This is a genomic window from Tahibacter soli, from assembly GCF_025717065.2.
Classification (GTDB): Bacteria; Pseudomonadota; Gammaproteobacteria; order Xanthomonadales; family Rhodanobacteraceae; genus Tahibacter; species Tahibacter soli.
Window position 1 is genome coordinate 57,672 of record NZ_JAOVZO020000018.1, and the last position, 115,343, is coordinate 173,014.

81 protein-coding genes and 2 pseudogenes (2 of these 83 cut by a window edge) are annotated in these 115,343 nt (G+C 69.7%); 35 read left to right on the forward strand and 48 right to left on the reverse strand.

Going from position 1 to position 115,343, the window contains the following annotated elements; all coding sequences use genetic code 11:
- From OD750_RS13985 to OD750_RS27450, 4 genes and pseudogenes are all read right to left on the reverse strand, one after another.
- Positions 1–822 carry the 5' portion of an efflux RND transporter periplasmic adaptor subunit gene (locus OD750_RS13985; RefSeq protein ID WP_263542342.1) on the reverse strand. The gene continues 252 nt to the left of window position 1, outside the view, so only the first 822 of its 1,074 coding nucleotides appear in the window; its start codon is at positions 820–822; its stop codon lies off the left edge, out of view.
- Positions 823–983: 161 nt separating this feature from the next.
- Positions 984–2,510 carry an MDR family MFS transporter gene (locus OD750_RS13990; RefSeq protein WP_263542343.1) on the reverse strand — a complete coding sequence of 509 codons (1,527 nt, stop codon included), beginning with the start codon at positions 2,508–2,510 and terminating at the stop codon, positions 984–986.
- Positions 2,511–2,675: 165 nt separating this feature from the next.
- Positions 2,676–3,785 (reverse strand): HlyD family secretion protein, encoded by a 1,110-nt coding sequence (locus OD750_RS13995; protein WP_263542344.1) that lies wholly within the window; start codon positions 3,783–3,785, stop codon positions 2,676–2,678.
- Between the two features lie 256 nt (positions 3,786–4,041).
- Positions 4,042–4,269, reverse strand: a pseudogene (locus tag OD750_RS27450) (MarR family winged helix-turn-helix transcriptional regulator); the annotation flags it as partial.
- 148 nt (positions 4,270–4,417) lie between these two features.
- Here OD750_RS27450 and OD750_RS14005 point away from each other — a divergent pair.
- On the forward strand, positions 4,418–4,945 hold the full coding sequence (locus tag OD750_RS14005; RefSeq protein ID WP_263542431.1) for an O-acetyl-ADP-ribose deacetylase: 528 nt from the start codon (positions 4,418–4,420) through the stop codon (positions 4,943–4,945).
- 77 nt (positions 4,946–5,022) lie between these two features.
- On the opposite strand, the gene OD750_RS14010 is transcribed toward OD750_RS14005, so the two are convergent.
- From OD750_RS14010 to OD750_RS14045, 8 genes are all read right to left on the reverse strand, one after another.
- On the reverse strand, positions 5,023–6,033 hold the full coding sequence (locus OD750_RS14010) for a class I fructose-bisphosphate aldolase (RefSeq protein WP_263542345.1): 1,011 nt from the start codon (positions 6,031–6,033) through the stop codon (positions 5,023–5,025).
- A 67-nt stretch (positions 6,034–6,100) separates the two neighbouring features.
- A complete protein-coding gene (locus tag OD750_RS14015) occupies positions 6,101–8,581 on the reverse strand; it encodes a S9 family peptidase (protein WP_263542346.1) in 2,481 nt (826 codons plus the stop codon).
- Positions 8,582–8,650: 69 nt separating this feature from the next.
- A complete protein-coding gene (locus tag OD750_RS14020; RefSeq protein ID WP_263542347.1) occupies positions 8,651–9,139 on the reverse strand; it encodes an energy transducer TonB in 489 nt (162 codons plus the stop codon).
- Positions 9,140–9,228: 89 nt separating this feature from the next.
- Positions 9,229–9,756: a hypothetical protein gene (locus OD750_RS14025; protein WP_263542348.1), complete on the reverse strand. Its 528-nt coding sequence runs from the start codon at positions 9,754–9,756 to the stop codon at positions 9,229–9,231.
- A 65-nt stretch (positions 9,757–9,821) separates the two neighbouring features.
- Positions 9,822–10,361 carry a hypothetical protein gene (locus tag OD750_RS14030; protein ID WP_263542349.1) on the reverse strand — a complete coding sequence of 180 codons (540 nt, stop codon included), beginning with the start codon at positions 10,359–10,361 and terminating at the stop codon, positions 9,822–9,824.
- Between the two features lie 61 nt (positions 10,362–10,422).
- A complete protein-coding gene (pyk, locus tag OD750_RS14035; RefSeq protein WP_263542350.1) occupies positions 10,423–11,883 on the reverse strand; it encodes a pyruvate kinase in 1,461 nt (486 codons plus the stop codon).
- A gap of 72 nt (positions 11,884–11,955) precedes the next feature.
- The gene (locus tag OD750_RS14040) at positions 11,956–12,765 is read right to left on the reverse strand and encodes a S1/P1 nuclease (RefSeq protein WP_263542351.1); all 810 of its coding nucleotides are present in this window, start codon (positions 12,763–12,765) and stop codon (positions 11,956–11,958) included.
- Positions 12,762–13,646, reverse strand: a complete 885-nt coding sequence (locus OD750_RS14045; RefSeq protein WP_263542352.1) for an MBL fold metallo-hydrolase — start codon at positions 13,644–13,646, stop codon at positions 12,762–12,764. The genes OD750_RS14040 and OD750_RS14045 overlap by 4 nt, the downstream gene beginning before the upstream one ends.
- Positions 13,647–13,709: 63 nt before the next feature.
- Between OD750_RS14045 and OD750_RS14050 the strand changes: the two genes are divergently transcribed.
- The 4 genes from OD750_RS14050 (at position 13,710) to OD750_RS14065 (ending at position 18,210) form a co-directional block, all read left to right on the forward strand.
- Entirely contained in the window at positions 13,710–14,570 is an 861-nt protein-coding gene (locus OD750_RS14050; RefSeq protein ID WP_263542353.1) for a helix-turn-helix domain-containing protein, read from the forward strand.
- An 81-nt stretch (positions 14,571–14,651) separates the two neighbouring features.
- Positions 14,652–15,056, forward strand: a complete 405-nt coding sequence (locus tag OD750_RS14055) for a DUF1761 domain-containing protein (protein WP_263542354.1) — start codon at positions 14,652–14,654, stop codon at positions 15,054–15,056.
- A gap of 98 nt (positions 15,057–15,154) precedes the next feature.
- The gene (locus tag OD750_RS14060; protein ID WP_263542355.1) at positions 15,155–17,569 is read left to right on the forward strand and encodes an acyl-CoA dehydrogenase; all 2,415 of its coding nucleotides are present in this window, start codon (positions 15,155–15,157) and stop codon (positions 17,567–17,569) included.
- An 11-nt stretch (positions 17,570–17,580) separates the two neighbouring features.
- Positions 17,581–18,210 carry a 2-hydroxychromene-2-carboxylate isomerase gene (locus tag OD750_RS14065; RefSeq protein ID WP_263542356.1) on the forward strand — a complete coding sequence of 210 codons (630 nt, stop codon included), beginning with the start codon at positions 17,581–17,583 and terminating at the stop codon, positions 18,208–18,210.
- 139 nt (positions 18,211–18,349) lie between these two features.
- Here OD750_RS14065 and OD750_RS14070 read toward each other — a convergent pair whose 3' ends face one another.
- Positions 18,350–19,384, reverse strand: coding sequence for a threonine aldolase family protein (locus OD750_RS14070; protein WP_263542357.1), 1,035 nt, complete (start codon positions 19,382–19,384; stop codon positions 18,350–18,352).
- Between the two features lie 90 nt (positions 19,385–19,474).
- Between OD750_RS14070 and OD750_RS14075 the strand changes: the two genes are divergently transcribed.
- Positions 19,475–20,119 carry a DUF4124 domain-containing protein gene (locus OD750_RS14075; protein ID WP_263542358.1) on the forward strand — a complete coding sequence of 215 codons (645 nt, stop codon included), beginning with the start codon at positions 19,475–19,477 and terminating at the stop codon, positions 20,117–20,119.
- Positions 20,120–20,764: 645 nt separating this feature from the next.
- On the opposite strand, the gene OD750_RS14080 is transcribed toward OD750_RS14075, so the two are convergent.
- On the reverse strand, positions 20,765–21,544 hold the full coding sequence (locus OD750_RS14080) for an SDR family oxidoreductase (protein ID WP_263542359.1): 780 nt from the start codon (positions 21,542–21,544) through the stop codon (positions 20,765–20,767).
- Between the two features lie 75 nt (positions 21,545–21,619).
- On the opposite strand from OD750_RS14080, the gene OD750_RS14085 reads away from it, so the two are divergent.
- Positions 21,620–21,814, forward strand: coding sequence for a hypothetical protein (locus OD750_RS14085; RefSeq protein ID WP_263542360.1), 195 nt, complete (start codon positions 21,620–21,622; stop codon positions 21,812–21,814).
- Between the two features lie 24 nt (positions 21,815–21,838).
- On the opposite strand, the gene sppA is transcribed toward OD750_RS14085, so the two are convergent.
- Complete coding sequence (sppA, locus tag OD750_RS14090; protein ID WP_263542361.1) at positions 21,839–23,686, reverse strand: signal peptide peptidase SppA; 1,848 nt, start codon at positions 23,684–23,686, stop codon at positions 21,839–21,841.
- Between the two features lie 104 nt (positions 23,687–23,790).
- The gene (locus tag OD750_RS14095; RefSeq protein ID WP_263542362.1) at positions 23,791–25,152 is read right to left on the reverse strand and encodes an MATE family efflux transporter; all 1,362 of its coding nucleotides are present in this window, start codon (positions 25,150–25,152) and stop codon (positions 23,791–23,793) included.
- Between the two features lie 51 nt (positions 25,153–25,203).
- Between OD750_RS14095 and OD750_RS14100 the strand changes: the two genes are divergently transcribed.
- Genes OD750_RS14100 through OD750_RS14110 form a run of 3 tightly spaced genes read left to right on the forward strand, consistent with a single transcriptional unit; the run spans position 25,204 to position 27,732 of the window.
- Entirely contained in the window at positions 25,204–26,196 is a 993-nt protein-coding gene (locus tag OD750_RS14100; protein ID WP_263542363.1) for an NAD-dependent epimerase/dehydratase family protein, read from the forward strand.
- The gene (locus OD750_RS14105; protein WP_263542364.1) at positions 26,193–27,392 is read left to right on the forward strand and encodes a DUF3667 domain-containing protein; all 1,200 of its coding nucleotides are present in this window, start codon (positions 26,193–26,195) and stop codon (positions 27,390–27,392) included. Before OD750_RS14100 ends, OD750_RS14105 begins: the two co-directional genes overlap by 4 nt.
- A 10-nt stretch (positions 27,393–27,402) precedes the next feature.
- Positions 27,403–27,732: a DUF4286 family protein gene (locus OD750_RS14110; RefSeq protein WP_263542365.1), complete on the forward strand. Its 330-nt coding sequence runs from the start codon at positions 27,403–27,405 to the stop codon at positions 27,730–27,732.
- Between the two features lie 106 nt (positions 27,733–27,838).
- On the opposite strand, the gene OD750_RS14115 is transcribed toward OD750_RS14110, so the two are convergent.
- The 7 genes from OD750_RS14115 to OD750_RS14145 form a co-directional block, all read right to left on the reverse strand.
- Positions 27,839–28,054, reverse strand: coding sequence for a hypothetical protein (locus OD750_RS14115; RefSeq protein WP_263542366.1), 216 nt, complete (start codon positions 28,052–28,054; stop codon positions 27,839–27,841).
- A gap of 156 nt (positions 28,055–28,210) precedes the next feature.
- Complete coding sequence (locus OD750_RS14120; RefSeq protein ID WP_263542367.1) at positions 28,211–28,555, reverse strand: hypothetical protein; 345 nt, start codon at positions 28,553–28,555, stop codon at positions 28,211–28,213.
- Between the two features lie 173 nt (positions 28,556–28,728).
- The gene (locus OD750_RS14125; RefSeq protein ID WP_263542368.1) at positions 28,729–28,941 is read right to left on the reverse strand and encodes a hypothetical protein; all 213 of its coding nucleotides are present in this window, start codon (positions 28,939–28,941) and stop codon (positions 28,729–28,731) included.
- A gap of 152 nt (positions 28,942–29,093) precedes the next feature.
- A complete protein-coding gene (locus tag OD750_RS14130) occupies positions 29,094–29,822 on the reverse strand; it encodes a DUF3106 domain-containing protein (protein WP_263542369.1) in 729 nt (242 codons plus the stop codon).
- Positions 29,815–30,066 carry a hypothetical protein gene (locus tag OD750_RS14135; RefSeq protein WP_263542370.1) on the reverse strand — a complete coding sequence of 84 codons (252 nt, stop codon included), beginning with the start codon at positions 30,064–30,066 and terminating at the stop codon, positions 29,815–29,817. Before OD750_RS14135 ends, OD750_RS14130 begins: the two co-directional genes overlap by 8 nt.
- Positions 30,033–30,422, reverse strand: coding sequence for a hypothetical protein (locus OD750_RS14140; RefSeq protein ID WP_263542371.1), 390 nt, complete (start codon positions 30,420–30,422; stop codon positions 30,033–30,035). Before OD750_RS14140 ends, OD750_RS14135 begins: the two co-directional genes overlap by 34 nt.
- Positions 30,419–30,982 (reverse strand): RNA polymerase sigma factor, encoded by a 564-nt coding sequence (locus tag OD750_RS14145; protein WP_263542372.1) that lies wholly within the window; start codon positions 30,980–30,982, stop codon positions 30,419–30,421. The genes OD750_RS14140 and OD750_RS14145 overlap by 4 nt, the downstream gene beginning before the upstream one ends.
- Positions 30,983–31,495: 513 nt before the next feature.
- Here OD750_RS14145 and OD750_RS14150 point away from each other — a divergent pair.
- The 6 genes from OD750_RS14150 (at position 31,496) to OD750_RS14175 (ending at position 38,114) form a co-directional block, all read left to right on the forward strand.
- Positions 31,496–32,683, forward strand: coding sequence for a dipeptidase (locus tag OD750_RS14150; protein ID WP_263542373.1), 1,188 nt, complete (start codon positions 31,496–31,498; stop codon positions 32,681–32,683).
- Positions 32,683–33,582 (forward strand): bile acid:sodium symporter family protein, encoded by a 900-nt coding sequence (locus tag OD750_RS14155; protein ID WP_263542374.1) that lies wholly within the window; start codon positions 32,683–32,685, stop codon positions 33,580–33,582. Before OD750_RS14150 ends, OD750_RS14155 begins: the two co-directional genes overlap by 1 nt.
- The gene (locus tag OD750_RS14160) at positions 33,579–34,553 is read left to right on the forward strand and encodes an ornithine cyclodeaminase family protein (protein ID WP_263542375.1); all 975 of its coding nucleotides are present in this window, start codon (positions 33,579–33,581) and stop codon (positions 34,551–34,553) included. The genes OD750_RS14155 and OD750_RS14160 overlap by 4 nt, the downstream gene beginning before the upstream one ends.
- 21 nt (positions 34,554–34,574) lie before the next feature.
- Entirely contained in the window at positions 34,575–36,755 is a 2,181-nt protein-coding gene (locus OD750_RS14165; protein WP_263542376.1) for a primosomal protein N', read from the forward strand.
- A gap of 33 nt (positions 36,756–36,788) precedes the next feature.
- Positions 36,789–37,352, forward strand: a complete 564-nt coding sequence (locus OD750_RS14170; RefSeq protein WP_263542377.1) for an ECF-type sigma factor — start codon at positions 36,789–36,791, stop codon at positions 37,350–37,352.
- A gap of 150 nt (positions 37,353–37,502) precedes the next feature.
- Entirely contained in the window at positions 37,503–38,114 is a 612-nt protein-coding gene (locus OD750_RS14175) for a hypothetical protein (protein ID WP_263542378.1), read from the forward strand.
- Between the two features lie 16 nt (positions 38,115–38,130).
- On the opposite strand, the gene OD750_RS14180 is transcribed toward OD750_RS14175, so the two are convergent.
- Positions 38,131–40,407 (reverse strand): serine/threonine-protein kinase, encoded by a 2,277-nt coding sequence (locus OD750_RS14180; protein WP_263542379.1) that lies wholly within the window; start codon positions 40,405–40,407, stop codon positions 38,131–38,133.
- Between the two features lie 137 nt (positions 40,408–40,544).
- Here OD750_RS14180 and OD750_RS14185 point away from each other — a divergent pair, with 137 nt between their 5' ends.
- On the forward strand, positions 40,545–41,807 hold the full coding sequence (locus tag OD750_RS14185) for an NAD(P)/FAD-dependent oxidoreductase (RefSeq protein ID WP_263542380.1): 1,263 nt from the start codon (positions 40,545–40,547) through the stop codon (positions 41,805–41,807).
- A 76-nt stretch (positions 41,808–41,883) separates the two neighbouring features.
- Here the strand turns inward: OD750_RS14185 and rpoH are convergent, their stop codons facing one another.
- The 8 genes from rpoH to OD750_RS14225 form a co-directional block, all read right to left on the reverse strand.
- Positions 41,884–42,750 carry an RNA polymerase sigma factor RpoH gene (gene rpoH, locus OD750_RS14190; RefSeq protein WP_263542381.1) on the reverse strand — a complete coding sequence of 289 codons (867 nt, stop codon included), beginning with the start codon at positions 42,748–42,750 and terminating at the stop codon, positions 41,884–41,886.
- A gap of 97 nt (positions 42,751–42,847) precedes the next feature.
- Positions 42,848–43,111: a hypothetical protein gene (locus OD750_RS14195; RefSeq protein ID WP_263542382.1), complete on the reverse strand. Its 264-nt coding sequence runs from the start codon at positions 43,109–43,111 to the stop codon at positions 42,848–42,850.
- Between the two features lie 35 nt (positions 43,112–43,146).
- Positions 43,147–43,827, reverse strand: a complete 681-nt coding sequence (gene ung, locus OD750_RS14200; protein ID WP_263542383.1) for a uracil-DNA glycosylase — start codon at positions 43,825–43,827, stop codon at positions 43,147–43,149.
- Positions 43,824–44,675, reverse strand: a complete 852-nt coding sequence (locus OD750_RS14205; RefSeq protein ID WP_263542384.1) for a response regulator — start codon at positions 44,673–44,675, stop codon at positions 43,824–43,826. Before OD750_RS14205 ends, ung begins: the two co-directional genes overlap by 4 nt.
- Positions 44,676–44,729: 54 nt before the next feature.
- On the reverse strand, positions 44,730–45,728 hold the full coding sequence (gene ftsX, locus OD750_RS14210; RefSeq protein WP_263542385.1) for a permease-like cell division protein FtsX: 999 nt from the start codon (positions 45,726–45,728) through the stop codon (positions 44,730–44,732).
- Entirely contained in the window at positions 45,728–46,402 is a 675-nt protein-coding gene (gene ftsE / locus OD750_RS14215) for a cell division ATP-binding protein FtsE (protein ID WP_263542386.1), read from the reverse strand. Before ftsE ends, ftsX begins: the two co-directional genes overlap by 1 nt.
- A gap of 9 nt (positions 46,403–46,411) precedes the next feature.
- Positions 46,412–47,617 (reverse strand): type II secretion system inner membrane protein GspF, encoded by a 1,206-nt coding sequence (gspF, locus tag OD750_RS14220; RefSeq protein ID WP_263542387.1) that lies wholly within the window; start codon positions 47,615–47,617, stop codon positions 46,412–46,414.
- A gap of 113 nt (positions 47,618–47,730) precedes the next feature.
- Positions 47,731–48,144, reverse strand: a complete 414-nt coding sequence (locus OD750_RS14225; RefSeq protein WP_263542388.1) for a VOC family protein — start codon at positions 48,142–48,144, stop codon at positions 47,731–47,733.
- 81 nt (positions 48,145–48,225) lie between these two features.
- Here OD750_RS14225 and OD750_RS14230 point away from each other — a divergent pair, with 81 nt between their 5' ends.
- Complete coding sequence (locus OD750_RS14230) at positions 48,226–49,089, forward strand: TrmB family transcriptional regulator (protein WP_263542389.1); 864 nt, start codon at positions 48,226–48,228, stop codon at positions 49,087–49,089.
- Between the two features lie 120 nt (positions 49,090–49,209).
- On the forward strand, positions 49,210–49,779 hold the full coding sequence (locus tag OD750_RS14235; RefSeq protein WP_263542390.1) for a DUF3016 domain-containing protein: 570 nt from the start codon (positions 49,210–49,212) through the stop codon (positions 49,777–49,779).
- 18 nt (positions 49,780–49,797) lie between these two features.
- On the opposite strand, the gene OD750_RS14240 is transcribed toward OD750_RS14235, so the two are convergent.
- The 6 genes and pseudogenes from OD750_RS14240 to OD750_RS14265 form a co-directional block, all read right to left on the reverse strand.
- Complete coding sequence (locus OD750_RS14240; RefSeq protein WP_263542391.1) at positions 49,798–51,234, reverse strand: amino acid permease; 1,437 nt, start codon at positions 51,232–51,234, stop codon at positions 49,798–49,800.
- 66 nt (positions 51,235–51,300) lie between these two features.
- Positions 51,301–52,704: an APC family permease gene (locus tag OD750_RS14245; protein ID WP_263542392.1), complete on the reverse strand. Its 1,404-nt coding sequence runs from the start codon at positions 52,702–52,704 to the stop codon at positions 51,301–51,303.
- 98 nt (positions 52,705–52,802) lie between these two features.
- Positions 52,803–54,281: a type II secretion system ATPase GspE gene (gene gspE / locus OD750_RS14250; protein WP_263542393.1), complete on the reverse strand. Its 1,479-nt coding sequence runs from the start codon at positions 54,279–54,281 to the stop codon at positions 52,803–52,805.
- Positions 54,278–56,311, reverse strand: a complete 2,034-nt coding sequence (gspD, locus tag OD750_RS14255; RefSeq protein ID WP_263542394.1) for a type II secretion system secretin GspD — start codon at positions 56,309–56,311, stop codon at positions 54,278–54,280. Before gspD ends, gspE begins: the two co-directional genes overlap by 4 nt.
- 50 nt (positions 56,312–56,361) lie before the next feature.
- Positions 56,362–57,309, reverse strand: coding sequence for a type II secretion system protein GspC (gene gspC / locus OD750_RS14260; RefSeq protein ID WP_272841979.1), 948 nt, complete (start codon positions 57,307–57,309; stop codon positions 56,362–56,364).
- A gap of 106 nt (positions 57,310–57,415) precedes the next feature.
- A pseudogene (locus OD750_RS14265) lies at positions 57,416–58,732 on the reverse strand (DEAD/DEAH box helicase); the annotation flags it as partial.
- Between the two features lie 222 nt (positions 58,733–58,954).
- On the opposite strand from OD750_RS14265, the gene trxA reads away from it, so the two are divergent.
- From trxA to OD750_RS14280, 3 genes are all read left to right on the forward strand, one after another.
- Complete coding sequence (trxA, locus tag OD750_RS14270) at positions 58,955–59,281, forward strand: thioredoxin TrxA (RefSeq protein ID WP_263542396.1); 327 nt, start codon at positions 58,955–58,957, stop codon at positions 59,279–59,281.
- Between the two features lie 229 nt (positions 59,282–59,510).
- The gene (rho, locus tag OD750_RS14275; protein WP_263542397.1) at positions 59,511–61,385 is read left to right on the forward strand and encodes a transcription termination factor Rho; all 1,875 of its coding nucleotides are present in this window, start codon (positions 59,511–59,513) and stop codon (positions 61,383–61,385) included.
- A 194-nt stretch (positions 61,386–61,579) separates the two neighbouring features.
- On the forward strand, positions 61,580–62,314 hold the full coding sequence (locus OD750_RS14280) for an MHYT domain-containing protein (protein ID WP_263542398.1): 735 nt from the start codon (positions 61,580–61,582) through the stop codon (positions 62,312–62,314).
- A gap of 13 nt (positions 62,315–62,327) precedes the next feature.
- Here OD750_RS14280 and OD750_RS14285 read toward each other — a convergent pair whose 3' ends face one another.
- The gene (locus OD750_RS14285; protein WP_263542399.1) at positions 62,328–63,302 is read right to left on the reverse strand and encodes a patatin-like phospholipase family protein; all 975 of its coding nucleotides are present in this window, start codon (positions 63,300–63,302) and stop codon (positions 62,328–62,330) included.
- Positions 63,299–64,276, reverse strand: coding sequence for a helix-turn-helix transcriptional regulator (locus OD750_RS14290; protein ID WP_263542400.1), 978 nt, complete (start codon positions 64,274–64,276; stop codon positions 63,299–63,301). The genes OD750_RS14285 and OD750_RS14290 overlap by 4 nt, the downstream gene beginning before the upstream one ends.
- A 162-nt stretch (positions 64,277–64,438) precedes the next feature.
- On the opposite strand from OD750_RS14290, the gene OD750_RS14295 reads away from it, so the two are divergent.
- From OD750_RS14295 to OD750_RS14310, 4 genes are all read left to right on the forward strand, one after another.
- On the forward strand, positions 64,439–65,017 hold the full coding sequence (locus OD750_RS14295; RefSeq protein WP_263542401.1) for a hypothetical protein: 579 nt from the start codon (positions 64,439–64,441) through the stop codon (positions 65,015–65,017).
- A 106-nt stretch (positions 65,018–65,123) separates the two neighbouring features.
- A complete protein-coding gene (locus OD750_RS14300; RefSeq protein ID WP_263542402.1) occupies positions 65,124–67,904 on the forward strand; it encodes a molybdopterin oxidoreductase family protein in 2,781 nt (926 codons plus the stop codon).
- The gene (locus OD750_RS14305; RefSeq protein ID WP_272841980.1) at positions 67,901–68,689 is read left to right on the forward strand and encodes a 4Fe-4S dicluster domain-containing protein; all 789 of its coding nucleotides are present in this window, start codon (positions 67,901–67,903) and stop codon (positions 68,687–68,689) included. The genes OD750_RS14300 and OD750_RS14305 overlap by 4 nt, the downstream gene beginning before the upstream one ends.
- A gap of 34 nt (positions 68,690–68,723) precedes the next feature.
- Positions 68,724–69,050 (forward strand): heavy metal-binding domain-containing protein, encoded by a 327-nt coding sequence (locus OD750_RS14310; protein WP_263542403.1) that lies wholly within the window; start codon positions 68,724–68,726, stop codon positions 69,048–69,050.
- A gap of 150 nt (positions 69,051–69,200) precedes the next feature.
- On the opposite strand, the gene OD750_RS14315 is transcribed toward OD750_RS14310, so the two are convergent.
- A complete protein-coding gene (locus tag OD750_RS14315) occupies positions 69,201–70,865 on the reverse strand; it encodes a serine/threonine-protein kinase (protein WP_263542404.1) in 1,665 nt (554 codons plus the stop codon).
- A 71-nt stretch (positions 70,866–70,936) separates the two neighbouring features.
- Here OD750_RS14315 and OD750_RS14320 point away from each other — a divergent pair, with 71 nt between their 5' ends.
- On the forward strand, positions 70,937–71,908 hold the full coding sequence (locus OD750_RS14320) for a dimethyl sulfoxide reductase anchor subunit family protein (protein WP_263542405.1): 972 nt from the start codon (positions 70,937–70,939) through the stop codon (positions 71,906–71,908).
- Positions 71,909–72,018: 110 nt separating this feature from the next.
- The gene (locus OD750_RS14325) at positions 72,019–72,792 is read left to right on the forward strand and encodes a DUF481 domain-containing protein (protein WP_263542406.1); all 774 of its coding nucleotides are present in this window, start codon (positions 72,019–72,021) and stop codon (positions 72,790–72,792) included.
- 232 nt (positions 72,793–73,024) lie between these two features.
- Here the strand turns inward: OD750_RS14325 and hemC are convergent, their stop codons facing one another.
- From hemC to OD750_RS14345, 4 genes are read right to left on the reverse strand one after another with little or no spacing between them, the layout of a single operon-like run.
- Positions 73,025–73,936 carry a hydroxymethylbilane synthase gene (gene hemC / locus OD750_RS14330; protein ID WP_263542407.1) on the reverse strand — a complete coding sequence of 304 codons (912 nt, stop codon included), beginning with the start codon at positions 73,934–73,936 and terminating at the stop codon, positions 73,025–73,027.
- A 46-nt stretch (positions 73,937–73,982) separates the two neighbouring features.
- Positions 73,983–74,714, reverse strand: coding sequence for a LytR/AlgR family response regulator transcription factor (locus OD750_RS14335; protein WP_263542408.1), 732 nt, complete (start codon positions 74,712–74,714; stop codon positions 73,983–73,985).
- An 18-nt stretch (positions 74,715–74,732) separates the two neighbouring features.
- The gene (locus OD750_RS14340) at positions 74,733–75,827 is read right to left on the reverse strand and encodes a sensor histidine kinase (RefSeq protein WP_263542409.1); all 1,095 of its coding nucleotides are present in this window, start codon (positions 75,825–75,827) and stop codon (positions 74,733–74,735) included.
- 35 nt (positions 75,828–75,862) lie between these two features.
- Positions 75,863–76,528, reverse strand: a complete 666-nt coding sequence (locus OD750_RS14345) for an alpha/beta hydrolase (RefSeq protein ID WP_263542410.1) — start codon at positions 76,526–76,528, stop codon at positions 75,863–75,865.
- Between the two features lie 162 nt (positions 76,529–76,690).
- Between OD750_RS14345 and OD750_RS14350 the strand changes: the two genes are divergently transcribed.
- Complete coding sequence (locus OD750_RS14350) at positions 76,691–78,229, forward strand: malectin domain-containing carbohydrate-binding protein (RefSeq protein ID WP_263542411.1); 1,539 nt, start codon at positions 76,691–76,693, stop codon at positions 78,227–78,229.
- Positions 78,230–78,362: 133 nt separating this feature from the next.
- The gene (locus OD750_RS14355) at positions 78,363–80,774 is read left to right on the forward strand and encodes a S9 family peptidase (RefSeq protein WP_263542412.1); all 2,412 of its coding nucleotides are present in this window, start codon (positions 78,363–78,365) and stop codon (positions 80,772–80,774) included.
- Between the two features lie 52 nt (positions 80,775–80,826).
- On the opposite strand, the gene OD750_RS14360 is transcribed toward OD750_RS14355, so the two are convergent.
- From OD750_RS14360 to OD750_RS14370, 3 genes are read right to left on the reverse strand one after another with little or no spacing between them, the layout of a single operon-like run.
- A complete protein-coding gene (locus tag OD750_RS14360; protein ID WP_263542413.1) occupies positions 80,827–91,476 on the reverse strand; it encodes an RHS repeat-associated core domain-containing protein in 10,650 nt (3,549 codons plus the stop codon).
- Between the two features lie 29 nt (positions 91,477–91,505).
- Positions 91,506–108,878 (reverse strand): CARDB domain-containing protein, encoded by a 17,373-nt coding sequence (locus OD750_RS14365; RefSeq protein WP_263542414.1) that lies wholly within the window; start codon positions 108,876–108,878, stop codon positions 91,506–91,508.
- Positions 108,878–109,381 carry a hypothetical protein gene (locus OD750_RS14370; protein WP_263542415.1) on the reverse strand — a complete coding sequence of 168 codons (504 nt, stop codon included), beginning with the start codon at positions 109,379–109,381 and terminating at the stop codon, positions 108,878–108,880. Before OD750_RS14370 ends, OD750_RS14365 begins: the two co-directional genes overlap by 1 nt.
- 596 nt (positions 109,382–109,977) lie before the next feature.
- Between OD750_RS14370 and OD750_RS14375 the strand changes: the two genes are divergently transcribed.
- The 5 genes from OD750_RS14375 to OD750_RS14395 form a co-directional block, all read left to right on the forward strand.
- A complete protein-coding gene (locus OD750_RS14375) occupies positions 109,978–111,339 on the forward strand; it encodes a carboxypeptidase-like regulatory domain-containing protein (RefSeq protein WP_263542416.1) in 1,362 nt (453 codons plus the stop codon).
- Positions 111,340–111,412: 73 nt separating this feature from the next.
- Positions 111,413–112,489 (forward strand): NAD(P)H-dependent flavin oxidoreductase, encoded by a 1,077-nt coding sequence (locus OD750_RS14380; RefSeq protein WP_263542417.1) that lies wholly within the window; start codon positions 111,413–111,415, stop codon positions 112,487–112,489.
- Positions 112,490–112,509: 20 nt separating this feature from the next.
- Positions 112,510–113,262 carry a MarR family winged helix-turn-helix transcriptional regulator gene (locus OD750_RS14385; RefSeq protein WP_272841983.1) on the forward strand — a complete coding sequence of 251 codons (753 nt, stop codon included), beginning with the start codon at positions 112,510–112,512 and terminating at the stop codon, positions 113,260–113,262.
- Positions 113,259–114,578, forward strand: coding sequence for a dipeptidase (locus tag OD750_RS14390; protein WP_263542420.1), 1,320 nt, complete (start codon positions 113,259–113,261; stop codon positions 114,576–114,578). Before OD750_RS14385 ends, OD750_RS14390 begins: the two co-directional genes overlap by 4 nt.
- Positions 114,579–114,652: 74 nt before the next feature.
- A protein-coding gene (locus tag OD750_RS14395; RefSeq protein ID WP_263542421.1) for a delta-60 repeat domain-containing protein crosses the window boundary here: on the forward strand, positions 114,653–115,343 show its 5' portion. Its footprint extends 230 nt past the window's final position; only the first 691 of its 921 coding nucleotides appear in the window; it begins with the start codon at positions 114,653–114,655; its stop codon lies beyond the right edge, outside the window.

The following is a 115,343-nucleotide window of genomic DNA, read 5'->3' on the forward strand; positions in this document are numbered from 1 at the left end:
CGCCTGTCGGTCGCGCGACAGCACGTCGACGTTGAGCAGCATGCCGGCGCGCAGTTCGCCGTCGGGGTTCGCGATCAGCGCGCGCACGGTGATCGCGCGCGTGACCGGATCGACGCGCGAATCGAGCGAGTCGATCTTGCCCTCGAAACGGCGGTTCGGATACGCCGGCGTCGCCGCGCGAATCGCGAGGCCCGGCTTGAGCGAGGCGAGTTCGGTTTCCGGCACCGCGAAGTCGAGCTTGACGAGGTGGACGTCGTCGAGCGTCGTGATCGCCGTACCCGGCGTCACGAGCGTGCCTACGCTGACGCGGCGCAGACCGAGCACGCCCGAGAACGGCGCGACGATCACGCGGTCGGAGAGCTGCGCGCGGATCGTGTCGACCTTCGCCGCGTTCGAGTCGCGCGTCGCCTGCGCGGTGTCGAACAGCGACTTGGACACGGTGCCCTGCTTGACCAGATCCTGCTGGCGCTGGTACTGGCGGTCGGCGTCCTTGGACAGCGCGAGCGCGTCTTTGAGCTGCGCGGCCTGCTGGCTCGACGTCAGTTCGACCAGCACGTCGCCGGCGTCCACTTTCTGGCCGTCTATAAAATTAATTTTACGTACGGTCTCGGTGATCTTCGCGGTCAGCGTGATCGATTCGTTCGCCTGCGCCGTGCCGATCGCCTCGATGACGTCCGACCACTCGCGCGTCGCGACGTCGGCCGCGACGACGGGCGTCGGCGGCGGCGGTGCGCGCACGGCGGCCTCGTCGTTCTTGGCGCAGCCGGCGAGCGCCAGGAGCAGCGCCAATGCCGGCATCGGAAACGGGTGGTTGCGGGTCATCGAATCTTCCTCGTCCGCGCCGTCCTGCGCGAACCTTACCAAGGTGAAGGGCCGCGCGCTTTGCGCGGCGCGTTGAATGCGCGAAGCCCGGGATTGTCCCGGGCCAGGATGAGCGGGGCGTGACGCCCCGCAGCTGTCGTTCGGACGTTCGCGCCGGCGGATCAGTGATCCGCGCTGGGCACCGCCGGAGCCGCGGCGCGAGGCGTGCGCTTGAACAAAAGCAGCAGAGGTATCGCAGCTGCGCTGAGAATCATCATCAGCCAGAAGTCATTGAGGAAGGCAATTGCGCTGGCCTGACGGGAAATTTCGCCGTTCAGTGCGGCGAGGCCCGACGTCGTCGCGATATCGAGGCCCGCCGGAAGCGGCTCGTGGCCGAACGGCGTGATGCGGCTGGCGAGCTCGGCATGATTGAGCTGCGTGCTGCGTGACAAAATTGTCATGACGAGCGAAATGCCGATGCTCGAGCCGATATTGCGCATCAGGCTGAACATGCCGGCCGCCTCGGTGCGCGAAGCCATCGGCAACGTCGCGTACGCGATCGTCGACACCGGCACGAACACGAGACCGAGGCCGAGGCCCTGGATCACGCCGGCGACGATCACCGGCTGCGCCGGCATGTCGGCGTTGAAATGTGCCATTTGCCACAACGATACGACGGTCAGCGCGAGCCCCGTGAAGATCAGCGCGCGCGGATCGGTGCCGCGGGCCATCAGCCGGCCGACGAGCACCATCGCCACGAGCGTGCCGACGCCGCGCGGCGCCATCAGGAGGCCGGTCGTGACGACCGGATAACCCATTAGGCTCTGCAGATACGGCGGCAGGAGCGCCATCGTGGCGAACAGCACGATGCCGAGCACGAAGATGAACAGGCTGCCGGCGAAGAAGCTGCGATCCCTGAACAGTCCGAGGTCGAGGAACGGCCGCTCGGCGGTGCGCCAGTGCACCCAATAGAGATAGAAGCCGAGCGCGGCGATGGCCGCTTCGACCTGGATTTCGACGGAACCGAACCAGTCCTTCTGTTCGCCGCGATCGAGGAACAGCTGCAGCGCGCCGATGCCGGCGGCGAGGAAGACGAAGCCGCGCCAGTCGAAGCGGAACGCGCGCGTGTCGTCGGCCGGCATGCTCGAGAGCACGCCGATCAGCGCGACGATGCCGACCGGCACGTTGATCAGGAACACCCAGTGCCAGCTGTACTGGTCGGTCAGCCAGCCGCCGAGCGGCGGCCCGAGGATCGGACCGACCATGACGCCCATGCCCCACATCGCCATCGCGGCGCCGTGCTTCTCGCGCGGAAACACGTCGAGCAGCGTCGACTGCGAAATCGGCACGAGCGAGGCGCCGAACAGGCCCTGCAGCACGCGGAACGCGACCATCTGGCCGATGTCGGTCGCGATGCCGCACAGCACCGAGGCGACGGTGAAGCCGCCGATCGCGAACGCGAGCAGGCGGCGGCGGCCGAACTTCGCGGCGAGCCAGCCGGTGGCCGGCGTCGCGATGGCAGCGGCGACGATATAGGAGGTCAGCACCCAGGAAATCTGGTCCTGCGTCGCCGACAACGAACCTTGCATGTCCGGCAGCGCGACGTTCGCGATGGTCGTGTCGATGACCTGCATCATCGTGGCGAGCATCACCGAGAAGACGAGCAACGGGAGGTTGGAGACTTGGCGGTGGGTGGCTACGGCGGTCATGGCTCTGCTCTCGGCGCGTCGCCCCGGAAAGTGCCTGGCGACGGCTTTCGTGCCTTTGCTCGTCATCCCAGCGAAAGCTGGGATCCAGCTTTCGGGCAGTGAAAATCAAAGGCTGGATCCCAGCTTTCGCTGGGATGACGGCTCTCTACGTGTTGCTACGATCGATCACCGCACCGCCGCCACCTGCGCCTCGGCCGGCTTCGTGCCGAACATCCGGCTGTAGCGCGCGTTCTGCGCACCGGTATCGATTTCCACTTCGGCGCTCATGCCCGGGCGCAGCGTCGGCGCGCCGGCGGCGGGTTCGATCACGAGGCGCACCGGAATACGCTGCACGATCTTGACCCAGTTGCCGGTCGCGTTCTGCGCCGGCAGCACCGAAAACTCGGCGCCCGACGCCGGACTGATCGACGACACCTTCGCCTTCCACGCGCGCCCCGGATACGTATCGACCGAGATCGTCGCCTCCTGGCCGACGCTGACGTGGGTCAGGTCGGTTTCCTTGAAGTTCGCGTCGACCCACAGCTGTCCGTTCGCGATCAGCGGCATCGCCGGCTGGCCGACGGTGAGGAATTCGCCCGGGCGCAAGTCGGTCTTGCCGATCACGCCGTCGACCGGCGCGCGCACGGTGGCGTGCTCCAGGTCGAGCTTCGCCTGCGCGAGCTGCGCCCTGGCGAGCTTGTAGCCCGGCAGCGTTTCGTTCGCCGAATCGGGCAGGCCGCCGAGCATCGACTGCGCCTTGGATACGGCGGCCGCGTCGGAGTCGCGCTTGCCGCGCGCGCTGGCGACGGCGTTTTCGGCGTCGTCGAGCGCCTGCTGCGCGACGAGGCCGCGTGCACGCAGGTCGCGAACGCGCGACAGCTGCTGCTGCGAGTGCGCAAGATCGGCTTCGGCCGAGCGCAGGTCGGCCTGCGCGCCGCGATAGCCGCTGCGGGCGCCGTCGAGCAGGCTCTGCACCGATTCGAGCTGCGCCTGCAGGCGGTCGGCGGCGATCTGCAGCGGTTCGGCATCGATGCGAATCAGCACGTCGCCGGCCTTCACGGCCTGGTTTTCGCGCACGAGCACGTCGACGACGCGACCTGCCACCTGCGACGAAATCGTCACGTGGTCGGCCTGAACATAGGCGTTGTCGGTCGATACGTAGCGACCACCGAAAAAGTAGAAGTAGCCGGCGACGCCGAGCACAGCGGCGGGGCCGGCGATCCATAAGAGCTTGTTCGAGCGCGGCTTGGCGGCGGCCGGCGCGGCGCTCGCGGGATTTTGCGTCTTCTCGGTCATGGCGTTTCTCGGGGTTGTTCTTCGGATTCGTTTCGTCGAGGGCGACGAGGTTCTGCTTGATGCGGTCGAGCACGGCCACGCACTGCGCGAGTTCGTCGACGCCGACGCCAGCCAGCGCCTCGTCGCGCAAAGCGCCGCCGATCGTCTCCATGTCGTCGATGACGCCGCCGGCCTTGTCGGTCGTGTGCAGGCGCCAGACGCGGCGGTCGTTCGGATCGGCGCGGCGCTCGACGAAGCCGGCCTGTTCGAGCCGGTCGATCGTGCGGCCGACCGGAATCGGTTCCATTTCAAGGAGTTCGGCGACGGCTTTCTGCGTGATGCCGGGCTGGCGCCATACGGCCTTGAGGCAGCGCCACTGCGCGCGCGTCAAGCCCAGCGGCTCGGCGCGGCGGTCGAAGTGCTTGCGCATCAGGCGCGTGATGTCGATCAGCGGGTAGACGAAGCTGGATCGGGGATCGGGAGTATTCATGGCTGCCGCATACATTATTGCCTAGGCAGCTATTTATCAATACCGGCGAGTTCAAAAATTAGGTAGACGATCGTCGTAGTCGCGGCCGGGCGACCGGGCGCACCATGGCGCGACGTCGCCGGATGCGACTACGAGTAGTTACGGGGGAGGACGCCGAATGCACCTGGTCATCGAAGCGATCGAAGCCGACATCACGACGCTCGCGGTCGACGCGATCGTCAACGCCGCGAACGAGGCGCTCGCCGGCGGCGGCGGCGTCGACGGCGCGATTCACCGCGCGGCCGGCGCGGGCCTCATGGACGAATGCCGCGCGCTGCCGATGATCCGACCGCACGTGCGGCTGCCGACCGGCGAGGCGCTCGTCACCGGCGGCCACCGCCTGCCGGCACGCCACGTCATCCACACGGTCGGCCCGATCTGGTACGGCGGCGACAAGGGCGAACCGGCGCTGCTCGCATCGTGCTATCGGCGCAGCCTCGATCGCGCGCGCGAGCACGGCTTCGCAAGCGTCGCGTTTCCCGCGATCAGCTGCGGCGTGTTCGGCTATCCGCTCGACCAGGCGACGCAGATCGCCGTCGACGAGGCATACGCCGCATCGCTCGAGCCGGGCTCGCTGAGGCGTATCGTGTTCTGCTGCTTCGGCGCGACCGCGCTGCGCGCGTACCGGGCGGCGCTCTCGGCGCGCGTTTGATCGCCGCGCCGATCGCCTCCATGAAAAAAGCCGGCTCGCGCCGGCTTTTTCTCATCCGCGAGCGGACGCCGCGAGCGTTACGCCGACTTCTTCCACTGGCCGAGCGCGGCCAGGCCGTTCTCGCGCGCGCGCTGCGCGACGGTTTTCTGCGCATCGCCGAAGTGCTTGTCCATATCCTTCGACCACAGCTTGAGCGCCGCGGACTGCATCGCGCGGCCGTACGAGAACGACAGCGGCCATGGATGCGGGCCCATCTGGTTCATGGCGTTGAGGTGCGCGGTCGCCGCTTCGTCCGACTGGCCGCCCGACAGGAACACGATGCCCGGCAGCGACGCCGGCACGCTGGCCTTCAGGCAGCGGATCGTCGCTTCGGCGACTTCGTCGACGCTCGCCTGCTCCGGGCAGTCCTTGCCGGACACGACCATGCTGGCCTTCAGGATCGTGCCTTCGAGCATGACGTTCTGCTCGTACAGCGACGCGAACAGCGAACGGAGCGTGACTTCGGTGACGTCGTAGCACACTTCAAGATCGTGGCTGCCGTCCATCAGCACTTCGGGCTCGACCATCGGCACGATGCCCGATTCCTGGCACAGCGCGGCGTAGCGCGCGAGCGCGTGGCAGTTCGCCTCGATGCAGGTCGAGCTCGGCATGTCGTCGCCGATCGTGATGACCGCGCGCCACTTGGCGAACTTCGCGCCGAGCCTGGCGTATTCCTGCAGGCGCTCGCGCAGGCCGTCGAGGCCCTCGGTGACGAGCTCGCCCGGGAACCCGGCCAGCGGGTGCGGACCCTTGTCGACCTTGATGCCCGGCAGGATGCCGTTGTCGAGCATGACCTTCGTGAACGGCACGCCGGCGCGCGTCGACTGGCGCAGCGTTTCGTCGTACAGGATCGCGCCGGCGATGTGATCGGACAGGTTCGGCGTGGTCAGCAGCATTTCGCGGTAGGCGCGGCGCGTATCTTCGGTGCACTCGATGCCGACGCCGTCGAAACGCTTCTTGATCGTGGTGTTCGACTCGTCGATCGCGATGATGCCCTTGCCCGGGGCGACCATTGCCTGGGCAATGCTTTCCAGCTGTTCGATGCTCATGGAGGACTCCGTGGATGAATTCTTCGCCGCGGTCGCGCAGCGCCGCGGCCGGCCGCGAGACCGCCGATTATAGGCCAGAAGGCGTGGCGTTGCCCCCGGTCGCGGCCGGCGCGGTGAGGCATTCGCGCAGAAACCGGTCGCTCGCCGCGTGCAGCGCGAGCCGGTCGGCCGGCTGCGACAGCGTTTCGTCCGCGTCCGGCAGCGGCAGCCAGCCCGGCGGCCGGCCCGCGTTCGCCAGCAGGCTGCGCAGGCGCCACGCGTGCTCGAACGGCACCGACATATCCTCGGTGCCGTGCACGATCAGCAGCGGCTGCGTCAGCTTCTCGAACTGATAGACCGGCGAGTTCGCGCGCAGCAGATCAAGGTCGCTCGCGGGGTCGCCGACGAGGCGCTTCATGCGCGCCACCGCGGCCGGCCGTGCGTTCCAGACGCTGGCGCTGAACATCAGCGGCAGGTCGGTGATCGCCGAAACCGTCACGCCGCAGCGGTAGCGCTGGGGCGAACTCGCAAGCCGCATCAGCGCCGCGTGGCCGCCGCCGGCGACTCCGAACAGCGCGACGCGGCGCGCGTCGATCGGATGCTTGGCGAGCGCGGCGTCGAGTGCGAGGTCGACGTCGGCGCCAGCGCGATTGCCGACGCGCAGCACCGCAAAACCATGGTGCACGAACAATTGCAGCGTCGGATCGAACGCGTAGCGCTCGCCGGCCGCGTTAGGCATCACCACGAGCGGAAACGGGCCGGCGCCGGCCGGCAGCGTCAGGTAGGCGTCGAGCGGACGGCCGTCGGTGCCGGACGGCGCCAGCGCGACCGACCTGGCGGGCTTGGCGCGCACGAACGGCTCGCGCACGTCGAACAATTTTTCCACTTTGCGCTTTGTAGCATCGTACAGATAGTAGGCGTTCGGCGCGTCCTCGGCGTGTACGTCGAGTATCGTGCGGCGGCCGTCGCGGCTCGCATCGACGACCGCGACGTGCGCGTCGGGAAAGCTCGCGGCGAGCGCCTTGGGCACGCCCGCGTCGCCCTCGGCGTAGTGCAGGCGCGCGGTACCGGCGCGGTAGACGTAGCCGCCGAGCAGCGCGCGGTCGCGTGTGCGTATCGTCGCGGCGACGATGTTGACGCCGGGCACCGACAGCACGGTGTCCTCGGCGCTGCCGTCGAGCGGAATGCGCACGATGTCGGTCTGGTCGCGCCCTTCGTCGGTGCGCACGAGCAGCGACGCGCCGTCGAAGCTCAGCGCAACCGGATCGTAGAGGTCGACTTCGGTCAACTCGCGCAGCTTGGTCCACGCGTCGCCGTCGCGGCGCATCAGCGCGAGCGTGCCGGTCTTCGGATCGTCGAGCACGATCGCGGCGCGCACGGCGCCCTTGCCGTCGACGAAGCCGCGCAGCAGCGTCTTGTCCTTCCAGTCGCCGTCGAGCCGGCGTCCGGGCCGGAAGTCGAGCGGGTTGTAGCCCGATGCGCGCTTGTCGAGCGCGAACAGGTGCCGCGCGCCGTCCTCGTCCGCGCGCATCACGATGAAGCGTTCGGGATCGTCCGGCAGCGCGTCGACGACGGTGACGTCCGGCCAGCGCACGCGTTCGAGCGCGTCATCGCGCAGCGCGCCGTCGCGCAGGCGCACCAGTTCGATGCCGGAGGCCGCATCCGAGGGCTTGAACGATTTCTTGCCCGGCGACTGCGCGAGGATGCCCGTGAGCGTCTTGCGGAAGCCCACGATCAGGCTGCGGTCGCCGGTCCACAGCACCGATTCGACGACGCCCGCCACGGTCATGATCTTGACGCTTTCGCCGCTGGCGAGGTCGACGACGACCGCGGTTTCCTGGTTCGGCCGCACTTCCTTGTACGCGACGAAATCGCCGCCCGGCGAAATCTGCGGCCACATTGCGGCGGTCTGCGGCACGAAAAGATCCTTGAACGCCGCGGCGAAATCGGGCGCAAGCGCGGCTTCGCGCGTCTGCCGCGCGTCGGCGCCGGACGATTCGACGAGGCGCGCCATGCCGGCCGCATCCACCTTCGACGCGAGGAACTCCGGAAACGGATCGGGCGCGCCGGCATCGGTACGCCACGGCAGACGCGAACGCGCGCCCGGCGCGTCGCGATCGAACATCGCCATGGCGAACGCCGCGCGGTTGAAGCGGCCGCCGGAGATGCGGTGCGGCGACAGCATGCGCAGGACGAGTTCGCCGGGATAGTTGACGACGCCAGGTTCCACCGTGAACGTGAAGCGGGCGCGATTGTCCGGGCGATCCATCGAAAAGCGCATGTCGTCGGAACGGTCGGCGCGCGAATAGCGGTACGTGCCGGCCGGCAGTTTCAAAAGCCGCGTATTGCGGCCGGAAACCAGATCCTTGACCACATGGTCGCCGCCGTCGCCGTCGATGCGCACTGACCACGCCGCGGCACTGTTTTCGATCGCGACGAGCAGCAGGCCCTGCCCCGGCTTGAGCGCCGCCGGATCGTCCTTGGCCGCCGCCGTCGCGGCGAAAAGCACGAGCACTCCCGCGCACGCGAGCGCCCGGGCCGGCAGGCGCCGGCCTTGATAGTCGAACATCGATGTTCCCCTGAATGGTTTGCGTTGCGACCCGACGCCGCTATGAAACCATGAAGGAACCCGTCCTGGTCAACGGGTCGGCGCGCGGTCGAGCTTCGCCGTGACCGTCGCCGCAAAATCGGCGATCGCGCACCGCGCCTTGACCGCATCGACATCGGGCGGCCGGCCTGCGTCGTGCATCGCGTAGCCGACCGTGAAATACGTCAGCGTCGGCTTGCGCGCGGCGTTCGCCGGCGCGGGGTCGTAGCGCAACGCCGCGGCCGCATCGACGGCGGCTTTTTCCAGCTGCTCGCGCTGCTGGTCGCTGGTCGCGTTCGACTGCGTCAGCAGCGAACCGCGCGTCGTCACGCGGCCGTCCGATTCGATCAGCGTCGCGACCGCGACGCAGCCGCCGATGCGCGCGCGCAGCAACTGCACCGGATACTTCGGCGGCGGCGACCGCTTGGTATCGAGCACCCACAGCGTCGACAGGTTCTTCTCGTCGACGACCTGCACCTCGTCGTTCGCGGCGGCGGCGGCGCTCGCGCAGAGCATCAGTCCGATCATGGCATAGCGCATCTTTTTCGATTCCTTCGCGATGGTTGCCGCCGTGCAGAATACCGGCGGCACCGGAAAGTTCCACTAAGCCACTACGCGACGCAGCGTCGTCAACGTTTGTCGGCGGCGGGTTTCGGTGCCACGGGCGCCGCCACCGCGGGCTTGACGACATCCGGCGCGCACGCGGCGACCACCGCGCTGCGCCGCGCCTGGATCTGCGCGCGCTGCGCCTCGTCGCCCTTGAGCGGCGGCAGGTTCAGCGGCAGCACGAGCCGCGTCGACACGGGATTGAGCGACTTGTTCGACGGCCCCGGCGCGTAGCGCAGGCTCTTGACGAAGCTGACCGCGACCGTACCGAGCGCGCTCTCGGGCACGAGCTTTTCGAGCACGATGTCGCTCGTCGTGCCGTCGGCGCGGATGACGTAGCGCAGCGCGGCGCAGGTCGGCTGGTCGAGACCCTTGCCGTTGTGCGGCGCGTCGGCCGTCGGCGACGCGCTCGCGACGAGCCAGTACTTCGCAAGCTCGGTCGTCGACACTTCGCGCGGCGGCGACTGCGCGGCCGCGGCCGTCGCGAGCGCGGCGAGCGTCGCCGCGACGGCGCCGCGCGCGCGAAACCCGGTAGAACGATGACGAAACATGGCGATCCCTTGGACTTACGTGTCGGATGCCCGATCATCGCCCCGCGTCGGACCGCCAACAAGGCCTAGCCCGCGTCGTCCGCCGGCTTCGGCGCCGGCCTCGCGTAGCGCGCCGCGCGCGTCAGGCGCGCCAGTCCGCCGCTGCCGAGCGCCAGCGCGATGCCCGCCATGAACGTCACGGCAGGGCCGACCACCGCATCCCAGCCGTAGTCGGGCGTCCCGCCGTAGCTCGCGCTCAGGCGCTGCGCCATCGCGATGCGCAGCACGGTCCACGCGAGCGTGCCGATCGCGCTCAGCGCGAACCACGCGCCGACCACGGCGTACGCGATGCGCTGCAGATCGATCGCGTCGACCGACGATTCGAACGGCTCGTGCGCGGCGCGCGTCGATGCGAGCCGCGCGACGACGCCGGGATAGAGCCACAGTACGAAGACGCCGACCGCGCAGACGCCGAGATAGATCAGCACGTACAGCTTCGTCGTCGCGTCGGGCGCGCCCTGCGCCGCGCCGAGCACGCCGGGCAGCGTGAGCAGCAGCCCGATCGCGAACGACAGCGCGAAGCCGCGCACGACGAGACAAAGCACGGTATAGAGCGACGTTTTCATGACGGTTCCCCTGAGCGTGAACTCAACGGAACGTCGCGGCGCCCGCCAGGTGAACATTTCTCTACAGGTCGCCCAGCCCCTCCGCGACGCCGCCGGCGCCGACGCGCAGGAGCTTGAGCGTATTCGTGCCGCCGAGCCGGCCGGTGTGGTCGCCGGTCGTGATGATGACGCGGTCGTTTTCGGCGAGCCGGCCGAGGTTGAACAGGTGCTGCACCGCGGCCTTCGTCGCGTGCGCGGGGTCGACGCCGCGCGGGTCGAACTCGATCGGATACACGTCGCGGTACAGCTGCATGCGCCGCCGCGACGGCGCGCTGCGCGACAGCGCGTAGATCGGCACGGCCGAGCGGTAGCGGCTGAGCCACTGCGCGGTCGCGCCCGATTCGGTCAGCGCGACGATCGCGCGCGGATTGACCTGCGAGGACAGGAACATCGCCGACATCGCGATGGCCTGGTCGGTGCGGTCGATGCGGTGCGAGCCGGGCTGCCAGCCTTCCATCGGTTCGAACTGGCGCTCGGCGCCGAGACAGACGCGGCGCATCGCGGCGACGGCCTTGTCCGGATGCCGGCCGGCCGCGCTTTCCTGGCTCAGCATCACCGCGTCGGTGCCGTCGATCACGGCGTTCGCGACGTCGAGCACCTCGGCGCGCGTGGGAATCGGCGACTCGACCATCGACTGCAGCATCTGCGTCGCGGTGATGACGATGCGGTTGCGCGCGAGCGCTTCGCGGATGATCTTCTTCTGCAGGCCCGGCAGTTCGGCGTCGCCGATTTCGACGCCCAGGTCGCCGCGCGCGACCATCACCGCGTCCGACGCGTCGATAATTTCGCCGAGCACGTCGATCGCCTCGGCGCGTTCGATCTTCGCCACGAGCGCGCCCTGCCCGGCTGCCGCGCGCAACAGGCGCCGCGCCTCGTGCATGTCGTCGGCGGACTTGGCGAAAGATACGGCGAGAAAGTCGGCGTTGAGGTCGGCGGCGAGGCGGATGTCGGCGCGGTCCTTGTCCGACAGCGCCGCGATCGACAGGCCGCCGCCGAGGCGGTTCAGGCCCTTGCGGTCGGACAGCGCGCCGCCGACCAGCACCTGGCAGCGCACTTCGGCGTCGATCACGTCGAGCACCGACAGCGCGATCAGGCCGTCGTCGAGCAGCAGCGTGTCGCCCGGCACGACGTCGCGCGGCAGGCCCAGATAGCTCACGCCGACGCGAGACGCATCGCCCGGCGGCGCGTCCGCGCGGCACTCGAGCACGAACGGATCGCCCGGTTCGAGCACGACGCGGCCGGCGGCAAATTTCTCGATGCGGATTTTTGGACCTTGCAAATCGGCAAGAATGCCGACTTCGCGGCCGAGTTCCTCGGCGACCTGGCGCACGTCTTCGGCACGCTTGCGGTGATCGGCCGCGGTGCCGTGCGACAGGTTCAGCCGCACGACGTCGACGCCTTCCTCGACGATGCGTTTCAACATGCCCGGCGCGTCGGTGGCCGGGCCCAGCGTTGCGATGATCTTCGTGCGGCGCGTCTGCATGGTCGTCACTGTCGTTTGAAGCCTCGTAACCTAGCACAGCGCAGCGACGGTTCCGATCATGCTTTATGCGTTCTACCGCAAGGTTTTGTTGAGTAACGCCGCGAGCCGGGCACCGGCCGCGCGCAGGCGCTGCTCGGCGACCGGCCGCTCGCGCTCGAGATACGCGTCGTCGATCTTGTTGCCGGCCGGGTAGATGTCGCCGTCGCGCACGATCGCGCACGACTCCTCGGCCCACCGTTCCGGCGTGCCGCCGCGCTCGGCGTCGCGTCCGCCGGACAGCCGATTCACATATTTCGGCCACGACAAATGCGTGGAATTGAGCAGCAGCCCGTCCCACACGCCGTGCAGATTCCAGTTCTGCCGCCCGTAGCGCACCTGCACGGTGTTGCCGCCCTTGTCGGGCTTGAAGCTCGCGTGCAGCGGCTGGTGCACGTCGCCGACGAAGTGCACGACGAATCGCAGCGCGTCGGCGCGTTCGGCGCGCGAGTTCGACCGGTCGGCCAGGATCGCGGTGTACTTTTCCAAAGCGCCGACGACGCATTCGCCGCCGCGGCAGTCGCGCGAGGCGTCGTAGCGGCACTGGTCGTCGCGGAAGTTGACGTAGTGCTGCCGGCTCGTCTGCCGGTACAGACCCGGGTCGGTATCGCGCAGGTCGTCGGCCCAGGTCGCGACGTCGACGAGCGTGCGCTCGTTGTCGGGCTTGAGCAGCGCCTGCACTTCGGCGCGCGCGGCGTCGCTCAACTGCCGGTCGGCGAGACCGGCGACCGTACGATGGCCGAGCGGCCCCCAGGCCAGCGCCGGCGCGGCGAGGGCGCACGCGGCGGCGGCGAACGTCAGCTTGCGCAACATCGTCGACTCCGAGAGTTCTTCGCGGCGCATCATGCCTGATCGTCGGCCGCGTTCGACAACGGCAGCCGCAGGTACGCGACGCCTTCGTCGTTCGGCGCCGGCAGCCGGCCGGCGCGGATGTTCACCTGCAGCGCCCAGTGGAACAGCCGCGGCAGCGACAGCGTGGCGTCGCGCTGCGTGCGGCGCGCGACGAAGTCGGCTTCGGCCGTGTCGCGGCGCAACTGCGCGTTGCCGCTGCGCTGTTCGACCAGCGGTACGACGCTGCGCGGTTCGGCGTCCTGCGGCGGGTAGTCGTGGCACAGAAAGACGCGCGTGTCGGCCGGCAGCGCATACAGGCGCTGCACCGAGCGATACAGCGCCTGCGCGCTGCCGCCGGGAAAATCGCAGCGCCCCGTGCCGGCGGCCGGCGAAAACAGCGTGTCGCCGACGAACACCGCATCGCCGATGCGATAGCTGACGCCGTCGCTCGTGTGGCCGGGCGTGGCAACGACCTCGATCGACAGGTCGCCGAGCGGCAGCACGTCGCCGTCGCGCAGCAGACGGTCGAAATCCGAACCGTCGGCGCGGAAGTCGTCGCCGAGGCCGAAGCGGCGCTTGAACTCGCGCTGCACGTCGACGATGCCGGCGCCGATCGCGACCCGCGGCGCGGCGCCGTCGGCGGCGAGACGGCGCCTGAGCCAGTCGGCCGCGCTCAGGTGGTCGGCGTGCGCATGCGTTTCGAGTATCCAGTCGACCTTGAGCCCGTGCGCGTGCACGCAGGCCAGGATCGCGGCGGCCGACTCGGCCGATACGCGGCCCGAAACCGGGTCGAAGTCGAGCACCGGGTCGACGATCGCGGCGCTCGCGCCGTCGCCGGCGGCGGCGACGTGCGACCACGTGTTCGTCGCGGCGTGAAAAAAGGAATCGATCAACATCCGTACCTTCCGGCGCATCGGGCAGGCGCGTATTGTAGGCCGCGCGCGACCCGGGGAAGGCAGATGAGCGCACGCGACGCCGTCACGACGTACCGGCACGATTCCGCACTCGGCCTGTGGTCGATCGCGTTGCGTCGCCCGCATCCGGCGCTGCGTCATCACGTCACGCAGTTCTGGCACGGTGCCGGCCGCGTGGCTTACCAGCGCGACCGCATCCTGCCGTGTGCGCAAAGTTATCTTTTGATCAATCTCGGCGCGCCGCAGTACATGATCCTGCCCGGCCCGCCCGAGGTGCGCGTGCCGTTCGACGACCTGTGGTTTTCGGGCCTGTACGAAGGCCCGATCGAATGCGAGGCGCCGCACGGCAGCGTGCTGCTCGGCGTCGCGTTCAGCGCCACGGGCGCGGCGTCGCTGCTGCCGTGGTCCCAGTCGGAACTGGCGAACCGCACGGGCCCGCTCGAAGACCTGATCGGCATCGCGGCGCGACGACTGCGCGAACGTCTGCTCGATCTTGCCGACATCGGCGCGCGCCTCGACCTCGTCGAGGACTGGCTGCTCGAAACCTGCATGACCGGCCGCAGCATCCACCCGCTCGTGCACTGGGCGACGCGGCGCATCGCCGAAACCGGCGGCCAGGTACGCGCCGAGGCGCTCGCGCGCGAAGCCGGCTGCAGCCGCAAGCATCTGACGGGCGTCTTCAGCGCGCAGGTCGGCCTGCCGCCCAAGGCCATCGCGCGCATCCACCGCTTTCAGCGCGCGGTCGGCGACCTGTCGGCCGGTCGCGCGTGGGCCGATCTCGCCGCGGACTGCGGCTACTACGACCAGTCGCACCTGATTCGCGATTTCCAGCAGTTCGCGCGCATGTCGCCCGCGCAGTTCGCGCAGCAGGCGCGGCCCGACGCCACGAGCGTCGTGGTCCGGTGACGTTTTTCCAATACGAGCACGAGGCGTCTTCGTAATCTGGCCGCACCACCAACAACGCACCAACAACAACGGGGAGTAGACATGTCCGGTATGCCGTTCAACATCTGGGCCGTATTGCTGTCGGCGGTGCTCGCGTTCGTGCTCGGCGGCCTGTGGTATTCGCCGGCGCTGTTCGGCAAGGCGTGGCAGCGCGAAGTGGGGCTGTCGGACGAAGAACTCGCGCGCGGCAACATGGCGCGCATCTTCGGTCTCGCGTTCGTCGCGGCGCTGATCGCCGCGCTGATGTTCGCCGTGTTCCTCGGGCCGCGGCCGTCGGTCGCGCTCGGCGTCGGCGCCGGGTTTTCGGCGGGTCTGTGCTGGGTCGCGTCGAGCTTCGGCATGAACTATCTGTTCGCGCGGCGCAGCCTGAAGCTGTTCCTGATCGACGGCGGCTACCACACCGTGCAGTTCACGCTGATCGGCGCGGTGTTGTCGTTCTGGCATTGAGCGTCTGACGGCGGACGACCTCGGCCGTGTCGCGCGGCCGAGGCCGAGGCGGTCGCGCTGACGCATAATCAGGCGTCGCCCGCTGCCGGACCGCGATCATGCTCGTCACCGCCATTCTCGCGCTTTTTGTATTTCTTGCGATTGCGTTCGTCGGCCGCGGATTTCTCGCGTGGCTCGCGGCCACCGCCGTGTGGCTCGTCGGCTGGCGCGTCGCCGGCGTCGATTCGCCGGACCTGTTCCGCCTCGTCGTGATCGTGCTGTTCGCGCTCGCCGCCGTGTTCGGCCTGCCGGCGCTGCGCCGCGGACTCGTCTCGCGCACGGCGATGCGCACGATGGCCAAGGTGCTGCCCAAGCTCGGCGACACCGAACGCGTCGCGCTCGACGCCGGCACCGTCTGGTGGGACGCGCAGCTCTTTTCCGGCATGCCGCACTGGCAGGAACTGCTCGACTTCAAACCGCAGCCGCTCGCACCCGACGAACAGGCGTTTCTCGACGGGCCGGTCGAAGAACTGTGCCGCCGTCTCGACGACTGGCAGGTGCAGCAGCTGCGCGACCTGCCGCCGGACATCTGGGCATTCCTCAAGGAACACCGCTTCTTCGGCATGATCGTGCCGAAGGAATTCGGCGGCCACGGCTTCTCGGCCATCATGCATTCGCGCGTCGTGACGAAGATTTCTTCGCGGTCGGTCGCGTGCGCCGTCACCGTGATGGTGCCGAACTCGCTCGGCCCCGCCGAATTGCTGCTGCACTACGGCAGCGACGACGAGAAGCGCACGATGCTGCCGCGCCTGGCACGCGGCGAGGAAATCCCGTGCTTCGCGCTGACCGGTCCGGAGGCCGGATCGGACGCCGCCGCGACGCAATCGGAAGGCATCGTGGAAACACGCGTCGTCGACGGCGTCGACACGCTCGGCATGCGGCTGTCGTGGAAGAAGCGCTACATCACGCTCGCGCCGGTCGCGACGCTGATCGGCCTCGCGTTTCGCCTGAAGGATCCGAACCGGCTGCTCGGCGACAAAGAAGATCTCGGCATCACCTGCGCGCTGATTCCGCGCGCGACGCCGGGCGTCGAGATCGGCGACCGCCACGATCCGATGGGCGTGCCGTTCATGAACGGGCCGACGGTCGGCCGCGACGTGTGGGTGCCGCTCACGACGATCATCGGCGGTCGCGCCGGCATCGGCGAAGGCTGGCGCATGCTCATGGAATCGCTCGCCGCGGGCCGCTCGATCTCGCTGCCGGCGCTCTCGGTCGGCGCCGCGCAGATGGCCACGCGCATCTGCGGCGCGTATGCGACGGTGCGCGAACAGTTCGACACGCCGATCGGCCGCTTCGAAGGCATCGAAGAACCGCTCGCGCGCATCGCCGGCCTCAACTACCTCATGACCGCGACGCGCACGCTCACCTGCGGCGCGCTCGACGCCGGCCAGAAGCCGTCGGTGCTGTCGGCGATCGCCAAGGCGTATCTGACCGAAGGCATGCGCGCGGTCGTGATCGACGCGATGGACATTCGCGCGGGCGCCGCGATCCAGCGCGGCCCGCGCAACTCGCTCGCACGCGCGTGGGACGCCGTGCCGATCGGCATCACGGTAGAAGGCGCGAACATCCTCACGCGCTCGATGATCATCTACGGCCAGGGCGCGATCCGCTGCCATCCGTTCGTGCAGAAGGAAATCGCAAGCATCGCCGCGAACGATCTCGCCGCGTTCGACACGGCGCTGTTCGGCCACGTGAATTTTCTCGTCACGCGCGCCGTGCGCGCGCTCGTCTGCGCGTTCACCGGCAGCCGCCTCGCCGCGGCACCCGACGCGATCGACACGACGCGCTACTACCGCCACCTGTCGCGTTTCTCGGCCGCGTTCGCGATCGTGTCGGATACCGCGATGGGCACACTCGGCGGATCGCTCAAGCGCCGCGAAAAGATTTCCGGCCGCCTCGCCGACGCGCTCGCGTACCTGTATCTCGCGAGCGCGGCGCTCAAGCGCTATCACGACGAAGGCAAGACCACGGCGCGCTACAACCTCGTGCAATGGTCGGTCGAAACGAGCCTCTACCGCATCCAGGAAGCGCTGCTCGGCATTCTCGACAACCTGCCGGCGCGACCGGCCGCGTGGGCGCTGCGCGCGCTGATCTTTCCGCTCGGCGCGCGCTTCCGGCCGCCGTCGGACAAGCTCGGGCAGCGCGTCGCGCGCGATATTCTCGAGGACAAGGAGGCGCGCCTGAACCTGACCGAAGACGTGTTCGTGCCGCGAGCCGACGAGCCGGGCCTCGGCGCGCTCGAGGCGGCGCTGGACAAGGCCGTGCGTGCGATTCCGGTCGAAACGAAACTGCGCGACGCGGTGCGCGGCGGCCGGCTCGACCGCGCGCCGGGCTACATGCTCGACGACCTCGGCCTCGCCGCCGGCGTGATTTCGCAGGCCGAGTACGATCTGTTGAACGACGCCCGCGACGCGCGCGACGAAGTGATCCAGGTCGACGCGTTCGATCCGCAAACGTTCAAAACGCTACATTGAAAGGATTGCGCATGCACGTTTCGTGGTATTTCGATTTCATCTCGCCGTTCGCGTACCTGCAGCTGCCGAAGGTGCTCGCGCTGCGCGAGCGCGTGGCGATCGCGCCGGTGCCGATCCTGTTCGCCGCGGTGCTCGACAAGGTCGGGCAGATCGGCCCGGCCGAGATCCCGGCGAAACGCACGTTCATGTACCGCCACATTCAGTGGACCGCGCGGCGCGAAGGCACGCCGCTCTCCTTTCCGCCGAAGCATCCGTTCAATCCGCTGCAGTCGCTGCGGCTCGCCATCGCGTGCGGCAACCGCTGGGACGCGATCGCCGCGATCTACCGCCACATCTGGCGTGACGGCAAGGACGGCGACACGCTCGAATCGCTCGCGGGACTCGCCGAGCAGCTCGGCATCGACGACATCGCCACGGCGACCGCCGAGCCGCAGGTGAAGAACGCGCTGCGCACGAACACCGAGCAGGCGCTCGCCGACGGCGTGTTCGGCGTGCCGACGCTGCGCATCGGCGACACGATGTTCTGGGGCAACGACGCGACGGCGATGGCGGTGGAATATCTCGACGATCCGGCGATGTTCGAGGCGGCGGAATATCGGCGCGTTGATGAACTGCCGGTAGGGGTGGAGCGCAAGCGCTGACCTTGCGACTCCCTCTCCTCCAAGCTCGCCTTGGGGGAGAGGGGGCGGCGACAAACCCGCGCCGACGCGAACCGACACGTCACCCCCTCACCCCGGCCCTCTCCCCCACAAGTCTGTGGGGGAGAGGGAGAAAATATCGCTATGCCAAAATTTCGCGCAGAACCGACAACGCCTTCTCCACCGCCGCCGCATCGACATCCAGATGCGTCACCGCGCGCAACGTCCGCGCCCCCATCTCCGAAAACCGCACGCCGCGTTCGAACGCCGCGGCGGCCAGTCTCGCCGCGTCGAACCGTTCGTCGACGACATCGAAATAGACGAGATTCGTCTCGACACCGGCGACGTCGACCGCAAGCCCCGCGATCTCGCCGATCCCCCGCGCAAGCGTGCGCGCGTTCGCGTGATCGTCGGCCAGCCGCTCGACGTGGCGATCGAGCGCGTATTCGCACGCCGCGGCGATGATGCCGCTCTGGCGCATCGCGCCGCCCCAGCGGAATTTCAGCCGCGTCGCCTCGGCGATGAACGCCGCGTCGCCGGCGAGCACCGCGCCGCCCGGCGCGCCGAGGCCTTTGGAGAAGTCGATCCAGACCGAGTCGTAGCCCTGCGCGTAGTCGGCCGCGGCGACGCCGCTCGCGACGCACGCGTTGAGCAGCCGCGCGCCGTCCATATGCGTCGCGAGGCCGTGCGCCTTCGCAACGTCGGCCACCTCGCGCAGCGCCGCGAGCGGCCACACCGCGCCGCCGCCGAGGTTCGCGGTCTGCTCGACTTCGACCAGCCGCTGCCGCGGCGCATAGGGCCGGTCGGGGCGCAGCTTGTCGCGCAGCTGCTGCGCGCCGTAGATGCCGCGCGCGCCGGCGATCGTGTTGAGCATGACGCCGGCGATCGCGGCGGGGCCGCCGCCTTCGTAGCCGATCAGGTGCGACGTCGCGTCGCACAGCACTTCGTCGCCGGGCCGGCAATGCACCGCCACGGCGATCTCGTTGCACATCGTGCCGGACGGCAGGTACACCGCGGCCGATTTGCCGAGCAGCGCGGCGCAGCGCTCGACGAGGCGATTGACCGTCGGATCTTCGCCGGCGCGCTCGTCGCCGACCTCGGCATTCGCCATCGCGGCGCGCATGGCCGCGGTCGGCCGGGTCTTGGTGTCGGAAAAGAAATCGGCGAACGCGGGCATGTCGGACTCCGTCGGGGCGAACGCGCAAGATCGCGGCAACGGCGCGTCGCGCGCAAGAGCCGCAAGTCGGTTCGCGCTAAGATCGCCGGCATGCGCCGCCATGTTCGCCCAGGGCTTCTCGCGCTGCTGCTCGTCGCGGCGGGCGCGGCGCACGCCGAAACCGGCTATCGCTGCGTCGACGCGACCGGCCGCGTCGCGTTCCAGGATCGCCCCTGCCCGGCCGGCAGCGCCGCCTCGTCGTTCCGCTACGAGAAGCCGCCGCCGGGTCCGCCGCCCGCGCCCGCGGCGGTCGAGACGAAGCCCGAAGCGCCGCCGGCACCCGCCGCGCCGCCGCCGCAGCGCGTGCCGGTCGCGCCGCTGTACGCCTGCACGAACGCGGTCAACGGCGACGGCTACATGAGCGAGACCGGTGTCACGCAGCCGTACCTCGCACCGCTCGGCGCGCTCGGCTGGCCGCCGCGCACGTTGAACGACACCGCGCGATCGAGCGGCCTGTCGGCGCCGGGCATGAACCGGCCGTCGGTGTCGGCGCCGACCGGATCGAACGCACTGGCCGGCGCCTACGTCACGGTGCAGGACGAATGCCGGCGTCTGTCCGATGCCGCCGCGTGCGCCATGCGCCGCAAGGAGATCGGCGACAACCGCAGCCGCCAGCGCAACGCGTTCAAGGCCGAACGCGCGACGCTCGAGGCGCGCGAGGCCGCGCTCGAGCAGGCGCTGGCCGGCTGTCGATAATTCGAGCGATCCGAGCGGAACCGTTGCGCGGCGCGGCCCGCAGCGTTTCATCCACAGGCTTCTCCCGACGTTTGTCCACAGCGGCTGTGGATAAGCACGTCGAAAATTTTTTGCTTTGTGCAATCGCGCGATGTCCGCGCGACATCGGCGCGCGTGACCAAAGTTTGATCAAACCGTGCCGCACCCGCGCCGCCGCTGGCGATGCGACGGCAGCCCACAGACTTGTCACCAGGGTTGTCCACAGGGCATGTGGATAGTCGCGCGGCGCTGGCGAAAGTTTCGGCAAACCGTGCGAGAGCGTTGCGCCGCAACGCCTGCAGCGATTCATCCACAGGCTTGTCAGACACTCTTTCCACAGGCGCTGTGGGTAACCGCCGTCGCGGCGCGCCGCGAGTTCAATTGGATACAAATATCTTTCGCAGAAACGCGCCTGGCGAAAATCTGAGCAAACCGTGCCGCACCCGCGTCGCCGCTCGCGCTGCGGCGGCTGCCCACAGACTTGTCACCACGGTTGTCCACAGGCCCTGTGGATAGCCGCGCGCCCGCTGCCGAAAGTTCGGCAGATCGTGCGAAAGCGTTGCACCGCAACGCCTGCAGCGATTCATCCACAGGCTTGCCCGCCCCTCTATCCACAGCGGTCGTGCATTAGAACGCGTAGCGCAAAAACCCGCCGTCCACAGCGATGCATTCACCCGTCACATAGCTCGCCGCCGGCAGGCACAGAAACGCGACGGCCGCGGCCACTTCCTCGGGTTCGCCGATGCGGCGCATCGGCGTGCGGTCGAGCACTTCTTCGAGGTATTCCGGATCGGCCAGCGCCGGCTCCGAGCGCTGCGTGCGGATGTACCACGGCGCGACGGCGTTGACGCGGATGCCGTCCTGCGCCCACTCGCACGCAAGATTGCGCGTGAGCTGGTGCAGCGCGGCCTTGGTCATGCCGTACGGCGAGCCGGTGCGCACGTGCGCAAGGCCCGATACCGACCCCACGTTGACGATCGCCGCGCTGCCGTGTTCGGCGAGCAGCGGATGCGCGAGGCGGCAGATCTCGAACGCGCTGACGAGATTGGTGTCGATCAGAAACCGCACTTCGGCTTCGGTGTAGTCGAGCGTCGGCTTGCGCACATTCGTGCCGACGTTGTTGACGAGCACCGACAGGTTCGCGTCGAGATCGGCGACCCAGTCGAACAGTTCCAGCCTTTGCTCGTGCTGCGACAGGTCGCCGGCGAACGTCTCGATGCGGCCGTCGGGAAACTCGTCGGCGAGTTCGGCGCTCACCTGCTCCAGATGCGCCTCGTCGCGCGCGACCATCAATACGTCGGCGCCGAGGCCGAGCAGCTCGCGCGCGCACGCGTAGCCGATGCCCTTGCTCGCGCCGGTCACGAGCGCGCCGTGGCCGTCGAGCCGCCAGCGTGATGCAGTGGTCATTACCGGGTCTCTTCCGTGCTTGTTGGCGAGCCAACGCAAGCGCAGACTTTAGCGCAGCCCGTTGCGGAGAATCTCATGCGCCACCTTGCCATCGCCCTCGCCGCCGCCGCGCTCGCCGCCTGCGGCGCCGCCCCGCCCCCGCCGCCCCCGCCGCAGAAGACGGTCATCGACGCGCAGCTCAAGGCGCTGGAAAAAGCCAAGGCCGTGCAGGACACGGTCGATCAGGCGACGCAGGACCGCCGCAAGCAGGTCGACGACGCCGGCGGCTGACGCGCGCCGGCGCCGCCGGCGAAATCAGCGCAGATCGCAGAAGCAGTAGGCGAACACGGCCGGCTTGCCCGCCGTGACGTTGTCGAGCAGTTTGAGCGGACGACGCAGGTCGGCGTCGCGCAGCAGCGCGTTCTCCGGACGCAGCATGTCGATGCGGCCGATCGCCTGCAGGGCGGCATTGCCGCTGAAGCCGAGCATGAATTGTTCGAACGCGTTGAGCGGCTTTTCGACGTAGCGCTGCTGATAGTCGCCGAGCTTGGCGCGCTCGGCCGCCGACGCGACGGCGGCGTCGAGGCCGCCGAGCTTGTCGACGAGACCGCGCTCGAGCGCCTGGCGACCGCTCCAGACTCGACCGCGCGCGATCTGGTCGATCTCGTTCGGCTGTTTGCCGCGCGCGGCGGCGACGCGGCCGATGAAGTCGCGGTAGCCCTTGTCGATGACCGACTGGATGACCGTGCCGACCGCGGGATCGAGCGGACGGCGCACGTCGAACGCCCCGGCGAACGACGTCGTGCCGACGCCGTCGGTATGCACGCCGACCTTCGCGAGCGTCTCGGGCACGTTGACGAACATGCCGAAGATGCCGATCGAGCCCGTGATCGTGCCGGGCTGCGCGTAGATCTCGTCGGCGTTCATCGAAATCCAGTAGCCGCCCGATGCCGCGACGTCGCCCATCGACACGACGACCGGCTTGCCGGCGGTCTTGGTCAGCTCGATTTCGCGGCGGATCTGTTCGGACGCGAACACTTCGCCGCCCGGCGAATTGACGCGCAGCACGAGCGCCTTGACCTTGTCGTCCTCGCGCGCGGTGCGGATGAGGTCGGCGGTCGAATCGCCGCCGACCGTGCCGGCGCGCTGCTCGCCGCCGACGATCTCGCCTTCGGCGACGACGATCGCGACGGCCGGACGCATATCGCCGATCGCTTCGAGCGGATGGCTATTCAAATACGCGCGCCAGCCGATCTGGCGGAAGCTGTGGAGTTCGGCGTCCTTCTCGCCCTTGGCGATCAGCACTTCGCGCGCCTGGTCGCGCGTGGCGAGCTGGTCGACGAGGTTCGACGTCAGCGCGAGCTTGGCAAGATCGCCCTGCGCGGCCTTGAGCGTCTCGGGCAGCGTCTCGATGCCGTTCTGGATCGCCTTCGGTTCGAGCTTGCGGCGCTGGCCGACTTCCGAAAGCCACGTCTGCCACAAGCCGTTGAGCCAGTACAGGTCGGCCTCGCGCGCCTCGCTCGACGCGCCGTTGAGAATGTACGGCTCGGCCGCCGACTTGAACTCGCCGACGCGAAACAGGTGCACGTCGATCGCGAGCTTGTCGATCAGATCCTTGTAGTAGCTGCGATAGCTGCCGAAGCCTTGCAGCAGCACCGCGCCGTCGGGGTGCAGCAGCACCTGGTCGGCGTGCGCGGCGAGGAAGTACTGCATCTGCGTCATGCCGTTGGACAGCGCGATCACTTCCTTGCCGGTCGCGCGGAAGCGTTCGAGCGCCGCGCCGATTTCGGTGAGCGTGGCGAGGCCCGCGCCGGTCAGCTCGTCGGGAATCAGCACGATGCGTTCTATATTCGTATCTTTTGCCGCAGTGTCGATGACGTGCAGCAGGTCGCGCAGCTGCACCTCCTTCACTTCGTCGCCGAGAAAACCCGACAGCGCGCGCGATTCGGGATCGCTGCGGTACTGCTCGACGATCTCGCCCTTCGGGTCGATCACGAGCGCCGTGCGCGGCGCAAGGAGCGGCGCCTTGGCGAACAGCACCGACAGGAACAATACGAGAAGGATCACGAAGATCGCGTTGAGAACGAGCCTGCGCGTGAAATTCACCGCGGCCCAGATGCCGCCGAAGAAGCGCCGGATGAAACCCGGTTTGCCGTCGGACATGATTCGATGTCTCCAGAATGTGCCGCCGCACCGGCTTCGTGCCGATGGGATACGGGCCTATTGTCGCGCCTAAACGGTAAGAATTCGCAAAGGGCGAAAGGGTTTCACGGCTGCGAACTTTGGTGACGCGTTCGCAGCCAGAACCGCACGAACAGCAACACGGCCGCGACCGACAGGCCCGCGATCAGGCCGAACCACATGCCGCGCGCGCCGTAGCCGGCCTCGAACGTGAGCCACCAGCCGGTCGGCATGCCGACCGCCCAATACGCCAGCACCGTGATGACCATCGGCACGCGCGTGTCCTTCAGGCCGCGCAGCGCGCCGTTCGACGCCACCTGCACACCGTCGGAAAACTGGAAGATGCCGGCGAGGATCAAAAGCTGGCTCGCGAGCGCGGTCACCGCGGCATCGGACGTGTAGAAACCGACGATGGTCTGCGGAAACGACAGCATCAGCGACGTCGCCACGACCTGCGTCGCGAACGCGAGGCCGATGCCGACGAAGCCGGCGTAGCGCACGCCGCTCGCGTCGCCGCGGCCGACCGCATGACCGACGCGAACGGTGATCGCCATCGCAAGCCCGAGCGGAATCATGAACGCGATCGATGCGACGTTCAGCGCCACCTGATGGCTCGCGGCCGTCGTTTCGCCGAGCCGTGCGAGCGCGAGCGCCGCCGTGGCGAACAGACCCGCTTCCATCAGCACCGAAAATCCCATCGGCACGCCGATGCGCAGAAGCTCGCCGATCGGTGCCGCGCGCGGGCGCTCGAAGCCGGCGAACAGGTTCAGGCGCGCGTACTCGGGCCGGAAATACAGCCACGCGAGCATCGCCGCGAACTGCAGCCACAGCACGATCGCGGTCGCGGCGCCGGCGCCCGCGGCGCCCATCGGCGCGATGCCGAGCCTGCCGTACATCAGCACGTAGCCGATCGGCGCGAGCAGCATCAGCGCGAACAGGCCGAAATACATGCTGGGGCGCGTCAGGCCCACGCCTTCGCTGACGCCGCGCAACGCGAAATAGCCCGTCACCGCCGGCACGCCCCAGGCCACCGCATGCAGGAACGCGGTCGTCTCTTCGCGCAGGTTCGGCGCGACGCCGATCGCGCCCAGCAGCCGCGGGCCGAGAAAATACAGCGCCGCGACGAGCGCCGCGCCGATCGCGAGCGCAAGCCACAGCGCCTGGCGGAACAGCGGACCGATCTCGCCGTGGCGATTCGCGCCGGCGAGCTGCGCGACCGACGGCGGCAGCGCCATCATGAGCCCCAGCGCGCAGACGTAGGCGAGCGCGTACGTGTTCGCGCCGACGCCCACGGCACCGAGCGTGTGCGCGTCGAGGTGCCCGGCGAGCATCGCGTCGACGAAGGTCATGCCGACGCCCGTCAGCTGCCCGGCGATCACCGGCAAGGCGAGGACGACGGTTTCGGAAAGTTCGCGGCGCAAACGCGCGCGGTCAACGGCTAGAATCACGACAATCTGTCGCAGGCAGGGCGGCGTAGTTTACTCCGCGCAGGGGATGGCATGGTTCGGGTATTGCTGACCGGCGCCGGCGGCTTTCTCGGCGGGCACGTACTGCGGCAGCTCGTCGATCAGGGCGTCGCGGTCGTCGCGCTGTGCCGCGACGATGCGAGCGAGGCGCGCCTGCGCGATCTCGGCGCCGATACCGCGCGCGGCGATCTCGCCGACGGCGCGAGCCTCGCCGCGGCGCTCGGCGCGAACACCGATTCCATCTTCCACATGGCGGCAGATACGTCATCGTGGAAATTGGCGAACGCGGCGCAGACGCGCACGAACGTCGCCGGCACGGCAAACCTCGTCGCCGCAGCGCGCGACGCCGGCGTGCGCCGCTTCGTGCACACTTCGTCGGTCGCCGCGTTCGGCCGCGTCGAGCACTCGGCGCTGTTCGAGGCGCTGCCGCGCCTCGGCATCGAGTCGTGGATCAACTACGAGCGCACGAAAGCTGCCGCGGAGCTGATCGTGCGCGACGCTGGCCGCAGCGGCTGGTTCGAAACGGCGATCCTCAACCCCTCGCACATCCTCGGGCCGGGCGACCGGCGCGGCTGGGCGCGGCTGTTTCTGATGATCGACAGCGGCAAGCTGCCGGGCGCGCCGCCGGGCGCCGGCGCGTTCGCCGACGTGCGCGAGGTCGCGCGCGCACACGTCGCCGCGTGGCGCCACCCCGGCAACGGCGAGTCGTGGCTGCTCGGCGGCGCGCAGGCGACCTTTCTCGACCTGATCGGGCGCATCGCCGCGGAACTGGGCCGCCCGGCGCCGAAGCGCGCGATGCCGCTCGGACTGCTCAAGGCCTACGCGAAGCTTTCCGAACTCGCGAGCTACGTGACGCGGCGCGCGCCGGCACTGACGCCCGAGGCGGTCGCGCTGACGAGCCACAACCTCAGGGTGGACTGCCGCAAGGCCGAGGCGCAGCTCGACTATCGCATGCCTCCGCTCGAAATCCTGATCCGCGATACCATCGACGGGTTGCGAAACGAAGGACTGCTGCAAGCCCGATGAACTCCGCCGCTCCCACGCCCGTCGAACCGACGCTGCCCTGCCCGAACTGCGGCGCGCCGCTGCAGGGCGACTACTGCCATTCCTGCGGCCAGCCGAGGAAGGGCATGATCCGTCCGCTGTCGGGCATCATGGCCGACGTTGTCGACAGCGTGCTGAACATCGACTCGCGCATCCTGCGCACGGTCGGCCCGCTGCTGTTCCGGCCCGGCCGGCTCACGAACGACTACTTCGCCGGCCGCCGGACGCGCTACGTCACGCCGTTCCGGCTGTTCTTCTTCATGACCGTGGTCGCGTTCTTCACCGTGCAGTGGTACCTCGACCAGAGCTCGCCCGAAGGCTGGAAGCTCAACGTCGACGACAGCGCGATCGACCGCGCGCAGACGCAGTCCGAGCTGCAGAAGCAGCTCGACGAGCAGATGGCCGAGCTCGACAAGGCGCGCGCCGAAATGGCCGAGCAGATCAAGGCCGGCGGACCCGGACGCGCGGGCCTCGAAGCCGGCCTCGCCGGACTCGAAGCCGGACGCGAGGAACTGCGCAAGCGCGCGCGCGTTCGCGCCGACTGGATCCTGCGCGCCGACGAGGCGAAGGCGAAAAACCTGCCGCTGCCGCCGTTCATCAGCGAGGCGATCGACAAGGGCGAGGAAGACCTGAGCTTCAACGGCAAACCCTGGGACGCGAAGGACAACCCGATCAAGTTCGACTGGTTGCCCGACGCCGGCAACGCCAAGCTCAACCAGATGGCGAGCAACGCGCGCGACAATCTGCGCCGCGGCATCCGCGACCCTAAGCGCCTCGCCGCCGGCGTGCTCAACGTGCTGCCGCAGACGCTGTTCGTGATGATGCCGCTGTTCGCGGTGCTGTTGAAGATTTTCTATATTTTCAAGCGCCGCCTGTACATGGAGCACCTGATCGTCGCGCTGCACAGCCACGCGTTCATTTCGTTCTCGCTGCTGATCGTGAGCGCGCTGGGCCTCGTCAAGACGTGGGTGCCGTCGATCGCCGTGCCGGCGGGCTGGATCATGTCCTGCCTGGGCGTGTGGGTTCCCGTGTACCTCTTCCTGATGCAGAAGCGCGTATACCGGCAGGGCTGGATCATGACGACGCTGAAGTTCGGCGCGATCGGCATCTGCTACACGGTGCTGATTTCGACCGCGGTCGCCATCGCGGCGGTCGCGAGCCTCGCGATCGCGTCGTGATCGCCGCGCGATGATCGTCTACGAGGTCGATCTCGAAATCGACGCCGATGTCGCGGTCGAATACCGCGCATGGCTCGGCGCGCACATCGACGAGATTCTCGCGCTGCCGGGCTTCGCCGGCGCGAGCCTCGCGACGCGGCTCGATCCGGCGCCGGCGCAAGGCCGCGTATCGCTCGTCGTCGCGTACCGGCTCGCCGACGAGGCGGCGCTCGCGCGCTACCTCGCCGAACACGCGCCGCGTCTGCGCGAAGAAGGCGTCGCGCGGTTCGGCGGGCGCTTCGCGGCGGCGCGGCGGGTGTTGCGCGTTGAAAACCAGGCACCGCAGATACGTTCGGCATAAGTCGGCCGTCGCACGGCCAGGGCGATTCTGGATGCCCGGATTTCTGGTTGTTGCCACTCTCCCAAGAGATTCCGGGCGTCCAGCTTCCGGGAAATTATGCGGCAGCCTATCGAACGCTCACCCCAAGCTCGACTGCCTTGCTGCGAAACGCTTCCCTTGACTGTTCCGTCAGGAACTCAAGCACGATTGTCTCGCCATCGAGAAAGCGTTCGACGTCGTTTTTTGCTTCCGACAGGGATCGGCAGGCATATGTGTGCACGGCTTTTATTAATGAGACGGTTTTTAGTCCGGGACGCCATTCCGTAAGCTCGAGCGTTTTCATAGACCGGCCTCCAATGTTATTGGGCGAAGAGATTCCGGGCGTCCAGCTTCCGCTGCAAACCTTGGATGTCCAGGATTCTGCCTGCGGCATTGTCTCGATCGCCTCCATGAAGGGGACGGACGACCAAAAACCGCCCGTGCTCCAATAGAACTTGACTCATTCGTCAAGTCGAACTGCCAACACACGACCATCGGGAAAGCGAAGCCTGTCATTTTTTTCCAACGCGCCCAAAATTCCTTCGACATCGCCACGCGAAATCTTCTCGCCGTCTTTGCCGATCGACACGTAGGCGTTGGCGAACGCCGCCACGACGATTTCATAGCGATGGGAGTTTGGACCATCCTCTGGGCAGGGAACTATTGCCGTGAAAACTTCAGAAGCAGGCTGCGGTCGTTTGGCAATCCAATCGATCGATGAGCGGAATATCCACCACTTCCCGTGCGATGTTACTGAGATTTCCGGCGCGCCGAGAATCATTGACTGATAGGCTAGCTTCGACATCATCATTTCGCCCATCGCTGACGATACTGGAAAATATAGATCTCTTGCGGGCACCTCGAATAACCCCTTCGCGACAGCACAAACTCGCTGAAGCGACGATTCATGAGGCTGGACCGGGTGCGGCTACATAGATCATTGCCGCTCACTCGCCGCATCGCGGCGGCGGCGGCCCCTCACACGGGCACGATTCCGCGGTGCTTCAGCTGCTCGGAGGCGCGCACCTTTTTGTCGTATTCGACGTAGGCCGGGACGCTTGCGCTGCCGCGCAGGACGAGCGGATCGGGTGGGGATTGTGCGTGTGCGGCGAGCGACAGGATCAGCAGTGCGTTGAATCCCCCGGCGATCTTGCAACGCCGCCGAAACCACGAAGCTTCCTGCAATTCCATGACGCCATCCGTGACGCGTCGAGCCGACGCGACATCGACGCTAAACGCGACCCGCGGCGTATGGGAATCGGAAACTGGCGCATCGGCGCCTCGGAAGATTCAGAGTGCGTCGGCGTATGTCAAAGTGGTTTTTCTGAGCGTGTCTGAGCCGACTACTCCCGCGGCGGCGGCGGCGGAAAGCGCGGCGGCGGCGCGATCTGCCGGAGCCGCTGCGTGCGCGCGTCCGGCGCCAGCGCCAACAGCTCGCGGCGAATCGCATCGCGCTCGGCCGGCGTCTGCGCGTCGCGCAGCGTGCGCATGAACGCTCGGCGGTCCTCGGGCGCGAAGGCGTCGAACATCGCGCTCGACGCCGCACGCTCGTTTTCCGGTACCGACTCGAGCCAGCGATCCTTCATCATCGCCCGGCGCTGCTCGCCCGCACCGCGCAGGAACGCGCGACGCTCGTCCGGCGACATGCCCTCGTACTGCTTGCGCAGGCGCTCGCGCTCGTCCGGCGGCAGCGAACGGAATTGACGGAAGCTTTCGCGAATGCTGCGCTGCTGTTCGGGCGGCAGCGACCGGAAATGCTCGAAACGCTGACGGATTTCCTCGCGCTTCTCCGGCGGCAGCGACTGCCAGCGGCGAAAACGCTCGGCCGCCTGCGCGCGCTGCTCGGGCGTCATCGACGCCCAGCGCTCGGCGCCGCGGCGCAGCCGATCCTGCCTGGGCGGCGGCAAGGTATCCCAGACGTCCTTGAACTCGGCGAGCTGCGAACGCTCCAGCGCGCTCAGGCTCGCGAACGGAATCGGCTCGGTCGGTGTCGGTGGCGGCGGTTGCGCGTTCGACGCGCCCGCGACGAGCACGCCCAGAACGGCCGCCAACAGTCGGTTGCGCTTAGTCATCGTCGTCCTGCTTCGTGTCCGCGGGCCGCTCATGCTGCTCGGCGGCCGCCATTTCGGCGCGATCGAGCACTTCGCCGTCGCTGTCGTCGAAGTCGGCGAGAAACATCAGAAGGTCGGCCGACGGCACCGACGGATTTTGGTCGTTCGGATCCTGCGCCGGCGCGTTGCCGCCCGCGGTCGCCTGCAGCGTGCCGAGCATCAGCACGAGGATCAGCCATTGTGCTCGTCTTCGGCGTCGAGCCATGCGTAAAACTCCAGGTCCTGCGCGAGTTCGAGATTGTCGTCGGCGACGATGAGTTCCGCGTCGTCGGCGCCGCCGGCCGCGAGCGCAGGCACGGCGATCGCCGGCTCCGGCGCCGGCCGCGTCAGCGGATTGACCACGACGAGCGCCAGCAGCACCGACGCCATGGTCGCGGCGCCCGCCGGCAGCCACCAGCGGCGGGCGGGCCGGGCGCGCGCGGCGAGCGCACGCTGGCGCGCGCGGTTCAGGCGCGAGGCCGTCGCGCCGTCGAGCGCGTCGGCCGACGCATCGAGCAGCTCGCGCGCCTGCGCGGTCCATTCGGGCGGCGCGTCGTCGCGCCGGTCGTCACGGGCGTTCATTGATGTTCCTCCAGCGCGCTGCGCAAAGCGTTCAGCGCGCGCCACAGATGGGTTTTCACGCTGCCCTCGCCGCAGCGCATCGCATTGGCCGTCTGGGCGACGTCGAGTCCTTCCCAGACGCGCAGCAGAAACGCCTGACGCTGGCGCAGCGGCAACGCCGCGAGCGCCCCGTTGAGCGCGGCACCGGCGTCGGCGTCGACGAGACGCGCCAGCGGTCCGGGTTCGCGCAGGTCCGGCGCCTCGGCCAGCGGATCGCCCGCGTCGTCGTCGTCGCGCCGGCCGAACCACGCGCCGATCCATCGACCGCGCACCTGCTGGCGGCGGTGCCAGTCGGTCATGCGGCTGTCGAGCACGCGATGAAACAGCGGCGGCCATTCGGCTGCCGGCTTGTCGGCATAGTTGCGTACGAACGCCAGCATCGCGTCCTGCACGAGATCGAGCGCCTCGTCGCGCTGGCCGGTCGTCAGTTCGGCCATGCGCAGCGCGCGGCGCTCGACGCCGCGCAGGAACCGATCCAGCGCCGCCCGCCCGTCGGCGAGCTCTTGCGTTTCTACGGGCATCCAGGGTTGTCCGTCGGTTCGAACGCGATTCTCCAGCATTTGTCGATCCGATTCCGCGTCGTCGCAGCCCTCAACGCGCGGCCACCATACCGGTTGACATCGGGCAAACCCAACAGCGAAGCGGTTGACCGCGAACCGGGCCCGCTGTCAAGGGTTTTGCACAGGCCCCGAGCGCGCGTCGCGAAACTGTCACGGAGGCTGTCCAACGCCTGAATTTGTCCAATTCTGACAACGCAAGTTGTTGAATAATAAGAACTAAGACAGATTGCTCAAAGATTAGTCAAGCCGAGCGAAGGCCCGTCAGGACGCGCTCTGCGGGCCTCTTCCGGCCGTTCGTCCACAAGGTTATCCACAGGGGTTGTGGATAAACGGCAAATGCCTTGGGAAACAAACCGCTGCGGCACATTGCTCGAAAATTGCGAATCCGTTGCCGCGACCGGCACTTTCGGCCCAGGCAGCCGCCCGTCCGCGGGGTAATCTCGGACAGGGGCATCTCGACCTTTGGGGCACGACATGACGCAAGACCCGACCGGCGGTTTCGACCGCCGCCGCTTTCTCACGCTCGCCGCCGCAGCGGCAACCGTCGCCGCGGCACCCGGCGCATTCGCGGCCGAACCGGCGCCGTCGGCGCGCTGGCGCAACGCGATCGTCGTCAACGCACTCGGCGCGCTCGACAACCCGAACGTCGAGCGCCCGGGCACCGATCCGGCCGGCATGAAGCAGGCGAAGCGCGAGCGCCTGTCGCTCGACGCGCGCGCGCTGAAAGACGCCCACGCGTCGGGCCTGACCGCCGTGAACTGGACGATCGGCTTCGTCGCCGGCCCCGGCGATCCGTTCGAACGCAGCGTTTCCGACATCGCGCTGTACGACCGGCTGATTCGCGATACGTCGGCCGACCTCGTCAAGGTGCTGCGCGCCGGCGATATCGCCCAGGCCAAGCGCGAAGGCCGCATCGGCGTCATCTACGGCTTCCAGAACGCGGTGCAGCTCGGCGACAACCTCGAGCGCGTCGACGTCTTCGCCGATCTCGGCGTGCGCATCGTGCAACTGACCTACAACCCGGCGAACACGCTCGGCGACGGCGCGATGGCACCCGAGAACCGCGGGCTGACGCCGTTCGGCCGCGAGGCGGTCGCGCGTCTGAACGACAACCGCGTGATGGTCGACCTGTCGCACAGCGGCGAAAAAACCTGCCTCGAAGCCGCGCGGGTTTCCAGACAGCCGATTTCGATCAACCACACCGGCTGTCGCGCGCTCGTGGACCTGCCGCGCAACAAGACCGACGAGGAATTGAAACTCGTCGCCGACAAGGGCGGCTTCGTCGGCATCTATTTCATGCCGTTCCTCGACGCCGGCGGCATCGTGACCGCCGACGACGTGGTCGCGCACATCGAGCACGCGGTGAAAACCTGCGGCGAGGACGCGGTCGGCATCGGTACCGACGGCACGGTCGTTTCGATCGACGATCTCGACGGCTATCGCAAGGAACTGGCCGAAGCCGTCGAGGCGCGCAAGAAGGCCGGCATCGGCGCGAAGGGCGAAGGGCCGCACACGCTGCCGTTCGCGGTGGACCTGCGCGGCGTCAACCAGTTCTTCGATCTCGCCGACCGCCTGGCCAAACGCGGCCACTCCGACGCGCGCATCGAGAAGATTCTCGGCGGCAACTTCGTGCGCTACGCCACGACCGTGTGGGGCGCGTGATGCCGAACGAGATCGTCGCACTGGTCAACACCGCGGTCGTGCCGATCGGGCTCGTCGCGATCATGTTCAGCATGGGCCTGTCGCTGACCGCGAACGACTTCCGCGAGGTCGCGCGCAATCCGCGCGCGGTGTTCGGCGGTCTCGCCGGCCAGCTCGTGCTGCTGCCGCCGCTCGCGATCGCCGTCGCATGGCTGTTCCGGCTGCCGCCGGAAATGGCGACGGGCCTGTTCATCCTCGCGATCTGCCCCGGCGGCATCACGTCGAACGCGATCACTTACGCGGCGAAGGCCAACGTCGCGCTCGCGGTCGTGCTCACGACCGCGTCGAGCCTCGTCACGGTTTTCACGATTCCGCTGCTGCTCAACTGGGCGCTGACGCACTACTTCGTCGCCGGCGAGATCCCGCCGCTGTCGGTGCCGAAGACGATGCTGCAGCTCGCGCAGATGACGCTGATGCCGGTCGCGCTCGGCATGGCGATCCGCGCGTGGCGGCCCGCCGCCGCGGCGCGCATGACCGTGTGGCTGCGCCCGGCGTCGCTCGTCGTGCTGATCGCGGTGATCGCGTTCTCGGTCGCGGTGAGCGCGCAGCTCGTGCTCGACAACCTGCTGTACGCCGGCCCGGCCGCGTTCGTGCTGAACGCCGCGAGCATGGGCGTCGGCCTCGTCATCGCGCGCGGGTTGTCGCTCGATCGCAACGACACGCTGACGGTAGCGATCGAGGTGGGCATTCACAACGCGACGATGGCGACGTTCCTGTCGCTGTCGGTGCTCAAAGACATCGCGCTCGCGATCACGCCGACGATCTACGGCGTGATCATGGTGATCAACGCGGGCCTGCTCGTGCGGTTGTTCCGCGCGCTCGCGACGCGACGCGCACAAAGCGCCGGAGCGACGCCGTGATTCTGATCGATGGGGAAACCGTGCGCGCGCGGCTCGACATGCGCGCCTGCATCGACCTCTTGCGCCCCGCGATGATCGCGCTCGCTCGCGGACAGACGCGCCAGCTGCTGCGCGGCATCGTCGACCTCGACGCCGGCCGCGCGTTCGGCGTGATGCCCGGCGCGCTCGGCGTCGGCGAGGCGTTCGGCGCGAAGCTCATTTCGGTGTATCCGGAAAATTTCCATCAGGGCAAGCAGTCGCACCAGGGCGTCGTCGCGCTGTTCGATCCGGCCGACGGCGCGCCGGTCGCGCTCGTGCATGCCGGAGAAATCACGGCGATCCGCACCGCCGCGGCGTCGGCGCTCGCAACCGACGCGCTCGCGCGCCGCGACGCCGCACGGCTCGCCGTGCTCGGCTACGGCGAACAGGCCGAACGGCACGTCGTCGCGATGGCCTGCGTGCGCGACATCGCCGGCGTGCGCGTGTGGGGCCGCTCGCCGGAACGCACGGCCGACTTCGCCGCGCGCGTCGGCGCGCACACCGGTCTCGCCGTATCCGCCGCCGCGAACGTACGCGACGCGGTCGACGGCGCCGACATCGTCTGCACGACCACGGCCGCCGCCGAACCGATCCTGCTCGGCGACTGGATCGCACCCGGCACGCATCTGAATCTCGTCGGGTCGAGCCGCGCTGGGCCGGTCGAAGTCGACCATGACGTCGTCGTGCGCGCGCGCTTCTTCGCCGACCATCGCGAAGGCGTGCTGCGGCAAGGTGCGGAATTCCTGCGCGCGAAGGAAGCCGGGCTCGTCGGCGACGACCACGTGCTCGGCGACATCGGCGCGGTGCTCGCCGGCGACCTTGCGGGCCGCACGTCGGACGCCGACGTCACCGCGTACAAGTCGCTCGGTTCGATCGTGCAGGATCTGGCCTGCGCATGGCATTTGGTCGAGCGGGCGCGCTCGGAAGGCTTCGGCGTCCGCGTACCGTTCTGACGTCTGTGCGAAAATCGGCGCATGCCCGATGTTTTGCGCGTCGCCGTGCCGGTGCCGCTACCGCAGCTGTTCGACTATCGCGCGCCGCCCGGTGAAACCGTGGCGGCCGGCTGCCGCGTGGTCGTCCCGTTCGGACGCAACAAGCGCGTCGGCATCGTCGTCGGCCATGCCGCGACGAGCGAGGTGCCGGCGGGGCGGCTCAAAACGATCGACGCGGTGCTCGACGACGCGCCGCTCATCGGCGCCGAACTGCTCGCGACGCTGCAATGGGCGTCGCGCTACTACCAGCATCCGCTCGGCGCCGTGCTCGAAACGGCGCTGCCGGTCGGCATGCGCCAGGCCAAACCGCTGCCGTTCGAAGGCGAGCGCGCGCTGACGCTCGCCGCCGCCGGCCGCGCCGTCGCGGCCGATCCGCCGCTGCGCCGCGGCACGCGCGTACGCACGCTGTTCGAACGGCTCGTCGACGGCCCGCTCGCCTACGCGACCCTCGACGAAACCCTGCCCGGCTGGCGCGACAGCGCGAGCGCGCTGCGGCAGCGTAACTTTGTGGAAACTATCGCGTTGTCCACGGCGACGCTGCCGACGGCGCGCGTGACGGGCCCGACGCTGACCGACGAGCAGCGGGCCGCGATCGACGCCGTCGCGGCCGAACACGGCCGCTTCCGCGCGTTCCTGCTCGAAGGCGTCACCGGCAGCGGCAAGACCGAGGTGTATCTGCAGCTGATCGAACGCGTGCTCGCGGCCGGCGGTCAGGCGCTGATGCTCGTGCCTGAAATCGGCCTGACGCCGCAGACGCTGCGGCGCTTCCGCGAACGCTTCGGCGCGTCGGTGTTCGCGCTGCATTCGGGTCTCGCCGAGGGCGAACGTTCGCGCGCGTGGCTCGCCGCGGCGCGCGGCGACGCCGGCGTGATCCTCGGCACGCGCTCGGCGATCTTCGCGCCGCTGCCGCGCCTGGCCATCATCGCGGTCGACGAGGAACACGACGCGTCGTACAAGCAGCAGGACGGCTTTCGCTACAGCGCGCGCGACCTCGCGATCGTGCGCGCCCGCGCGCTCGGCGTGCCGGTGGTGCTCGGCTCGGCGACGCCGTCGCTCGAGACGCTCGCCAACGTCGAGGCCGAGCGCTACACGCGCGTGCGCCTGTCGGCGCGGCCCGGCAGCGCGCGCGCGCCGACGCTGCGCGTCGTCGACATGCGCCGCTCGCGGCTCGTGCACGGCATGAGTCCCGAACTCGTCACCGCGGTGCGCGACTGCCTCGCGCGCGGCGAACAGGCGCTGATCTTTCGCAACCGCCGCGGCTACGCGCCGGTGCTCACGTGCCACGACTGCGGCTGGCACGCCGACTGCGAACGCTGCGCCAAGCCGATGACGCTGCACCGCGCGCGCGCGCGGCTCGTGTGCCATCACTGCGGCGCCGAGCGCAACGTGCCGGCGCAGTGCCCCGAATGCGCGGCGCAGACGCTCGCGCCGCAAGGCCACGGCACCGAGCGGCTCGAAGAAGCGCTCGTCGACCTGTTTCCGCAGGCACCCGTCGTGCGCATCGACCGCGAAACGACGCGACGCCGCGGCGCGCTCGAAGCGCTGTTCGACAGCCTCGGCCCCGACAAGCCCGGCATCTACGTCGGCACGCAGATGCTCGCCAAGGGCCACGACCTGCCGAATCTCACGCTCGTGGCGATCCTCGGCGTCGACGACGGCCTGTACAGCGCCGACTTCCGCGCGTCCGAACGGCTCGGACAACTGGTGGTGCAGGTGTCGGGCCGCGCCGGCCGGGCGAGCAAGCCCGGCTCGGTGCTGCTGCAGACGCATCATCCCGACCACGCGCTGCTCGGCACGCTGCTGCGCGGCGGCTATCGCGGGCTGGCCGCGAGCCTCCTGGCCGAACGCCGCGACGCGCAGTGGCCGCCTTACGCGCATCTGGCGCTGCTGCGCGCCGAAGCGAAGCAGTTGCAGCAGACGGAGAAATTTCTACGCGACGCCGCCGAGGCGGCGGGCATGCCCGACGGCATCGACCTCGCCGGGCCGATACCCGCGCCGATGCCGCTGCGCGCGGGCATGCATCGCGCGCAGATCCTGCTGTCGAGCGCCGAGCGCGCGCGGCTGCAGCATTTCCTGCCGGCGTGGATCGACGCGCTGCGCGCGCTCGCGTCGGCGCGGCACGTGCGCTGGTCGGTCGACGTCGATCCGATCGATTTGTATTGACGTAGACTGCCGTCCGACCGTGAGGAGGCGAAAGTGAGCACGGAAGGCGCGATCACGCAGTGGCTCAGGCGATTGTCGAACGGCGAGGCACGCGCCGAGCACGAGCTGCTCGCGCTCGTCTACGACGAACTGCGCCGGCTGGCCGCGCGTCAGCTCGCCGGCGAACGCGCCGGCCACACGCTGTCGCCGACGGCGCTCGTGCACGAGGCCTACCTGCGCCTGTCCGGGGACGCGTCGCTCTCGCCCGCCGACCGGCGCCAGTTTTTCGCGGTCGCGGCCAAGCGCATGCGACAGGTGCTGATCGACCACGCGCGCGCGCGCGACGCGGCCAAGCGCGGCGGCGCGGGCAAAGAAGCGGTCACGCTGTCGTCGCTCGTCGGCGACGACGGCGCGCGCGACGTCGACTTCCTCGCGCTCGACCAGGCGCTCGCACAGCTCGAAGCGACCGACGCGCGCAAGGCCCGCGTCGTCGAACTGCGGTATTTCGCGGGCCTGGAAATGACCGACATCGCCGAGCTGCTCGAGATCTCGCGCGCGACCGCGCAGCGCGACTGGGAAGTGGCGCGCGCGTTTCTGTTCGAGGCGCTCAACGGCTGAACGATCGGCACCGCTTCGAGACGGCCGCACGGCCGCGACGGTGAACCGTTCCGCAGATTCGCACGAAAGTCCCGAGCGTGTGAGACATCCGGACGCCGCTCGTCGCCCTTCCGATCGACCGCGAATCGACGCGGGACAGGAGACGATGCGATGAACACCCGATATTCCGTGCTGCCGTTCGCCCTGCTGTCGCTCATCGGCACCGGCACGGCCGCCGCGCAGGATTTCGACGCGATGATCCGCCAGCAGCTGCAGGCCGGCCAGGCGCTGTCGATGCAGATGCAGCAGGCGGAACAGCAGATCGTGCAGCAGACGATGCAGAACCCCGACTGCCAGGCGAAATACCGGCAGCACATCGCGTCCGGCGGAAAGCTGTCGTATCCGCAGTTCGCCTACCAGTACGCCGCGACCGGCGGCTTCACGCCGGGCGGCATCGCCAACTTCCGCCGCGGCGAGCAGGCGAACCAGGCGGCCGAACAAGCCACCTGGAACGGCTACCGCGGCGCGCAGGACCAGCGCGCCGCCGCACAGGCCGCGTACTCGGAAAGCTACTTCGCCGGCCAAGCCGAGCAAGGCCGCGTGATGCAAGGCCAGAGCACGTGGGTCGATCCGAACGACGGACAGGCGCGCTCGCTGTCGTACGTCGGCGGCAACGCTTACGTCGACCCGAACACCGGTCAGGCGTTCGTGCGCGACGGCAACGGCCAGTACTACGCGCAAGGCCCCGACGGGCAGTGGTATCCGATGACGCCGTCGCGTTGAATTTTTTTGAGGATTTTTATCTCGCCGGCGCGCCGAGCTTCGCGCGGGCGTCGTCGAGCAAGGCCTGCGCCTTGTCGCGGCGCCCGGCCTCGACCATGTCGGCGCCGTCGTAGATCGCGATTGCCGCTTGCGCGCGCGATGCCGCCTCGGCCGCGTCGCCGCGCGCGAGTGCCACGCGCGCGGCGGCGACGAGCAGGTTGGCGTATTTCTGGTCGTTCGTGTCATAGGCGCCCGGCGCCAGGCGCAGCGCGTCGGCGGTCGCGGCCATCGCCTCATCGTGCCGGCCGAGTTTCGAGTAGCGCAGCGCGAGGTTCGACAGCTGCACCGCCAGACGCGGGTAATCCGGTCCCATGATCTTGCGGTACAGCGCGACCGCGCGCTCCTGGGTCGCGGCGGACTCCTCCAGACGCCCCATCTCGTCTTGCAGATACGCCAGATTGTTCAACGTGATGCCGAGATCGAGCTCGGGTTGCGGTCGCATCGCCTCGCCGATCGCGATCGCCTGCCGGTACGCCGCGTACGATTCGTCGAAACGCTGCAGGCCGTCGAGCGCGTTGGCGACGTTCGAGAGGTTCACCATGCGCTCGCGCGGCGCGACGTCGGGCAGCGCGTCCTTGATGCGCAGCGCTTCCTGCGCGAGCGGCAGCGCTTCGGCGTAGCGGCCGACATCGCCGAGCAGCGCCGACAGGTCGTTGAGCACCTCCGAGCGCTGCGCCGCATCGCCGCCGCTGTGCGTCAGCGCGAGACGGTACAGCCGCTCGGCGTCGGCGTAGCGTCCGAGCCGCCATTCGAGCTGCGCCTGCGAGCCGAGTACCTTCGAATACCCGGGGCCGCCGTCGGTCGCGCGCAGTCGCGCCGCGCGATCGAGCTGTTCCTTCGCTGCGTCGTTGCGCTCGAGCGAAAGATACGCGTCGCCGATCGCGCGGCGCACGTCGGCTTCGAGCAGCGGCTGGCCGCCGAGCTGCTGATCGATGCCGGATACCGCGCGGTCGAGCGCGTCGACGAGCAGCGGCGGCTTGCCGCCGTAGAACGGGTTCGCGCGGCCGATCATGTCGACGAGAAAGCGGTTCGCGCGCTGCGCGCGGTCGCCTTCCTGCGCGGCGCGGCGCGCCTGCAGTGCGGCGACGCCGAGGCCGGCCGCGAGCGCGAGCGCGGCCGCGGCGGATGCCGCGACCGGCCAGCGATGGCGCCGCAGAAACTTCGCGAGGCGATAGCCGGCGCCGCCGCCGCGCGCGAGCACAGGCCGGTGCGCGAGCCAGCGTTCGAGATCGTCGGCGAACGCGCGCGCCGAACCGTAGCGCCGTTCGGGTTCGACGGCGAGCGCCTTGCGCACGACGCGATCGAGATCGCCCGCGACACGATGGCGCCAGTCGCGCGCGGCGCGTTCGGACAGGCCCAGCGCCGCGGCATCGACGCGCGCGCTCGTCGGCGCGATCGTCTCGTCGGCGACGCGGCGCGCAAGTTCCGTGATTGCGATGCCGGCGCGCAGCACGCGTCCGGTCAGCAGTTCGTCGAGCAGCAGGCCTAGCGCGTAGACGTCGCACCCGGTCGTCAGCGGCCAGTCAAGCAGTTGCTCGGGACTCGCGTATTCCGGCGTCAGCGGCACAAGACCGGTGCGCGTCGAACCGGGCATGCGTTCGTCGAGCGATTTGGCGATGCCGAAGTCGAGCAGTTTCGCGCGGCCGTTCGCGTCGACGAGGATGTTGCCGGGCTTGATGTCGCGGTGAATGATCAGCGCGCGATGCGCCGCGTCGACGGCCGACAGCACGTCGAGAAACAGCGCGACGCGTGCTTCGATGCCGAGCGCGCGTTCGCGGCACCACGCGTCGATGCGCCGGCCGTCGACGTATTCCATGACGACGTACGGCTGGCCGGCCGGCGTCGTGCCGCCGTCGAGCACGCGCGCGATGTGCGGATGCTCCAGCCACGCGAGAAACTGCCGCTCGCGTTCGGCGCGGCGGATCGATTCGGGATCGCCAAGCGTGCCGGCCAGCACCTTGATCGCGACCTGCTGCTCGAACGCGCCGTCGCGGCGCCGCGCCAGCCACACCTGCCCCATGCCGCCCGCGCCGATGCGTTCGATCAGCCGGTACGCGCCGAGATCGAGCGGCGTGTCGGCCGGCGGCGCCGGTTCCAGAAAGCCGTCGCTGGCCGCGTGCGCGGCGAGGAGGCGCAGCACCGACTCGCACAACGCGGTATCCGTGCCGGCCCGCTCGCGCACGTAGCGTTCGCGCTCGCCGGCCGGCAGCGCGAGCGACGCTTCGAGAAGCTCCAGGGCGTTGCGCAAGGCCATCGGCGTTCCACGCGAGCGGGCTCGAAGCATCGTAGCGCAGCGCGCACGATCCACGTCTTGATCGGCGCGGTTCCGGCGCTAGATTGCTCTCATGCGGCCACGCCGCGAAGGATTTCTTTCAAGAAAGGGAAAGCGCCATGAGCGAACGCAAGGTTCCTCACGTCGTCATCGTCGGCGGCGGATTCGGCGGACTGTGGGCGGCGCGCGGCCTGGCCGGCGCGCCGGTGCGGGTCACGCTGATCGATCGCTGCAATCACCATCTGTTCCAGCCGCTGTTGTACCAGGTCGCCACCGCCGGCCTGTCGTCGCCGGATATCGCGGCGCCGTTGCGCCACATCCTGCGGCGGCAGGCGAACGTCACCGTGCTGATGGACGAGGTCGAACACGTCGACGCCGACGGCAAGGCCGTCGCACTCGCGCACGGCGGACGGCTCGACTACGACTGGCTCGTGCTCGCGACCGGCGCGCGCCACGCCTACTTCGGCCGCGACGAATGGGCCGAACACGCGCCGGGCCTGAAGACGCTCGACGACGCGCTCGCGATCCGGCGTCGCATTCTCGCCGCGTTCGAACGCGCCGAAGCCGAAAACGACGCCGCCGCGCGCCGCGCCTGGCTGACGTTCGTCGTGATCGGCGGCGGCCCGACCGGCGTGGAACTCGCCGGCACGCTCGCCGAGATCGCGCGCCACACGCTGCGGCGCGAGTTTCGCAACGCCGATCCGAGCCACGCGCGCGTGATGCTCGTCGAGGCCGGGCCGCGCATCCTGTCGGCGCTGCCCGAATCGCTGTCGGCCAAGGCGCAGCGGCAGCTCGAAAAGCTCGGCGTGGAAGTGCAGACCGGCCGCGCGGTCACGGCGATCGATGCGACCGGCGTCGAACTCGGCGGCGAACGCATCGCGACGCGCACGGCGCTGTGGGCGGCCGGCGTCGCGGCGTCGCCGCTCGGGCGCGAACTCGGCGTCGCGGTCGACCGCGCCGGGCGCGTCGCGGTCGCACCGGACCTGTCGGTGCCGGGGCATGGCGAGATCTTCGTCGTCGGCGATCTGGCGAGCGTCGCGAGCGACGGCAAGCCGGTGCCGGGCGTCGCGCCGGCCGCCAAGCAGATGGGCGCGCACGCGGCGCGGGCGATCCGCGCGCGCCTCGCCGGTCGCGACACCACGGCGTTCCGCTATGCCGACGCGGGTTCGCTCGCGACGATCGGACGCATGGCCGCGGTGGCCGATCTCGGCCGGATCAAGCTGTCGGGGCTCGCCGCGTGGTGGTTCTGGCTCTTCATCCACATCTTCTTTCTGATCGGATTCCGCAGCCGCCTGATCGTCTTGATCAATTGGGCGTGGTCGTACTGGACGTACCAGCGGCACGCGCGAATCATCGTCGGCACGCCGAAATCGCCGAGCTGACGCGCGCAAAAGACAACGGCCCCTCGCGGGGCCGTCGTCGTCTTGCTGCCTGTGGTTCGGTGGAGCGTCTTGCGGATTACGCGACGAACAGCGCGCGCATCTTCTTCATCGCATTCGCTTCGATCTGGCGGATGCGTTCGGCCGACACGCCGTATTCGTCGGCCAGTTCCTGCAGCGTCGCCTTCTCGCCGTCCTTGAGCCAGCGGCGCGAGATGATGTCGCGCGAACGCGCGTCGAGCCGGGCGAGGCCTTCACGCAGCGATTCGAGCTGGTTTTCTTCCTGGTCTTCGTTCGCGATCGCGTCGTACGGGTCGGCGCGATGGTCGACGAGGTAGGCGACCGGCGCCGGCGGGGCGTCGTCGTCGCTGTCGCTCGGCGCGTCGAAACCGACGTCGCGGCCGGACAGGCGCGATTCCATCTCGAGAACGGTCGCGAGCGGCACGCCGAGTTCCTTCGCCACGGTCTGCGCTTCGTCGTGGCTCATCCAGCCCAGGCGCTTCTTCGACTTGCGCAGGTTGAAGAACAGCTTGCGCTGCGCCTTGGTCGTGGCGACCTTGACGATGCGCCAGTTGCGCAGGATGAACTCGTGCATTTCGGCGCGAATCCAGTGCACGGCGAACGAAACGAGACGTACGCCGAGCGTCGGGTCGAAGCGCTTGACGGCCTTCATGAGGCCGATGTTGCCTTCCTGCACGAGATCGCCGAGCGGCAGGCCGTAGCCCTGGTAGCCGCGCGCGACGTGCACGACGAAGCGGAGGTGGGAAAGGACGAGACGCTTCGCCGCATCGAGATCGGTATCGCGACGCAGGCGCTCGGCCAGACCCTGCTCCTCTTCCTGGGTGAGCATCGGCACGCGATGGACGGCGCTGATGTACGCATCCAGACTGCCCAAGGCGCTCGGAATCGGCAGGTTGTTGCTGACGAGGGCAAGAGCTTCGGTCATTGCTTGAAACCTCCGGTACTGGTGCACAGATTAGCACTCGCGATCTGGGAGTGCTAAGAACGCCGGTAGTTCCCTTCAGGAGTGCGGCGAACGGGGGTTAGTGTACCAGAGAGTTCAGGAAAAACATCAAAAAAGCGTGACGATCGGTAACATAATTTCTATCGCGTTCATTGAGCGCGCCTATCGATACGCAAGCCACTGTTTTTTCGATATTTAACGGGACGGACACATCTTCGCTCCCTGCGAAGGTCGCAGATGTGGCATGACTTTCGGCCTGTTTTTCGGGGTCGATCGGCACTGCCGAACGGCAAGAAATCGCAACAGCGACAGCGCCATTGTCCTCGCAGCGCGATTGAGACATTCAATGTCTTCGACCAATGGCTATATCGGTCGAGGCTACGGCGTCCAGTCGATCGGCGTCTGGCCGCGTTCTTCGAGATACGCGTTGGCGATCGAAAAATGCCGGCAGCCGAGAAAGCCGCGATGCGCCGACAGCGGCGACGGATGCGGCGCCTTGAGCACGAGATGGCGGCGCGGGTCGATCAGGCGGCCCTTCGCCTGCGCGTACGACCCCCACAGCATGAACACGAGGCCTTCGCGCTCGCGGTTGAGGTGATCGATCACGGCGTCGGTGAAACCTTCCCAACCCTTGCCCTGGTGCGAACCGGCGAGACCCTGTTCGACCGTCAGCACCGCGTTGAGCAGCAGCACGCCCTGTTCCGCCCAGCGCGTGAGATGGCCGTGCCGCGGCATCGGAATGCCGAGGTCGTTCTGGATCTCGAGGTACATGTTGCGCAGCGACGGCGGAATCGGCACGCCCGGCTGCACCGAGAAGCACAGGCCGTGCGCCTGGCCGGGACCGTGGTACGGATCCTGGCCGAGAATCACGACCTTCACGTTCTCGAACGGCGTGGCGTCGAGCGCCGAGAAAATCTGCTTCGGCGGCGGGTAGATCGTCTTGCCGGCGCGCAGTTCGGTGCGCAGGAATTCCGACAGCGCCTGCATGTCGGGCCGGTCGAAATAGTCGCCGACGCGCCGCTTCCACGATTCTTCGAGTTTCAACCGCGCGTCGCTCACGCCGCTTCGCCCGCGGCGCGCGAGCGGGCGTGCTGGCCGACGCGCAGCTGGAACAAGAGCTTGGTGATCAGCAGGCGTTCCTCGATCGGCTTTTCGACGAGATCGTTGGCGCCGGCGCGGATCAGCGCGGCCTGGTTCTTCGGATTGTCGTCGCCGGTCATCACGAGCACGGGCAGCTCGGCCTTGCCGTAGGCGAATTCGTTGCGGATGCGGTCGAGCAGGTCGCCGCCGGTCAGTTCGCCTTTGAGGTTCACGTCGGTCAGCACGATGTCGGCGCCGGCGCCGCGGCCTTGCGCCTTCGCCGTTTCGAGCAGCGCCAGCGCGTCCTCGACGCTCACGACGTGCAATACGGTCAGTCCGTGCTTTTCCATCATGCGACGCGTGGCGAGCGCCACGACGCGGCTGTCCTCGACATACAGCACGTCGCCGGTCGTGTTCGATTCGGGCCGCACGTAGCCGCGAATGAACGACGCCAGCGCGTGGAAGCCGAGCGACTTGTCGAAATAATCGGTCACCGCGTCTGTCAGCGTGCGCGCGGCGAGGCGCTCCTGCACGTCGCCCGAGACGACGACGATCGGGATGTAGGCCTGCGGCGCGTGCTCGCGGATGTGGCTGGCGAGTTCGAGGCCGTCCATGTCGGGCAGGCGCAGCGCGGTCGTGACGAAATCGACGACGCCGGCTTCGAGCTGCTGCTTGGCTTCGGCGCCGGTTTCGCACGGCAGCACGGTGACGCCCGGCAGGTCGGCCTTGAGCACCTGTTCGATCAGCTTGCGCACGACCTTCGAACCGTCGACGACCATCACGCGCGGTTCGTCGCTGGCGATATGTCTGGTCAGATGCGTTTCCATCAGTCCCCCTGTGGAAACTCGTTCATGTCAACGCTCGGCATCGGCCCTCGTCGCTCATTCCGGATGGCCTTCGGCGAGATGCCGGGCGGTCGCTAGCATAGCGCCAAGCCACCCGAGTGCGGCACTGACGAACGGCACTGACGCGGCGGCCAGCGGATTCAGGCCCTGCAGCACGAAGCGGTGGTCGTAGCTGTCGAGCAGCTGCCCGACCGGCCCCGACAGCGCGAACTGCACCGCGAACACGGCGATCAGCGCGAACGCGCCGGCGAACAGGCCGTACCAGATGCCGGTGTACAGAAACGGCCGCCGCACGAAGCCCGGGCTCGCGCCGATCAGCTGCATGACGGCGATTTCCTCGGCGCGCGCCTGGATGTCCATGCGCACCGTGTTGCCGACGACGAGCAGCGTCGCGAGCCCCAGCAGCCCCGCGAGCACGAACACGCCGCGCTGCGCGAGTTCGAGGATCGCGCCGAGTCGCCGGCGCCAGCTCGCGTCGTACTGCACGAGGTCGACGCCGGACTCGGCCTTGAGCGCGGCGAGCACCGCCGGATCCTGGCCGCGCGCCGGCTCGCGCGGCGTCACGATCAGTACGTTCGGCAGCGGGTTGTACTTGAGCACGTCGAGCGCGTCGGCGAAGCCCGACATCGCGCGGAATTCGTCGAGGCCTTCCTGCGGCGTCTTGCGCTTGACCGCGACCACGTCGGCGCGTGCCGACAGCTTTTGCGCGAGCGCCGCGGCGGCCGCGTCGTCGGAAGCCGGCTGCATGAACACGGTGATCTCGCGCGCGTCCTGCCAACCGCCCGAAAGAGACCGCGCATTGTTCAGAAGTACCAGAAACAACAAAGGCAGCGCGAGCGCGAGGCCCATCACGAGCGCGGTCAGCGCCGTCGCCCACGGTCGCGCCACGAGCCGGCCGAGACTCGAGAACAGGCTGTACAGGTGCTGGTCGCGCCAGCTGGAAAAGCCCAGCCGCTGGCGCGGCGCGGCGCGCTCGGCCGGACGCGGCGCGGTCGTGGGCTTCAGGCGATTGCCGGTCGGCTTGCGTCCGAACATCACAGCGCTCCCGGACGAAAGTCGTCGAGCAGCCGGCCGTGGTCGAGCACGATCACGCGCTTGCCCATGCGCTTGACCAGCGGCAGGTCGTGGCTGGCGACGACGACGGTCGTGCCGACCTGCTGAAATTCGGCGAACAGCTGCATGATTTCGGCGGAGAGCTGCGGATCGAGATTGCCGGTCGGCTCGTCGGCGATCAGCACGGCGGGCTTGGCGACGATCGCGCGCGCGATGCCGACGCGCTGCTGCTCGCCGGTCGAGAGCGTGATCGGCGCGGCGCGGTCGCGGTCGAGCAGGCCCACCTTGTCGAGCGCGGCGCGTACGCGCTTGCCGATCTCCTCGCGCGCGAGGCCCGCGATGACCAGCGGCAGCGCGACGTTGTCGAACACGCTGCGGTCCATCAGCAGGCGATGATCCTGAAACACCATGCCGATGCCGCGCCGATGCTGCGGCACCGAGCGCTGACGCATCGCGCCGATATTCTGGCCGTTGACCGTGACGTGGCCGCGCGTCGGCCGCTCGATCAGCGCGATGAGCTTGAGCAGCGTGCTCTTGCCCGCGCCGGAGTGACCGGTGATGAACGCCATTTCGCCGGCCCCGAGTTCGAGAGAGAGCTCGTGCAGCGCTTCATGGCCCGACGCGTAGCGTTTGGTGACCTGGTCGAAGCGGATCATGACGCCACGCTACTTCACCATCTGGTTGAGGTTGAAAATGGGCAGCAGGATGGCCAGCACGATGAACAGCACCATCGCGCCCACCAGCAGGATCACCGCCGGGCCGAGCACCGCGGTCAGCACGGCGAGCCAGCGGTCGAGCTCCTTCGCCTGGTGGTTCGCCGCCTCGTCGAGCATGCGTTCGAGCTGACCCGAGCGTTCGCCGCTGGCGATCAGGCGCAGCGCGACCGGCGGAAAATAGCCGCTGTCGCCGAGCGCGCGCGAGAACGCGCCGCCTTCGCGCACGCGATGGGCCGCGCGACGCATCGCCTCGCGCATCGGCAGGTTCGGCACCACTTGCGCGGCGATGCCGAGCGCGTCGAGCAGCGGCACCGCGCTGGCAGACAGCAGCGCGAGCGTGCGAGCCGCGCGCGCCGTGTTCGACGCGCGCGTGAGCTTGCCGACGAGCGGCAGCCGCAGCAGCACGCGATGCCACGCCGCGCGCACGCTGTCGCGACGCAGCGCGAGGCGCGCGCCGACGATCGCGACGATGAGGCCCAACGCGACGATCCAGCCGTAATGCTTGACGCCGTCCGACAGCGCGATCAGGAACATCGTCGGCCACGGCAACGCCTGTTTGAGATTGGCGAACACGCCGGTGATCTGCGGCACGACGTAGACGAGCAGGCCCGTCACGACGGCGATCGCGACGATCGCCAGCAGTACCGGATACGCGAGCGCGGTCAGCACCTGCTGGCGCAGCGCGTCGCGCGACTCGGCGTAGTCGGCGAGGCGCTCGAGCACCGTGTCGAGCCGGCCCGACTGCTCGCCGGCCGCGACCGACGCGCGATAGATTTCGGGAAAGCTCTCCGGATACTCGGCGAACGCGGCGGCGAGGCCCGCGCCTTCGAGCACGCGCGCGCGCAACGCGGCGGTGAGGCTGCGCGAGCGATCGTCCTCGCCCTGCTCCGACAGCGCGGCCAGCGCCTCGTCGATCGGCAGGCCCGCGCGCAGGAGCGTCGCGAGCTGGCGCGTGAACAGCGCGAGCTGCGATGCCGACAGGCCGCGCACGCCGAGCGGCGAACGGCTGCGCGCCTCGTCGACCGGCTTGACGTCGATCGGGGAGAGGCCGCGCTCGCGCAACGCCTGGCGCACCGCGCGCGCGGTGTCGCCCTGCAAAACGCCGCGCTGCGTCTTGCCGCTGGCGTCGAGAGCCTGATAGGCGAATGCCGGCACGCGGATTCCGTACGTCGGGAACAGTAGCCGATTGTGTACGGAATCGCGCTGCGCGTGGAGCCCCCGCGCCGCCGGAACGAACGTCCCGACGGCAAGGCTGCGGAATCGGCGAATCAGATCAGCGTAACGCCCGGCGGCGGCTGCACTTCCGCGACGGTCTTCCAGAACCAGATCTTGTGGCCGGCGGGATCGACCACCGAGAAGTTGCGGTCGCCCCACCACTGCGTTTCCGGCGCGTTCGCGATCGCGACGCCGCGACCGGCGAGTTCGGCGTGATAGGCGTCGACGTCGGTCACTTCGACATAGATTTCGAGCGCGCCGGCCGTCGCGCCGTCGGGCGTCTGGGGGCGCGCGAGCATCAGCATCGCGCCGGTGCGCGTGACGATCGAGAAGTCGAGCTGCCCGTCCTTGCCGACCACGCCCATCATGTGCTCGAAGCCGAGGCTGTCGATGTAGTACTGGCGCACCGCGTCGACGGACGGGACGTAGCGCAGGGGAATGACGGCCGGGGTGAATTTCGCGTTCATGGCGTTCCTCGTGGTGGGTGGTTGCCGCGAAATCAGTATCCGGGCACGCTTGGCGCGTTTCATCTACTTTCGGGAGTAGAAATGCGCGTCGCCTGGCCCGAGTTCGCGCTGCTCGACGAAGCCGGCTTCGGCAGCTACGAGAAGCGCGCCCTGGTAACGCTGGCGGTGCACGGCGTCAGCGACGCGGCAACCCTGTGCCGCGACGGCGACATCCCGACGTCGAAGATATACGCGGCGATGGAGAAACTCTCGCGGCTCGGCCTCGTGGAAGTGCGCCGCTCGCGACCGCAGCTGTACGCGGCGCTGCCGCCCGAACCGCTGGTCGAGCGCCTCAACGCGATCGCCCGCGAGCGCGCCGACGCGTTCGCCGACGCCTCCGCCGGCCTGCGTGCCGCATTCGAGAAATTGCCGCACAAGCTAAAAAGCAGCGAGGCGCGCGTCGACCTCGCGCTCGGCGCCGAAAGCCACGTCAAGCGGCACGTCAGCCGGCTCGCGTCGGCGCGGCAATGCGTGCGCTCGTACATGGAGTCGGGCGACATCGACGCGATCCGCAGCCAGCGCGACCGCGGCTTCGACGCGATGAAGGCGATCGCGCGCCAGCGCGAGAAGAGCGGCGTCGAACACCGCGCGATCTTCGGCTTCAGCGACCGCACCGCGCCGCGGCTGCTCGAATTCCTGCGCGAGTTCGCGGCGTCGACGCGCACGCTTTCCGGCGTGCGCTATTCCGGCGAAATCGGCCACCCGTTCCACGTCGTCGACGACGACACGGTGATCCTCGCGCTCGATCATCCGTTCGTCGGCGAGGGACGCTTCGCCTCGCTGCTCGTGCAGGACCGCGCGCTCGCGGGACAGCTGATCGAAGGCTTCGACGCGCTGTGGACGCGCGCGCTCAAGGATCTGCGCGAAATCCGGGCGTGGCCGCGACCGCAACGGCCCGCGACGTGACGCGCGACGCGAAGCCCGCTTCGTCCGTCTGATGAACGCAGGCGTACGAAAACGCGCCGTACCCTTGCAGTCCGCCGCAGGCGGCGGAAGATAGTCGTCGCAACCGTCAGGAGATTCGTCATGAAAAGCCGCATCGCATTCGCATTCGTCGCCGCGTGCGCCGCCGCGCTCGTCGCGCCGGCGGTCGGCTACGCCAAATCGCGCAGCGTCACCGATCCCGACGCGCCGCGCAGCCTGCCGGCCGAGGGATCGGTCAGCGTGCGCTGGGAAGATCCCGCGCAGTTCTCGGAAATCCGCTACAGCCGCAACCGCTTCGAGGCGCGTCAGGGCGACTGGGTGAACCAGCTCGCGACGTACCTGCGCACGCGCGCGCAGGCGCAGCTGCCGGCCGGCGAAAAGCTCGACGTGGACATCACCGACATCAAGCGCGCCGGCGACTACGAGCCGTGGCACAGCCCGCAGCTGCAGGATACGCGCGTGATCCGCGACCTGTATCCGCCGCGCATCGACCTGACGATCAGGCGCACCGGCGCCGACGGCCGCGTGATCGCCGAAGGCGAACGGCGCCTGCGCAACCTGAGCTTCATGATGGACGCGCGCATGCTCAACGATTCCGATCCGCTGCGCTACGAAAAAGCGCTGATCGACCGCTGGCTGCGCAGCGAGCTACGCGACAAGGACGGCGCGTAGCCCGCTGTGCGGTGAGGCTCAGTTCTTCTTCGCGAGCAGGCTGTGGCGCATGCCGTAGCCGAAGTACACGACGAGGCCCAGGATCATCCACAGGCCGAAGCGTTCCCAGGTGATCCACGGCAGCTTCGACACGAGCCACGCCGAAAACAGAATGCCGACGATCGGAATCAGCGGCACGAAGGGCGTGCGGAACGCGCGCGGAACGTCAGGGCGCGTGCGGCGCAGCACGATGATCGACGCGCAGATCACGATGAACGCGCACAGCGTGCCGATGTTCACGAGTTCGGCGAGTTCGCCGATCGGCAGCGCGCCGGCGGCGAGACCCGTGACGACGCCGAGGATCAGCGTCGGACGATACGGCGTGCCGTAGCGCGGGTGCACCTTCGCGAACCACTGCGGCAACAGGCCGTCGCGCGCGAGCGAGTACCAGATGCGCGCCGCGGCGAGCATGAACGCGAACACGACGCTGATGATGCCCATGACGGCCGTGGCCGAGATCGCGTGGCTCACCCAGGTGAGGCCGCGCGCGGCGAACGCGTTGGCGACCGGCGCGTCGTTGCCGAGCGTCGTGTAGTTCGCGACGCCCGTGAGCACCATCGAGATCGTGAGGTACAGCGCCATCGAGATGCCGAGCGAGAGCAGCACCGCGCGCGGCAGGTCGCGCTGCGGATTCTTCGCTTCCTCGGCCGCCGTCGTCAGCGTGTCGTAGCCGAACACCGCGAAGAACACGACCGCCGCGGCCGTGACGACGCCGTTGAAGCCGTAGTGCGACACGCCCTTGGCGTCGACCGTTTCGGCCGGAATGAACGGAATCCAGTTGTTCGGATCGATGTAGAACACGCCGACGCCGATCACCAGCACGACGCCGATCACCTTGATCGCGACGACGACCGTGTTGAGGCGCGCGCCGACTTCGGTGCGCACGGTCAGGAGCACCGCGACGGCCATCGCGACGACCGCGGCGATCACGTTGAACACGCGGCCTTCGCCGGTGCCCATCGCGCCCTGCGCCCACACCGGCAGGTGGATGCCGACCGCCGTGAGCAGGTTCACCAGATACCCCGACCAGCCGCTCGCGACCGCCGCGACGATCAGCGCGTATTCGAGCAGGAGGTCCCAGCCGATCAGCCACGCGACGCCTTCGCCGAGCACCGCGTAGCCGTACGTGTACGCGCTGCCCGTGACCGGAATCATGCCGGCGAATTCGGCATAGCACAGTGCCGCGGCGGCGCTGGCGATGCCGGCGATGATGAACGCGAGCGCGACCGCCGGCCCCGCGTTCACCGCGGCCTGCTGCCCGGCCAGTACGAACACGCCGACGCCGATGATGCCGCCGAGGCCGATCGCGGTGAGCTGCCACAGGCCTAGCACGCGGCGGAAATCGCCGCGCGTGCCGGCTTCGGCCTGCAGTTGTTCGACCGTCTTGTGACGGGTGATCTGTTGGATGAGGCTCATGATTTCCCTCCCGGGGAGTCGCGGGATCATAGCGGACGCGGCGAGTTCGCCCATACGGGCGAAACGTCATGTCGTTCCAGTGTCTTTGCGGCGCTGCAGCACGTAGAAGATCGGCACGCCGAGCAGCACGATGCCGAGGCCGGGCCACGTATACGCCGGCTTCCAGATCAAAAGGCCGATGCCGACCGCGCTCGCGAGCAGCATGTACAGCGCCGGCAGCCACGGATAGCCGAACGCGCGATACGGGCGCTCGGCGTCGGGCCGCATGCGGCGCAGACGGAACAGGCCCGCGATCGTCAGCACGTAGAAGATCAGCGTTGCGAAAATCACGTAGTCGAGCAGATCGCCGTAGCGGCCGGTCAGGCACAGCGCCGACGCCCACACCGCCTGCACCGCGAGGCTCCAGCCCGGCACCGCGCGCGCGTTGAGCCGCCCGGCGGGCGCGAAGAACAGGCCGTCCTGCGCCATCGAGTAGTACGCGCGCGCGCCGGACATCACGAGCCCGTTCACGCAGCCGAACGTCGACACCATGATCAGCACCGCGATGATCGTCGTGCCGACCGGTCCGAACGCCGCCTGCGCCGCGGCGACGCCGACGCGGTCGGCCGGCGCGTGCGCGATCTCGGCGAGCGGCAGCACCGCGAGGTACATCAGGTTCGCCACGACATACAGCGTGCAGACGATGATCGTGCCGAGCGCGAGCGAGCGGCCGACGTTGCGTTTCGGATCGCGGATCTCGCCGGCGATGAACGTCACGCTGTTCCACGAATCGGACGAGAACAGCGCACCGACCATCGACACGGCGATCGCCGGCACGAGCGCGAGCATCAGCGCGTCGGGCGTCGCCGGCGCGCGGTCGAACGCGTTCGACCAGTTCGCGTCCCAGACCTGCGCGTTCGCGCCGAGCGCCACGCCGAACGCGATCAGCGCGAGCACCGAGGCGATCTTCGCGAGCGTGAAACTCGTCTGTATCCATTTGCCGTAGTTCACGCCGCGGCCGTTGACGTAGGTCAGGAGCACGATCAGCGCGATCGACACGAGCTGCGCGGCGCTGATGGAAAATCCACCGGCGGAGAAGACCACGTTCTGGTCGCCGAGCGCGGGAAACAGATACGCCGCGAACTTCGCGAACGCGACGCCGACCGCGGCGATCGAGCCGGTCTGGATCACCGCGAAATACGACCAGCCGTAGAGGAACGCCGGCAGCCTGCCCCACGCTTCCCGCAAGTACACGTACTGCCCGCCGGCTTTCGGATACATCGCCGACAACTCGCCGTACGAGAGCGCGCCGATCACGGTCATCAGGCCGGAAATCAGCCAGACGACGACGAGCCAGCCGGCCGAACCGACGTTGCGCGCGATGTCGGCGCTGACGATGAAGATGCCCGATCCGATCATCGAGCCGGCCACGAGCATCGTGCCGTCGAGCAATCCGAGCGAACGGTGGAATTCTTGATCTCGCTGCGTCACGCGCTTCCTCCCCAGGCAAAGGAAACGCCACGCGCCGCCAGGCGCGTGGCGTTCGGATCGTGACGTCGCAGGCCCGGGGCGGCGTCGTTGTTGTAGCGTCAGTCTTCCCGCGTCACCCGCAATACTTCATCGACCGACGTGGCGCCCGCAAGACACTTGCGCCAGCCGTCGTCGACGATCGACGGAAATTTCGTGCGCGCGTGCCGATCCATCTCGGCTTCCGACGCGCCCTCGTGAATCATGCGCCGCAAGGTTTCGTCGACGCCGATCAGTTCGTAGATGCCGGTGCGACCGCGATAGCCCGACGCGCGGCCCGCGAGCCCTTCGGCCGGCCGGTGCAGGATCGCGTGCGCGTCGGGCGACTGGCCGAACGCCGAGAGTTCGCGCGCGGTCGCCGCGTACGCCTCGCGCGTCGCGGGATCGAGCACGCGCACGAGGCGCTGCGCGAGCACGCCGACCAGCGACGACGACAGCAGGAACGGTTCGACGCCCATGTCGCGCAGTCGCGTCACCGCGCCGACCGCGGAATTCGTGTGCAAGGTGGACAAGACCAGATGTCCCGTCAGCGACGCCTGCACCGCGATCTGCGCGGTTTCGAGGTCGCGGATTTCTCCGACCATGACGACATCGGGGTCCTGGCGCAGGATCGCGCGCAGACCGCGCGCGAACGTCATTTCCACCTTCGTGTTGACCTGGGTCTGGCCGACGCCGTCGATGTAGTACTCGATCGGGTCTTCCACGGTCATGATGTTGCGGCTGGCGTCGTTGAGCTTGAGCAGCGCGGCGTACAGCGTCGTCGTCTTGCCCGAGCCGGTCGGGCCGGTCACGAGAAAGATGCCGTGCGGCCGTTCGATGATGCTCTCGATGCGCGTGCGGTCTTCCGGCGCCATGCCGAGCTGCACGAGATCGAGCCGCCCGGCCTGCTTGTCGAGCAGACGCAGCACGACGCGTTCGCCGTGTCCGGCGGGAATCGTCGAAACGCGCACGTCGACCGGCCGCCCGGCGATGCGCAGGCCGATGCGGCCGTCCTGCGGCAGGCGCTTCTCGGCGATGTCGAGCTTCGCCATCACCTTGATGCGGCTGACCACCGCGTTCGCGACCGCTTTCTGCGGCGACAGGATCTCGCGCAGCACGCCGTCGATGCGAAAGCGCACGACGAGACGGTTTTCGTACGGTTCGACGTGGATGTCGGACGCGCCTTCCTTGACCGCTTCGGTCAGCAGCGCGTTGATCAGGCGGATGATCGGCGCGTCGTCGTCGCTTTCGAGCAGGTCTTCCGGCTCGGGCAGATCGTCGGCGAGCGATTTGAGATCGAGCGATTCGTCCATGTCGGAGACGACGCCGCGCGCGTCGTCGCCCTGCTCGTACAGGCGGCGCAGCAGCTGCTCGAACTCGGCCGCGCTGTGGCGCGTGAGCTTCATCGGCGCGCGCAGGTAGCGGCGCAGTTCCGCCAGCGCCTCGGGCTTCACCCCTTCGCGGCACGCGACCTCGGCGTGGTCGTCGTGCCACGCGACGAGCGTCGCGCCGTTGCGGCGGGCGAAACCGAAACTCGGTCGCCCGGGACGCGCTTCACTCACTTCTTGCTCCGCGCCGCCTTGTTGGTCGCGGCGGGCTTGGCGGCCGGCTTCGGCGCCTGCGCGGGCTCCTGCGAGACCGGGTTGGCGAGGAAGTCGTGCATCTCCGGCACCGCCGGCTGCTTGAGCGCCGGCGTCATGTTCTCGCGGTTCTGCTGCATCTGGAGCTGTTCGGTACGAATGTAATTGTATTTTTCGCTCGACACCGCGCGTTCGCTCGCCGCGTCGCGCAGGATCTTCGGATGCAGAAACACCATCAGGTCGCGCTTGGTGACGTTGTTGCTGCGGTAGCGGAACAGGTTGCCGAGCACCGGGATGCTGCCGAGCCCCGGCACCTTCTGGTTGTTGTCCTTGGCCGACTGGTCGACCAGGCCGCCGAGCACGAGCGTCGAATCGTCGGCGACGAGCACGCTCGTCGACAGCTCGCTCTTTTTCGTGATGAGGTCGACCGCGCCGGCCACGCTCGGTGCGATCGACGACACCTCTTGATGCAGGTCCAGGCGCACCGAATCGCCTTCGTTGACGTGCGGCGTCACCTTCAGCGTGAGGCCGACGTCCTTGCGTTCGATCGTCTGGAACGGATTCAGCTGGTTGTTGCCGGCCGTCGTGCCGGAGGCGTTCGTGTACTGGCCGGTCTTGAACGGCACTTCCTGCACGACCTTGATGACCGCTTCCTGGTTGTCGAGCGTGAGCACCGACGGCGTCGACAGCACGTTCGAACGCCCGTCGCCCTGCAGTGCGCGCGCGAGCACGCCGAGGTTGAGAATTTCCTGGCCGCCGATGCTCACGGTGCCGTCGAGATAGCCGAGCGACAGGCCGTTGCCGAGCGCGAAGCCGTTGCGGCCGACGTTGGTCACGGTGCTCAGCATGTTCGGTTCGCCGTTCGCGCCGCTGAACAGCGAGCCGCCGATCACGCCCTTGCCGTCCTTCGGCGCGCCGAACCACTGCACGCCGATTTCGCGCGCGGATTCGTCGGACACTTCGGCGATGATCGCCTCGATCAGCACCTGCGCGCGGCGCACGTCGAGCTGGCGCACCACGCCTTCGAGCGCGCGGAACACCGCGGGCGACGCGCTGATGACCAGCGAATTGGTTTCCTCGTGCGCCTGGATCGTCGCGTTGCCGCCGGCCGCGCCGCCCGCTTCGCCGGCCTTCGGCGCCGTCGGCGGCGATTCGTTGTTCAGCGTCGCCGCGACACCGGAAAGAATCGGTACGAGATCTTTCGCCTTCGCGTAGCGCAGATAGACGACGCTCGTGCCGCCGTCCTTCGTCAGAGGCGTGTCCAGATGCGTCACCAGCGTGCGCATGCGCAGACGGCCGCTCTTGGCGCCCGCGATGAGGATCGAGTTCGTGCGTTCGTCGGCGAGCACGCGCGGCGCCTCGCCGTTCGCCTGCGCGCTCTTGTCTTCGGAAAGAATGGACAAGGTGCGCGCCATTTCCGAGGCGTTCGCGTGCTGCAGCGGAATCACTTCGACTTCGGCGTCCGACACCGTGTCGATGCGCGCGATGATGCCGGCGACGCGCTGGATGTTGCTCGCGCGGTCGGAGATCACGAGCGAGTTCGACGTCTGGTGCGCGATGAGCTGCGCGCCCTGCGGCAGCAGCGGTCGCAGAATCGGCACGAGCTCGGCCGCGGCGACGTGGCGCAGCGGGACGATCTGCGTGACGATCGCGTCGCCCGACTCGGCCGTCGCGACGCTGTTGCCGCCTTCGGCCTGCGCCATCGCCTCGGGCACGATCTTGATCATGCTGCCGGCCGATACCGCGGCGTAACCGTGCACGCGCAGCACCGACAGGAACACGTCGTAGATTTCGTCGGGCTGCATCGGCCGCGCCGAGATCACGCTGACCTTGCCCTGCACGTTCGGCCCGACGATGAAGTTGCGGCCGGTGATTTCCGAGACGGTCGCGATCAGCGCCTGGATGTCGGCGTCCTTGAGGTTCAGGGTGTGCGTGCCCGGCGGGTTGCCCGCGGCCGACGGCGGCGGCTGGGCGACTGCCGGCGCGCTCGCGCAGGCGATCGCGACGGCCATGACGACGGCGCGAGACAGAGCGGATTTGTGCAGCAATCGCATCATTCGCATCATTTGACGTTCACGCTCAAGGTCACGGGTTTGCCGTCGCGCAGCACCGTCACGGTCACGCGGCTGGCACTCTGTACGCTGGACATCACTTGCTGGACGCGCGCCGGCGAATCGATCGGCACGTTGTTGACCGCGGTCACGACGTCGTTCGGCTGCAGGCCGAGCGACGCGACCATCGCCGCGCCGGGGCCGCCGGACAGGCGCACGCCGACCATGCGGCCGTTTTCGAGCACGGGCTGCGCATTGACCTGGCGCGCGAGCGCGGCCGGGTCGAGCGCGAGCTGTTGTTGAACCTTGGAAAAATCCACCGCGCCCTGCGCCATCTGCGGCGGCACGAACATCGGCGTGATCTGGCCGACCGAACCCGGCGGCGTCGCCGGCGCGGGAGCGCCCGGATTGACGCCGGCCGGCAGACGCGGCGCGCCGGGGTTGCCGCCCGGCTGCGGCGGTGCCGAACCGATCGCCGGTGACGGATGATCGAACGGCAGCGCGAGCGTTTCCTGTACGCCCTCGTGCAGCAGCACGACGCGATCGGGATACACCGCATCGAGCGTGGCGCCGCCGGGCAGCGCGTCGCCGACGCGATAGGCGCGCTCGCCGGCGGTCGGATCGGCGATCACGGCCATGCCTTCGCGCGGCTCGGCCTCGGCGAGCGTGCCGCGCAGAATGAGCTGCAGCTGCGTCGCGGGCGCGGCGCGCGCCAGATCGTGCACGCTCGGCCCCGCGTTGCCGAACAAATGCCATTTGGAGACCGAAACGGTCGCGCGCAGCGCGGTTTCGGCGGCGGCGGCCATCGGGGGCGCGGCGGCAAGATCGTCGCCGCGCGGCAGCGCGACCCACAGGGTGCGTACGGCGAGCCAGGCGCAGAGAAGACCGGCGAGCGCGCACGCGGCGAGCGCGCCGTAGCGCGATGCCCGTTCCATCTCGGCTGTCGTCAACTCACGCATGTTCATTCCCCCGAACTACACGTCTACCGCTTTAACGCATTCCCGTTGCCGTGTCCCTCGATCAGGTCGCCTCGGGCGGCTTCGCCGCCGGCGCCCCGCTCTTGCGCGGTCCGCTGCGCGAACGGCGGCGACGGCGCTTGGGCGCAGCGCCCGGCGCGTTCGCGGGCGCCGAGCCCGTCGCGGCCGGCGCGTCGTCGGCTTCGTCGTCATCGTCGTCGGGCAGCGCGGCCGGCCGGTCGCGCTTGGGCGGCGGAACGATCAGCTCCGCGGTCACCGTCGCGACCGGAATCTTCTGTTCGATATAGGCCTCGATGTCCGGCAGGCCCATGGCGTACATGTCGCAGGCGAAGCTGATCGCGTCGCCCTCGGCGCCGAGGCGCGCGGTGCGGCCGATGCGGTGCACGTAGTCTTCGGCGTCGTTCGGCAGGTCGTAGTTGAACACGTGGCTGACGGCCGGGATGTGCAGGCCGCGCGCGGCGACGTCGGTCGCCACGAGCACTTCGACGTCGCCGCGCTGGAAGCGCTCGAGCAGCTTCTGGCGCTTGCGCTGCGGCACGTCGCCCGACAGTGCGCCTACGCGCAGGCCGTGGCGCTCCAGGCGCGTCGTGACGCGCTCGGCCCACACCTTCGTATTGACGAACACGATGCTGCGCTGCACGTCGGGCCGCATGATGAGGTTGAGCAGCAGCGGCATTTTTTCTTCGGTCGCCGGGAAGTACACCTGCTGGCGCACGCGCGCGGCCGTCACCGATTCGGTCTCGGCCGACAGCTTCTGCGGATTGTTCATGTGCTCGTAGGCGAGCTCGAGCACGCGATAGCTGAGCGTCGCCGAGAACAGCAGGCCCAGGCGCTGCTCGCGCGGCGGCAGGCGGCGCATGATGAAGCGCACGTCCTTGATGAAGCCGAGGTCGAACATGCGGTCGGCTTCGTCGATGACCATGACGTCGCACGCGCGCAGCGAGAACACGTGCTGCTTGAAATAGTCGATCAGGCGGCCCGGCGTCGCGATGATGATGTCGACGCCGCCGCGCAGCTGTTCACGCTGCTTGTCGTAGTCGACGCCGCCGTAGATCAGCGCCGAGCGCAGACCGGTGTGGCGGCCGAGGTTTCTGAAATCCTTGTCGATCTGGATCGCCAGCTCGCGCGTGGGCGCAAGGATCAGGCAGCGCGGATCGTTCGCCTTGCGCTCGGGCAGCGCCGGCAGCGTCAGGAGGCGCTGCATCGCCGCGACCAGAAACGCGCCGGTCTTGCCGGTACCGGTCTGGGCTTGTCCGGCGACGTCGCGCCCGGCCAGCGCAACCGGCAGGGTCAGCGCCTGAATCGGCGTGCAACGCGTGAACCCCGACTCGTGCAGGCCGGCCAGGAGGCTCGGATGCAGGTCGAAGTTGTCGAAAAAGCTGTCGGTCAGTACTTGTTCGGACATTCCAGTGGCCAGATGAGTCGAGTGCGCACGCCCTTCGTTCCTTCAGGGCTTGAAGCGGGCCTTCCCGGCCCAACTTGAATCGGTCAGTCGATTGGGCTCAAATGCAGCCCATTCCACCCCCGGCGCTCGCCGCCTCCCGCATGCGCTTTGCGATGCGGCCGAGTGTAGCCTAATTCCAGACATTTCCGCAGCTTGGCGGAAATATTTCAGACGGAGTACACCTTGAGCCAGCTTATTGCCCACACCAGCGACGCATCCTTCGAAACCGACGTGCTCCAGTCGGACGAGCCGGTACTGGTCGATTTCTGGGCCGAATGGTGCGGCCCGTGCAAGATGATCGCGCCGATGCTCGACGAACTGGCGACGAACTACCAGGGACGCATGAAAGTCGTCAAGGTTAACATCGACCACAACCAGAAAACGCCTCGCAGCTACAACGTTCGCGGCATTCCGACGCTGATGATCTTCAAGAACGGCAAGGTCGAGGCGACGCAGATCGGCGCCGTGACGAAGTCGGTGCTGACGCAACTGATTGATCGTACGATCTAAGTTTTACCGGCGGCGGCCCGCGAAGCCGGGCCGCCGCGCAATACCGTGAACCGCCCGCGCGTACGGCGGCCCACGACGCCCGCCCCCGCTTTACGCGTCGATTTCACAGTGCTAACTTAGCCGCAGCTTCTCCCGGGGCGTGCCCGTCCCGACCCCTTCCGGTACACCCCCTGATTCCATCCCGCCAGCGGTTGTCTGCTGGCCAACGGCGCCCATGCGAGGTCTGCCCGTGTCTGATATCGAGAACAAAGAAAACGGCCCGGCCGCGCCGGCCGAAGCGCGTGGCGAAACCGCGCCGACCGAGCGCGTATCGCGCCGCGAATCGCAGGCAGCCCGCGCCGAAGCGCAGGCCGCCCGCGCCGCCGCCAAGGCCGTAGCCGCCGCGCGCAACGAAGCCGCCGCGGCCGAAGCGGCCGCCGCGGCGCCCGCGCCGCGCGCCGAGCGCAACGAATCGCCACGGGCGGAGCGTCACGAGGCGCCGCGCGCCGAACGCAACGAGAACCCGCCCGACCGCGGCGGCGTCCCCGACATGTTCGGCGGCGACGGCCCGCAGCCGGGCCAGAGCGTACCGCCGCCGCAACCGGTCGGCAGCGACGACGCCGGCAACCAGAGTCAGCAGGGTCAGGGCCAGAATCCCCAGCAGGGCGGCAATTCGAATCAGGGCCAGGGCGGCGGCAACCAGGGCAACAACAACGGCCCGCAGGGCCAGCAGGGCCGCCGCGAAGGCCGCAACCGCAATCGCAACCGGCAGAACCGCCAGCAACAGCAACAGATGCGCGGCGGCGGCGGTTACGACGAGGAGATTCCGGACGAGCGCAACGGCGGCGGCAGCGGCCCGCTGATCAACCTCACCGAACTCAAGCGCAAGCCGGCCGCGGCGCTGCTGGAAATGGCCGAAGACCTCGGCATCCAGGAAGGCGTCGCCCGCGCGCGCAAGCAGGACGTCATCTTCAACATCCTGAAGGCGCACGCGCGGTCCGGCGGCGGCATCTGGGGCGAGGGCGTACTGGAAATCCTGCAGGACGGCTTCGGCTTCCTGCGCTCGGGCGACGAGTCGTATCTCGCCGGTCCCGACGACATCTACGTCAGCCCGTCGCAGATCCGCCGCTTCAACCTGCGCACCGGCGACTACATCACCGGCCGCATCCGCCCTCCGAAGGACGGCGAGCGCTATTTCGCGCTGCTCAAGGTCGACGACATCAATTCCGAGCCGCCGGAAGCGTCGAAGAACAAGTACCTGTTCGAAAACCTCACGCCGCTGTTTCCGCGCAAGGCGTTCCGTCTCGAACGCGGCAACGGCTCGTCCGAAGACATCACCGGCCGCATCCTCGACCTCATGTCGCCGGTCGGCAAGGGCCAGCGCGGCCTGATCGTCTCGCCGCCGAAGGCCGGCAAGACGATGATGCTGCAGAACGTCGCGCAGGCGATCGTGCACAACCATCCGGAAGTGCACCTCATCATCCTGCTGATCGACGAGCGCCCGGAAGAAGTGACCGAAATGCAGCGCGGCGTGCGCGCCGAGGTCATCAGTTCGACGTTCGACGAGCCGGCCGCGCGCCACGTGCAGGTCGCCGACATGGTGATCGAGCGCGCCAAGCGCCTCGTCGAACACAAGCGCGACGTCGTGATCCTGCTCGATTCGATCACGCGCCTGGCTCGCGCCTACAACACCGTCGTGCCGTCGTCCGGCAAGGTGCTCACCGGCGGCGTCGACGCCAACGCGCTGCAGCGCCCGAAGCGCTTCTTCGGCGCCGCGCGCAACGTCGAGGAAGGCGGCTCGCTGACGATCCTCGCGACCGCGCTGGTCGACACCGGCTCGAAGATGGACGAGGTGATCTACGAAGAGTTCAAGGGCACCGGCAACATGGAAGTGCACCTGGACCGCCGCATCACCGAAAAGCGCGTCTACCCCGCGATCAACATCAACCGCTCGGGCACGCGCCGCGAAGAACTGCTGATCGAACCGGACATGCTGCAGAAGATCTGGATCCTGCGCAAACTGCTGCATCCGATGGATGAGCTGGCGGCCATGGAATTCCTGCTCGACAAGATGAAGAACACGAAGTCGAACGACGAGTTCTTCAACACCATGAAACGCGGCTGATCGGACCGCGACGCCCACGGAAGGGCCGGCATTGCCGGCCCTTTTTCATTCCGGGGCAAAAAGCAGTTCTGCAAAGGCGTACTATTTCCCCACCTTCCGGCGCGCCGCCGTGCGACCCGCCGGAAACGATCGGCGTCCCCGGCGAGCTCGCGCCGCAAACGCCGATCGGCGGCAAAGCCCCCGGAGAGGCGGTCATGCGTGTCGCGTACGGAACGTTCGACCTGGTCCTGGTCTTCCTGTCATACCTGATTTCGGTATGCGGTTCGTACACCGCGCTCGTCTTCGCGCGCGAATCGCAGCGCGCCAAGCAGGAGGAGCGCCTCGCGCTGATCGTGTGGGCCGGCGTCGTCATGGGCGCGGTGGCGATCTGGTCGATGCATTTCGTCGGCATGATGGCGCTCGACCTCGGCATGCCGGCGAGCTACGAGGTCGGCCGCACCTGCCTCTCGATGCTGCTGGCGATCGCCGCGACCAGCGTCGGCTTCGCCGTGGTCGGCGCCGTATCGCGTTCGGGGCCGGCGATCGTCTCGGCCGGCGTGTTCATGGGCCTCGGCATCGCCGCGATGCACTACACCGGCATGGCCGCGCTGTGCGTGACGGCGGCGCGGTGGTACGACGGCCCGATCGTCGCGCTGTCGGTGGCAATCGCGATCGCCGCGGCGACGGTCGCGCTGTGGATGGCGTTCCACCTCGACCGGCCGTGGCATCTCGTGGTCGCGTCGCTGATCGCGGGCTTCGCGGTCTGCGGCATGCACTACACCGGCATGCTCGCGCTGAACCTCGTTCCCGACCCGTCGCTGCCCGACCAGCTGCCGACGATGCTCTCGCCGATGGTCGTCGGCGGCGGCCTGTCGATCCTGAGCCTCGTCGTGCTGTGGCTCGGCCATGCCATGACGCGCGAGACGCGGCTGGAAACGGTCGACACCTGACCGGACCCGCACTTCAGCCGCGCGGATGCACCTTGCGGCTCTGCCACCGCGCGAGCGCCTCGCGCGTGCGCTGGCGGCCGATTTCGATCACTTCCTCGGCGCGCTGGAATTCGTAGAACGCGCAGACGTTGCGCGGAATGCTGATGACGAGGTCGGGCGGCTGCGCCGCGAGCTTGTAGCGCGTCAGCGTTTCCTGCACGACGTCGAGCGAGCGCGCGAAGAGCTCGAGCACGCCCGGCTCCGGCGCCACGGCGCGCCGGCGCGCGCGGCGTTCGACGAAGCCTTCGAACAGCGCGGCGATGCGCCGGTAGCCATGCAGGTTCTCCGCCGGCACCGGCTCGGCGATTTCCGGCCGCGTGATCGGCGTCTCGCGCTCGGCGATGCCCTCGGCCTCGGCGTTCACGTCGACCGCGATCGTCGCGTCGGTCAGGTCGCGCAGCGTCGGCGTCACGGGCACCGGATTGAGCAGCCCGCCGTCGACCAGCCGCCGCCCCTGGTAGGTATGCGGGCGAAAAACGGTAGGAATGGAAATCGACGCACGGATCGCGTCGAACAGCGAGCCGCGCGAAAACCACACCTCGCGCTGCGCGTCGATGTCGACGGCGACCGCGGTGTAGCTGATCGGCAGGTCTTCGATATTGATGTCGCCGACGAGGTCGCGCAGCGCCCCGATCACGCGCTGCCCCTTGATCAGGCCGCCGCCGCGCCAGGTCCAGTCGACGAGCCGCAGCACGTCGAACGTCTTCAGGCCCTTGGCCCAGTCGCGGTACGCGTCGAGCCGCCCCGCCGCGAACACGCCGCCGACGAGCGCGCCCATCGAACTGCCCGCGACCGACTGGATCGAATAGCCCTGTGCGCGCAGCTCCTCGATCACGCCGACATGCGCATAGCCGCGCGCGCCGCCGGAGCCGAGCACGAGCGAGATCGACGCCCGCGGCAGCGCGTCCTGCGGCGCGAGCGGCGCAAGGCCGGTCGGATGCGCGCTCACGGCTGGTACGCGCCGATCGCGAGCTGCAGCAGGATTTTCATTTCTTCGCGCAGACTCAACGGGCCGACGATTTCGGCGTCCGGTCCGTACTTGAGTACGTCCATCAGGAGTTCCTTGGAGTTGCTGTACGGCAGCTTCAGTTCGTAGCGGCCGTCGGACAGGAACTGGCCTTTCTGCTGCGAATGCCAGTGTTCGTCGGCGACCCAGCGCGACGCGTGCGGCGAGAAGCGGATCGTCGCCTCGGCCTTGGGCTTGCCGGAGAAAATGCCGTAGCTTGCGGCGAGATGCTCGTTGAGTTCGGCGTCGGCGCGGTCGATCGCGGCCGCCTCGAGCATCTGCGCCGCCGCGACGCGGTCGACCGCGAAGCTGCGCAGCGCCTCTCGCTCGTGGTCCCACGCGTCGAGATACCAGTTGTCGCGATAGTGCGCGAGCCGCTGCGGCGACACCACGCGCTCGGTCGTCGAACCGGTGGATCGCGCGCGATAGCGAAACTTGAGCTGCTTGCGCGCCATGACCGATCCGGCCACCGCGCGGAAGCTCGCCTGGTCGAGCTTGCGCATGCCGCTGCCGATCACGCGGATGCGCTCGATCGGCAGCTTCATGCCGCTGACGTGGTCGGACATCAGCGTCTGGATGCGCGACTGGAACGGCTGCAGCGCGTCGGACAGGATGCCGCCCGGCCCGCTCTTGCCGATCAGTTCGTTCAGCGCCATCAGCGCCGACAGCTCGTCGCTGGTCAGCCACAGGCCGGGCAGCTCGAAGCGCTCGGCCTCGGCCTGGTCGTAGCGGAAGGCGGCCTGCTCGCCCTCGCCCGACTCGATCGGCGCGCCGAGCGCGTCGCGCAGAAACGCGATGTCGCGATACAGCGTCGCGCGCGAGCAGCCGAGTTCGTCCTTGAGCCGTTGCAGGCTGACCGGATAGCGCGCGGACTTGAGCAGGCGATGCAGACTTAAGATGCGTTCGTAACGGTCCATGGCTCGATTGTCGCGTTTAGGGTTGTGGTCCGTAAATACGCCGGGGATCGCCCGCGTCCCGCGGCGAAAACCGGCGTTCGCCCGGCGCCCTTGATGTCACCGGCGCAGCACTTATTGCGTATAGGATTTCGTAAAGTCGACCTCTACCCGACGGAGAATCGCATGTCCCGCACGAAACTCGCGCTCGCATTCTTCCTCGCGGCGTTCGCCGGCACCGCCCTCGCCGGCCCGAAGGAGGCGCTGCACGACGCGTTCGTGAAGTTCCTGGAGGCCAGAAGCTTTCGCGCGAACGTCGTCGACGCGACCAAGGGCCAGCAGATTTCCACGATGGATTTCGTCGCGCCGGACCGCTACCGCATCCGCACGGGCCAGGGCGGCACCGAGCAGACGATCATCGGCGACGACGCCTACACGATCATCGAGGGCCGCGCGATGAAGCTGCCGATTCCGGTCGGCAGGATCATCGGCCAGTACCGCAACCCCGCGACGCTCGCACAGCTCGAACAAGGCATGATCGTTACCCCCGCCGGCAGCGACAGCGTCGACGGCGAACTCGCCGACGCGTTCACCTACACGATCACCGAGCCGGTCAAGGCCGATGTGAAAGTGTGGATATCGCAGAAATCGGGCCTGCCGATCCAGATCGAATCGCAGGGCCGCTTCATGGGCGTCAAGTCGACGACGCGCGTGAAGTACTACGACTTCGACGACGCGAGCATCGAGGTGACCGCTCCGAATTGACGATGAGTATGCCGGCGCGACGTCTCACCGGTCGCGACACCGGTTCGCCCGGCGGCGTGCCCTCCGCTACCATGCGCGTCTAGCCACGGCTGCGACCCGCCAGCGAATGCCCCACGCGAACCTCAAGCTTCACGAACCCGTCGGCGACGAGGTCAAAACGACCACCTGCTACATGTGCGCGTGCCGCTGCGGCATCAAAGTGCACGTCAAGGACGGCAAGATCCGCTACATCCAGGGCAACCCCGACCATCCGGTCAATCGCGGCGTGATCTGCGCGAAAGGATCCGCCGGCATCATGCAGCACTATTCGCCGGCGCGGCTGACCAAGCCGCTGCTGCGTACCGGCGAGCGCGGCGCCGGGCAGTTTCGCGAAATCGAATGGGACGAGGCGCTCGCGCTCGCGGCGCAATGGCTCGGCGACGTGCGCCGGCGCAATCCGGACGAGCTGGCGTTCTTCACCGGCCGCGACCAGTCGCAGGCGCTGACCGGCTGGTGGGCGCAGCAGTTCGGCACGATCAACTACGCCGCGCACGGCGGCTTCTGCTCGGTCAACATGGCCGCGGCGGGCATGTACACGCTCGGCGGCTCGTTCTGGGAATTCGGCGAGCCCGACTGGGAACACACGCGCTATCTCCTCATGTTCGGCGTCGCCGAAGACCACGACTCGAACCCGATCAAGCTCGGCCTCGGCCGCATCAAGGCGCGCGGCGCGAAGATCGTCGCGATCAATCCCGTGCGCACCGGCTACGCCGCGATCGCCGACGAATGGCTCGGCATCCGGCCCGGCACCGACGGTCTCTTCGTCGGCGCGCTGATCGGCGAGTTGCTGCGCAACGACTGGATCGACTTCGACTATCTCGTGCGCTACACCAACGCCCACCACCTCGTGATTCAAAACCCCGGCGGCGCCGACGACGGCCTGATCGCGCGCGACGACGCCGGCCGTACGCTGTGCTGGAACCGCGCGGCGAACGCCGCGGCGCCGGCCGACGCGATCGACATCGCGCCCGCGATCGCCGGCGAATTCGCGCTCGCCGACGGCCGCCGCGCGACCACCGCGTTCGCGCTGTTCGCCGCGCGCTTTCTGACCGACGAATACCTGCCCGAAGCCGCCGCGGACGCCTCCGGCATCGACGCGCCGACGATCCGCCGCATCGCCGCTGAAATCGCGCACGCGGCGTTCAAGGAGGAAATCCGCCTGCCGGTCGCGTGGACCGACGCGTGCGGGCGGCGCCACGAAGAAATGATCGGCCGTCCGGTCGCGCTGCACGCGATGCGCGGCATCTCGGCGCATTCGAACGGTTTCCACACGTGCCGGATGCTGCATACGCTGCAAATGCTGATCGGCGCGATCGACACGCCCGGCAGTTTCCGCTACCAGCCGCCGTATCCGAAAGGCGTGCCGCCGGCGAACCGGCCCGGCAAGTCGCGCAAGCCCGACGGCACGCTCGACGGCGGTCCGCTCGGCTACGTGCACGCGCCCGAGGATCTTCTCGTCGACGCGAACGGCGAGCCGCGCCGCATCGACAAGGCGTTTTCGTGGCAGCACCCGCTTGCCGTGCACGGCATGCTGCAGAGCGTGATCGCCAACGCCGTCGCCGGCGATCCGTATCGCATCGACACGCTGTTCCTGTTCATGGCGAACATGAGCTGGAACTCGGCGATGAACACCACCGGCACGCGGCGCATGCTCGCCGAGCGCGACGCGGCGACCGGCGAGTACAAGATTCCGCGCATCATCTACGTCGACGCGTACGCGTCGGAGATGGTCGAGTTCGCCGACCTCGTGCTGCCCGACACGACGTATCTCGAACGCTACGACTGCATCTCGATCCTCGACCGCCCGATCTCCGACGCCGACGGCGCGAGCGACGCGATCCGCCATCCGATCGCGACGCCCGACCGCGACGTGCGCGCGTTCCAGGACGTGCTGATCGATCTCGGCGCACGCATCGGCCTGCCCGGCCTGCTCAAGCCCGACGGCGGCGCGCGCTATCCCGGCGGCTACGCGCAGTACATGGTCGAACACGAGCGCGCGCCGGGCGTGGGCCTCCTCGCGGGCTGGCGCGGTCGCGACGGCGCGAGCGAGGGCACCGGCGAGCCGAACCCGGATCAGTTGAAGCGCTACATCGAACACGGCTCGCACTGGCACGCGCCGGTGCCCGAAGCCGGCCGCTACTACAAGATGGCCAATCGCGACTACCTCGAATGGGCGCGCGGCCTCGGCTTCGTCGGCAACACGGCGCCGATCGTGATCGAGCTGTATTCCGAGCGCCTGCAGCGCTTCCGCCTCGCCGCGCTCGGCCACGGCGCGACGCAGCCGCCGGACCGCGATCGCGCGCGCGTGGCCCGCTACTTCGACCCGCTGCCGTTCTGGTACGAGCCGTTCGAATGGGAAGGGCTCGACATGGCGCGCTATCCGATCGCCGCGATCACGCAGCGTCCGATGTTCATGTACCACGCGTGGGGCTCGCAGAACGCTTGGCTGCGCCAGATCGCGGCGCGCAATTTTCTCTATGTACACCCCGATACGGCCGCGCGACTGCATCTTTCCGACGACGACTGGGCGTGGGTCGAGTCGCCGCACGGCCGCATCCGCGTGCCGGTGCGCCTGCACGCGGGCACCGAGCCCGGTACGGTGTGGAGCTGGAACGCTATCGGCAAGCGCAAGGGCGCCTGGAAGCTCGCGCCGGACGCGCCGGAGTCGCAGCGCGGATTCCTGCTCAACCACGTGATTACCGAACTGCTGCCGCCGCGCGCGGACGGCCGGCGCTACGCGAACGCCGACCCGGTCACCGGACAGGCCGCGTGGTTCGATCTGCGCGTGCGCATCGAGAAGGACGCATCGTCTGAAGCGCCCGGGCATCGCGTGGAGGCGCCGGCATGACCACGCTGCCGCCGCCGTCGACGAAGAAGCTCGGCCTCGTCATCGATCTCGACACCTGCGTCGGCTGTCACGCCTGCGCCGTCGCCTGCAAGGAATGGAACGAAGGCGGCCAGTTCGGTCCGCTCCCGGACGAGCACGCGTACGGCAAGGAGCCGCTCGGCGTGTGGTTCAACCGTATCCACAGCTACGAGGTGACGCCGAAGGGCTGCGGCGGCGACGCGAAGGCGGCGACGACCGTCCAAGGCGCCGCCCCGGCGCCGCCCATGACCGTACACTTCCCGCGCTCGTGCCTGCACTGCGAAACGCCGGACTGCGTGACCGTCTGCCCGACCGGCGCGAGCTACAAGCGCGCCGAGGACGGCATCGTGCTCGTCGACGAAGACAAGTGCATCGGCTGCAAGCTGTGCTCGTGGGCCTGCCCGTACGGCGCGCGCGAGTACAGCGAACAGCGCGGCGTGATGCAGAAGTGCACGTTGTGCGTCGATCGCATCTACAACGAATCGTTCGAACCGCAGGACCGGCAGCCCGCGTGCGTCATGGCGTGCCCGACGCGCGCGCGCCATTTCGGCGATCTGGGCGATCCCGACTCGGCCGTGTCGCGGCTCGTCGCCGAGCGCGACGGCTATGCGCTGATGCCCGAACTCGGCTACAAGCCGGTCAACCGCTACCTGCCGCCCAGGCCGCGCAAGGCCGCCGGCGAGCACGCCGCGGCGCGGGCCGAAACCCTCGATACGAAGCAACTGTCGCCGCTGTTGCGCTGGGTCGACAAGCTGCTGTCGCGCTGATTCACCACGCGCTGATTCACAAAGGAGAAACGCCATGCTGTTGACGACCACCCCGACGATCGAAGGCCGCCGCGTCGTCAAATATCTCGGCCTCGTCAGCGGCGAAGCCGTGCTCGGCGCGAACGTGTTCCGCGACTTCTTCGCCGGCATCCGCGACATCATCGGCGGGCGCTCGGGCAGCTACGAGAAGGTGCTGCGCAAGGCGAAGGAAGCCGCCGCCGAAGACTTGAGCGAAGCGGCCGAAGACCTCGGCGCGAACGCGGTGATCGGCGTCGACTTCGACTACGAGACGATCCAGATCAAGGAAGGCGGCGACATGCTGATGGTCACCGTCACGGGTACGGCGGTGGTGATCGAGTAGCGCGGCTCGCTACAAAGCCCTCTCCCCCAAAGCCTTTGGGGAGGGTTGGGAGAGGGGCGACGCCAGGTTCTTCCTCGATCTCGACGAGTACGACGCGCCCCTCCCTCACCCCGGCCCTCTCCCCCAAGCGAGCTTGGGGGAGAGGGAGCACTACGGCTCGATATCGACCCAGTCGACCTCGCCCTCGACCGCCTTGCCGTCGCCCGACCACGCCGCGACGAAGACGAGCCACGTCGCCGCGCCGTCCTGCACGAGCGGCAGCGCGCCGATCGCGTCCGCGTCGGCGTTGAAATCGACACCCTCTTTTCCATCGGGCCGCAGCGACAGCTCGACCCACGCGCCGGTGTTGACCGCGCTGCCCGTGCGGTATTCGCGGCGGCGCTGGTCGGTGCACGTCGGCGTCGCGCGCAGCGCGCCGCGCGTCGCGTAAAGATAGCAAGCGACCCACGTGCCCGGTTGGTCCGCGCGCAACAGCGTGACGCCGATCGTCGCCTCGTCGGCGAGCACCGGATCGAGCAGCCGCACGCGCACCGCGATGCGGCGCGGCTGCGGCGCGACACGCGTCGCGGCGAGGCCGACGTCGCGCAGCGCCGTACGCACGCGCAGCACGCCGTTCGACTGCCGCTGCGCAAGGCGTTCGTCGCCGCTGGTCGAGCGCCAGCGCGCACCGTCGAATGCGCCGTCGTGTGTGGCGTCGGCGAAATCGTCGTAATGCTGCGCCGCCGCCGGCGGTGCGACTGCGGGTGTCACAGGCGGCGGCGAGGGAGCCCGCGCGGAAGGCGCCGGCGCGGCTGTCGTTGCGACCGGCACCGCGGCTTCGCGCGCGAGCGCGCGCCAGACGAGCCAGCCCGCCGTCGCGAGCACCGCGACGAGTACGACCATGGCGAGTACCGGCAACAGATTCGACGGCGGGTCCGGCGCAACCGATGTCGACGTCGTCGGCGGCGCCGCCGGCGCGACGCCGGGCGGCCGCGCGCCGACGAGCGTCGGCGTCGCATCCTCCGGCAGCGCCTGGCGCAGCGCCGCGGCCATCTCCGCCGCGCTCTGAAAACGCGCCTCGGGTTTCTTCGCGAGCGCGCGCAGCACGACGCGCTCGAACGGCTCCGGCACGCCGGCGTTGAGCGAGCGCGGCGACGGCGGCGCCAGCTCGCGATGCGCGGCGAGCCATTCGGCGGGCGTGCGTGCGGCGAACGGCAGGCGGCCCGTCGCGAGCTGAAACAGGATCAGGCCCAACGCGTACACGTCGCTGCGCATGTCGGCGACGCCGAGCGCCTGCTCGGGCGCGAGATATTCCGGCGTGCCGATCGCCTGCCCGGCCTGCGTCAGCCGCGCGTTGCCGGCGGCCAGCGCGATGCCGAAGTCGGCGAGCTGCACGTCGCCGGCGGCGTCGACGAGCACGTTCGCGGGCTTCAGGTCGCGATGCACCACGCCGCGCAGATGCGCGTACGCGAGCGCGTCGCACAGTTGCAGCGCGATGCGGCGCACGAGCGGCAGCGGCAGCGGGCCGTCCTCGCGCGCGATGCGATCGGCGAGATCGCCGCGGTCGACGAGCGGCAGCACGAGATACGGCGCGTCGTCGACCGTGCCGGTGTCGAGCAGCGGCACGATGCGCGGGTGATCGAGTTCGGCCAGCACGCGGATCTCGCGCGCGAAGCGCTCGCGCGTCTCGGCGTCGGCGCTCGCGGGCAGCAGCTTGACGACGACCTCGCGTCCGTCGCGCGCGTCGACGGCGCGATACAGCCGCGCCATGCCGCCGCCGGCCAGGTGTTCGGTCAGCCGATAGTGTCCGAGCACGTCGCCCGGTTTGACCGTCATGAGAATCCCTCGAAACGCCGTCCCCGCGCGGCGTTACACTGCGCGCTTTGACACCGCCCGTCCAGCCTCGCATGCATCCAGCGCTATCGGTCATTTTCTTCACCACGCTGTCGGGCGCCGGCTACGGCCTGATGTTCCTCGCCGCCGTCGGCATCGCGCTCGGCAGCTGGCCTTCCGGCGTCGTCGATACGGTCGCGCCGATCTTCGTCGGCGCCATGCTCGCGGCGCTCGGGCTCGCGGCGTCGTTCGCGCACCTGGGCCGGCCCGAACGCGCCTGGCGCGCCTTCGGGCAGTGGCGCTCGTCGTGGCTGTCGCGCGAAGGCGTCGCATCGGCCGCGACGTTCGTGCCGGCGGCAATCGTCGTCGCGCTCGCGTTCGCGGCACCCGGCGGCGCCGCGCAGCGCATCGCCGCGGCGCTGCTCGCGATCGGCTGCGCCGTCACCGTTTTCTGCACCGCACGCATCTATTCGAGTCTGAAAACCGTGCGCGCATGGCACAACGCGTACGTCCTGCCGGCTTATCTGCTGTTCGCGTTCTACACGGGCGGCCTGTGGCTGTGGACGCTCGCCGCATGGGGCGCGATCGCCGCCGAGGACCCGTGGCAGCGCCTGGGCCTGCCCGCGTGGCTGCTCGGCGCGATCGTGCTCGCGGCGATGTCGCTCGCGCTGCTCAAGCTCGGCTACTGGCGCCACATCGATACCGCGAAGCCCGTCTCGACGCCCGAATCGGCGACCGGGCTCGGACGCTTCGGCCGCGTCGCGTCGTTCGAGCGCCCGCACACGGAAGAAAACTATATTACGAAAGAAATGGGATTTGTTCTTGCACGCAAGCACGCGTCGCCGCTGCGGGCGATCTCGCTGTTCGCCGGCCTCGGCGCGCCGCTGCTGCTGATGTTCGTACCGATGCTCCAACCCGGCAGAACACCGCCGTACGCAACGCTCGCACTCGTCGTCGCCAGCATCGGCGTGTTTGTAGAACGTTGGCTTTTTTTCGCCGAGGCGAAACACGTTGTGACACTTTATTACGGTTCCAGCCGCGGTTGATTCCGCGAGTTCACGCCAGATTCAAGCCCCCTCGGTAGGATGCGCCGGGCGCTGCGCGACGGCGTTCGTGTCCGCGCGTTCCGATTCCCAAAAATCAAAGGGGCAAACCCATGAAAAAGCTACTTGTTGCTTCTGCACTGCTCGCCGCGATGCCGTTTGGCGTTCACGCCGCCGACGACGGCGTATGGAAAGGTGCCGGCGAACTCGGCTTCGCCGCGTCGCGCGGCAACTCCAAGTCCGAGAACTTGAACGCCAAGTTGAACTTCTCGATGGAAGACGACACCTGGAAGGACAACTTCTATCTGACCGCGCTGCGCAGCAAGGGCGAGATCACCACCGCCGAGTTGCAGAACGGCCAGCTCGTCAACGTCAAGCGATACGACCTCACCTCGAACCGCTACGAAGCCGGCGCATCGCTCGGCTACAAGCTCGACGAACGCAGCTACATCGTCGGCGCGCTGCGCTATGAAGACGACGACTTCTCGCCGTTCGACTATCAGGCCGTGCTGTCGGTCGGCTACGGCTATACGGCGATCAAGAACGAGCGCACCGAACTGTCGTTCGAAGTCGGCCCCGGCTACAAGCAGTACAAGCCGCGCCCGACGCCGCCGGCGACGACCGCCGACAGCGAAAACGAAGTGGTCGGCCGCGGCCTGATCGGCTTCAAGTACCAGCTCACGGACACGACGCGCTTCGAAGACACGTTCCTGATCGAAGCGGGCGCCGACAACAAGTTCATGCAGAACGACGCGGGCCTGGTCGTCAGCATGAACAAGACGCTGGCGCTCAAGCTCGGCTACCAGGTGCGCCACAACAGCGACGTGGCGCCGGGCATCAAGAAGACCGATCAGCTGATGACGACGAATCTGGTGTACAACTTCTAAGAACATTGGTGTTCGTTCACGCCCGCCATGCATCGGCGGCAACGAAGACCTTGGCGTCACCCCCTCACCCAACCCTCTCCCCCAAGACGAGCTTGGGGGAGAGGGCTTGAGCGGCGCAGCGCTTGAACCCTCGGCTCCTTCTCCCCCAACCGCGTTGGGGGAGAAGGATGGGTTGAGGGGGCGATGTCTCAGACCGCGATAATATGCGGGCGATGGACTTCTTTCACTATTTTCAACGCCCCAACATCCCCCCCGCCCCCAGCGCCAGCAGCTTCTGCGCCACCACGCGCCCGAGATGCTCCGGATCGTTGACGATCCCGATCGCTTCGGCACGCAGCAGCCGGCCGCTGCCCGCGTCGCCGACGAGGCCGATCAGTTCGAGCCCCGCTTCCGTCTCGCGGCAGTAGCCCGCGATCGGCACGCTGCAGCTGCCGTGCAGGCTGCGATTCATCGCACGCTCGGCCGCCGTGCAGCGGTGCGTGTCGGCGTCGTCGAGCGCGCGTACGCGCTCGATCGTCGATACGTCGCCCGCGCGCACCTCGACGGCGATCGCGCCCTGCGCCACCGCCGGTATCCAGTCCGGCGCATCGAGCCGGCTGGCGATGCGTGCCGACAGGCCGAGCCGTTCGAGCCCCGCGCACGCGAGCACGATCGCCGCGTACTGCCCCTGGTCGAGCTTGGACAATCGCGTGCCGACGTTGCCGCGCAGATCGGCGAGCTCCAGATCGGGCCGCAGCGCGCGCAACTGCGCCTGCCGCCGCAGCGACGACGTGCCGACGCGAGCGCCTTGCGGTAATTGTCCCAAATGCGAATAGTCGTTGCTGACGAACGCGTCCGCGGCGTCGGCGCGTTCGAGCACGGCGCCGAGCGCGAAGCCCGGCTCCAGCTCCATCGGCACATCCTTGAGCGAGTGCACCGCGATGTCGGCGCGCCCTTCGAGCATCGCGACTTCGAGCTCCTTGAGGAACAGTCCCTTGCCGCCGATCTGCGACAGCGGCTGATCGAGTATTTGATCGCCGCGCGTCGTCATCGGCACGAGTTCGACGAAGAGGTCGGCGTGCGCGGCGCGCAGGCGCGCGGCGACGTGTTCGGCCTGCCACAAGGCGAGCGCGCTCTGGCGCGTGGCGATACGGATCGTTTTCATGGGCGGCGATTCTACTGCACGCATCGTCGCGCCCGCGTCAGGGGTTCTACAGCGTGCGCACCAGCTTGCGCAGGCCCGGCAGGTTGCGCCGGCTGACCTCGAGCTCGTCGGCGCAGCCCTCGATGCGCGCGAAAATGCGCCCGTCGGCGCCGCGCGTGAGACCCGACAGCCGTGCGCGCGCGACGAGACAGTTGCGATGGATGCGCACGAAGCGGTCGGCGAACTCGTCTTCGAGCCCTTTCAACGCGTCCTCGACCAGCACCTGGCCCTTCGTGTGGTGCACGACGACGTATTTGTCTTCGGCCTGCAGATACAGAATGTCCGAAACCGCGACCAGCACGAGATTGCCGCGCACGCGCGCGCAGATGTGCGTGCGCTGGCGCGACGAGCCCATGCTGACGGCGATCGCGTCGAGCTTGCTGCCGGCCATGCGCCGCGCGCGTTCGAGCGCCTGCTGCAGGCGTTCGAGCCGCACCGGCTTCATCAGATAGTCGACCGCGTGCGCCTCGAACGCCTTCAACGCGTATTCGTCGTAGGCGGTGCAGAACACGATCGCCGGCGCGTCGGCGCTGGCGCAGATCACGCGCGCGGCGTCGAGACCGTCCATCAGCGGCATGCGGATGTCGAGTATGCACACGTCGGGACGCAGGCGGTCGGCCTCGTGCACGGCGTGCTCGCCGTTGCCGACCGCGGCGGTCAGTTCGACGCCGGCCTCCGCGAGCAGGCTCGCCAGACGCTCGCGGGCCAGCGGTTCGTCGTCGGCGATCAATACGCGCATTGCGGGGTCCTCGTCGAGTCAGTCATAAGGCAAGCGCAAAGTGCAGACGAAAGCTTCGGTCTTTTCGTCGACGACGAGCGCGCCGCGGCTTTCGAAATGGTAGGCGATTCGGCCTCGGATGTTCGCCAGCGCGACGCCGTTGCCGCGCGGCGCGCGCCGGCTCGCGGCCGGCAGCGGATTTTCCACGACGATTTCGATCGCGCCGGGCACGCGCCGGCCGACGACGCGCACCGTGCCGCCGTCTTCGAGCGGCTGCACGCCGTGATACACCGCGTTTTCGACGAGCGGCTGCAGCAGGAGCGCCGGCAGCACCATGTCGCGCGGCAGTTCGTCGACGTCCCAGCGCACGGTCAGGCGCGCGCCGAGGCGCAGCTCTTCGATGCGCAGATACCCGCGCGCGAGATCGAGTTCCTCGCCGAGCGTATGCCGGCCGTCGCCCTTGGAAAGCGCGGCGCGAAACAGGTCGGCGAGATCTTCGACCGCGGTTTCGGCCTGCGCCGGCCGCGTGCGGATCAGGCTCGCGATCGTGTTCATGCTGTTGAACAGGAAGTGCGGCCGGATGCGCGCCTGCAGCGCCTGGTAGCGTGCGCGCGCCTCGGCCCGCACGCGTTCGCGCCACTGCTCCTGCACGTAGAAATAGCGCAGCACCGCGGCGGCGACCAGGGCGCAGATCACGCTGTTGCGCAGCACGAACCGCGCCATCGACTGCTCGGGGCCGGTGAATCCCAGGCTCAACGCGCGATCGAAACTAAACAGCAGCCAGCTCGCGAGCGCGGTCGTCGCGAGCATCAGCCCGTACGCGGCGAACTCGGCCATCCACGGCGCGAGCTTGAGCAACAACGGCCGCGACTTGCACAGGCACACGGTCCACAGCACCGCGAGCCACTGCACGGTGAGGCTCGCGACCCCGAGCTGCTGCCAGGTCGGCACCGACGCGTCGCTCGGCGCGAGCACGATCACGAGCGCGACGAGTTCGGCCACGACCATCAGCGCGAACAGCACCGGCCAGGTGCAGAAATCCGGCAGCCAGTGGTGCGCAAGGTCGGTGACGGCGTCCGCGTCGGCCGTTTCGGCCGGACGCGCGCCGCGCGGCGGTTCTTCGGTGGCGAACAAGACGCGCCTCCCCGGCGCCTTCGTGACGCCGTCGATTATGCCGTCATCCGCGCGCCCAGCCATTGCCGCAGGTCGGCGATTTCCTCCGCGCAGACCTGATGCGCCATCGGATAGCTGTGCCAGTCGATCGTGTAACCGAGCGTGCGCAGGTGATCGCGCGACGACGCGCCGAGCGGCTGCGGCACCACCGGATCGTGGCTGCCGTGGGCCATGAAGATCGGCAGCTTCGCGTTGGCGGCGTGCCGTTCGCCGGCCGTTTTCTCGGCGATAGGCAAGTACGTCGACAGCGCGACGATGCCGGCGAGCGCCTGCGCGTGGCGCACGCCGCCCGCGAGCGCGATCGCGCCGCCCTGCGAGAAACCGGCGACGAACACGCGCTCGGCCGGCACGCCGCGCTCGGCTTCGCGCGCGATCAGCGCGTCGAGCTGCGCCACCGATTCGCGCACGCCGGTTTCGTCTTGGCGCGAGGCGATGTCGGCGCCCTTGATGTCGTACCACGCGCGCATCGCCATGCCGTTGTTGATCGTCACCGGCCGCACCGGCGCATGCGGAAACACGAAGCGCAGCGAGGGCCATTCGCGCGCGACGAGTTCCGGCACGATCGGTTCGAAGTCGTGGCCGTCGGCGCCGAGGCCGTGCAGCCAGACGATGCTGTAGCGCGGCGCGGGGCCGGTTTCGCGTTCGACGCAGGGCAGGATCATCGAAAGGTTCCGTAGATGCACAGGCGCGCAGTGTAACGCCGGCCGCGGCGCATTCGAATGTCCTTGCGGACAGCTGTATTCGTTGTCTATTTGTGAACACCGTAGCGAACGGGAGCGGCGCGCGGTGCTACCGTCGCGCCGCAACCGCCGGAGAATCCCAAGATGTCGCCCCTGTCGCGTTCGATCGCCGCGCTCGTCGCGCTGGCCGCGTCCGCGCCGTCGCTCGCCGCGACGGCCGCCGATTTCCTCTATCGCAACAGCAATCCCGACGGCAGCGGCATGCCGTATCGCGTCTTCATTCCGCCGGGCTATTCGACGAGCCAGGTCTATCCGCTGATCCTGTTCCTGCACGGCGCCGGGGAGCGCGGCAACAACAACACCTCGCAGCTCAACAACAACGCGAACGGCGCGATGCAGCTCGTCAGCGACGCGAACCTCGCGATCCAGAAGGTGATCATGGTCGCGCCGCAGTGCCCGACGGCCGACTTCTGGGGCGGCGGTTCGACCAACACGCCGCTGCACGACATCTTGAACGACGTCTCGGCCGAGTTCCGCGTCGATCCCGACCGCATCATCGTCACGGGTCTTTCGATGGGCGGCTACGGCACGTGGGGCCTGACCGCGAGCAATCCGTCGCGCTTCGCCGCCGGCGTGCCGATGTCCGGCGGCGGCGACACGAACGCGGCCGGCTCGGTCGCCGCGCTGCCGTACTGGTTCTTTCACGCGGTCAACGACGGTACGGTCGGCGTGGACCAGTCGCGCGCGCTCGTCGGCGCGCTGCGCAACGCCGGCGCGAGCGTCATCTACACCGAATACGCGACCGGCGGCCACGGCATCTGGCCGGTCGCGTACAACAATCCGCTGTTGTTCCGCTGGATGATGGCCCAGCGCCGCGGCGCCCCGTCGGCGACGCAGCCGCCGATCCTGCGCATCGAACAGCCGACGAACGCGCCGGGCTATTCCACCGACCTCGCGCAGCTCGTGCTCGGCGGCAGCGTCGACAACGGCGGCCAGACCGTGACGAGCGTCGCGTGGGACCGCCTCGGCGGCACCGGCGGCGCGGCGAACGGCACGCTCGCCTGGACCACGCCGCCGATCGCGTTGAATTCCGGATCGAATCTTCTGCGCGTGACCGCGACGGGCACGAGCTACCACGCGGCGTACGGCGGCGCGACGACGATCGGCGATGCGCTGCGCGTGAACCGCATCGGCCCGCCGCCGGCGCCCGGCCAGCTGATGACCGCGGTGAACTCCGGCGGCGCCGACGTCAACGCGGCCGACGGCACCGTCTATCTTTCCGACATCGGCTTCGAAGGCGGCAGCACGCAGGTGTCGAACGCGGCGGTCGCGAACACGACCGACGACGCCTTGTACAACAACTGGCGTTGGGGAAATTTCTTCTATCGCACGCCGGTGTACAACGGCGCCTATGACGTCGACCTGCACTTCGCCGAGACGTACAACACCGCCGTCGGCCAGCGCAAGTTCTCGGTGCTGATCGAAGGCGTGCCGGTGCTCTCCGAGTTCGACATCGGCGCGACCGCCGGCTTCAACACGGCGCTGGTGCGGCGCTTCACGGTCGACGTGACCGACGGCGAGCTGACGATCGAGGTGCGCAACGGCAGCATCGGCAACGCGCGGCTCGACGCGCTGCGCATCTACCGCGGCGCCGATCAGTTGTTCAAGAACGGGTTCCAGTAAACGGCAAGCCGGCCCGAACCGGGTCGACTCGCACCCGGCCCGCACGAACGGCAACACCCATGCCGTTCGGCGCTGCCGCGCGCGGCGGCGCTGGCTTATATTCGGCGCCTTTGCCGTCCTGGAGACTCCAGCAATGCGCCTCCCCGTCGCCGTATCCACGGCTCTGATGTGCTTCGCCGCGCAATCCGCCGGCGCCGCGACCAGCCTCGACCAGATCATGAGCGATCCCGACTGGATCGGTGCGGCCGTCGAAACTCCGTATTGGTCGGTCGACGGCGGCGCGGTCTATTACAGCCTGAAGCGCCAGGGCTCGCCGGTGCGCGACCTGCATCGCGTCACGCTCGCCGACGGCAAGGACGCCGTACTCACGCCCGCCGAGATCGCCGACGCCGACGCGACCGGCGCCGTGTACGACCACGCGCGCAACCGCGCCGCGTTCGTGCGCAACGGCGACGTGTTCGTGCGCGACCTGACCAACGGCCGCCTGATCCAGGTCACGCGCACGACGCAGGACGAAGCGGCGCCGCAGTTCTCCGCCGACGACACGGCCGTGCAGTATCGCGTCGGCAACGACTGGTACAGCTACGACCTGCGCAGCGCGATCGCGGGACCGGTGGCCGTGCTCAAGGCCGAGAAGGATCCGAACGAGAAAAAACCCGGCGACTTCGAAGAACTGCAGCTGCGCCTGATCTCGACGGTCAAGCAGGACTACGACAACAAGCAGGCGCAGAAGGCGCGCGCCGAAGAACTGCGCAAGGCCGACCCGACGCGCGCGTCGACGCCGTACTACCTCGGCGACGACGTGCAGATCGCCGAAAGCGCGCTGTCGCCTTCGGGCCGCTGGCTGCTCGTCGTCACGACGCCCAAGAGCTTCGACGCCGGCCGCGTCGGCAAGATGCCGGTCTACGTGACGCTGTCGGGCTACGAGGAAGTGGAGGACGTGCGCACGCGCGTCGGCCGCGGCGCGCCGGTCGCGCACACGCTGTGGCGCGTCGACGTCGCCAGCCACGCTGCGACGAAGCTCGACTTCGCCGCCCTGCCCGGCATCAAGGACGATCCGCTCGCCGCCGTGCGCGCCGAGAACGAAAAGGCCGCGAAGAAGGAAGAGGCGAAGGCCGACGACAAGAAGGACAAGAAGTCCGCGAAGCAGGACGACAAGAAAACCGAGGCGAAGGACCGCGACGTGCAGGTCGGCGCGATCCAGTTCACCCGCGACGGCGCGACCGCCGCGCTGATGGTGCGCGCGAACGACAACAAGGACCGCTGGATCGCGACGCTCGCCGACGCCGACAAGGCGCCGCTCGAGTCGCGCCATCGCCTGACCGACCCCGCGTGGATCAACTGGAACTTCAACGAATTCGGCTGGCTGCCGGACAATCGCACGCTGTGGTACGTCTCCGAGGAATCCGGCTACGCGCACCTGTACACGCGCAAGGACGGCGACAAGCCGCTCAAGCTCACGAGCGGCAACGCCGAGTTCGCAAGCCCGGTCGTGTCGCCGGACGGCCACTGGTTCTACCTGCGCGCGAACGCCGAAGCGCCGTACGCGTACGACATCTATCGCGTGCCGGCGGCGGGCGGCAAGCTCGAGCGGCTGACGAACTACAAGGGCGCCGACGGCTTCGCGCTGTCGCGCGACGGCAGCAAGCTGCTCGTTGCGCATTCGGCGAGCTACGTGCCGCAGCAGATCAGCGTGGTCGACGCCGCGGGCGGCGCGCCGCGCGAACTCACCGACACGCGCACGAGCGAATTCAAGGCGATCGCGTGGCAGGCGCCGGAAATCGTGCCGGTGCCGTCGAGCCACGGCAAGACGCCGATCTGGGGCAAATTCTACAAACCGCAGAATGCGGCAAACGGCAAAAAGCCGATCGTGCTGTTCGTGCACGGCGCGGGCTACACGCAGAACACGCACCTGTCGTATCCGTACTACTTTCGCGAGCAGATGTTCCACAACCTCCTGACCGAGCGCGGCTATCTCGTGCTCGATCTCGACTACCGCGCGTCCGAAGGCTACGGCCGCGACTGGCGCACGGCGATCTATCGCCAGATGGGCCACCCGGAACTCGAAGACCTGATCGACGGCGTCAACTGGCTCGTCAAGGAACACGGCGGCGATCCGGCGCGCGTGGGCGTCTACGGCGGCTCCTACGGCGGCTTCATGACGCTGATGGCGCTGTTCCGCGCGCCCGAGACGTTCCATGCCGGTGCCGCGCTGCGGCCGGTGACCGACTGGACGCAGTACAACCACGAGTACACGTCGAACATTCTGAACACGCCGAAGGACGACGACATCGCGTACCGCAAGAGCTCGCCGATCGAATACGCCGACAAGCTCAAGGGTTCGCTGCTGATCGCGCACGGCATGATCGACGACAACGTGTTCTTCCAGGACTCGGTACGCCTGTTCCAGCGCCTGATCGAGCTGCACAAGGACAACGTCGAACTCGCGCCGTACCCGATGGAGCGCCACGGCTTCACGCACGCCTCGGCGTGGCGCGACGAGTACGCGCGCATCCTCAAGCTGTTCGAGACGACGTTGAAGTAGTCGTCGTCGCTTCAAGAAAAAACCCCGGCGCAAGCCGGGGTTTTTTCTTGCGTCAATCCGGGCTGGGGCCGTAGCGCCGCATCGGGTTGTAACGATCGATCAGCGTTTCCCACCAACGCTCGGGCGCGTTGAGCGTACCCATGCCGTCGACCGACTCGATGATGATCGTCACGCCGGGGCGGTACTCCGGATCGATCGTCTCGATGCTGCGATGCTCCTTGAGCAGCAGCCGGCGGACGTTTTCGAGCGCGGCGTCGACGTTGCGGCGGCGGTAGCGCGACGCATTGTCGCGTGCCAGCGCGCTGCCCTCCCAGATGTCGCCCAGCGCATGATCGATCGAGCGCGCGTTGGTCAGGTCCGGCGAGAGCAGTTCGAACGACTCGCGATCCTCAGGCCGGTAGCCCATGTCGAGCAGGCCCGGCCGCGTCCTGCTGCTGCCGATGCGTTCGATGCCGAGCATGTTCAGCTTGTGGATCAGCATCTGCATCGAGCGTTCCTTGAGCGCCGCGTCCTTGTCGCGGCCGAAGAATCCTCGCGAGAAGAAACCTTCGCGCGGCAGCTTGCCGTCCATGTAGGCGACTTCCGAGAGCTCGCCCGCCACCAGCGTCTGCAGCGCGCCGATCTGCTCCGCCGAAAGATTGCGTTTCTCGCCGAGCGCGCCGGCGAGCGTGCGCACGTACTGCAGATAGAGTTCGGGCTGGCGCTGGATCGTGTCCGGCGAATAGCCGGCCGTCAGGTGGCCGATGTTCGTCGTGAACATCCGCTGCTCGTGCGGATCGTGTTCGCCGCCGTGCAGTTCGGTCTTGCGATGCGCGAAGCTGTCGGCCAGCCGATGGATCAGCAGGCCGCTGGTCGTCAGGTCGCCGCCTGCCGACTTGAGCGCGTTGAGCGTCCTGCCCGTCTCGTGTTCGGCGATGCCGCCGTTGAGCCCGTGCAGCAACTCCTGAATCTCCTCGTTCGTCCGCCAGCGCTCCGGCGACGTCAGGTTGAAGCCCTTGGCCTTCACCACGTACATCGCGTCCAGCGCGGCCGCCTCGTCCGGCAGCTGCGAATAGAACGCGAGCTGCTGCGCGTCCGCGTCGGAATAGCCCATGCGCAACGCGACGTAGTACGTCGTGTAGTAGTGGCCCGCCTCGCCGTAGCGGCCGGTCGGATCGACGTAGACCGTCGGGTTCGCATGCGCGTACAGATACCGGTGCAGGCTCGGCGGCGTCATGTCGTTGCCGGCCTCGGGGTCCTCGGACATGAACCGCGCGACGGCCGGGTCGTAGTAGCGCGCCTTCGCGTAGTAAAGGCCGCTCTCGCCGTCCTTGTAGTAGCCGGTGAAGCCGATCGGCTGCTCGTCGGTCGACGGCAGCGCCGCATGCGCGCCTTCGCGGGCCGGCGCAATCGTCTGCCCGCTCGTGCCCTGCTGCGCGATCACTTCGCCCCATGCGTCGTAGCGCGTGCGCGCGTCGACCGCGCCGGCTTGCGTCAGCATCGCGATCGGCGTGCGCAGCGCGTCGAGCAGATAGTGCCGCTCGACCGGCGTCGAACCGGCCTGCGTGCGGCCGATGAGCTGGTTCGCGCTGTAGTGGTAGCGCACGAGCGTGGAGCCCGACGCGTTCGCCTCGGCGATCAGGCTGCCGAGGTCGTACTGGTAGCGCGTCGCCTGGGCCATGCCCTGCGACTTGGCGATGCGCAGGCCGTCGGCGTCGTAGTCGAACGCGAACGGCGTCGCGGCGCCTTCGTGCAGCGCGGTCATGCGGTCGCGCGCGTCGTACGTGTACGTGCGCGGCGCGCCGCCGTTGACGACCTGCGTCTTCAGGTTGCCGTTCGCATCGTACGTCTGCGCGACCGCAACGCCGGCGGTCGGATCGCTGCGCGACGTCAGGCGGTCGCGCGCGTCGTAGACGAGCGTCGAATCGCCGATCGTCGTGCCGTTCGCGGCGACGCGTTCGCGCACGCGATTGCCGACCGGATCGAGCGTATAGGTCGTCGCGCGCGCGGGTTCCGTCACCGTTTCAAGACGATCGTCGGCGTCGTAGCCGTAGGCCGTCACGATCTCGATGCCGCCGGTCGCCGCGCCGTTCGTTTCCTTCTGCTCGACACGGTTGCCGTTGAAATCGTAGCGGTACGCGCTCGTCGCGAGCGTCGCGCCGGCCTTCGCGTGCGCGACGCGCGAGATGCGGCCGGCCGGATCGTAGTCGGTGTCGCTCGTCGTGCCGTCGGGCCGCGTGACGACGTCGATCAGGCCGACCTTCGTGTGCGTCTGCGTCGTCGTGCCCTGGCCCGGCACCGTCACCGCGTCGTTGTGATTGAGCGCGTCGTACGTCCACACGGTTTCGCGGCCGTCGCGGTCGACGAGATGCGTGCGGTTGCCGACCGCGTCGTAGCGATAGCCGAGCGTGCCGCCGTGCACGTCGACGATGTGCTCGAGCCGCTCGAAATCGTCGTAGCGCCGCGTCTGCGTGCGCGCGGCGCCCCCGACGAACTCCTCCGTCACCGCAACGATGTTGCCGTTGCCGTCGTAGCCGCGCGACGTCTTGCCGACCTCGCCCGTCGCCGCGCCGGCATAGGTCGTGTCGATCGCGCGATCGAGCGCGTCGTACGTCGCGTCGATCGCGACGCCGTTCGGCGTCGTCGTGCGCGTGCGGTTGCCGTCGGCATCGTACGTCCAGGCGTACGCGTCGCCGCCTTCGTAGGTCTTGCCCGCGAGACGGTTGCGCGCGTCGTAGGCGAACGTCGTCTCGTGCGCGTTCGCGTCGAGGATCGACGTGCGGTTGTCGGCCGCGTCGTAGCCGAACCTCGTGACGTGATGCAGCGGCGACTCTACGGTTTCGAGGCGCCCTCCCGCATCGTAGCCGTACAGCCATTCGCCGCGCCGTTCGGGCTTGAGCGTCGCGATGCGCTGGCCGCTGCCGTTGTAGCGGTGCGTCGTCGTTTCGCCGGCGAGCGTCTGCGTTTCGAGATGACGCCGCTTCGTATACGTGTGGCTCGTCGTGCGGCCGTCGGCATCGGTCGTCTCGGCAACGTCGCCCTCGGGTTCGTACGTCCATGTGGACACCGCGCCGAGCGGACGCGCCTCGCGCAGCTTGCGGTTCGCGCGATCGTAGGTCGTCGCCGTTTCGCGGCCGAGCGCATCTCGCAGCAGCGATACGTTGCCTTCCTCGTCGAGCGTCAGCGTTTCGAGGACCAGGCCGTCGCGCGCGCGGCCGACCACGCGGTTTTCCCGGTCGTACGCGGTGACCGCGAGTATGCCGCGCCGGTCGGTATGCGTCAGCGCGTTGCCGAGCGCGTCGTACGTCCACGTCTGCTCGAACCGGCGGCCTTGCGCGTCGGCCGGATCGGTCTGGCCGACGCGCAGGTTCAGCGCGTTGAACGAGTAGTCCGTCACGTGGCCGCGGCCGTTGCTCGTCGCGACGATATTGCCGGCGTCGTCGTAGCCGGTCGTTTCGACCGCCGTCACGCCGTCGACTTCCGGATGGCGCGTTTCGACGCGGCGTCCGAGCGTGTCGTAGACGGTCGCCGTCGCGTGATTGCGTGCGTCGGTCTGCAGTTCGACATCGCCGTGCACGTTGTACGCGTAGCGCGTCGTGCGCGGCCCCGGGCCGGGCAGCGTCTTCGTTTCGACGCGATGCAGATCGTCGTACGTCGAGATCGTGGTGCGATTGTCGGCGTCGGTCAGCGCCTCGACGAGGCCGTCGGCATCGAGCTTGCGCTTCTCGACGAGACCGTCGGCATCGTCGGTGCGCTCGAGCCGGTCGAGCGCGTCGTGGGTATACGTCAGCACGCGTCCGTTCGCGCGGCTTTCCTCGACCTTGTTGCCGTTGAGATCGTAGCGGTACGTCGTGCGCTGGCCGATTTCCGGACCCGATTCCTCGACGACGTTGTCGCGCGCATCGTAGACCTTGCGCACCGTGTGGCCGCGCGCGTTCGTCATCTCGACGGCGTTGCCGTTCGCATCGTAGACGGTCGTGCGCGTGCGCCCTTCGGCGTCGGTCGTCGCGACGAGGCGATTCGCCGCGTCGTAGCCGAACGTGCGGCGCTGCGCGCCCGAGCCGCCCGGATTCTCGCGCACTTCTTCCACTTTGTTGTCGGCGCCGTCGTAGGCGAACGTCGCGACGCGGCCGAGCGGCGCGGCCTCGACTTTCAGGCGATCGCGATCGTCGAACGTGCGCGTCGTTTCGCGCAGGAGCGCATCGACGCTCGCGATCGCGTTGCCGTTGCCGTCGTAGCGCGTCGTTTCCTCGACGAAGCGCCCGCCGGCCGCCCCGGCGAGCCAGCGGCGCACCGTCGTGCGGCGGTATTGCGCGTCGTCGTAGCGATATTCGGCAATGCGCTCGCCGACCGTTTCGCGCACGACGTGGCCGAGCGCGTCGACGTCGTACAGCGTCGTGCGGTTTTCGGGCTCGAACTTCTTGCGCAGGCGGTTTGCCGCATCGTACTCCATGCGCACGACATGGCCGCCGCGGTCGGTCTCGCTTTCGAGATTGCCGTTCGCGTCGTAGCGCAGGCTGCGCGTGCCGGCCTCGACGACCTCGTCGTAGACCCGGCCCATCGGATCGAACGTCGTGCGCGTCGTCTTGCCGCGCGCGTTGAAGAACGTGCGCTCGCGGCGCACGTCGTCGTAGACCGTCGTCTCGACGGCGAGGCCTGCCGCGGTCGCCGGATGGCTCGTCCGGATCGTTCGGTCGCGCGCGTCGTACGCATAGGTCGTTACGCCGCCGTTCGAGCTCGTTTCCGCGGTCTTGCGTCCGCGCGCGTCGTATTCGGTCTTGACCACGTGGGCGAGCGGGTCTTCGGTTTCCGTGACATGACCGTAGCGGTCGTAGCGGAACTTCCACACGTTCGTGCGGCCGTCGGTGCGCGACGTGCGATCGCCGTTGTCGTCGTACGCGTCGGTCTGCGTCACGCCGCCGCGCGCCGTCGTCGTGAGATTGCCGCGGCGGTCGTACCCGTAGTCGGTGACGATCTGCCGTGCGTCCGTAAACCTGTCCACGCGGTTCCTGATGTACGGCGCGTCGAACTCGGCCGGATCGACGTAGGTCCAGCCGCGCGTGCGCGTGCCGCTCGCGTGGCGGATTTCTTCCGTCGTCCTGTTGCCGTGAACGTCGTACGTGTAGTGCACTTCGGTCGCCAGCGCGTCGACGATCTTTTTCGGCTGCAGCGCGACGAGATCCCACTGTGTCGTCGTCGTGCCGGCCGGATCCACGATCGTCTCGGCCGCGCCGTAGCCGTTCAGGCTGAACGTCGACACCGCGTCGCGCGGATCGGTCACCGTGGTTCGGACCGGCCCGGCGCCGCGCAGGCCGTCGTACGCGAAACGCGTCGTGCCGCCGTCGAGCTCGCGCACGGAAATCGCGCGCTGTTCCGGTGCGTAGTAGAACGCGTTGCCGTTCGGCACGACCGACAGGTACTGGTCGTAGTCGTAGCGCCGTTCGTCGTTCGACGACGCATCGCGCGAGCCGGTCAGGCGATAGCCGAAATAGGTATACGTCAGTTCGCCGTCGGGCTGCGTGACGATGCGGCCGCCGAAGTCGCGATAGGTGTAGGCGCTGACGCGCTCGCCCTTGCCGCTGGCGTCGCTGCGTACGGCCTTGGAGAGATTGCCGTTCGCGTCGTACTCGTAGCGCACGACCAGGCCGTCGGGGCCGCGCGCCGCGTCGACGAGCGTGAGCGTTTCGCGCAGCGTGGTGCCGGCGATGCGTCGTTCGGCGACGACGGTCTTGTACGCAAGATCGATCTGCCGGCCCGCCGCATCGGCGATGCGCGTGACGCGCGGCGCGACGATGTCGAACTGCCACGTGTAGGAAACGCGGTTGCCGTTGACGTCCTCGATGTACGCGAGCCGCGCGCCCGGCACGCCCGCGCCGCCGAAATGGTAGCGAGTGCCGTCCTTCGTGTAGAAGTCGTATTCGAGGCCGCGCTGCACGAGCGTGCCGTGATAGCCGTGCAGCGCCTCGAAGCGCGTCGCCCCGTCGGGGCCGACGATCGCCCGGAAGCGCTGGCCCTGCCCCGCGCTGCCCGTCACGATGCGCTCGTTGCAGCCCGTCGCGATCACCTGGTTGTCGAGATCGGCCGACCAGCCGCGGCCGAAGGCGCCGGGCTCTTCGCCGCCCTGGTGGCTCGCGTACGTGCGCACGATGCGCAGACCGGGACCGCGTCCGCCGAGCACGATGTCCTGTTCCGACAGCGACGCGTTGCCGCTGAACGTATCGACGCCCTTGACCAGACTGTGCGCGAGCGGCAGCGCATCGCGCCGCACGAGGCGCGAGGACGCGTTGCCGGCGTATTCCTCGACCGTACCGTCGGCAGCGACCGCCTTGAGCCGGTACTGGTATTCGCCCGGCGGCAGGTGCGCGGTGTCGAGCAGGATCTCGTGGAGGCCCTCGTCGCGCGCCTCGTCGCGGATCGGCTGCCACATCGCGGTGCCGGCCGGATCGCCGTTTTCCTGCAGCCGGCGGAACTCGAGCGACACGGTCGCCGCGCGGGCGAGCAGAAAACCGAGGCGCTCGCCGATGCCGCACGACCAGCCGGTCGGCACGTCGATCTCGGTGCGCAGCGGAATCGAGGTCGGGTAGTAGCCCTGCACGATGCGCACGAGGTCGAGCGGATCGTTGACGTCGCTCGGCAGGCGGCCGTAGCCCGCGATGATGTTCTGGCCGAACCGGATCGGCGTTTCTTGCGACTGCATGCGAAACGGCGTGCCGTCGTTGAGCACCGTGCGCGCGGCGTATTCGGCCTCGTTGTCGATGCCCATGCCGCGCAGATAGGTGCAGAAGAAGTTGCCGTCCGCGGAAATCTGACCGCACTCGTCGAGCACTTCGCCGTTCTTGAGCAGCTCGATGCGCAGCGGCGCGGCGACGTATTCGAGCGGCGCGAAACCCGCGCCGAGCCGGAGGTTGGCGTCGGTCGTCGAGAACGGCGTGAGGCCGATGTTGTCCGGCGCGACCGTCGGCGGCTTCGGGTCGACGACCCAGGCGGTGGTATGGCCGTACATCGAACGGCGCCGGCCTTCGATGTCCGCGAGCACGTAGAAGCGGCCGTCGATCTCGCCCGGGTCCGGCCCGGCGACGATATCGAACGAATACGCGCCCGGCGTCGACAACGGGCGCGCGTTCGTCCCGGTGCCGTTGCCGAACCAGAATTCGAGCTGGCCGCCCGACACCGGGAGCCAGTCCGGCGTCACCTGCCCGAACGTCCGCGGCATGCGCATGTAGTACGCATTGACCTGCTTGGCGACCGGAATCGGCTGGTTCGGCCGCGCCGCCTCGAGCACGGTCGTCGGCCAGGCGGTCGGCCCGAGGCGGTGGCCCCAGGTCGATGTCGCGACCATGAAGATCAACAGATCGTCGTTGCAGATCTCGAACGCCGGGTCGGTATGCAGCCGCAGCGAGCCCGCCGCGCCGCCGGAGGCGCCCTGCAGTGTGACGGTCGCCGGCGCCGTCGCCGGCGGCACGAGGAAGAACGGCGCGCCGCCCGGGCGCGACACGACGTCGATCGACGTCGACGCGCAGGGCGCGCCGGTCAGATGGATCGCATCGGCGGGACATTGTTGCGGTTTGAACAAACTCGCTCCCGTCGGCGAACCGACGCCGAGCCCGCACGGACCCGGCGCGATCGACGTCGCCGTCGTCAGTCGGATCGCCCGGTTCGCGATCGCGTTGCCGAAGCGGTCGCGCACCTCGGCGAGGCCGGGCCGATAGCCGATGTTCGGCGTCAGCGACCGCTCGCCGTCTTCCAGATAGGTGAAGCGCACGTCCTGCGCCGCGGCCGGCAGTATCCATGCCCGATACGCCTCGCCCGACGCGAGCACGCCGCGCCGCGCGCGGGCGCGCACCTCGACCAGCGCGGAACCCTGCCACTGCGGAAATTCGTCGCCCGGCGTCAGCATGTAGCGGCCCGCCGCGCCCTGCGACTGCGCGAGCTTGAGCCGCACGGACGCGACGCCCTTGCCGTCCGTCCTGGCCGCGATCTCGTCGACCTCGACGTCGTTCTCGCCGACGAACTTCGATCCGCTCGCGGCGACGTGGAACACGACCTCGGCACCGCGCACCGGCCGGCCGTTCTCGTCGGCGACGATCGCGCGCAGCGCCTTGGGCAGCAGCGTGTCGGCTTCGCCTTCCTGGTCCTGCGCGTCGCGGTCGATCGACAGGATCGCGCCGGCGAACGGATCGTCGTTCGGCGGTTCGCCGTACGCGTTGCCGAGAATGTCCACGAGTTCCTGCAGATACCACAGCGCCGGCGGCATCGCGGTCGCGCCGCCGGCGAGGCCGCCCGCGATGAACCAGCCCGATTCGCCGGTCGCGAGCGCGCGCACGCGCCACGCCGCGCCGCGCCACGACTGGACCGCGACCGGATCGCGCGGCACGTCGACGACGTAGCCGCGCGCGAGCCACGCGGCGATCGCGTCCTTCACCTCGGCCGGCTGGTTCAGTCCCGCGACACCGGTGGCGCCGGTCAGCTGCAGAACCGGAACGTTCTGGCCGGCCGCGAGCGCGAGCGCCTTGTCGGCCGACACGCTGTCGACGGCCCACTGCTGTTCGAACACGCGATGCTCGAGCGACGAGCCGTGCAGCGCGGAAAGCTCGGTGAAGTCGGCCTCGGCGCGGTTGTCCGCGACGCCGGCGAACGCCTCGGCCGGACGCAGCGACGCGTCGAGCGACACGCCGTCCCACGGCATCGCGTCGATCACGCCGCCGACGCGCGCGATCGCGTAGCGGTTGATCACGAGCGCGGCCGACGGAAACGGCCGCACGACGCCGACGCCGGCGAGCCGCGCGAGTTCCGCGTCGGCCGCGTCCCACGCCGCGAGATAGCGCGCACCGACATTCGCGAGCAGGCGCGCGGCCGGGTTTTCGCTGTCGCCCGGCAGAACCGCGCCGTCGGCTTCGAGCGCCGGGCCGTCGGCATGCACGTCGAAGACGAGCGCGGCGAGGCCGCCGGCGGTCAGGTCCTGCGCGAACGACGTCGCGCCGCCCGGCCCCGCGATCGTCACTTCCACCCGATGACGCGAACCGGTTTCGAGCGTGCCGCCGCCGGTGCGCGCGTTGCGGCCGGCGATGTTCAGCACCGGTCTTACCGCGACGAGCGACGGCGGTGCGTTGCCGAGGCCGCCGTAGCGGTCGGCGAGGTTGCCGTCTTCGATCGACGCCGGCTCGTACGCGAGCGTGACGCGGCGGTCGACGAGGTCGACGAGCGGCAGCGTCGCATCGAGCGCGGCGGCGCCGTCGGCGTCGCGCACGACGACCTGCACGCGCTGGCGCAGGCGATCGGGCAGTTCGGAATATTCGCCGACGATCGCGAGCGCGGTCGCCGGCAGGCTGGCCGGCACGAGGCCGAGCGGCGGCGCGTCGAGCGCGTGCAGCGCGAGCTGGTCGTCGTACGCGAGCGGCGGCGACGCCTGCGCCAGCGCGTGCGTCACGCGTTCGCGCAACGCGTCGAGCGGCGCGGCCGGCTGCGGCGCGCGCACGTACTCGTCGGCGAACGCGCGCGCGGCGATGTTCGCCGCGGCGAGTGCGCCGCGTGCCGGCACGAACCGGTACGGCTTGAGCGCGGGTGCGAGCGGCACCCACGTTTCGCCGTCGCGGTCGGCGCTCGTGCCGCGATAGTTCGACAGCGGCAGCTGTGCGGTGACGAAGACGTGCTCGATCGCGTACGCGGCGATGCGACCGCCGCGCGCGACCGGCCGGTTCGCGACGCCGGCCGCCGAGAGCGCCTGGCCGACCTTGTCGGCGCGCACGGCGAGCGACGCGGCGAGGTCGGCGACCGGTACTTCGACGACGCCCTCGACGTAGCGCGCCGGCGCGCGCGACGCGCGCAGCAGCGCGACGAGCAGGCTCGCCTGGTCGACGTCGTTGCCCGACAGGCTGCGCAAAGTACCGATTGCGCCTTTTTGCGCACCGGCGTACCACTGCGTGCGCACTTCGCCGCGCACGAAGTCGACGATGCGCGCGTAGTCGCGGCCGAGGCTTTCGGCCTTCGCGAGAATCTCGGGCGACAGCGGCGCGTCGGGCGTCGCGGCGTAGTCGGCCGCGACCGGTTCGATCTCCTGCGCGGCGTTCGCGTACGCCGGCACCACGACCGGCGCGGCCGCCGGTTCGCGCGTCGGCAGGCGCGGGCGATGCACCGGCAGATTCGCGCCGTGGATCGGCGCGCGGTTCTCGTCGGCGTTCGCGGCGGCAAGATCCGCCAGTTCGGCCAGCGCCGCGTGCGGCACTGCCGTGCGCGCGTCGCCGGCGGCGAGCGCCTGTCCGGCCGACGCCGCCGCGGTCGCGACGCGCGCGAGCTGCGCGACGATCGCCGCACGCTGCTGCGGCCAGCGCGACGGCGCGCCGCCACGTTCGGCGAACAGCCGATCGATCGCGCCGAGCCGCGCCTCGACGAGCAGTCGATGCGCGTCGAGCGACGCCAGCGCGGACGCGAGCGCGGCGCGTCCGGCGCCGCTCGCGCGTGCCGCGTCGATCGCGCGGCCGACGTCGGCCAGCGCGCGCGCATAGCCGGCGAGCGCGCCGCGATCGGCGCCGGCGAGCGCCGACTTCGCCGGCGACGCCTGCGCCAGCGCCTGCGCGACCGCGGCGCGCGCATCCTGCCCGGCCAGGAGCGCCGCGACGGCGCGTTGCGACGCGCTCGCCGGTGCCGTGCCGTTCGCCGCGACGGCGCAGGTGGCGCCCGCGGCGGCGACGGCCAGCGCGCAGGAACGAACGAAATTGCGCAGCATCGTTTTTCTTCTTTGCAAAAGTGAATATTTCATCGCATCGCCCCCGCCGCCGCGACCGCGTAGGCGCGATCGAACGCGAGCCACGGCGCCGCCGACCGCGCGTCGCGTTTGGCCTCGTCCGGGTACGTGTCGAAGCCGTCGCACCAGATGAGGTCGGGCGCGTCGAAGCCGTCGAGGAACAGGCGGTCGGCCCAGGTGCGTGGCGCCACGCACGGGCGATACACGTCGACGGCGCGTTGCGCGAGCGCGATCCACTGCGGCTCGCCGCCGCCGACCGGCTGCCGCGCTTCGAGCACGACGTCGTAGCGGCCCGCATCGAAGCCGCGCGTCTCGAACGCGTGCGCGCCGGCCTGCGTCGCCTGCGCGGCGAGGCTGACGGTGAACGCATGCGTCGCGACGTCGGCGCCGGCCAGGCGCAGCGCGACACGCACGGGCACGTCGGCGACGGCGCTCGCCGACGGATTGCGCACGGTCCAGTCGAGCGCGAGCGGCGGGCCGCCGCGCGGGACCTGCGGTGGCAGCGGCGCCAGCGTGCCGGTCAGCGTGGTCGCCGCCGTCGGCTCGTACGTCACGCGCACGACCGTGTAGCTACCGACGTTGCCGGCGCGGTCGGTCGCCCGCGCGCGAATCGTGTTCGCGCCGGGCGCGAGCGTCGCGCCGATCACCGCGAATGCGCCGTTCGCGTCGGCGAACACCTGCGTGGCGAACGCACCGGCGTCGAGTTCGACCTTGGCGAGCGCTTCGGTCGCGCCGGTTACCGCGATCGTCGGCGTGTCGACGACGGCGCCATCGAGCGGGCTCGAAATCGCCAGCACCGGCGCGTCGAGGTCGATCGCGAACGCGACGCTCGTCTCGCTGCGATTGCCCGCGAGGTCGGTCGCCTCGGCCGCGAGCGTGTAGCTGCCGCTCGCCGCGATCGGCGTGCCCGAGACGTACCCCGCACCGTTCAACGTGATCGACTGCGTCGCCGGATGCGCGTCGGCGATCGTCACCGTCGGCGTCAGCGCGTGCGCGGCAAGATCGCCGTCGGCGACGCCCGCGATCGCGATCGCCGGCGCGGTATTGTCGATCGCGAACGCGATCGGTCCCGCGTTCGCGACGTTGCCGGCCGTGTCGGCCGCGCGCAGCGCGAGCGCGTAGTCGCCGTCGGCGAGCCCCGGCGTCGAACCCGCGTAGTCGCCGGGCGCCGCCGCGTCGGCCTCGAGCGCGAACCACGCGCCGTCGTCGACGCGCGCTTCGACGACGGTCACCGCGCCGAGCGCATCGGTCGCGTGCGCGCGCACCGCGGCCGGCGATCGCAGCACGCTGCCGGCGGCCGGCGCGAGCGCGGTCAGCAGCGGCGCGTCGCGGTCGACGACCTCGACGGTCGCGCGGTCGAGTTCGGTCCACGTGCCGGCGCGTTCGTGTTCGAGCGTTACCGCGACCTGACCCAACGCCCATGTGGCGCTTGCGAATTCGAACGTCTGCGCATGCGTCGCGCCCGGCGCGAAGTCGTGCGTCACGCCGGCTTCGTCGAGCACGGCCGCGCCGGCCGCGATGCGCACGCGCAGGCGCTGCGCCGGCAATGCCTGCGCGCCGCGATTCTCGGCCGTCAGCGTCACCGCCAGCGGCTGGCCGTGCGGCAACTGCGCGAGCGACGGCTGCACGCTGCCGGCAAGGCCTTCGCCGCTCGCGTCGTAGCGCACGCGCGCGGTCGCGGGGCCGCCGACGTTGCCGGCCGCGTCATGCGCCTGCGCGACGAGCGTGTTGTCGCCGAGCGCGAGCGGCACCGCCGCGAAGGTCGCGCGGCCGTCGCTGCCCGCCGTCGCCTGCGCCTGCCACGCGCCGACCTCGAGGACGACCCGCGCGGCGGCTTCGCTCGCGACGACGACGTCGATCGCGCTCGTCGCCACCGTCGCGCCGTCGACCGGCGCCGCGATCGCCACCGCGGGCGCGGTGCGGTCGATGCGGAAGCGCACGAAGCGCTGCGCGAGATTGCCGGCGCGGTCGGTCGCGCGCACGGCGAGCGCGTATTCGCCGTCGGCGTCGATCGTCGTGCCCGAGACGAATATCTCGCCGTTGAGGCGCACGTCGCTCGATGCGAGATTCGCGTCGGCGACGGCGATCGTCGGCACGACCGGCGTCGCCGCGAGATCGCCGTCGGCGACGCCCGCGATCGCGATCGTCGGCGCCGTCGCGTCGACGACGAACGCGCGTTCGGCGCTCGACGCTTCGTTGCCCCAGCTGTCGCGGGCGCGCACGGCGAGGCGGTGCGCGCCGTCGACGAGACCGGCGAGGCCGCGCGCGTACCAGCCGTCCTCGCCGCGCACGAGCGGCTGCCACGCGCCGCCGTCGACGCGCACTTGCACGAGCGCGACCGTCGAGTGCGCGTCGACGACACCGACGCGAAGCGGCACCGCCGCAGGCTGCAGCGTTTCGCCGGCCGGCGTCGCGAGTGTGATCTGCGGCGCCACGCCGTCGACGACGCCGAAACTGCGCCGCGCGAGCGTGCGCCACTGTCCCGCCGCGTCGCCGGGCAGGCGCGCTTCGAGCACGGCCAGATGCGGCACGAGCGCGAGCGGCGGCGCGGTCAGCACGAGCAGGCCCGCGTCGTTCGCACCGGGCGCGAGGTCGAGCGTGCGCTCGGCGTGCGCGACCGCGTCGGGCGAACCCGCTGCCGTCACGCGTACGCGCGCCGCGACGCCCGCGAGCATCGCGTCGCCGCGATTGGCGAGCGTCCAGGCCAGTTCGCCGCCGACGCCGGCCACGAGCGAGTCCGCCGGCGCGAGCGCGAGCGTCCCGGCCAACACGACGCGCGCGACCGGATCGTCGACCGTGACCGACGTTTCCGCGCTGCGGTCGAGATTCGGCGCGGTCAGGCGCAAGCGCAGACCGTAGGCGCCGGACGCGAGGCCCGCGGTATTCCACATGTCTTCTTTGCGCAGTTCGTATCCGGGCAGCAGCGTGCCGAGCGTCTGCTCGGCGACGACGCTTTCGGCGCCGTTCGGCGCGACCGCGACGAGCGCGAGGCGCGCGCCGGCGATCGGCGCGTTGCCGTCGGTGTAGGCGACCGCGCTGCGCACGCGCAGCGCGCCGCCGGCCGTGACGAATGCGACTTCCGGTTCCACGGCCATCATCACGCGCTGCACCGCGGCGATCGCCACCGCGCCGTGGCGCTCGCCGAGCGCCGCGCCGTTCGCGCCGACGAGCCGCGCGCGCAGGCGGTAGTCGCCGGCGAGCACGCCGTCGGCCGGCCACGTCACCGGGCGCGTCCAGCGTTCGCCGGGCGCGAGCGGCCCGACCGGATATTCGCCGAGTTCGTCGACGACGGCGCCCGCCGCGTCGATCGCGGCGAGGCGCACGCGCGCGGCGACGGCGAGATTGGCGACGCCGACCGTGCCGGTCACCGGCTCGCCCGGCGCGAACAGCGTCCGGTCGGGCACGATTTCCACGAGCGGCGCGCCCGGCGCCACGAGCGTCGTCGATGCCTCGGCGCGGTTGTTGTTTTCGTCCGCTTCGGCAACGCGCGCGTCGGCGTCGATCGTCACGCGCAGGCGATACGTGCCCGCGTCGGCGAGCGTGCCGAAGTCGATGTCGACCGCACGCGACGCGCCGGCCGCGAGCGCCGGCAGCGGCGCGTTCCATTGACGGCGCGCGCCGTTCGGCAATGTCAGCTCCGCGCGCACTTCGTTGGCCGGCGCCGCGGCGAGACCGGCGTTGCGCACGTTCACGAGCGCGGCGACGCGGTCGCCCGGCACGGCGTCGGCCGGCACGAAGTAGACATCGGTCGTGCCGATCGCCCAGTCGGGCAGCGTCGCGGCGGCACGCGTCACGACGATCGGCGCCGAGGGCAGGCTCGTCCGGCCGGTCCCGTCGCGCGCCGTCGCGACGAACTCGTGGCGCTGCGCGACGAGCGCGAGCGGCTCGGTGCAGAACCCGCCTTCGGGCATCCGCCAGTTCTGACGTCCCTGGCGCGAGTAGGCGATGTGGCCCGAGGCGAGCCACGCGACCGGTCGCTCCGACGCCCAGAACCGGCTCGCCGGCGCGCCGTCGGACGCGGCGCGCACGTCGACTTCGTAGCCGTCCTGCAGCGCGATCCGCGTGCCGTCCGGCGACCACGCGAGCGCGACGAGCGCGTCGATGCGCGCGAACTGCCGCGTCGTGCCGGCCGCGTCGGCGATGTGCACGACGAACGCGCCGGCGTCGCGCGTCGCGTACGCGTAGCGGCCGTCGTTCGACCAGGCCGGCGCGATGTCCGCCGTCTCCGCGATCGTGCGCAGCGTGCGCGCGGTGCGCGCGTCGACGAGCGCGAGACTCGCCGGCGTGCGCACCAGCAGACGAACGCCGTCGGCCGACCATGCCAGGCCGTTCGCCGCCACATCGATCGCGTCGATACCGTCGACGCGGCGCGCATCGGCGCCGTCGACGCCGGCGATCCACACGCCGGTCGCGAGCGTGCCGCCGGCGCCGCGGTAGCCGCCGGCGAACGCGATGCGCGTCTCGTCCGGCGCGATCGCGAACGCGCGCACGCCGTCGATCTCGATGCCGAGCGCGCGCGGCGCGCGGCCCGGCTCGACGCGTTCGATCGCGCCGGTCGCAACGTCGGCGTAGTACAGCGCGAGGCCGCGCGAGGCCCAGGTCGCGAGCTTGCCGGTGTCCGTCACCGGGCCGAGATCGCCGGCGCGCGCGCCGACGCCAACCGTGCCGTCGCCGCGCAGATACGCGTAGTGGCGGCCGTCCGGCGCGAACGTCAGCACGTCCTCGTCGAGGTACTCGCTCGTTTCGGTTTCGGCGTCGCCGAAGTCGACGGGCACGCTCGCGACGACGATGCCGTCGCGCGCGACGTCCACGATCGTGCCCGCGTCGGCGTAGCCGCAGACCGGCAGTTCCAGCGCCTGCGTCACGAGCGGGCTGCCGGCGACCGTCGGCGCGGTCACGAGCGGCACGCGCAGCGCGGCGCCGACGCGCGGTACGCCGCTCGCGGGCGCGCTGGCGCCGCTCGCGTTGCCGAGCGCGTCGATCGCCTCGACGGTGTACCAGTAGCGCACGCCGTCGGTCAGCGGCTCGTCGCGATAGGCCGTTGCATCGGTGCTGGCGATTTCAACGAAAGGCCCGCCCGACGCGAGCGCGCGGCGGACGCGGAACGACGTCGCCGGCGCGCCGTCGCCGGGCTGCCAGACGAGATCGAGCGCGCCGCCTTCGGCCGACGCCGTCACCGCGAGCGCCCGCGGCACGCCCGGCGCCGGGCCGGCGACGGTCAGCACGACCGTGTTCGACGGCTCGCTGGCGTTGTCGTACGCATCGAGCGCGGTGACCGCGTAAGCGTAGGTGCCGTTCGGCAACGCCGTGTCGACGAACGTGCGCGGCGCGTTCGCCGCGAGCGTCGCGAGCGGCTCGCCGTCGCGCGCGAGCACGTAGCGCGCGACGTCGGCCGACGCGCTCGCGGTCCAGGCGAGCGTCGCGTCGGCGCCGGCGAGCGTGCCGGTCAGCACGACCGGATCGGGCGCCTCGATATCGCCGATATCGGCGACGGCGGGCGCCGAGCGCGCGCTTTCGAAGCCGTAGCGCGTCACGGCCGACACGCGGTAGTCGTAGCGTCCGTCGGGCAGCGTTTCCGACAGCGACGCCGGCGCGATCAGCGGCCGTTCGAGCACGGCGATCTCGCCGAGCGCATACGCGTTCCAGGCCGGCTCGCCGGTGCCGCGCACGACGACGCGCAGCGTATCGGCGCGATACGCCGACGCGGGCACGAGCGACTGTTCGCGCTCGCCGCCGCCGCGCACGCTCGCGATCGTGATCCAGCGGCTGCCGACGCGCGCCTGCAGGTCGACGTTCGGCGGCACGGCGCCGCGCCAGTCGAGGCGTGCCGCGCCGACGAGGACCACGGCGGGCAGTTCGAGCGCGATCGAGGGGTTGTCCTCGCCGTCCGGCTGATCGTGCGACATCGAAAATTCCCACGCGGTCGAGGCATCGCCGTCGACGGCGGCTGCGGGGTCGTAGCCGGACGCCGACGACGCGGCGATGCCGGCGACAGGCCGGTCGGCCTCGACCGGATTGCCGCGGCGGAACACGCGATAGCCGGCGAGATCGGGCTCGGCGTTCGCGTTCCACGTCAGGTCGACGCGATGGTCGGCGACGGCGGCGGCGAGACCCGTCGGCACGGCCGGCACGGTGCCGCGTTCGACGCGCAGGTCGGTCCGGCGGCTGCGGTTGCCGTCGGCGTCGGTCAGCTGCAGCGTCGCATCGTTCGCGCCGAGTTCGAGCGCGACCGCGGCGAGCGCGAAGCGTCCGTCGGCGCCGACCGCGACCGGCGGCAGGTCGAAGTGGCCGGCGGCGTTCTCGACGCGCGCCGCAAGCGTGCCGGACCGCGCGCTGCGGCCGGCGATCGCGACGGACGCCTGCGCCGTCGGTGTCGCCACCGCGTCAAGCGCGAGGCCGAACACGTGCGCGGTCGCTTCGTTCGACGGCGCCGAACGATTGTCCGATGCGTCGACCGCGACGACGCGGTAGCGATAGTCGCCGTCGTCGCGATCGGCATCGGCGTAGGCCGTCGCCGCGACCGGTCCGGCGATTTCGCGCCACTGGCCGTTGTCGAATCCGTAGATGACGTAGCCGGCAACATCGCCCGCGGCGCTCGCGGTCCACGTCAGCGCGACCGTGCCGCCGTCGGCACGCGCCGCGAGCGCGGCCGGCGCGTCGGGCGCCGTCAGATCGGCGTAGGCGACGCGCACGACCGGCGGCGTCGGATCGGCGCGACCGGCCTCGTCGACGGCGATCGCGCGCACGTCGTAGTCGCCGTACGGCAGTGCGCCCGGCGTCCAGTGCGCGCGATACGGTTCGACCGTCAGCGGCACGCCGATATCGGTCCAGCCGGACGCGCCGACGGCGCGATACGCGAACGTCACGCGGGCGACGTCGCGATGATCGGTCGTCGCGAAAATTTCGAGGCTGCTTTCAAAGCGCTCGCCGGGCACCGGCCTGACGAGTTCGAGATCGGGCGCGTCGAAGTCGACCGGGTCCGGCGTCGCCGGCGTCGACGGCGCGCTGATGTTGCCGGCCAGGTCGATCGCGTGCACGACGTAGGCATGTGCGCCGTCGGGGACGGTCGCGTCGAGCCAGCGCGGCTCGCGCACGGCGTACGGACGCAGGTCGCCCGGCGGCGGATTCGGCGCGTTGACGAGCCGGCCGTCGCGATAGACGAGATAGCCGAGCAGATCGGGCTCGACATTCGCGTTCCAGCACACGCGCACGTCGCGGAACGTGCCGCCGAGCGCCGCACACGGCGCGCCGCCCGCGGTCGCGAGCGCCGCCACGACGCCGTCGGGCGCCGCCGGCGCGAGGTTGTCGACGATCACTTCGACCGATGCCGACGCGGCGTTGCCGCTGCGGTCGGCGGCCTCGACGACGAGCCGCACGCGCGCCTCGTCGGCCGTATCGAGCGTGTTCCATGCCGCGAGCGTGCCGTGCTGCACCGGCAGCGTCGCGCGCGCGAGTTCGCGTGCGGCGCCGGGCGGATTCACGGCTTCGAGCGTCACGCGGTACGCGTCGAAGTCGTCGGCGCTGTACGCGGTGCCGGCGACGTCGATCGTGCCGCGCACGCGTTCGCCGGCGGCAGGCCGCGTCAGCGCGACGTGCGGCGCGGTGCGATCGAGCGCGAGCGTCACCGTGTTGCTCGGCGCGCTCTCGTTGCCGGCCGTGTCGATCGCGACGACGCGATACGACGGGCGTCCTTCCGGCGCGTCGACGTCGACGTGGCGCGGCGCGGCCAGCGGCGCCGCGGTGATGCGCACGCCACCGCGGTAGACGTGGTAGCCCGCGAGGTCGTCGGCCGCGACGGCGTTCCACGCGAGCACGACGTTGCGATTGTTCTCGACGCTCCCGACGAGTTGCGTCGGCGCCGGCGGCGGCAGGTCGTCGACGCGCACGCGCGCCTCGTCGGTCGTCGCGAGACCGGCGCGATCGGTCACGGTCAGGCGCAGCACGTAGTCGCCCGACAGCGTCGGCAGCACGAGTTCGGCGAGCGTCGCGCCGTCGACCGGCGCCGTGCCGGTGTAGACCTCGGTCCACACGCCGCCGGGATACGCCGCGGCGCGGATCAGCGCGAGCGTGTACTTCGCGAAATGCGCGTCGGTCGCCGCGCCGGCGACGGTCAGCGCCGGCTTGACGATCGCGTCGTCGGCCGGCGCGTCGATGCGCGCGACCGGCGCGGTGCCGTCGACGGTGACGTGCCGGATCGCCTCGGCCGCGTTGCCGGCGCGGTCGGTCGCGGCGAGCCGCAGGCGGTAGTCGCCGTCGGCGACGCCGGGCGTCCATGCGGCGATCGCGCCGTCGACATCGGCAACGCCCGTCGCGATCGTCGTCCACGCGTCGCTGCCGGCCGGCGCGAAAGACAAGGTATACGAAGCCAGATGTGCATCCGCGACCTTGCCGGCGACCGCGGTCGCCGAAGACGCGGCGATCACGGCCGCGTCGGCCGGCGTCGCGAACGATGCGAGCGGCGCGGTCGCGTCGAGCACGAGGTCGAACGTGCGCTCGGCGCGGTTGCCGGCGCCGTCGCGTGCGGAAAGCCTGAGCGTCAGCGCGCCTTCGGCCGTGCCGGCCGGCACGACGAGGCCGTGCGTGCCCGACGACGTGCCCTGCGCGGTCGCGAGTACCGCGCCGCCGCGGGCCAACGTGGCCTCGAACGCGACGAGATGCGCGTCGGTCGCGCTGAACGAAAGATGCTGTTCCGGCCGCACGAAGCCGGCTGCCGGATCGACGAGCGCGAGCGCCGGTGCGGCGCTGTCGAGCGCGACCGGCAGCAGCGCCTGTTCCGGCGCCGCGACGCCTTGCGGATCGGTCGCGTCGACGACGATCGTGTAGTCGCCGTCCGGCGCGCCGCCGTTCCACGTTGCCGATTGCGTGCCGGTCGCGGCGCCCTGGAACAGGGTCGCGACGGGTTGACCCGTGGAATTGCGAACGTGTACCGAAAGATCGGCCGCGCGGCGCAGCGCGACTTCCACGCGCGTCGCGTCGAGCACGCCGTCGCCGTTCGGCGAGAACAGGGCGGGATTCGCGGCGGCGGCGGCGATCAGCGCGGCGGGATCGCCGAGCACGACCGGCAGCACGATCGCCGCGCGGTTGCCGAACACGTCGTCGGCGCGCAGGCGCAGCTCGACCGGTCCGGTCGCCTGTCCGCGCGACCACGAACCGAGCGTCGGCGCGACGCCGTCCCGCGCGGACATCGGCCACGTGCCGTGCGCGATCGTCTGCCAGTTGTCCGGCGATGCGGCGAGCGCGGCCTCGAGCGTCCAGTTCGCGAGCAGCGCGTCCACGATAGTGCCGCGCACGTTGACGACGGCCTGCGCGAGCGTCGCGCCGGCTTGCGGCGATGCGAACGCGAGCTGCGGCGGCGCGCGCTTGACCCATGCCGGATAGACGAGCGAGCGGGTCTGGCCGCACGCGTCCTTCGCGTCGATGCGGATCGTGTAGGCGCCGTCGGCGACCGGTGCGCCGCCGGCGCGGCCGTCCCACACGATGTCGACGTCGCCGCTCGTGCCGGCGGCGTCGAGCAGCGTCGCGACGGCGGCGCCGCTCGCGTCGACGACGCGCGCGACGACGTCGAGCGTTTCCCTCGCGTCGAGCGAAATCTCGGCACGCGCGAAGCCCGCGCCGCCGTCCGGCGCGACGATCACGTGCTCGACGCCGCCGATCGGCCACGTACGCCGCGGCGGCGCGCGTTCGACGAGTTCCACGCCGCTGTCGAGCACGATCGTCCGCGCGGCGCAGACCGTGCCGCCGGAACCGTTCAGCGCCTTGACCTCGATCGACGCGGCGCCGTCGTACAGCGCCAGCCCGTCGAGCGACGACGACGCGTCACGCCGCCACAGCGGCCGGCCGATCGCGCTCGATCCCGCGATCTTCGCGAGCGCGTCGAGACCGGCGCAGTTGCCGCCGTCGAACTCGAGCCCCTCGTCGGCGAGGCAGCGCCACGACGTCGGCGCGGCACCGGCGCCGATCGACACGCGCCAGCCGACGCGCGACGCGGAATAGACGCTGCCCTCGATCGATTCGGGCAGCTGCGCGGCGCAGACGCGCGCGCCGTCCTGCGGCAGCGCGATCGAAACGTCGGGCGGCACCGTCTCGACCGGCAGCGCCTGCGAGCCGATCTCGGTCCAGGCCGTGGTGCCGTCGCGCACGCTCGATCCCTCGAGCGCGATGCGGTACGTGCCGTCGGGCCAGCCGCGCACGTCGACGTCGAACGGCGGCGGCGTCGCGCCCGGCACGAAATCCACCGGCGTGCTCGTGCGCTCCTGCAGCGTCGCGCCGTCGACGTAGCGCCAACGCAACTGCTGCGGCGCCGGCAGCGCGCCGCGGTCGAGCCGCCAGGTCGCGCGCAGCCTGCCGCTCGGCACGCCGTCGCAACGGTCGGCGACGACCGGCAGGACGCGCAGCGCGAACGCGTACCCTGCCGGCTCGGGCGGCGGGTCCTGGAGCGGGCAGCTCGTGCCGATGCTGCGATGCGCGTAGCCGTCCTCGTCGACGGCGTCGACGACGAGATCGTAGGTGCCGGCGCGCGGCGGCGAGAAATGGAACGTGGCCCCGTCTTCTTCGATCCGCGTCGCCGCCGCGGTGCCGCCCACGCCGGGCTCGCCGCGCAGTTTGAAAGCGAGCGTCGCCGAACGCAGCGTGCCGGCCGTGTAGTCCACGACGGTGGCGATCGGCAATCCCGGGAACGGGCATTCGGGCGGCCCGACGCCGCCGGATTGCACTTGTATATGATTGGACGCGAGCGTCGTGCCGTCGGCGCGTTCGCCGACGAGCCGCACGCGGTAGACGGCGCCGCGCGCGAGACCCTGCGTCGTCATCGGCATCTCGAACTGCGGCGCGCCGGCGCCGGCGAACGGCGTACGCGCGACTTCGAACCACGCCGCGGGCGCATCGCGCGGCGCGGCCTGCAGCGCGACGCTGCGCAGCGACGCCATCGCGGGCACCGCGTAGAGCCAGGCGTCCCGCTCGTCCTCGTCCAGGCGCGCCGGCGCCATGTCGACGGTCGGCGCGTCGTCGGTCAGCGGCGGCGTCTGGTACGGCGCCGGGTAGTCGCGACCGCGGCTCTCGACGCCGCGCAGCACGAGACGCTGCGGCGCCTGCGCGAGCGCGCGCGTCGTCGCGTTGCCGGCCGGATCGGTCGCAACGACCGAGAACGCCGACGCCGCATACGTCGCGAGCGGCACCGGCAGCTCCGCGGACGGCACGACGGCGTCGACGACGAACGGCGTCGCGACGCCGTCGGCGGCGGCGATCGCGTCGATCGACACGAGCACGCCGCTGGCGTCGGCGGCGGCGTACGTCAGCAGCGGTTCGCGCGGGAGGCCGCCACGATCGTCGCGGTAGGCGTCGAGGAGCCGCGCATCGAGCGTCGGCGCGACGGTGTCGACGACGACCCACACCGCGAAGCCGCCGAAGCGGATGCGGTAGCGGCCGTCCGGCTGCGGCGCGCCGCCGTCGTCGCGACCGTCCCACGACAGCGTGTGGCGGCCGAGGTCGCCGGCGCCGTAACTGTGTTCCGTGCGATAGACGACGCTGCCGTCGCCGCGCTCGACGACGAACGCGAGCGACGCCGGCTGGCGCACGCGAAAGCCCACCTCGGCGCGATCCTTCACGCCGTCGCCGTCGGGCGAGATGTGGCGCGACGACACGCCGAAGCCGTCGATATCGGCGCCGCGGCGCGCGTTGACCGCCGTCGTCGCCGTCGTCGCGTTGCCGGCGCGGTCGACCACGCGCAGGCGCACGACGTAGGCGCCGGCCTGGGGCGGCGCCCACGTGAGGAATTCGTCGAGCCGCACCTCGTCGCGGCTCGCCGGCGTCAACGCGTTCCACACGCCGGGCTGCGACGCGAGCGCGTAGTCGAGCTCGTAGTACGCGAAGTTGCGGTCGGCCGCGACGCCGGTCAGTTCGAACGCGTCCGCGACGCTGCGCGACTCGACGAACGCCACGCCGTTGAGCAGCGACGTCGTGACCTTGTCGTAGCGCAGCGCGCGGCTCTCGTCGGGCCACAACTCGTCGCCCGGTCCGACGACGGCGCCGTTGCGCGGCAGTTCGAACGCGCCGCGCGACGGGCTGGCCGCGCCGCCCTGCACGGTGAGCCGCGCGCCGTCGCCCAGCACGAGCACCGGCCAGCCGTCCGGATAGCGCTCGCCGCATGCCGACGCGCCGCCGTCGAAGCGCGGATAGCGCGCGCTGTCGGCCGGCAGCTCGAGGCCGAGCCCGGAACCCTCGCGCAAGGTTTCGACCGTGCCGGCATCGAGATCGACGCGCACGTACTGCGCAACGCCGAGTAGGGGGTACGGTTCGTACGCCGCGAGTCCCGGTGCCGCTTTCGCGCCGGTAAGGCTCGGCACCGCGGGGTAGACGCCGATTTCGTCGAGTTCGACGAACAGCGACGCCGTCGTCGGATCGTAGGCGCCGCGCGGCGACTCGTCGTACGACCCGTTGCCGCACGTCACGCCGAGCAGCGCGACCGACGCGAACGTCGCGACGATCTCGTTCGCGTCTCCGCCCTCGTAGCCGCCGGCCCGTTCGACGCGCGGCAGCGCGACGTCGCCGAGCGCGGCGCCGTCCGCGTTGAAGCGCAGCAGCCGGCGTTCGCGGCCGTCGACGACGACGACTTCGCGCCGCGCATCGAGCCACGCCGCGGTCAGTTCGCGCGTGCCGATCGCGCGATTGCCGAAGATGTCGGGCATCAAGCGATAGCCGTTGTCGCGGTCGACCAGCATCCGGCGCGCGCCGGTGTCGAGATTCACGAGCTCGACCGATTCGCGCGTCGCCGTGCGGCGCCGCACGACCAGACGCGTCGACTGCGCATCGACCTGCGTGCGGGTCTCGCTTCCTTCCGGCGCGTCGGCATCGGACATCTCGATGATCGGCCGCGCCGGATCGCGCGGCACGAACCGGCGCACGAGCCCGTAAGTGGTCACGAGCACGCCGCTCGGCGTCGTGCGCACGTTCTGGTAGCCGAGCGGCATGTCCGGCATCGCGCGGAACGGACGCGCCGCGCCCGTGAGCGCGTCGGCCACGACGTACGTGCGCGAGGACGGGTCGTACAACAGGATCTCGACATCGTCGAACCACCCGACGATCTGGCCCTGCGCGCCGGCGGCGAGCAGCGGCACGATCTCGCCGCTGCCGTCGGCCGCCGCGCGATACGGCCGCGACGCGTTCTGTGCCGAAAAATACGCGTCGAACGCGAGCTCGCGACCCGACGGGCTGTAGGCCACGCGCTGGCCTTCGATGAAACTCGCCCCGCTCTGCGCAACCCACTGCGACGGCACGACCGCCTCGATCCGCGGCAGGCGCAGCGTGTGCGCGCGATACACGCCGGTGTACGAGCGATTGCCGCCGGGACCCGGCAGCACGTCGACATGCAGGCCGTACAGCCAGCCGGCGAATGCGCTGGCGGCCGGCGGAATGCGGCCGGACGAGGCCTGCAGCGACGCGTTGTCGCCGAACGTGGTGCCGATCGCGTACGGCGTGCCGATCGCCTCGATCACCGACGAGCGGTTGTTGTCGACCGTCACGACGAGCTCGCCGTGCGCCGGCCCGCCGGCCGTCGCGACGACGATGCGGTAGTCGCCGTCCGCGGCGATGCGGCCGTACGCGTCGCGGCCGTCCCAGATCACCTGCCCGCGCCCGTCGCCGCTCGTCGCGACGCCGTCGTAGCGGCGCAGTTCGTAGCCCGAGCCGTTGACGACGCGCACCGTCGCGTCGCCGCCGGCCGGCAGGCGGAACACCACCGCGGTCGCGTCGCGTACGCCGTCGCCGTTCGGCGAGATGTAGCGTTCACTGGTGAACAAATTGCCGTTCTGCACATCGACCGGCAAGGTCGCGCGATTGTTGTCGTTCGTCAGCTCTCGCACGGTGTCGGCGGGGTCGGCTTCCACCGACACCGCGCGCACGTTCGCACCGAACGTCCAGTGCCATTGCAACTCCACGCTGCCGCCGGCCGGCAGCACGGCGATCGTTTCGGTGCCGATCGGCGCCGCCGCGCCGTCGCCTTCGGCGAAGCGAACGGCGACGTCGCGGGCATCCTGCTGTCCGAGATTGCGCACGGTCACGCGCGCGACGACCGGCTCGCCGGCCACCGGCAGCGCCGGCGTCAGTACGATGCCGGCGAGCGACACCGCGGCGTCGGGCAGCGACAACACTTCGAGCGGCTTGATCGCGACGTTGTTCGCCTCGTCGATTTCGGCGACCGCGGCATCGGCGTCGACGAGCGCGTACAGCGTCGGCGTGCCGTACACGTCGAGGTCGGGTACGACGACCGCGACCGTCGTTTCGGCCGAACCGGCGAGGCCCGCGACCGTCGTGCTGCCGATCCGCGCCGCACCGAGCCGCGGATCGCCCGCGTAGACGCCGACGGCAAACGGCGTCGTCACGTCCGGTCCGAAGTTGCGCACGCGCAGCGACGCGGTGACCGATCGACCCTGCAGCGCGGGCGTCGGCGTGAATTCGAGACTCTCGACCACCGCGGCGAGATCCGGACTGTCGGCCGCCGCCACCGTGAAATCCAGCTGCGCGGCGTTGTTGTCTTCGCGCGCCTCGGCGACCTGGCCGGCCGGGTCGAGCACGACGCGCAGCTGCGCCGCGCCCGCGGCCGGCGCGCGCCACGCCAGCTGCCGCCGCGCCGTCGCGCCGGCGGCGAGTTCGATCGGCGCGTCGAATACCGTATACGTCGTCCCGTTCTGTACGATTTGCGCGCGCAGCACGGCCGGCGGCGTCGCCAGCGTGCCGCGGTTGTGCACGTCGACGCGCAGCGTCGCGTCGCGGCCGGCGACCGCGGCGCCGACGAGCGCGAGATCGCCCGCGCCGACCTCGAGGTCGACCGATTCTCCGAAGCCGAGCGTCAGCCGCGCTTCGTTGTTGTCTTCGCGCGCTTCGGCGATGACGCCGTCCGGGTCGGCCCGCACGACGAGCGCGAGCGCGTTCGCCTGCGCGATCGTGAAGGCGAGATCGAGCGGCGCGCTGCCGCGCGGCGGCACGTCGAGCGTCGCTTCGGCGAGCACCGCCGCCGGCGCCGACGCGGCATGCAGCGTCACGCGCACGCCCGTCGCCGCGGTGCGGCCGAGATTGCGCACGACGCCGGTCAGGCGCACGTTCGCGGGCAGTTGCGCGACGGTGCCGGGATCGAGCGACAGCGCCGCCGCGGTCAGCTGCAGATCGGCCGCGAGCGGCGCTTCGCCGACGGTCAGCGCGAGCGTCGCGCGGTTGTCGTCTTCGCGCAGTTCGGGCACGGCCTGGTCGGCGTCGACGACGAGATGGATCGCGTGTGCGCCCGCGCGGCCGGTCGTGTCCCACATCGTCGCGATCGACTGGCGCGAACCCGGCAGCACCGCAGGCACGGCCACGTCGGCGCCGATCTGCACGCCGCCGGCATCCGGATCGCCGTCGTACCAGCGCGCGACGGTCGCCGGCGCCGCGGCGTTGCCGGCGTTGACGACCGACGCGGCGAGCGTCACGCGCTCGCCGTCGGACGGCGCGGCGGGCGCGGCGACGATCGCGTCGGGCACCGCGAGATTCACGCGCGCGTCGTTCGCGCTCGCGAGCGCGGCGGTCGCCGTGAGATACACGCTGCCGCCCCAGTCGCCGTCGACCTGCTGCCGCGCGCGCACGAACGCGCGTGCGCCGGCGACGCCCGACGCGTCGAGCGGAATCTTCCCGACCAGCGAAAACAATTCGATCGTATCGGCGAGCGACGCGTTCGCGCCCTGGCCGTAGCCGTTGCCGATGCGGCGCCCGTCGAGCCACGTGCCGGCACGCGACGCGGCGGCACGGTGCGCGGCGTCGCCGCTCGCGCCGAGCACGCGCGCGGCATGCAGCGTCGGCAGCAGGCGTCCTCGCCCGCCGGCCGTCGCACCGTAGCTGCCGTCGGCGTTCTGCGCGGGCACCAGTGCGCCGAGCGCGGCGTCGACGGCGGTACTGCCGGGCGCGTGGGTTGCCACGAGATCGGCGACGAGCGCCGTGTCGAACGGACTCGCCGCGTAGCCGTCTGCGAGTCCCCAACCGTCGTCCGGTGCCGCTGCCGCGGCGAGCGCGTCGCGATGCGCCGCGTCGCGCGTCGCGAGGTAGCGCCACGCGGCCTCGTCGTTGCTCGCGACGGTGCGCTGCGCGATCCAGGCGCGCGCGCGCGCGATGGCCGGCGACGCCGGCGCCAGCGCTTCCAGCGCGCGCAGCGCCGCGACGGTGTCGCGCATTGCGGTCGCGGCGCGATCCTGCCAGTGGCCGTCGGCGGCCTGGCGCGCCTCGATCCACGCCACCGCCGCGGCGTTGCCGGGCGCGGTTGCCGCATCGCCGCTGCCGGCGAGTATCTCGGGCAGCGCGGGCACTGTCGCATTGTCGCGTTCGGTAAAAATGCGCAGACGCGCGCGGCCGTCGGTCATCTGCGCGAAGCGCTGCTGAAAGCGCGTGCGGAGCGATTCGAGCGAATACAGCAGCTGCGGCGTCACCTGCTCGCCGGGACGCGTGAGCAGGATCAGCGCCGCGCGAAACTCCTTCGGCGAATCGGCCGCGGCCGGCACGCGCGCGCCGTTGGCCGCGACGATCTGCTCGATCGTCACCGTTTCGGGCTGCCCGCCGGTCACCGCGCCGAGCAGCGGATACGCGTTCGCGTCGCCGTCGCCGTTGCGGATCAGCGTGACCGGCGCGACTTCGCCGGGCGCGGCAAAGCCCGCCGCGTAGAGATCCAGGTCCGAATAGCGGCGCCGCACCGCGACGCTCTCGAAGCTGCCGTCGTCGCGCCGGCGCCAGTCGTTGCCGTACATCGTCGACGCGTCGCTGTCGAGAAAGAAGCTCCAGTGCGCGCCTTCGCGGCCGATCAGCGCACCGCTGTCGGCGCCGCCGGCGTCGCGATAGCGCAGTCGCGCGCCCCAGCGGTGCATCAGTTCGTGCGCGAGCACGTCGAGCGACGCCTCGTAGCGCGCGTCGCGCGGTTTGAGTTCGTAGCGGCTCGTCGCCGCCATGTCGATGTAGCCCTGCAGGCGGCCGGCGCTGCCGAACGCGGCGCTGTAGTCGAACGTATCGCTGCCGATGCCGGCGACGTCGTTCCTGATCGCGTTGTAGAACGCCGTCGCGTCGCCCGTCTCGAACTCGAACGTGGTGAACGCGATCAGAAAATCGTAGGCGTCGGGATGCTGCGACAGGAACGCGGTCGCGACGTTCTGGCGCGGCGCGGTCTGGCCGCGGTCGTAGTTGCCGTCGATCTGCATCACCGTGACGTTGCCGATGTCGGTCGACGTCAACACGGCCTTCGCCGGTGCGCCGCTCCTGGCCGGCTGCGGCATCACGACGCAGTCGGCGAGCGCGTGGTCGGTCGACGCGTGCGCGGCGGGAACGCCGGCTGCGAACGCGAGCGCGGTCGCGAGGCGGAGCAGTCGGCGGGTTCCGTGCATCATGGCTTTCCTGGCTTGGCCGGCTTGCGCGCGCCCGAGCGCGGCTCGGTGCGGACGGTGACTTCCGTGGTCGGCTGCGGCTGCTGCGCCGCTTCGAGTTTGGCGAGCGCCGCGGGGTCGACGCGCTCGCCGACGCTCAGCTGCATCTGCAGGCGCCGGCCGTTGAGACGCCGCTGCGCATCGAGTACGACGCGCGCGTCGCGCACCGCGGAGAGCGTCCACGGCGCGCCGGGCAGCGCATCGCCGACGACGAGTTTGCGTTGCGCGCCGCCGACGTCGAACACGGCGGCACGGGCGTCCGCGGCGGCGGCCAGCAGCGTCAGCGGCGGCGCGGTCGGCACAGCCGGCGCCTGCGCAGCGGCGTGGCCCGCGGCAAACGCGAGCGCCGCGATGCGGATCGCCGCCCGTCGAATGACGGACGCGAATTTCACCGTGCGGCAAACCTGCGCGCGCGCGACGACGGTGCGATTCGCCCTGCCGGTACGGCAGTCCTGAGCTTTCATGCCGACCCCCAAACCCGTATCCAAGACAGACGCCTGCCCGCACCGCTTCGCGAGAAGCAGTGTCGGTCCGAGGAATTCGGCGCGCACGAAGCCGCCGTCGACCGCACGGTGCGTCGCTGCGCGATGAGACCCCTGGTCGAACGGCCGACGACGACCGATCGGGCTGGCGACGCCGGGGCTGTGCGCCGCACTGCGGCGGCACACGGCTCGCTCCTGCAAAGCGACCCCGGCGTGCGGCAATCGTATTACGCCGTGATTCGTACTTGCCAGCGCTTGCGCTCGCGCATCGGCGACATTTCGCGGTCGCGTATACGAACGGCACTGCCGCATATGCGGACGGCACGGGCGCGCCGGGTTTTTTTCGACCCGGCGCCGCGTGCCGGCCGACCCGCCGTGCTTAACCGATTCTTGACGCCGTCGCGCGGCGCGATGCAATCGCTGCGATTTCGCCGCCCGGCGTGTGTGAAATTCGTCGCGAATGACACTACATATTCCGAAGTATCGTTATCCACAGTGGTTATCGATACTTTTCCACTCGGGAACTCGAAAAGCGTTCGCGGATGGAATCCCCGTAGGACATGACCAAGGACTCATTCATGCATATGTTTCGATGGATCGGCATTCTCGTTTTGTCGCTCGCGGCGGGCGGCGCGTACGCGTTCTGCGTCCCCGGCGACGTCGACGTCTGCTACGTCAACGGCGTGCAGGGCACGCGCACGTGCGGCAGCAACGGCATGTACGGCCAGTGCCAGGTGCCGCAGCCGCCGGCCCCGCCGCGCTTCACCATACAGCCGAAATACAAGGTACTCACCGTCGTCTACGCGCCGCCCGGCACGGCCGGCGGCGGCAGCACGAGCGCCGTCAGCTACGCGAGCGGCAGCACGTCGGGCTCGACCGTCAGCACGGCGAACGCGTTCAAGCAGGCGTATTCCGTGACCGCGTCGACCGGGGCCGGCTGGCTCGGCAGCGGCGGCGAGATCAGCGCGAATTTCGGCTATTCCCGCAACGCGACGAATACGCAGGCGATCGACATCAAGAAATCGGGCACGACGACGATCGCGCATCGCGGTCCGTCCGTGAACGGCATCGATCACGACCGCGACCAGATCTGGCTGTGGCTCAACCCGAAGGTCGACGTCGTGCTCGACACGTCGGTCACCACGTGGTCGGTCGTCGGCGGACAGCCGATGGACATCCAGTACGTCTACGTCGGCCATCTGAAAGACCCGACGCAGATGCCGCCGGGCGTCGCGTCGCGGCTCGCCGTCTACGACATCACGCCGGCCGACTATCCGGAAATCCTCAAGGCGAACCCGTTCGCCAACGGCGCCACGACGATCGACACGAACCGCTACAAGTCGCTGCAGACCACGTTTCCGTACGAGCCGCCGTTCGCGCCGGGCGATCCGATTCCGACGTTCAGCTTCAACGCCTCGTATTCGACCACCTCGACGAGCACGACCCAGACGAGCAACGAATACAGCACCGGCTTCAAGGTGACGGCCGGCGTCAACGTCGCCTTGTTCAAGGCGAAACTCGTCTCGGAAAACAAATGGACGTGGACCGACACCGACACGCGCGGCACGTCGACCGGCACGAACGAAACGGCGCAGGTGACGATCGGCGGACCGTCGTACGGCTACACCGGTCCGACCGACATCGCTGTGTACTACGACACGGTCTACAAGTCGTTCATGTTTACGACGGTCGAAGGCCCGCTGTTTGCGTCGGTGCAGGGCAAGCTCACGAGCGCGTCGAAGGAATCGGTCGCCGGACGCGAGGTCGTGCTGACCGCCGCCGACGGCACGCAGTACCGCACGTTCACCAACGCGCGCGGCGAGTACCGCTTCCACGACAAGGTCGGCGGCGCGTTCCGCGTGCGGAGCGAAACGACCGAGCGCGCGGGCACCGCGTCGCTCGTCGGCGACGGCGCGAGCGTCGATCTGATCGTTCCGTGATCGCGTGCGAGAACCCCGCGGCGACGCGGGGTTCTCGCCGTATCATCGTGGCCCCGACCCGGAGGCCGCGCCGATGAACCCGACCCGCCGACTGCTCGATCTCTTCGGCGTCGCGCTGCCGATCGTGCAGGCGCCGATGGCCGGCTGCGACACGCCGCGGCTCGCAAGCGCCGTCGCCGCCGCGGGCGGCCTCGGCTCGCTCGCCTGCGCGATGCGCGACGCGGACGCGATACGCGCCGCCGTCGACGCGTTCCGCCGCGACGGCGACCGTCCGCTGAATCTCAATTTCTTCTGCCATCGCGAGCCCGAAGCCGATGCCGCGCGGCAGGCGGCGTGGCGCGCCGCGCTCGCGCCGTACTACGCCGAGTTCGGCCTCGACGCCGACGCGCCGTTGCCGGCGGCGTCGCGGCGCCCGTTCGACGAGGCGGCGTGCGCGCTCGTCGAAACGCTGCGCCCGCGCGTGGTGAGCTTCCATTTCGGCCTGCCGTCGCCCGAGCTGTTCGCGCGCGTGCGAGCGGCGGGCGCCGCCGTGATCGCTTCGGCGACGACCGTCGCCGAAGCGACGCATCTCGCCGAACGCGGCTGCGACGCGGTCATCGCGATGGGCGCCGAGGCCGGCGGCCATCGCGGCAGTTTTCTCGTCGACGACATGACGCGCCAGGTCGGCACGTTCGCGCTCGTGCCGCAGATCGTCGACGCGGTGGACGTACCCGTGATCGCGGCCGGCGGCATCGCGGACGCGCGCGGCGTCGCCGCGGCGTTCGCGCTCGGCGCGGGCGCGGTGCAGATCGGCACCGCGTACCTGCTCTGCGACGAGGCGCAGGTGTCGGCGCCGCATCGCGCGGCGCTCGCGAGCGCGACAGCGGACGGCACCGCGATCACGAACGTGTTCACGGGCCGGCCGGCGCGCTCGATCGTCAACCGTGCGGTGCGCGAACTCGGGCCGATGTCTCGTACCGCGCCGGCGTTCCCGCTCGCCGCTGCAGCATTGTTGCCTTTGCGACAAAGCGCGGAAGCGCAAGGCAGCGGCGACTTCTCGCCGCTGTGGTCGGGCCAGGGCGCGCCGCTCGTGCGCGCGACGAGCGCGGCGCGGCTCACCCGGGCGCTCGCGCTCGGGCTGCCCGATGCTTCGGGATTGCCGAAGCAATAACGCGGCCTAGAATCGGCCGCATGTCCAACGCCGCCGACATCGCCGAACGCATCGCGCGCCTGTATCCGGCCGTCTACGAACTGCTGCACGCGCGCTGGGGCAAGACCGAGAAGCGGCCGACGCCCGAAACGCTCGCGGTGCTGCAGCATCTCGCGCGCAGCGGGCCGCTGACGGTCAGCGAGGCGGCGAAGCATTTCGATCGCGCGTTGTCGGCCGTGAGCGAACTCGTCGACCGCATCGAAGGCAACGGCTGGATCGCGCGCAGCCCCGACGGCCGCGACCGCCGTCGCACGCTGCTGTGGCTGACCGACGACGGCATCGCGGTGCTCGATCGCGCACACGACGTGCTGTCGCGCGACGCGCTGACGGCCGCGGTCGAACGCATGACGCCGGCGCAGCGCGATCAGCTCGTCGACGGCCTGAACGCGCTCGTGGCGGCGGCGCGAACCCTCACCCCGAACCCGGAGAACCGCGATGACCCATTCCTGCGAAAGCTGCGGCATGCAGATCGAAAGCGGCGCGTACTGCAGCTACTGCGTCGACGACCAGGGTCGATTGCAGCCGTTCGAAGAACGTTTCGAACGCATGGTGCAGTGGGTGCTCGGCCGCGAACCGGACGTGCCGCGCGACGTCGCCGAGCAGCGCACGCGCGACTACATGCGCAGGATGCCGGCGTGGAAGGAGCACCCGTCGCTGCGCGACGCCCTGGGCGGATAGCCACGCTTCGCGCTACGCTCGCGCCTCGCACGCTCCCACCGTTCGAGGCGCCATGATCACCACCGCACGTCCGCTGCGCCGCGCCCTCGCGGCGCTCCTTGTGTGTATCGCCGGCAGCACGACCGCGCTCGCCGCCACCGATGCCGCGCTCGCCGCGCGCATCGACCGCGTGCTGGCGAAAACGCCGCTCGTCGACGGTCACAACGACCTGCCGTGGGAAATCCACGACCGCTATCCGGGCCCCGACCTGCTCGATCTTTCCGCCGATACCGCGAGGCTCGCACCGCCGAAGCCGGGTGCCTCGCCGCTGATGACCGACATTCCGCGCCTGCGCGCCGGGCGCGTCGGCGCGCAGTTCTGGTCGGTGTGGATCTCGCCGAAGATCACCGGCGCCGACGCGATCAAGCTGACGATCGAACAGATCGACCTCGTGCACGCGATGACGTCGCGCTATCCGAACGACTTCGCGTTCGCGACGAGCGCCGACGACATCGTACGAATCCACAAGGCGAAAAAGATCGCCTCGCTGATCGGCGTGGAAGGCGGCCACCAGATCGGCAACTCGCTGCCCGCGCTGCGGCAGATGTACGCGCTCGGCGTGCGCTACCTCACGCTCACGCACACCTCGAACACCGACTGGGCCGACTCGGCGACCGACACGCCCAAATTCGGCGGACTCACGGCGTTCGGCCGCGAGATCGTGCGCGAAATGAACCGGCTCGGCATGCTGGTGGACCTGAGCCACGTATCGCCCGACACGATGAAGGCGACGCTCGCGATCGCGCAGGCGCCGGTGATCTTCTCGCACTCCGGCGCGCGCGGGCTGATCGACCATCCGCGCGGCGTGCCCGACGACGTGCTCAAGCTCGTCGCGAAGAACGGCGGCATCGTCATGGTGAATTTCTATCCCGGCTACGTCTCGGCCGACTACGCGCGCTGGGAAGCCGACAAGGCCGCCGAAACCGCGCGCTACAACGCGCCGCCCTACTCCGGCCTGTACATCGGCCAGCCCGAACGCGCGAAGGCCGCGCTCGCCGAATGGGAAAAAGCACACCCGGCGCCGCCGGTGACGATCGCGATGGTGGCCGACCATTTCGACCACATCCGCAAGGTGGCCGGCGTCGACCATGTGGGCATCGGCTCGGACTTCGACGGCATCCCCGTGACGCCCGCGGGCCTCGACGGCCCGGACAAATACCCCGCGCTGCTCGCCGAACTCGCGCGGCGCGGCTGGACCGACGACGAACTCGCGAAGGCGGCCGGCGCGAACCTGTTGCGCGTGATGCGCGGTGCCGAAGCGGCGGCGAAAAAGCTGCAGGCGACCGAGCGGCCGTCGTTCGCGACGATCGAGACGCTCGACAAGGCGAAGTAGCGCGTCGAATGCCGCGGCGTTCGGTTCGTGCGCCGCGGCGGATTGTTCCGGCAACACATCGCCGGAGCCTCGTCATGAACCGCCGCATCGTCGCGATCGGTCGCGCGGCGAGCCGACCGTTCGAACTGCCGGTGCGCCTCGAACCCGACGTCGCACGCCTGACCGCCGCCGGCGTGCCGGACCGGACGCTCGCGGGCCCGGGCCGCTTTCCGATCGGACGCTGGCTGGCGCGTGCCGGCGTACTCGCCACCAATGCCGGCGTCCGCGCGTCGATCGACGGCGTCGCCGTGCAGAGCGACGGCAAGATCGTCGTTGCCGGCAGCGCGCAGACGCCGAGCGGCACCGACAGCGTGATCGACCGGTTGAGCGCGAACGGCGCGCTCGATCCTGCGTTCGGCAATCTCGCGACGGACAAGTCGCGCATCTGGTACGTCGTCGGACAGGACGACGTCGCCGAAGCCGTGACGGTGAGCGAACTGCCGACGCGGCGGATCGTCGTGGCGGGCCATACGAAAACCGCGGCGGGCGACTACGACATGGCAGTCGGCGTGCTCGACGCGGGCGGCGTCGCCGACATCGGATTCGACGGGGACGGACGCATGACGATCCCGTTCAACCTCGGCGGCACGAACCGCGATGTCGCCGCCTCGGTGAAAATTCAATCGAAAATCCAGACGATCGGCGGATTTCCGGTCGTTACACGCGAGATCGTGCTCGCGGGCGTTGCGGCGAATGTGCCGAATGCGCCGTCGCATACGGCGTTCG

What these genes read in the sequence shown, in the direction of transcription:
- OD750_RS13990 (WP_263542343.1), bottom strand. Translation starts at nt 2,510, where the DNA reads ATGACCGCCGTAGCCACCCACCGCCAAGTCTCCAACCTCCCGTTGCTC.
- OD750_RS14320 (WP_263542405.1), top strand. Translation starts at nt 70,937, where the DNA reads ATGCATCCAGCGCTATCGGTCATTTTCTTCACCACGCTGTCGGGCGCC.
- OD750_RS14040 (WP_263542351.1), bottom strand. Translation starts at nt 12,765, where the DNA reads ATGATGCGCCGCGAAGAACTCTCGGAGTCGACGATGTTGCGCAAGCTG.
- OD750_RS14075 (WP_263542358.1), top strand. Translation starts at nt 19,475, where the DNA reads ATGCGCCGCCATGTTCGCCCAGGGCTTCTCGCGCTGCTGCTCGTCGCG.
- OD750_RS14325 (WP_263542406.1), top strand. Translation starts at nt 72,019, where the DNA reads ATGAAAAAGCTACTTGTTGCTTCTGCACTGCTCGCCGCGATGCCGTTT.
- OD750_RS14165 (WP_263542376.1), top strand. Translation starts at nt 34,575, where the DNA reads ATGCCCGATGTTTTGCGCGTCGCCGTGCCGGTGCCGCTACCGCAGCTG.
- OD750_RS14050 (WP_263542353.1), top strand. Translation starts at nt 13,710, where the DNA reads ATGAGCGCACGCGACGCCGTCACGACGTACCGGCACGATTCCGCACTC.
- OD750_RS14010 (WP_263542345.1), bottom strand. Translation starts at nt 6,033, where the DNA reads ATGAGCATCGAACAGCTGGAAAGCATTGCCCAGGCAATGGTCGCCCCG.
- OD750_RS14080 (WP_263542359.1), bottom strand. Translation starts at nt 21,544, where the DNA reads ATGACCACTGCATCACGCTGGCGGCTCGACGGCCACGGCGCGCTCGTG.
- OD750_RS14360 (WP_263542413.1), bottom strand. Translation starts at nt 91,476, where the DNA reads ATGCTGCGCAATTTCGTTCGTTCCTGCGCGCTGGCCGTCGCCGCCGCG.
- OD750_RS13995 (WP_263542344.1), bottom strand. Translation starts at nt 3,785, where the DNA reads ATGACCGAGAAGACGCAAAATCCCGCGAGCGCCGCGCCGGCCGCCGCC.
- OD750_RS14370 (WP_263542415.1), bottom strand. Translation starts at nt 109,381, where the DNA reads ATGAAAGCTCAGGACTGCCGTACCGGCAGGGCGAATCGCACCGTCGTC.
- OD750_RS14055 (WP_263542354.1), top strand. Translation starts at nt 14,652, where the DNA reads ATGTCCGGTATGCCGTTCAACATCTGGGCCGTATTGCTGTCGGCGGTG.
- OD750_RS14175 (WP_263542378.1), top strand. Translation starts at nt 37,503, where the DNA reads ATGAACACCCGATATTCCGTGCTGCCGTTCGCCCTGCTGTCGCTCATC.
- OD750_RS14015 (WP_263542346.1), bottom strand. Translation starts at nt 8,581, where the DNA reads ATGTTCGACTATCAAGGCCGGCGCCTGCCGGCCCGGGCGCTCGCGTGC.
- ftsE (WP_263542386.1), bottom strand. Translation starts at nt 46,402, where the DNA reads ATGATCCGCTTCGACCAGGTCACCAAACGCTACGCGTCGGGCCATGAA.
- OD750_RS14305 (WP_272841980.1), top strand. Translation starts at nt 67,901, where the DNA reads ATGACCACGCTGCCGCCGCCGTCGACGAAGAAGCTCGGCCTCGTCATC.
- OD750_RS14230 (WP_263542389.1), top strand. Translation starts at nt 48,226, where the DNA reads ATGCGCGTCGCCTGGCCCGAGTTCGCGCTGCTCGACGAAGCCGGCTTC.
- OD750_RS14350 (WP_263542411.1), top strand. Translation starts at nt 76,691, where the DNA reads ATGTCGCCCCTGTCGCGTTCGATCGCCGCGCTCGTCGCGCTGGCCGCG.
- OD750_RS14185 (WP_263542380.1), top strand. Translation starts at nt 40,545, where the DNA reads ATGAGCGAACGCAAGGTTCCTCACGTCGTCATCGTCGGCGGCGGATTC.
- ftsX (WP_263542385.1), bottom strand. Translation starts at nt 45,728, where the DNA reads ATGTTCGGACGCAAGCCGACCGGCAATCGCCTGAAGCCCACGACCGCG.
- OD750_RS14150 (WP_263542373.1), top strand. Translation starts at nt 31,496, where the DNA reads ATGACGCAAGACCCGACCGGCGGTTTCGACCGCCGCCGCTTTCTCACG.
- gspC (WP_272841979.1), bottom strand. Translation starts at nt 57,309, where the DNA reads ATGCGTGAGTTGACGACAGCCGAGATGGAACGGGCATCGCGCTACGGC.
- hemC (WP_263542407.1), bottom strand. Translation starts at nt 73,936, where the DNA reads ATGAAAACGATCCGTATCGCCACGCGCCAGAGCGCGCTCGCCTTGTGG.
- OD750_RS14290 (WP_263542400.1), bottom strand. Translation starts at nt 64,276, where the DNA reads ATGGACCGTTACGAACGCATCTTAAGTCTGCATCGCCTGCTCAAGTCC.
- OD750_RS14115 (WP_263542366.1), bottom strand. Translation starts at nt 28,054, where the DNA reads ATGAAAACGCTCGAGCTTACGGAATGGCGTCCCGGACTAAAAACCGTC.
- OD750_RS14045 (WP_263542352.1), bottom strand. Translation starts at nt 13,646, where the DNA reads ATGTTGATCGATTCCTTTTTTCACGCCGCGACGAACACGTGGTCGCAC.
- OD750_RS14105 (WP_263542364.1), top strand. Translation starts at nt 26,193, where the DNA reads ATGAACTCCGCCGCTCCCACGCCCGTCGAACCGACGCTGCCCTGCCCG.
- OD750_RS14310 (WP_263542403.1), top strand. Translation starts at nt 68,724, where the DNA reads ATGCTGTTGACGACCACCCCGACGATCGAAGGCCGCCGCGTCGTCAAA.
- OD750_RS14100 (WP_263542363.1), top strand. Translation starts at nt 25,204, where the DNA reads ATGGTTCGGGTATTGCTGACCGGCGCCGGCGGCTTTCTCGGCGGGCAC.
- OD750_RS14070 (WP_263542357.1), bottom strand. Translation starts at nt 19,384, where the DNA reads ATGCCCGCGTTCGCCGATTTCTTTTCCGACACCAAGACCCGGCCGACC.
- OD750_RS14205 (WP_263542384.1), bottom strand. Translation starts at nt 44,675, where the DNA reads ATGGAAACGCATCTGACCAGACATATCGCCAGCGACGAACCGCGCGTG.
- OD750_RS14345 (WP_263542410.1), bottom strand. Translation starts at nt 76,528, where the DNA reads ATGATCCTGCCCTGCGTCGAACGCGAAACCGGCCCCGCGCCGCGCTAC.
- OD750_RS14130 (WP_263542369.1), bottom strand. Translation starts at nt 29,822, where the DNA reads ATGACTAAGCGCAACCGACTGTTGGCGGCCGTTCTGGGCGTGCTCGTC.
- OD750_RS14365 (WP_263542414.1), bottom strand. Translation starts at nt 108,878, where the DNA reads ATGCACGGAACCCGCCGACTGCTCCGCCTCGCGACCGCGCTCGCGTTC.
- OD750_RS14135 (WP_263542370.1), bottom strand. Translation starts at nt 30,066, where the DNA reads ATGGCTCGACGCCGAAGACGAGCACAATGGCTGATCCTCGTGCTGATG.
- OD750_RS14355 (WP_263542412.1), top strand. Translation starts at nt 78,363, where the DNA reads ATGCGCCTCCCCGTCGCCGTATCCACGGCTCTGATGTGCTTCGCCGCG.
- gspD (WP_263542394.1), bottom strand. Translation starts at nt 56,311, where the DNA reads ATGGCCGTCGCGATCGCCTGCGCGAGCGCGCCGGCAGTCGCCCAGCCG.
- OD750_RS14140 (WP_263542371.1), bottom strand. Translation starts at nt 30,422, where the DNA reads ATGAACGCCCGTGACGACCGGCGCGACGACGCGCCGCCCGAATGGACC.
- OD750_RS14380 (WP_263542417.1), top strand. Translation starts at nt 111,413, where the DNA reads ATGAACCCGACCCGCCGACTGCTCGATCTCTTCGGCGTCGCGCTGCCG.
- OD750_RS14335 (WP_263542408.1), bottom strand. Translation starts at nt 74,714, where the DNA reads ATGCGCGTATTGATCGCCGACGACGAACCGCTGGCCCGCGAGCGTCTG.
- OD750_RS14240 (WP_263542391.1), bottom strand. Translation starts at nt 51,234, where the DNA reads ATGAGCCTCATCCAACAGATCACCCGTCACAAGACGGTCGAACAACTG.
- rpoH (WP_263542381.1), bottom strand. Translation starts at nt 42,750, where the DNA reads ATGACCGAAGCTCTTGCCCTCGTCAGCAACAACCTGCCGATTCCGAGC.
- OD750_RS14125 (WP_263542368.1), bottom strand. Translation starts at nt 28,941, where the DNA reads ATGGAATTGCAGGAAGCTTCGTGGTTTCGGCGGCGTTGCAAGATCGCC.
- OD750_RS14375 (WP_263542416.1), top strand. Translation starts at nt 109,978, where the DNA reads ATGCATATGTTTCGATGGATCGGCATTCTCGTTTTGTCGCTCGCGGCG.
- OD750_RS14295 (WP_263542401.1), top strand. Translation starts at nt 64,439, where the DNA reads ATGTCCCGCACGAAACTCGCGCTCGCATTCTTCCTCGCGGCGTTCGCC.
- OD750_RS14030 (WP_263542349.1), bottom strand. Translation starts at nt 10,361, where the DNA reads ATGAAAACGTCGCTCTATACCGTGCTTTGTCTCGTCGTGCGCGGCTTC.
- pyk (WP_263542350.1), bottom strand. Translation starts at nt 11,883, where the DNA reads ATGCAGACGCGCCGCACGAAGATCATCGCAACGCTGGGCCCGGCCACC.
- OD750_RS14085 (WP_263542360.1), top strand. Translation starts at nt 21,620, where the DNA reads ATGCGCCACCTTGCCATCGCCCTCGCCGCCGCCGCGCTCGCCGCCTGC.
- OD750_RS14385 (WP_272841983.1), top strand. Translation starts at nt 112,510, where the DNA reads ATGTCCAACGCCGCCGACATCGCCGAACGCATCGCGCGCCTGTATCCG.
- OD750_RS14300 (WP_263542402.1), top strand. Translation starts at nt 65,124, where the DNA reads ATGCCCCACGCGAACCTCAAGCTTCACGAACCCGTCGGCGACGAGGTC.
- OD750_RS14235 (WP_263542390.1), top strand. Translation starts at nt 49,210, where the DNA reads ATGAAAAGCCGCATCGCATTCGCATTCGTCGCCGCGTGCGCCGCCGCG.
- OD750_RS14390 (WP_263542420.1), top strand. Translation starts at nt 113,259, where the DNA reads ATGATCACCACCGCACGTCCGCTGCGCCGCGCCCTCGCGGCGCTCCTT.
- OD750_RS14025 (WP_263542348.1), bottom strand. Translation starts at nt 9,756, where the DNA reads ATGTTTCGTCATCGTTCTACCGGGTTTCGCGCGCGCGGCGCCGTCGCG.
- OD750_RS14060 (WP_263542355.1), top strand. Translation starts at nt 15,155, where the DNA reads ATGCTCGTCACCGCCATTCTCGCGCTTTTTGTATTTCTTGCGATTGCG.
- sppA (WP_263542361.1), bottom strand. Translation starts at nt 23,686, where the DNA reads ATGTCCGACGGCAAACCGGGTTTCATCCGGCGCTTCTTCGGCGGCATC.
- OD750_RS14020 (WP_263542347.1), bottom strand. Translation starts at nt 9,139, where the DNA reads ATGCGCTATGCCATGATCGGACTGATGCTCTGCGCGAGCGCCGCCGCC.
- OD750_RS14145 (WP_263542372.1), bottom strand. Translation starts at nt 30,982, where the DNA reads ATGCCCGTAGAAACGCAAGAGCTCGCCGACGGGCGGGCGGCGCTGGAT.
- OD750_RS14110 (WP_263542365.1), top strand. Translation starts at nt 27,403, where the DNA reads ATGATCGTCTACGAGGTCGATCTCGAAATCGACGCCGATGTCGCGGTC.
- OD750_RS14120 (WP_263542367.1), bottom strand. Translation starts at nt 28,555, where the DNA reads ATGTCGAAGCTAGCCTATCAGTCAATGATTCTCGGCGCGCCGGAAATC.
- OD750_RS14180 (WP_263542379.1), bottom strand. Translation starts at nt 40,407, where the DNA reads ATGGCCTTGCGCAACGCCCTGGAGCTTCTCGAAGCGTCGCTCGCGCTG.
- OD750_RS14315 (WP_263542404.1), bottom strand. Translation starts at nt 70,865, where the DNA reads ATGACGGTCAAACCGGGCGACGTGCTCGGACACTATCGGCTGACCGAA.
- OD750_RS14225 (WP_263542388.1), bottom strand. Translation starts at nt 48,144, where the DNA reads ATGAACGCGAAATTCACCCCGGCCGTCATTCCCCTGCGCTACGTCCCG.
- OD750_RS14280 (WP_263542398.1), top strand. Translation starts at nt 61,580, where the DNA reads ATGCGTGTCGCGTACGGAACGTTCGACCTGGTCCTGGTCTTCCTGTCA.
- OD750_RS14065 (WP_263542356.1), top strand. Translation starts at nt 17,581, where the DNA reads ATGCACGTTTCGTGGTATTTCGATTTCATCTCGCCGTTCGCGTACCTG.
- OD750_RS14155 (WP_263542374.1), top strand. Translation starts at nt 32,683, where the DNA reads ATGCCGAACGAGATCGTCGCACTGGTCAACACCGCGGTCGTGCCGATC.
- OD750_RS14195 (WP_263542382.1), bottom strand. Translation starts at nt 43,111, where the DNA reads ATGTCTCAATCGCGCTGCGAGGACAATGGCGCTGTCGCTGTTGCGATT.